General features: G+C 59.4%; 113 protein-coding genes and 2 pseudogenes. 66 read left to right on the plus strand and 49 right to left on the minus strand.

Annotated elements, in window-relative coordinates; genetic code table 11:
- Positions 1–8 precede the first annotated feature (8 nt).
- The gene (locus J4E58_RS19875) at positions 9–347 is read right to left on the minus strand and encodes a hypothetical protein (RefSeq protein ID WP_143481913.1); all 339 of its coding nucleotides are present in this window, start codon (positions 345–347) and stop codon (positions 9–11) included.
- A 518-nt stretch (positions 348–865) separates the two neighbouring features.
- Here J4E58_RS19875 and sodC point away from each other — a divergent pair.
- Entirely contained in the window at positions 866–1387 is a 522-nt protein-coding gene (gene sodC / locus J4E58_RS19880; protein ID WP_087092273.1) for a superoxide dismutase family protein, read from the plus strand.
- Between the two features lie 230 nt (positions 1388–1617).
- Positions 1618–1977 (plus strand): CesT family type III secretion system chaperone, encoded by a 360-nt coding sequence (locus tag J4E58_RS19885; protein WP_087092288.1) that lies wholly within the window; start codon positions 1618–1620, stop codon positions 1975–1977.
- A 146-nt stretch (positions 1978–2123) separates the two neighbouring features.
- Here the strand turns inward: J4E58_RS19885 and J4E58_RS32005 are convergent, their stop codons facing one another.
- Positions 2124–2651: a flavodoxin-dependent (E)-4-hydroxy-3-methylbut-2-enyl-diphosphate synthase gene (locus J4E58_RS32005; RefSeq protein WP_310650903.1), complete on the minus strand. Its 528-nt coding sequence runs from the start codon at positions 2649–2651 to the stop codon at positions 2124–2126.
- Positions 2539–3015, minus strand: a complete 477-nt coding sequence (locus J4E58_RS32010) for a flavodoxin-dependent (E)-4-hydroxy-3-methylbut-2-enyl-diphosphate synthase (RefSeq protein WP_256583220.1) — start codon at positions 3013–3015, stop codon at positions 2539–2541. Before J4E58_RS32010 ends, J4E58_RS32005 begins: the two co-directional genes overlap by 113 nt.
- Before the next feature lie 603 nt (positions 3016–3618).
- Between J4E58_RS32010 and J4E58_RS19895 the strand changes: the two genes are divergently transcribed.
- The gene (locus J4E58_RS19895; protein ID WP_143481912.1) at positions 3619–4383 is read left to right on the plus strand and encodes a hypothetical protein; all 765 of its coding nucleotides are present in this window, start codon (positions 3619–3621) and stop codon (positions 4381–4383) included.
- A gap of 363 nt (positions 4384–4746) precedes the next feature.
- Here J4E58_RS19895 and J4E58_RS19900 read toward each other — a convergent pair whose 3' ends face one another.
- Positions 4747–5229 carry a hypothetical protein gene (locus tag J4E58_RS19900; RefSeq protein ID WP_143481911.1) on the minus strand — a complete coding sequence of 161 codons (483 nt, stop codon included), beginning with the start codon at positions 5227–5229 and terminating at the stop codon, positions 4747–4749.
- Between the two features lie 670 nt (positions 5230–5899).
- Here J4E58_RS19900 and J4E58_RS19905 point away from each other — a divergent pair.
- Positions 5900–6775 (plus strand): LysR substrate-binding domain-containing protein, encoded by an 876-nt coding sequence (locus tag J4E58_RS19905; RefSeq protein WP_087092272.1) that lies wholly within the window; start codon positions 5900–5902, stop codon positions 6773–6775.
- A 178-nt stretch (positions 6776–6953) separates the two neighbouring features.
- On the opposite strand, the gene J4E58_RS19910 is transcribed toward J4E58_RS19905, so the two are convergent.
- The 5 genes from J4E58_RS19910 to J4E58_RS19930 are packed head-to-tail and all read right to left on the minus strand — an operon-like array spanning position 6954 to position 10295.
- A complete protein-coding gene (locus J4E58_RS19910) occupies positions 6954–7544 on the minus strand; it encodes a DoxX family protein (RefSeq protein WP_087092271.1) in 591 nt (196 codons plus the stop codon).
- 12 nt (positions 7545–7556) lie between these two features.
- Complete coding sequence (locus J4E58_RS19915; RefSeq protein WP_087092270.1) at positions 7557–8216, minus strand: putative DNA-binding domain-containing protein; 660 nt, start codon at positions 8214–8216, stop codon at positions 7557–7559.
- The gene (locus tag J4E58_RS19920) at positions 8213–9046 is read right to left on the minus strand and encodes a DUF692 domain-containing protein (protein ID WP_087092269.1); all 834 of its coding nucleotides are present in this window, start codon (positions 9044–9046) and stop codon (positions 8213–8215) included. The genes J4E58_RS19915 and J4E58_RS19920 overlap by 4 nt, the downstream gene beginning before the upstream one ends.
- Entirely contained in the window at positions 9043–9345 is a 303-nt protein-coding gene (locus tag J4E58_RS19925) for a hypothetical protein (RefSeq protein ID WP_087092268.1), read from the minus strand. Before J4E58_RS19925 ends, J4E58_RS19920 begins: the two co-directional genes overlap by 4 nt.
- 14 nt (positions 9346–9359) lie before the next feature.
- On the minus strand, positions 9360–10295 hold the full coding sequence (locus J4E58_RS19930; RefSeq protein WP_087092267.1) for an MBL fold metallo-hydrolase: 936 nt from the start codon (positions 10293–10295) through the stop codon (positions 9360–9362).
- A 371-nt stretch (positions 10296–10666) separates the two neighbouring features.
- On the opposite strand from J4E58_RS19930, the gene J4E58_RS19935 reads away from it, so the two are divergent.
- The 3 genes and pseudogenes from J4E58_RS19935 to J4E58_RS19945 all read left to right on the plus strand — a co-directional run.
- Positions 10667–10921, plus strand: a complete 255-nt coding sequence (locus tag J4E58_RS19935) for a DUF2790 domain-containing protein (protein ID WP_087092266.1) — start codon at positions 10667–10669, stop codon at positions 10919–10921.
- Positions 10922–11042: 121 nt separating this feature from the next.
- Entirely contained in the window at positions 11043–11273 is a 231-nt protein-coding gene (locus J4E58_RS19940; protein WP_087092265.1) for a hypothetical protein, read from the plus strand.
- A gap of 376 nt (positions 11274–11649) precedes the next feature.
- A pseudogene (locus J4E58_RS19945) lies at positions 11650–11922 on the plus strand (Arm DNA-binding domain-containing protein); the annotation flags it as partial.
- A 236-nt stretch (positions 11923–12158) separates the two neighbouring features.
- Here J4E58_RS19945 and J4E58_RS19950 read toward each other — a convergent pair.
- The 6 genes from J4E58_RS19950 to J4E58_RS19975 all read right to left on the minus strand — a co-directional run bounded on the left by J4E58_RS19950 (position 12159) and on the right by J4E58_RS19975 (position 18117).
- Complete coding sequence (locus tag J4E58_RS19950; protein ID WP_087092264.1) at positions 12159–12515, minus strand: type II toxin-antitoxin system RelE/ParE family toxin; 357 nt, start codon at positions 12513–12515, stop codon at positions 12159–12161.
- 2 nt (positions 12516–12517) lie between these two features.
- Positions 12518–12808, minus strand: coding sequence for a type II toxin-antitoxin system ParD family antitoxin (locus J4E58_RS19955; RefSeq protein ID WP_087092263.1), 291 nt, complete (start codon positions 12806–12808; stop codon positions 12518–12520).
- Between the two features lie 476 nt (positions 12809–13284).
- Positions 13285–13854 carry a hypothetical protein gene (locus J4E58_RS19960; protein ID WP_009044406.1) on the minus strand — a complete coding sequence of 190 codons (570 nt, stop codon included), beginning with the start codon at positions 13852–13854 and terminating at the stop codon, positions 13285–13287.
- A gap of 11 nt (positions 13855–13865) precedes the next feature.
- Positions 13866–16067, minus strand: coding sequence for a xanthine dehydrogenase family protein molybdopterin-binding subunit (locus J4E58_RS19965; protein ID WP_087092262.1), 2202 nt, complete (start codon positions 16065–16067; stop codon positions 13866–13868).
- Positions 16064–16522 (minus strand): (2Fe-2S)-binding protein, encoded by a 459-nt coding sequence (locus J4E58_RS19970; RefSeq protein ID WP_087092261.1) that lies wholly within the window; start codon positions 16520–16522, stop codon positions 16064–16066. Before J4E58_RS19970 ends, J4E58_RS19965 begins: the two co-directional genes overlap by 4 nt.
- A gap of 935 nt (positions 16523–17457) precedes the next feature.
- Positions 17458–18117 carry a YdcF family protein gene (locus J4E58_RS19975; protein WP_087092260.1) on the minus strand — a complete coding sequence of 220 codons (660 nt, stop codon included), beginning with the start codon at positions 18115–18117 and terminating at the stop codon, positions 17458–17460.
- A 730-nt stretch (positions 18118–18847) separates the two neighbouring features.
- On the opposite strand from J4E58_RS19975, the gene J4E58_RS19980 reads away from it, so the two are divergent.
- From J4E58_RS19980 to J4E58_RS20010, 7 genes are all read left to right on the plus strand, one after another.
- The gene (locus tag J4E58_RS19980; RefSeq protein WP_053262084.1) at positions 18848–19117 is read left to right on the plus strand and encodes a hypothetical protein; all 270 of its coding nucleotides are present in this window, start codon (positions 18848–18850) and stop codon (positions 19115–19117) included.
- Positions 19118–19144: 27 nt separating this feature from the next.
- Positions 19145–20899: a monovalent cation:proton antiporter-2 (CPA2) family protein gene (locus tag J4E58_RS19985; protein ID WP_053261701.1), complete on the plus strand. Its 1755-nt coding sequence runs from the start codon at positions 19145–19147 to the stop codon at positions 20897–20899.
- Positions 20896–21453, plus strand: a complete 558-nt coding sequence (locus J4E58_RS19990; protein ID WP_085534361.1) for a DUF924 family protein — start codon at positions 20896–20898, stop codon at positions 21451–21453. Before J4E58_RS19985 ends, J4E58_RS19990 begins: the two co-directional genes overlap by 4 nt.
- 8 nt (positions 21454–21461) lie before the next feature.
- Positions 21462–22379, plus strand: a complete 918-nt coding sequence (locus tag J4E58_RS19995; protein ID WP_087092259.1) for a LysR family transcriptional regulator — start codon at positions 21462–21464, stop codon at positions 22377–22379.
- Between the two features lie 627 nt (positions 22380–23006).
- Positions 23007–23756: a glucose 1-dehydrogenase gene (locus J4E58_RS20000; RefSeq protein WP_087092257.1), complete on the plus strand. Its 750-nt coding sequence runs from the start codon at positions 23007–23009 to the stop codon at positions 23754–23756.
- Between the two features lie 56 nt (positions 23757–23812).
- Positions 23813–24826 carry an alcohol dehydrogenase catalytic domain-containing protein gene (locus J4E58_RS20005; RefSeq protein WP_081002312.1) on the plus strand — a complete coding sequence of 338 codons (1014 nt, stop codon included), beginning with the start codon at positions 23813–23815 and terminating at the stop codon, positions 24824–24826.
- 623 nt (positions 24827–25449) lie between these two features.
- On the plus strand, positions 25450–25641 hold the full coding sequence (locus tag J4E58_RS20010; protein ID WP_087092256.1) for a hypothetical protein: 192 nt from the start codon (positions 25450–25452) through the stop codon (positions 25639–25641).
- A gap of 6 nt (positions 25642–25647) precedes the next feature.
- Here J4E58_RS20010 and J4E58_RS20015 read toward each other — a convergent pair whose 3' ends face one another.
- From J4E58_RS20015 to J4E58_RS20090, 16 genes are all read right to left on the minus strand, one after another.
- Positions 25648–26124 (minus strand): RidA family protein, encoded by a 477-nt coding sequence (locus J4E58_RS20015; protein ID WP_207255325.1) that lies wholly within the window; start codon positions 26122–26124, stop codon positions 25648–25650.
- A 77-nt stretch (positions 26125–26201) separates the two neighbouring features.
- Positions 26202–29384, minus strand: coding sequence for an efflux RND transporter permease subunit (locus J4E58_RS20020; protein WP_087092254.1), 3183 nt, complete (start codon positions 29382–29384; stop codon positions 26202–26204).
- The gene (locus J4E58_RS20025; RefSeq protein ID WP_269333952.1) at positions 29381–30553 is read right to left on the minus strand and encodes an efflux RND transporter periplasmic adaptor subunit; all 1173 of its coding nucleotides are present in this window, start codon (positions 30551–30553) and stop codon (positions 29381–29383) included. Before J4E58_RS20025 ends, J4E58_RS20020 begins: the two co-directional genes overlap by 4 nt.
- Positions 30554–30721: 168 nt before the next feature.
- Complete coding sequence (locus tag J4E58_RS20030) at positions 30722–31093, minus strand: Mor transcription activator family protein (protein ID WP_087092252.1); 372 nt, start codon at positions 31091–31093, stop codon at positions 30722–30724.
- A complete protein-coding gene (locus J4E58_RS20035; RefSeq protein WP_256583219.1) occupies positions 31090–31548 on the minus strand; it encodes a gp16 family protein in 459 nt (152 codons plus the stop codon). The genes J4E58_RS20030 and J4E58_RS20035 overlap by 4 nt, the downstream gene beginning before the upstream one ends.
- Positions 31539–31757, minus strand: a complete 219-nt coding sequence (locus J4E58_RS20040) for a hypothetical protein (protein ID WP_087092251.1) — start codon at positions 31755–31757, stop codon at positions 31539–31541. Before J4E58_RS20040 ends, J4E58_RS20035 begins: the two co-directional genes overlap by 10 nt.
- Before the next feature lies 1 nt (position 31758).
- The gene (locus J4E58_RS20045; protein ID WP_087092250.1) at positions 31759–32199 is read right to left on the minus strand and encodes a hypothetical protein; all 441 of its coding nucleotides are present in this window, start codon (positions 32197–32199) and stop codon (positions 31759–31761) included.
- 1 nt (position 32200) lies between these two features.
- Positions 32201–32587 carry a DUF2528 family protein gene (locus J4E58_RS20050; protein ID WP_241176964.1) on the minus strand — a complete coding sequence of 129 codons (387 nt, stop codon included), beginning with the start codon at positions 32585–32587 and terminating at the stop codon, positions 32201–32203.
- A 1-nt stretch (position 32588) separates the two neighbouring features.
- On the minus strand, positions 32589–33206 hold the full coding sequence (locus tag J4E58_RS20055; RefSeq protein ID WP_087092249.1) for a DUF3164 family protein: 618 nt from the start codon (positions 33204–33206) through the stop codon (positions 32589–32591).
- A gap of 218 nt (positions 33207–33424) precedes the next feature.
- Complete coding sequence (locus J4E58_RS20060; protein ID WP_087092248.1) at positions 33425–33742, minus strand: hypothetical protein; 318 nt, start codon at positions 33740–33742, stop codon at positions 33425–33427.
- Between the two features lies 1 nt (position 33743).
- Positions 33744–34925 (minus strand): ExeA family protein, encoded by a 1182-nt coding sequence (locus J4E58_RS20065; RefSeq protein ID WP_087092247.1) that lies wholly within the window; start codon positions 34923–34925, stop codon positions 33744–33746.
- Complete coding sequence (locus J4E58_RS20070) at positions 34925–36700, minus strand: DDE-type integrase/transposase/recombinase (protein ID WP_087092246.1); 1776 nt, start codon at positions 36698–36700, stop codon at positions 34925–34927. Before J4E58_RS20070 ends, J4E58_RS20065 begins: the two co-directional genes overlap by 1 nt.
- Positions 36701–36703: 3 nt before the next feature.
- Positions 36704–37642 (minus strand): hypothetical protein, encoded by a 939-nt coding sequence (locus J4E58_RS20075; RefSeq protein ID WP_087092245.1) that lies wholly within the window; start codon positions 37640–37642, stop codon positions 36704–36706.
- Positions 37643–37652: 10 nt separating this feature from the next.
- Positions 37653–37955, minus strand: a complete 303-nt coding sequence (locus J4E58_RS20080) for a helix-turn-helix domain-containing protein (RefSeq protein WP_087092244.1) — start codon at positions 37953–37955, stop codon at positions 37653–37655.
- A complete protein-coding gene (locus tag J4E58_RS20085) occupies positions 37952–38431 on the minus strand; it encodes a hypothetical protein (RefSeq protein ID WP_038632456.1) in 480 nt (159 codons plus the stop codon). The genes J4E58_RS20080 and J4E58_RS20085 overlap by 4 nt, the downstream gene beginning before the upstream one ends.
- Positions 38432–38819: 388 nt before the next feature.
- Entirely contained in the window at positions 38820–39032 is a 213-nt protein-coding gene (locus J4E58_RS20090; protein ID WP_075119915.1) for a DNA-binding protein, read from the minus strand.
- A gap of 707 nt (positions 39033–39739) precedes the next feature.
- Here J4E58_RS20090 and J4E58_RS20095 point away from each other — a divergent pair.
- Positions 39740–39970 carry a hypothetical protein gene (locus J4E58_RS20095; RefSeq protein WP_143481910.1) on the plus strand — a complete coding sequence of 77 codons (231 nt, stop codon included), beginning with the start codon at positions 39740–39742 and terminating at the stop codon, positions 39968–39970.
- Between the two features lie 22 nt (positions 39971–39992).
- Here J4E58_RS20095 and J4E58_RS20100 read toward each other — a convergent pair whose 3' ends face one another.
- Positions 39993–40325 carry a hypothetical protein gene (locus J4E58_RS20100; protein ID WP_143481909.1) on the minus strand — a complete coding sequence of 111 codons (333 nt, stop codon included), beginning with the start codon at positions 40323–40325 and terminating at the stop codon, positions 39993–39995.
- A 475-nt stretch (positions 40326–40800) separates the two neighbouring features.
- Here J4E58_RS20100 and J4E58_RS20105 point away from each other — a divergent pair, with 475 nt between their 5' ends.
- From J4E58_RS20105 to J4E58_RS20200, 20 genes are all read left to right on the plus strand, one after another.
- Complete coding sequence (locus J4E58_RS20105) at positions 40801–41268, plus strand: structural protein (RefSeq protein ID WP_087092243.1); 468 nt, start codon at positions 40801–40803, stop codon at positions 41266–41268.
- The gene (locus J4E58_RS20110; RefSeq protein WP_087092242.1) at positions 41265–41504 is read left to right on the plus strand and encodes a hypothetical protein; all 240 of its coding nucleotides are present in this window, start codon (positions 41265–41267) and stop codon (positions 41502–41504) included. Before J4E58_RS20105 ends, J4E58_RS20110 begins: the two co-directional genes overlap by 4 nt.
- 195 nt (positions 41505–41699) lie before the next feature.
- Complete coding sequence (locus J4E58_RS20115) at positions 41700–42299, plus strand: lysis protein (protein WP_087092240.1); 600 nt, start codon at positions 41700–41702, stop codon at positions 42297–42299.
- Positions 42300–42305: 6 nt separating this feature from the next.
- The gene (locus J4E58_RS20120) at positions 42306–42524 is read left to right on the plus strand and encodes a TraR/DksA C4-type zinc finger protein (RefSeq protein WP_082061115.1); all 219 of its coding nucleotides are present in this window, start codon (positions 42306–42308) and stop codon (positions 42522–42524) included.
- Positions 42521–42826, plus strand: coding sequence for a DUF2730 family protein (locus tag J4E58_RS20125; protein ID WP_044463688.1), 306 nt, complete (start codon positions 42521–42523; stop codon positions 42824–42826). The genes J4E58_RS20120 and J4E58_RS20125 overlap by 4 nt, the downstream gene beginning before the upstream one ends.
- Complete coding sequence (locus J4E58_RS20130; RefSeq protein WP_028684132.1) at positions 42823–43116, plus strand: hypothetical protein; 294 nt, start codon at positions 42823–42825, stop codon at positions 43114–43116. Before J4E58_RS20125 ends, J4E58_RS20130 begins: the two co-directional genes overlap by 4 nt.
- A gap of 2 nt (positions 43117–43118) precedes the next feature.
- Entirely contained in the window at positions 43119–43667 is a 549-nt protein-coding gene (locus J4E58_RS20135) for a phage protein Gp27 family protein (RefSeq protein ID WP_087092239.1), read from the plus strand.
- Positions 43664–45283, plus strand: a complete 1620-nt coding sequence (locus J4E58_RS20140; RefSeq protein ID WP_087092238.1) for a hypothetical protein — start codon at positions 43664–43666, stop codon at positions 45281–45283. Before J4E58_RS20135 ends, J4E58_RS20140 begins: the two co-directional genes overlap by 4 nt.
- Positions 45280–46776 (plus strand): DUF935 domain-containing protein, encoded by a 1497-nt coding sequence (locus J4E58_RS20145; RefSeq protein WP_087092237.1) that lies wholly within the window; start codon positions 45280–45282, stop codon positions 46774–46776. The genes J4E58_RS20140 and J4E58_RS20145 overlap by 4 nt, the downstream gene beginning before the upstream one ends.
- A 1-nt stretch (position 46777) precedes the next feature.
- Positions 46778–47617, plus strand: a complete 840-nt coding sequence (locus tag J4E58_RS20150) for a phage minor head protein (protein ID WP_087092236.1) — start codon at positions 46778–46780, stop codon at positions 47615–47617.
- A 1-nt stretch (position 47618) separates the two neighbouring features.
- Positions 47619–48095: a phage virion morphogenesis protein gene (locus J4E58_RS20155; protein WP_087092235.1), complete on the plus strand. Its 477-nt coding sequence runs from the start codon at positions 47619–47621 to the stop codon at positions 48093–48095.
- A gap of 114 nt (positions 48096–48209) precedes the next feature.
- Positions 48210–48602 carry a hypothetical protein gene (locus J4E58_RS20160; protein WP_087092234.1) on the plus strand — a complete coding sequence of 131 codons (393 nt, stop codon included), beginning with the start codon at positions 48210–48212 and terminating at the stop codon, positions 48600–48602.
- 125 nt (positions 48603–48727) lie between these two features.
- Positions 48728–49759: a peptidase gene (locus J4E58_RS20165; protein WP_087092233.1), complete on the plus strand. Its 1032-nt coding sequence runs from the start codon at positions 48728–48730 to the stop codon at positions 49757–49759.
- Positions 49760–49767: 8 nt separating this feature from the next.
- On the plus strand, positions 49768–50136 hold the full coding sequence (locus tag J4E58_RS20170; protein ID WP_087092232.1) for a head decoration protein: 369 nt from the start codon (positions 49768–49770) through the stop codon (positions 50134–50136).
- Positions 50137–50149: 13 nt separating this feature from the next.
- Positions 50150–51130 carry a major capsid protein gene (locus J4E58_RS20175; RefSeq protein ID WP_087092231.1) on the plus strand — a complete coding sequence of 327 codons (981 nt, stop codon included), beginning with the start codon at positions 50150–50152 and terminating at the stop codon, positions 51128–51130.
- Between the two features lie 3 nt (positions 51131–51133).
- Complete coding sequence (locus J4E58_RS20180; RefSeq protein WP_087092230.1) at positions 51134–51565, plus strand: gp436 family protein; 432 nt, start codon at positions 51134–51136, stop codon at positions 51563–51565.
- Positions 51565–52047: a Gp37 family protein gene (locus J4E58_RS20185; RefSeq protein ID WP_087092229.1), complete on the plus strand. Its 483-nt coding sequence runs from the start codon at positions 51565–51567 to the stop codon at positions 52045–52047. The genes J4E58_RS20180 and J4E58_RS20185 overlap by 1 nt, the downstream gene beginning before the upstream one ends.
- The gene (locus J4E58_RS20190; RefSeq protein ID WP_087092228.1) at positions 52044–52277 is read left to right on the plus strand and encodes a hypothetical protein; all 234 of its coding nucleotides are present in this window, start codon (positions 52044–52046) and stop codon (positions 52275–52277) included. Before J4E58_RS20185 ends, J4E58_RS20190 begins: the two co-directional genes overlap by 4 nt.
- A 5-nt stretch (positions 52278–52282) precedes the next feature.
- Positions 52283–53707: a phage tail sheath subtilisin-like domain-containing protein gene (locus J4E58_RS20195; protein ID WP_087092227.1), complete on the plus strand. Its 1425-nt coding sequence runs from the start codon at positions 52283–52285 to the stop codon at positions 53705–53707.
- Positions 53707–54231 (plus strand): phage major tail tube protein, encoded by a 525-nt coding sequence (locus tag J4E58_RS20200; protein WP_087092226.1) that lies wholly within the window; start codon positions 53707–53709, stop codon positions 54229–54231. Before J4E58_RS20195 ends, J4E58_RS20200 begins: the two co-directional genes overlap by 1 nt.
- A gap of 1 nt (position 54232) precedes the next feature.
- On the opposite strand, the gene J4E58_RS20205 is transcribed toward J4E58_RS20200, so the two are convergent.
- Entirely contained in the window at positions 54233–54676 is a 444-nt protein-coding gene (locus J4E58_RS20205) for a hypothetical protein (RefSeq protein ID WP_087092225.1), read from the minus strand.
- On the opposite strand from J4E58_RS20205, the gene J4E58_RS20210 reads away from it, so the two are divergent.
- The 7 genes from J4E58_RS20210 to J4E58_RS20240 all read left to right on the plus strand — a co-directional run bounded on the left by J4E58_RS20210 (position 54675) and on the right by J4E58_RS20240 (position 61036).
- Entirely contained in the window at positions 54675–54905 is a 231-nt protein-coding gene (locus tag J4E58_RS20210) for a hypothetical protein (protein WP_087092224.1), read from the plus strand. The two genes, J4E58_RS20205 and J4E58_RS20210, sit on opposite strands and share 2 nt — an antisense overlap.
- Positions 54906–55078: 173 nt before the next feature.
- A complete protein-coding gene (locus J4E58_RS20215; protein WP_087092223.1) occupies positions 55079–55393 on the plus strand; it encodes a phage tail assembly protein in 315 nt (104 codons plus the stop codon).
- 184 nt (positions 55394–55577) lie between these two features.
- Positions 55578–58295 (plus strand): phage tail tape measure protein, encoded by a 2718-nt coding sequence (locus J4E58_RS20220; RefSeq protein ID WP_087092222.1) that lies wholly within the window; start codon positions 55578–55580, stop codon positions 58293–58295.
- Positions 58295–59176, plus strand: coding sequence for a phage tail protein (locus J4E58_RS20225; protein ID WP_087092221.1), 882 nt, complete (start codon positions 58295–58297; stop codon positions 59174–59176). The genes J4E58_RS20220 and J4E58_RS20225 overlap by 1 nt, the downstream gene beginning before the upstream one ends.
- Positions 59176–59382 (plus strand): tail protein X, encoded by a 207-nt coding sequence (locus tag J4E58_RS20230; RefSeq protein ID WP_087092220.1) that lies wholly within the window; start codon positions 59176–59178, stop codon positions 59380–59382. Before J4E58_RS20225 ends, J4E58_RS20230 begins: the two co-directional genes overlap by 1 nt.
- Complete coding sequence (locus J4E58_RS20235) at positions 59370–60485, plus strand: phage late control D family protein (protein ID WP_087092219.1); 1116 nt, start codon at positions 59370–59372, stop codon at positions 60483–60485. Before J4E58_RS20230 ends, J4E58_RS20235 begins: the two co-directional genes overlap by 13 nt.
- A complete protein-coding gene (locus J4E58_RS20240) occupies positions 60485–61036 on the plus strand; it encodes a phage baseplate assembly protein V (RefSeq protein WP_087092218.1) in 552 nt (183 codons plus the stop codon). The genes J4E58_RS20235 and J4E58_RS20240 overlap by 1 nt, the downstream gene beginning before the upstream one ends.
- On the opposite strand, the gene J4E58_RS20245 is transcribed toward J4E58_RS20240, so the two are convergent.
- On the minus strand, positions 61033–61236 hold the full coding sequence (locus tag J4E58_RS20245) for a hypothetical protein (RefSeq protein ID WP_143481908.1): 204 nt from the start codon (positions 61234–61236) through the stop codon (positions 61033–61035). The genes J4E58_RS20240 and J4E58_RS20245 overlap by 4 nt on opposite strands.
- A 104-nt stretch (positions 61237–61340) precedes the next feature.
- On the opposite strand from J4E58_RS20245, the gene J4E58_RS20250 reads away from it, so the two are divergent.
- The 5 genes from J4E58_RS20250 to J4E58_RS20270 are packed head-to-tail and all read left to right on the plus strand — an operon-like array spanning position 61341 to position 65024.
- Complete coding sequence (locus J4E58_RS20250; RefSeq protein WP_087092217.1) at positions 61341–61718, plus strand: GPW/gp25 family protein; 378 nt, start codon at positions 61341–61343, stop codon at positions 61716–61718.
- Positions 61702–62823, plus strand: a complete 1122-nt coding sequence (locus J4E58_RS20255) for a baseplate J/gp47 family protein (protein WP_087092216.1) — start codon at positions 61702–61704, stop codon at positions 62821–62823. The genes J4E58_RS20250 and J4E58_RS20255 overlap by 17 nt, the downstream gene beginning before the upstream one ends.
- Positions 62816–63397: a phage tail protein gene (locus tag J4E58_RS20260; protein WP_087092285.1), complete on the plus strand. Its 582-nt coding sequence runs from the start codon at positions 62816–62818 to the stop codon at positions 63395–63397. Before J4E58_RS20255 ends, J4E58_RS20260 begins: the two co-directional genes overlap by 8 nt.
- The gene (locus J4E58_RS20265) at positions 63397–64629 is read left to right on the plus strand and encodes a hypothetical protein (protein WP_087092215.1); all 1233 of its coding nucleotides are present in this window, start codon (positions 63397–63399) and stop codon (positions 64627–64629) included. Before J4E58_RS20260 ends, J4E58_RS20265 begins: the two co-directional genes overlap by 1 nt.
- A 2-nt stretch (positions 64630–64631) precedes the next feature.
- On the plus strand, positions 64632–65024 hold the full coding sequence (locus tag J4E58_RS20270; RefSeq protein WP_087092214.1) for a tail fiber assembly protein: 393 nt from the start codon (positions 64632–64634) through the stop codon (positions 65022–65024).
- Positions 65025–65249: 225 nt separating this feature from the next.
- Here the strand turns inward: J4E58_RS20270 and J4E58_RS20275 are convergent, their stop codons facing one another.
- The 6 genes from J4E58_RS20275 to J4E58_RS20300 form a co-directional block, all read right to left on the minus strand.
- On the minus strand, positions 65250–65918 hold the full coding sequence (locus J4E58_RS20275) for a hypothetical protein (RefSeq protein ID WP_087092213.1): 669 nt from the start codon (positions 65916–65918) through the stop codon (positions 65250–65252).
- Entirely contained in the window at positions 65915–66481 is a 567-nt protein-coding gene (locus J4E58_RS20280) for a DUF2165 family protein (protein ID WP_256583217.1), read from the minus strand. The genes J4E58_RS20275 and J4E58_RS20280 overlap by 4 nt, the downstream gene beginning before the upstream one ends.
- Positions 66481–67179, minus strand: coding sequence for an HAD family phosphatase (locus J4E58_RS20285; RefSeq protein WP_087092211.1), 699 nt, complete (start codon positions 67177–67179; stop codon positions 66481–66483). The genes J4E58_RS20280 and J4E58_RS20285 overlap by 1 nt, the downstream gene beginning before the upstream one ends.
- A 49-nt stretch (positions 67180–67228) precedes the next feature.
- Positions 67229–68035, minus strand: a complete 807-nt coding sequence (locus J4E58_RS20290; protein ID WP_087092210.1) for an AfsA-related hotdog domain-containing protein — start codon at positions 68033–68035, stop codon at positions 67229–67231.
- Positions 68036–68152: 117 nt separating this feature from the next.
- Complete coding sequence (locus J4E58_RS20295) at positions 68153–69331, minus strand: MFS transporter (RefSeq protein WP_256583216.1); 1179 nt, start codon at positions 69329–69331, stop codon at positions 68153–68155.
- Between the two features lie 162 nt (positions 69332–69493).
- Positions 69494–70012 (minus strand): MarR family winged helix-turn-helix transcriptional regulator, encoded by a 519-nt coding sequence (locus tag J4E58_RS20300; RefSeq protein WP_007924376.1) that lies wholly within the window; start codon positions 70010–70012, stop codon positions 69494–69496.
- A 307-nt stretch (positions 70013–70319) separates the two neighbouring features.
- Between J4E58_RS20300 and J4E58_RS20305 the strand changes: the two genes are divergently transcribed.
- Positions 70320–73202 carry an ATP-binding protein gene (locus J4E58_RS20305; protein WP_087092208.1) on the plus strand — a complete coding sequence of 961 codons (2883 nt, stop codon included), beginning with the start codon at positions 70320–70322 and terminating at the stop codon, positions 73200–73202.
- Here the strand turns inward: J4E58_RS20305 and J4E58_RS20310 are convergent.
- Positions 73172–74530, minus strand: a complete 1359-nt coding sequence (locus J4E58_RS20310) for an OprD family porin (RefSeq protein WP_087092207.1) — start codon at positions 74528–74530, stop codon at positions 73172–73174. The genes J4E58_RS20305 and J4E58_RS20310 overlap by 31 nt on opposite strands.
- 377 nt (positions 74531–74907) lie before the next feature.
- Between J4E58_RS20310 and J4E58_RS20315 the strand changes: the two genes are divergently transcribed.
- The 3 genes from J4E58_RS20315 to J4E58_RS20325 all read left to right on the plus strand — a co-directional run bounded on the left by J4E58_RS20315 (position 74908) and on the right by J4E58_RS20325 (position 78136).
- On the plus strand, positions 74908–75552 hold the full coding sequence (locus tag J4E58_RS20315) for a hydrolase (protein ID WP_084332395.1): 645 nt from the start codon (positions 74908–74910) through the stop codon (positions 75550–75552).
- Between the two features lie 109 nt (positions 75553–75661).
- Positions 75662–77269, plus strand: a complete 1608-nt coding sequence (locus tag J4E58_RS20320; RefSeq protein ID WP_087092206.1) for an MFS transporter — start codon at positions 75662–75664, stop codon at positions 77267–77269.
- Positions 77270–77731: 462 nt separating this feature from the next.
- Positions 77732–78136 carry a DUF6124 family protein gene (locus tag J4E58_RS20325; protein WP_087092205.1) on the plus strand — a complete coding sequence of 135 codons (405 nt, stop codon included), beginning with the start codon at positions 77732–77734 and terminating at the stop codon, positions 78134–78136.
- Between the two features lie 209 nt (positions 78137–78345).
- Here J4E58_RS20325 and J4E58_RS20330 read toward each other — a convergent pair whose 3' ends face one another.
- Complete coding sequence (locus tag J4E58_RS20330; protein WP_087092204.1) at positions 78346–79068, minus strand: pirin family protein; 723 nt, start codon at positions 79066–79068, stop codon at positions 78346–78348.
- A 222-nt stretch (positions 79069–79290) separates the two neighbouring features.
- Between J4E58_RS20330 and J4E58_RS20335 the strand changes: the two genes are divergently transcribed.
- The gene (locus J4E58_RS20335; protein ID WP_087092203.1) at positions 79291–80241 is read left to right on the plus strand and encodes a GlxA family transcriptional regulator; all 951 of its coding nucleotides are present in this window, start codon (positions 79291–79293) and stop codon (positions 80239–80241) included.
- Positions 80242–80393: 152 nt separating this feature from the next.
- Entirely contained in the window at positions 80394–81890 is a 1497-nt protein-coding gene (locus J4E58_RS20340; protein ID WP_087092284.1) for a winged helix-turn-helix domain-containing protein, read from the plus strand.
- Here the strand turns inward: J4E58_RS20340 and J4E58_RS20345 are convergent.
- Positions 81837–84653, minus strand: coding sequence for a winged helix-turn-helix domain-containing protein (locus tag J4E58_RS20345; protein ID WP_087092202.1), 2817 nt, complete (start codon positions 84651–84653; stop codon positions 81837–81839). The two genes, J4E58_RS20340 and J4E58_RS20345, sit on opposite strands and share 54 nt — an antisense overlap.
- A gap of 388 nt (positions 84654–85041) precedes the next feature.
- Between J4E58_RS20345 and J4E58_RS20350 the strand changes: the two genes are divergently transcribed.
- The 7 genes from J4E58_RS20350 (at position 85042) to J4E58_RS20380 (ending at position 93662) form a co-directional block, all read left to right on the plus strand.
- The gene (locus J4E58_RS20350; RefSeq protein ID WP_087092201.1) at positions 85042–85617 is read left to right on the plus strand and encodes a flavodoxin family protein; all 576 of its coding nucleotides are present in this window, start codon (positions 85042–85044) and stop codon (positions 85615–85617) included.
- A 32-nt stretch (positions 85618–85649) separates the two neighbouring features.
- Complete coding sequence (locus J4E58_RS20355) at positions 85650–86474, plus strand: alpha/beta fold hydrolase (protein WP_087092200.1); 825 nt, start codon at positions 85650–85652, stop codon at positions 86472–86474.
- A 349-nt stretch (positions 86475–86823) separates the two neighbouring features.
- Complete coding sequence (locus tag J4E58_RS20360; protein WP_087092199.1) at positions 86824–88899, plus strand: type VI secretion system tip protein VgrG; 2076 nt, start codon at positions 86824–86826, stop codon at positions 88897–88899.
- Entirely contained in the window at positions 88896–89744 is an 849-nt protein-coding gene (locus J4E58_RS20365) for a DUF4123 domain-containing protein (protein WP_087092198.1), read from the plus strand. Before J4E58_RS20360 ends, J4E58_RS20365 begins: the two co-directional genes overlap by 4 nt.
- Entirely contained in the window at positions 89741–90535 is a 795-nt protein-coding gene (locus tag J4E58_RS20370; RefSeq protein WP_087092197.1) for a hypothetical protein, read from the plus strand. Before J4E58_RS20365 ends, J4E58_RS20370 begins: the two co-directional genes overlap by 4 nt.
- Before the next feature lie 95 nt (positions 90536–90630).
- On the plus strand, positions 90631–91419 hold the full coding sequence (locus tag J4E58_RS20375) for a hypothetical protein (protein ID WP_172963037.1): 789 nt from the start codon (positions 90631–90633) through the stop codon (positions 91417–91419).
- Positions 91416–93662 carry a lipase family protein gene (locus tag J4E58_RS20380; protein WP_087092196.1) on the plus strand — a complete coding sequence of 749 codons (2247 nt, stop codon included), beginning with the start codon at positions 91416–91418 and terminating at the stop codon, positions 93660–93662. Before J4E58_RS20375 ends, J4E58_RS20380 begins: the two co-directional genes overlap by 4 nt.
- Positions 93663–94039: 377 nt before the next feature.
- On the opposite strand, the gene J4E58_RS20385 is transcribed toward J4E58_RS20380, so the two are convergent.
- Positions 94040–94465, minus strand: a complete 426-nt coding sequence (locus J4E58_RS20385; RefSeq protein ID WP_087092195.1) for an AraC family transcriptional regulator — start codon at positions 94463–94465, stop codon at positions 94040–94042.
- Positions 94466–94756: 291 nt separating this feature from the next.
- On the opposite strand from J4E58_RS20385, the gene J4E58_RS20390 reads away from it, so the two are divergent.
- The 5 genes from J4E58_RS20390 (at position 94757) to ycaC (ending at position 99496) form a co-directional block, all read left to right on the plus strand.
- Positions 94757–95680 carry a LysR family transcriptional regulator gene (locus J4E58_RS20390; protein WP_087092194.1) on the plus strand — a complete coding sequence of 308 codons (924 nt, stop codon included), beginning with the start codon at positions 94757–94759 and terminating at the stop codon, positions 95678–95680.
- Between the two features lie 125 nt (positions 95681–95805).
- Positions 95806–96222: a DoxX family protein gene (locus tag J4E58_RS20395; RefSeq protein ID WP_087092193.1), complete on the plus strand. Its 417-nt coding sequence runs from the start codon at positions 95806–95808 to the stop codon at positions 96220–96222.
- Positions 96215–96844 carry an antibiotic biosynthesis monooxygenase gene (locus tag J4E58_RS20400; RefSeq protein ID WP_087092192.1) on the plus strand — a complete coding sequence of 210 codons (630 nt, stop codon included), beginning with the start codon at positions 96215–96217 and terminating at the stop codon, positions 96842–96844. The genes J4E58_RS20395 and J4E58_RS20400 overlap by 8 nt, the downstream gene beginning before the upstream one ends.
- Before the next feature lie 118 nt (positions 96845–96962).
- Positions 96963–98801 carry an amidohydrolase gene (locus J4E58_RS20405; protein WP_087092282.1) on the plus strand — a complete coding sequence of 613 codons (1839 nt, stop codon included), beginning with the start codon at positions 96963–96965 and terminating at the stop codon, positions 98799–98801.
- A gap of 68 nt (positions 98802–98869) precedes the next feature.
- Positions 98870–99496 (plus strand): isochorismate family cysteine hydrolase YcaC, encoded by a 627-nt coding sequence (ycaC, locus tag J4E58_RS20410; RefSeq protein ID WP_007924341.1) that lies wholly within the window; start codon positions 98870–98872, stop codon positions 99494–99496.
- Here the strand turns inward: ycaC and J4E58_RS20415 are convergent.
- Positions 99483–100217, minus strand: coding sequence for a hypothetical protein (locus J4E58_RS20415; protein WP_146021954.1), 735 nt, complete (start codon positions 100215–100217; stop codon positions 99483–99485). The genes ycaC and J4E58_RS20415 overlap by 14 nt on opposite strands.
- On the opposite strand from J4E58_RS20415, the gene J4E58_RS20420 reads away from it, so the two are divergent.
- Positions 100177–101082 (plus strand): LysR family transcriptional regulator, encoded by a 906-nt coding sequence (locus J4E58_RS20420; RefSeq protein WP_087092191.1) that lies wholly within the window; start codon positions 100177–100179, stop codon positions 101080–101082. The two genes, J4E58_RS20415 and J4E58_RS20420, sit on opposite strands and share 41 nt — an antisense overlap.
- A 63-nt stretch (positions 101083–101145) precedes the next feature.
- Here the strand turns inward: J4E58_RS20420 and J4E58_RS20425 are convergent, their stop codons facing one another.
- From J4E58_RS20425 to J4E58_RS20440, 4 genes and pseudogenes are all read right to left on the minus strand, one after another.
- On the minus strand, positions 101146–102405 hold the full coding sequence (locus J4E58_RS20425; protein ID WP_172963035.1) for a TIGR02270 family protein: 1260 nt from the start codon (positions 102403–102405) through the stop codon (positions 101146–101148).
- A 98-nt stretch (positions 102406–102503) separates the two neighbouring features.
- Positions 102504–103427: a hypothetical protein gene (locus J4E58_RS20430; RefSeq protein WP_256583198.1), complete on the minus strand. Its 924-nt coding sequence runs from the start codon at positions 103425–103427 to the stop codon at positions 102504–102506.
- A gap of 16 nt (positions 103428–103443) precedes the next feature.
- Positions 103444–104637 (minus strand): PAAR-like domain-containing protein, encoded by a 1194-nt coding sequence (locus J4E58_RS20435; RefSeq protein WP_087092189.1) that lies wholly within the window; start codon positions 104635–104637, stop codon positions 103444–103446.
- Positions 104637–104926 (minus strand): annotated as a pseudogene (locus J4E58_RS20440) (hypothetical protein); the annotation flags it as partial. The pseudogene J4E58_RS20440 and the gene J4E58_RS20435, both read right to left, overlap by 1 nt.

Below are 104926 nucleotides of genomic sequence, written 5' to 3' on the forward strand. Positions count from 1 at the left end.
CAACCACTTCACCCGTTAATCAGCATTGCAAAAATGGGGGTGACCATAGATTTCATTGGGGCTTTAACTGGCAGCTGCCACTTATCGCAACGAAACCCTAGGGATTGAATAACAAGTGACTCAGGATGAGGAGGGGCCATGACAAAATGGCTGTGTCTGGCGGTGTCTGTGTTGCGAACTGTCAGTAGTTGTCTTTCTATGTTTATGCTAAATATTTCTTTGCCTTTTTCAGATTCTAATACTTGGTTGATTTGTTTGACTCGTTCTTTTGTTTGTGGGGAAGGGGTATGGTTGTTGTGACCAATTTGGTATTTAAAGGTGCTAGGGTTGTAAGAGATTTTATGCATAATTAACCTTGTGTTGTCTTGGTTGCTAGGATCATGTAGTGATAATTAAGATAGCCCATGAACTATTTTTCATCAGGTTGTTCTGGGTAGCCAATGTTAATCTCTCCCCAGGCTACTAATTTTCAAAAAGCGCCCAACGGTTTCATCCGCTATGCAAGGAGAGGCGTGAGAGGCGCATTGTGTTGGTTATTCAAGTGCCCAAATCAATCAAGCTTTGGTCGTTGCCCTCTGTGAAAAAACCTTCGGGTGTCTTGGGGCTGGCCGGGTAAGGCTCCAAAAAGATGATGAGCTTTTTTTGAATGCGTGGCTGGGTTCTTCGAAGCAGCATATGAGGCATCCTCCTGCAAAGAGGAGGCCATATGATTATTTCCGCGATGGGTGCATTTTTTGAATGCCATCCACGGTTTGGATAAGCGGGGCAACCCATGAAAACATGACCAGGAGCAGCACTTAGTCCCCCTGCACTCTAAATGCATTCCAATCTTCAAAACGCTCATCGAAAAAATCTAGGACCCCCTATGAAATTCTCTGCATATTTTGGTTTGGTCGGCACCATCGTGATGGGGACGGCTCACGCAGCCTCCCTCAATGTCCCCATGAACTTGGTGAGTGCGGATGGGGCGCCGCAGGCGATTGGAACTGTCAGGGTCAGCGAGACCCCCTACGGCTTATTGTTCACTCCAGACTTAAAGGCCCTTCCGGCCGGCGTGCATGGTTTCCATGTGCATGAAAACGGTAGCTGCGCAGCGGGAACAAAGGATGGGGTAAAAATTGCCGCATTGGCAGCTGGCGGTCACTTTGATCCGCAAAAAACCGGAAAGCATCTGGGCCCTTATGGTGACGGGCACTTGGGCGATCTGCCTGCGCTCTACGTGACTGCCGATGGGATATCCGACTATCCGGTGTTGGCGCCGCGCCTGAAAAGCCTTGCAGAAATCAAAGGCCGTGCGTTGATGATCCACACCGGCTCCGATAACCATTCGGATATGCCCAAGCCGCTGGGTGGTGGCGGTGACCGTGTGGCTTGCGGGGTGATCTGAACTGGGCGGCCTCCTTGCTGCTGCATGGGCGGGAGGGGCTTGAATGATCAAAGGATGTGAAGTGTGTAATCAGCATATTGCCGCTGAAACACATTTTCCCCATTCAATTTCCCTAGCGCATTACTCCAGAAGGTAACGACGGGGATGAAGCTGACTCGTGAAGGGGCTTCGCCCGCGCCACAAAGATGGAGTTATTGCGTCGGGCTTCTATTTATTACTCGGTGAATAAAATGACTTCACAATACCAGGCCGCTATCCGGGAGCTCTGTCTTTCGTTGTCACTACCGGAGCCAGAAATTATAGAGTCGGTGACCAGTCTGCAGCTCGATACCCATGTCTGCCATCTGACCGAGCATCCTGCCGATTACCTGCTGATGTTTGTCAGTGTGACGCCCTCGGAACAGGTTTCAGTCGATGAGCAGAACCTGTTCAGCCAGGATCCATGCAAGCCGGTACTGGGGCTTGATCCGGTCAGCCAAGGTAAAGTGTTATGGAATCGTCAGCATCTGATGCAGATGGATCGTGCCATGGTGCACCATCAGTTGGAGCAACTGGTGCATGCCGCGAGCCAACTGAGTGAGCCCGTGTGATTAGTCAGTGAGATGAAGGTGCTGCGTCAGCTATTATGTTATGTAATCGCGGCGTTTATGTACTGGGTCAAAGCGAGGGGCTGATTTCTTGGCCCCTTGTTTTTTCATGCAGATCTAGAGCAACTCGAAAAAGTCAGAAAATCCAATCAAATATTTCGCACGAGCAGACTATTTGAATAGCGCTGCTCTACATAAGATTGCACCATCGCCTGAAACTCTTCTGCTATATATTCGCCACGTAGCGTTCTGACTTTAATGCCATCGACGTACACCGGTGCGGCAGGTGATTCGCCTGAGCCAGGTAGTGAAATACCGATGTTGGCATGCTTGCTCTCGCCAGGGTCATTGACAATGCAGCCCATCACCGCGACGTTCATTTCTTCGACGCCGGGATACTGGGTTTTCCACTTCGGCATCTGTGTGCGCAGGTATCCCAGGATGCGGGATGCCAGTTCTTGAAACAGTGTGCTGGAGGTGCGCCCGCACCCGGGGCAGGCAATGACCATTGGGGTGAAGTTGCGCAAGCCCATGGTCTGCAGGATTTCTTGAGCCACGATCACCTCATTTTCCCGTGCCGCGCCTGGCTCTGGTGTCAGCGAGATACGCAGGGTGTCGCCGACATGGTTCGCTGCGTGTCGCGTTCTCGTCCATGATCCGTGCCAGCAGCGCCTGATCGAGGCTCCCCCAGTTCACGCCGATGCGTATCGGTTTGTCGTAGTTGCAAGCCGTCTCGATCATTTGGCTGAACTGCAGATCGTGATTGGCGCCCATGCCGACGTTGCCGGGATTGATTCGATACTTGGACAGGGCCTCTGCGCAGGCGGGGTAGTCGCGCAATGGTGTGTGGCCGTTGTAATGGAAATCGCCCACAAGAGGTACAGGTACACCCATGCGGTCGAGCTGCTCGCGAATGATCGGAACCGCAGCGGCGGCCTCGGGTGTATTGACCGTTATCCGGACCAGTTCGGACCCTGCATCTGCCAGGGTTTTGATCTGGGCTGCGGTAGCCATGGCATCAACGGTATCGGTGTTGGTCATTGACTGAGCGAGTATCGGGGCATCACCGCCTAGTGTGACGATGTTGTCGGCCCATTGCACTTTGGCTTGGCGTGTTTTTTTCGCGGGGTGGTCCCGGGGGTTGCAGGCTGGTTATCGGGTTTCATTGTGGGACTCCATTGGTTTTATGTGCTGCGAATAACTATCGGTTAATGCTGAAAGTGCAGTTCCTGTGTTTGGGTGTATGTATTAGCAGGATATTGGTTTCATGAAATCAATAAGCATATTTTTATTTTGTACGTCTTTCAAAAAGGGCTCTTTTGGTGGTGGGGTTTGGCTTGATAATGTGTGAGGGTGCATGTTCAGGTTGTTCGGCTTTATGTTTTAGCTGTTGCCAGTCGTTTCAAAAGGCTTGGCTGTGAGCTTTTTATGGTATTTATGATTTTTGCTTCGAGAGATTATGTGCCTGACTAAGTTAAGAGCTGTCTTGAAGTAAAAATTCAATGGGGGTTAATTTAATTTTGTGTGTTTTTTTGGGGGGGGGCTGCCTGGAAGTTATCTAGGAGGCTGGTTGCTTGCAGTAAGTCTGATAGCAAATGGTTTTAATGTTGTTAATGTGGCTAAAGTGTCAGTGAGGATGGTTGGATGGATATATCTGGTTTGTTTATGGGGTGTGCCGGGAAGAAAAGTGCAGGTGCTGCGCCCAATAGTATTAAACAGGCACCGGTGGCGATAAGCTTAAAGGGTGCAGGTAATAGTTGTACATCGAAAAGCAGTTTGAATATCGAGCCCGCCTTTTCGCGGGTGAGTAGAGTGTGCTCTTCCGTCCGGCGCGTAGTATTACCCCTGGGGAGCTGGGAGCGTAATCAGTTCAAGCGGGTGCAGCAAAAAACTGAAGTTTGGGTTAGGCAATTACCAGTAGAGGAGCGATATAACTTACTGATTAATCAATGCACTTACTGGGTCCATGCTTTTGTTGATTCTAATATGTTGTGCGTTAAAGAGAGAGGGGGAGTGGAGAGGGATTTTAAAAGGTTTATTGTTGACGTTGTTCGTAAGCAAGGAGGGATGGAGAAAGTCGCCTATGTGGGAGGTCCAGGTTTATTGACTCAGCAGCTAAAGATTATGTGTGGCAGGGCGGGGCTTGAAGTGTCAAATAAAAATCCTGCATTAGAACAGGCTTGTGATTATGCTGCCAGGGAAATAGGTACGAAACTTGCTGGTGAGCTAGGTACTTGCTCCTATATGGATCTGAGGTATGCATTGTCTGAAGCTATTAGAGATTATTTGGCCGATATGAAGGCGAGGGCAGCAGGGCTCCCATCTCACGATTTTAATTCCGTATCGCGCAGGCATTTGTATCATACTGATTCAATTAAGCTTTCAGGGCGCTGGTGCTCTACACGTTAGTCCATTAGCTTAAGTTCTGTGTTGTAAGTCCATAGCCATACAGTCTCTGGCGAGTCGTAGCCTGTATGGCGATTTTGTAGGGGGGGGCTTAGATATAAAAGAAGGCCAGTGCTCTCTGGTTTTGTACTTCAAAGATTTTTTGTTCTGGTCGAGCAACTAGTTGGGCGGTATAGTATCGCTGCTTACTGCCGATGGTTTCTGCGCCGTTGGCCAAGGTGCTGAATGCGGGTCGTAGCCTGACTGGTGGTGTATGTGGGGGGGGGCTGAAGTGCGGATGAACCAGATTCCATAGCTACAACCGATATCGATCACTCATAGCTATGAAAAGGCTGGTTGCTTAATGGTTTTAAAAAGTGTCCAAAATTAATCGTCAGGTTTGGCTGCTTGAGTATTGAGTATTGTCGGTTTTTCGAGTAGGCGTTCACGCATTTGATGTAGTTTTTTTGCCGTGTCGCTCATTGTGGTGTTATGGGCTTTTTCTTCTTGAAGGTATTCCGACTCCGATTGGATACGATTGTCTATGCCTTTGAGCGACATAGCTAGTTCGTTGTGTAGGGTAATAGCCTTTTGCTGATTGGCTGTATCTGTTTGTTGGTTCAAGTATTTAATGAGGTTTTTGCAATCGTGCTTCAGTACCTCAAGACTTGTGCATTTTCCGAATGTCAGTGCGTGATTAGAGCAGGATTTTAGAATCTTGGCCAGATCAGCTTGTGCAGTATGTTGATTGTTGGTTTTGAGGTAATGGGAAACTAGGCGGGGGAGCTTTTTATTATAGTGGTCGGTAGTGATAGGTCGAGCATAGCTTGCTCCTGCAGAAGTAGGGGGTTTGCATGTAAATAGGTTCATAAGGTAGGCTTCATGCTTTTCAAAAGATATAAGAAATAATGTTGTTTGAAGATTATCCGTTGGGTAAGGCTGGATTGGCTTTCAATTTTAGCTCAAGCATCAAAGTGCTCTAGACTCTGTACGAAAAATGCCAAACCATCCGGATCTGTGCCGTGATTATGGCGATCCGACCCGCTTCTACCGTAAGAGTGACAGTAAGGTTGGTATTACATCAGCACGTCTTCATCCTATGATCCCGATCATTAACCAGACGTTGGTCGGCGATGGTGAAAGGTGGATATGTTTTCCGTTCTTCAGACTGACCCCTGGATCAAATAATAGCGGTTAGACACTGGTATCGGAGATCTGTGCTTCACGTTCCTCGGTCTTGCCGAGGGCGATAGATGAGGACTAGAGGCATCAACCATTTCGACGCTCGGGCAGTTGCGTGTGCGGATCGGGTGGAGTAGGGCGGTGTTTCTACCCTGGCTGGATATACTTATGGAGGGGCGATGTGCAGGGAGTAGCGGATAGGCTAATATCGTGCGGTTATTTGACGTGCTTAGCCACGGTGCCGGCCCAGCACTGTCATGTCACTTCGGTTTACGGCTGGCGCTGACTGTATCGTCCAGATCCTGGATGGACTGAGTACCCGCTAGCATTTGCTCATAGCCATTCATTCTTCGCTTATATGAACCTTCATCACCTCTTAGTCTTTCACACGATTGCCAAAACCGGCAGCATTACCGCCTCTGCAAAAGCGTTGCACATCTCGCAACCGGCGTTGTCTCGCGAATTGCGCAAACTGGAGGAGTGCTTCGGTTTGACCCTCTTTGAACGCCAACCGCGTGGCATGCGTTTGACGCACGCCGGCGAAGTTCTTGCCGAATATGCCGATCGCCTCTTTGATATTGCCAGAACGGCTGACCTGGCGATGAAGGAACTCGCAAGCGCCAGGATTGGGCACTTATCCATAGCGGCGAGCAACACCATCGGTACCTATGTATTGCCGCGCGTTCTTGCACGTTTTCGCCGTAACAATCCAGGTGTGAAGGTCAGTCTCTTCGTGAGTAACACGGAACAGGTTTCTCAGGCCGTTGCGGACATGCGCTACTCGCTGGGGTTCATTGAAGGTCCTTTGCATATAAACGGTTTGACCGCGACCCATTTTCGCGAGGACGATTTGTTGCCGGTAGTGGCCGCATGGCATCGGTTGGCCGATGCTACCGCCATCAAACCCCGGGATCTCGATGACGAGCCTTTACTGATGCGCGAAGTGGGATCGGGTACGCGGGAATTGATTGCGGCAGTACTCGAGGATCTGGACGTGCAACAAGGATCGATCATGGAGTTTGGCAACACCGAGGCCATCAAGCAGGCTGCCATTCATGGCGGCGGCATTGCCTGGCTGCCCGCCATCAGTATCGCGGACGAATTGGCCAACGACGTACTCATCCCTTTACCCTGCGCGCCGCTCACGCTTCGCCGCACCTTGAGCATTGTGCGTCGCGCGGCCGTACCTGACGGGCCGGCCGAGCGCGAATTGCTTTCCTTGCTCGAGCAGTAACGGCAAACGACGGGCAAAAAAAGGGCAGAGCGGTGAGCTCTGCCCAAAAGCTATCAGAACACCGCTCGGGTTTAGCTGTTACCCGTCGTCGGTCGTTGAAGGACATGCCCGGCGACATTGACCCTGTGGCTGGCATAGCGACCCTGAATGGGATCGGGTCGCTGTGCCAGGCACCCGGTCACTTCGGCCAGCGCGGGAAGACCTTGGCCAGCCAATGGTCGGCGCTGACATAGCGACCTGCGCCATAGAAGAACAGCACCATGATCATGACCGCATAGGTCACCGTGAACTCGATACCGTTGTTGAGGATGATTGGATCCCCCAGTTCCGTCACATAGTTGAAGCGGCCCGGGAAGGAATGCTGCAGCCAGGTCATGAGACCACTGAGGCGCATGCTTGCTTCCGTGGTCTTGTCGGCAATCGCGGCCCAGCCGTGCGACCAGTGCACGGACAAGCCGGCGACGGTCATCAAGATCGCCAACGGAACGGTGACGATACGGGTGAACAGACCTAGGGCGATGCAGATGAGTCCCGCCACTTCGGTGCCCGTAGCAAGCGTGGCCATCAGAGTGGGCAAGGGCATGCCGAGACCGCCTTGGGCCACCGGGGTAGAGAACCACTCGACCAGGCCACTGAAACCGGTGACTTTGGCGTGGGCACCCTCGTAGAGGGTGGGCAGCAGGTACAGGCGGATGGAAAGTAGCGCTACGAAATCCAGCTTCTTGGACTTTTCGAGGCCGCGATTGAGGAGTGCGATCAGTTTAGCCATGGCGATGCCTTACTATTCGTGGTGTGAGGTGATGAGTTCGCGCTGAAGTGCGTGCGTGAACCAGTGGGCTGATTCCATCGGGGATACGAGTCGCTCACCTCCCGTGAAGGTGGTCAGTTCTGCGATGTCGTGGTTTGAAAGCCGTTGCGTCACGACCCTATGGTCGAAGGTGCGAAAGACGGCATAGGCACAAGGTGCGTCGTGGTATAGCAGCGCTTGCTCCGCAAGTCGGTCGTCCGCGTACAGGTCAAACGGAGTGGCCAGCCATCGCACGGTGGGGTTGAGGCGAATGCGGGTCGGGCGACGAGCGCCCTCTCCATGGGGACGGGGAACCGGGGTTTTATCGACCTCAACGTCAAACAACATCCATTCGTACTCGATGAGGGGGCGCTCGATACCTGGAGGCAGGCGCGGCTGCATGAAGCGGACAAACTCGGTCGCGAGGTGAATGAATTCGGCCCGCGTTGCGCCAAAGCATTTGTAGAATGCGTCGATATCCTGGCGCAGGCGCTCGGCACCGCGATGTTGGGCAAACCGTGGGAACATCGTGGTGACTAGCTCTTGCGCGTTCGCACGGACCAACTCGCCATACGGACCAAGATCGCCGCGACGCACAGCCTGGCACCGGCGCTCAGCTTCGCTGGCGACATCCGGGGCGATGTGAAAGTTCATTGCAGATTCCCCGTCGAGCCCGTCATGGCCTGATGGATGCCGCGCAGTTCCTCACATAGCTCGTCGAGGCTGGGTATATTGTTGTCGCGCTCCAGCACAATGGGCCGCTCGCCGAACCGATGGACCGCATAAATCCCCAAGCCCAGCACGGTGGCCGAGACATCGGCGCCGTGGGTGTCCAAGACTCGCTCTTGAGGACCATTATCGAGATGGCCGGCCATGTGAAAGTAGGTCACCGCGTCCGCCGGTAATGCATCGATGAATGCGCGCGGATCGGATCCGTGGTTACGCGCGTTGACATATGCATTATTGACATCCAATAGCAGCCCACAGCCCGAGGCGTCGACCAGGCGAGCGATGAATTCGCTTTCGGCCATCTGCCCCTCCTCATCGTAGTAGTAGGAGATGTTCTCCAACGTGATACGCCGGGACAGGTAGTCCTGCACCGCCTTGACCTTGTCGACCATTAGCTGCAGGCTCGCCTGCGTGCGATGCACAGGAATCAGCTCGTACAGGTAGCCGCGGCTATCGCGCGACATGCTCACGTGATCGCTGTAGATCGCAATGTCGTAGGTGTCTAAGAAAGTCTTCACTGCGCTCAAGTAGTCCATATCCAGTGGCTGAGCGTCGCCGATGGACAGGCTCAAGCTGTGTGCCACCATTGGATATTTATCCGCGATGGCGTCGAATTGCTCCGTGCTCTCTCCACCCAACCCCATCCAGTTGTCCGGTACGACTTCTAGAAAGTCGAAGTCAGTCCGAACGGGGTCGTTGGCGAGAGGCAAGGCAAACTCGCGCCGGAGCCCAAGCCCTCGTCCTTGGGTGATCATTGGCCACAGACCCCTTCGGCGAGTTTCTTCTGGGTCGTTTCGGCGACGTCGTATCCTTGGGCGGTCAGACCACATTTACCGTCCCGTGTACGGACCAGGCGATCCTGTGGGTCCTGACTGATCTTGGCCTTGCTGTAGATCTTCTCGGTGCCGCACTTGCCGCTGGCACACTTGCCGCCACTCTTGGTGGTCTTGGCGATGGCCGGTGGCGGGGTTTCACTGGCGTGAGCCGGCTGGCTGATGACGGCGAACGAGGCAAGCGAGGCAACGGCGATGGAGAGTGCGAGTGTGTGTTTCATTGGATGCTCCCGGGTCATGGCATTTCGAAGCGCGACAGATCACGGCCTGCGTAGACCGGGCCGTGGTAGTAGCGCTTGATGATTGCAACGTTGCTGTCCTTGTTCTTCAGGGACTTGCCCATGAAGTGATTGAGAACGAGCATCTTGGGGTTGATGGCTGCGGCGATCTTGCCGACGACCGTCGGCGTTGCATGGAGGAATTTAGAGGTGGCGTCGGCGTCGTCGTCGATGGCCGCCGGCATGACCAGGATGTCAGCGCCCTTGGCAAAGTCGATGAATCCGGCACGGCTGCCGTTCTGATCCGCGGAGATCACGATCGTGCCGCGCTTGCCCTCGATGCGGAACGCCAGGGTCGGTACATCGCCATGCGGAATGCCGTAGGCATATACCTTGACCTCGGCGTCTTGATAAACGAGGGACGCTTTCTCGGCGTGGCGATCCACATCGATGATCGGGCTGACCTTTAGGTTCAACCCATCGCTGCCGTCATGCAGCCCCTCGAGGTAGGCAAACGAGCCAGTCTTGGCGCCGAACATGTCGTGGAAGAACTGCGTCATGCTTGGAAAAGCGTCAGACCCGTCCGGACCGACCAGTGCGGTCTTGTTGCCCGAGGCCATGAAATATGCGCCCTTCAAGATGGCGGGCAAGTCGGCGCTATGGTCCGTGTGGAAGTGCGAAATGCCGATGAAGTGCAGGTCTTCCAGCCGGGCATGGGCCTGACCAAAACGCAGGTACGTACCGCCGCCAGCGTCGATGAGCAGCCGTGACTTGCCATCGATCCAGACAATCTCCCCCGACGAAGCGCGGGCGTCGTCAGAGATGGGACCACCGGAGCCGAGCAGTTGGATGCCCATGGAATGCGATGTGTCGCAATTGGTCGTAGCGGCGAATGCGCCGGTGGAGAGTGCCGCCAAGCCGAGAGCGGTGGCGATTCGCAAGATTTTTTTCACAGTGAGGCTCCAAGCGGGCTGAAGTGGAATGTGCAGGTCACCGAGTGGTGCCAGGCAGCACCAATGAGGTGTGACATATCGTCACCTACTGCTGACATATGCACTATTGCTTGTTTTTGATATGTCGCATGCCTTTTTGGTATGCGTTGGCACGATGCGGCCGTGTGGGTGGCTTTGACGCTCTCTCTGGGCTGGGGGGACTTGAGCCATGCCGTTAGGGCATGGCGCACATGCAAAAAATGTCATCGTGCATATCGGAAGAGAGTGGGAGGATGAATTTGAGTCATTCACCGGCCCATACCGCGTTACTTGCTAGTTGCTGTGAGTTCATTACCAGTTAACAAGCAACCTGCCACTAGAGAGATACCTTCATGAAATTGTTTATGCTTGGATTTGCTGCCTTGCTCACCACCGGTTCAGCGTTTGCCGACACTACCGAGGCCTCTCCGGTCATTCACGACAAGACCGGCTTCTATGTTCATATGGATGTAGCAAAAATCATATCCATGACTGACATCCCGGACCAGTGCGGTGTGGTTCCCGCGGGTCTGGATTATCTGGACCATCAGGGGCGGGAGCATGTTCTGGACTATCAGGTTCAAGGACATTGCACGAACGAAAACTGATGGCGTGTTTTCTTTATAAACACTTAACGGTCAGTTGATAACGACACTTCCTAAAGCGCCACCCATAACTTTCATTTAGCCCAAGCGGCTCTTCCCTTTATCACCTCAGGAGATTGATTCGATGAAACGCTCCACCCTTGTCATTGCCTGCTTATTGTCCGTTACTTCTATCGCCGCCGTTGCCGAAGACGGCTCTGACCGGGCCCGCGCCCGTTGGGAGGCGTTCCAGGCCAGCCATGCGCAGGCCCACGTCCACACTGAAGCCGCGCAGAAAACCTTGACAGCCCAGACCAAAAACAACGGTTCTTCCGCAACAGGCACTACCGAACAGAAGCAACAGCCCGATACTTGATTGTTCGAACCGTTCCCGGTACTCACTTCTTCTATGCTTTGCTGCGCTTGATGCTCCCTGAAAACAAGTCCAGAATTGAGTCTCTTCCTGTTTCGGCAAGAAGAGAAAACCCTTAGATTTCAATGGGTCGGACACCAGATGCGAGTCTCGTTTCCCGCTCCAAATATTGTTCTACAGGCTTCTATTGAAGTCTGCAGAAACTGAAAAAAGAGGCTTCGGCCTCTTTTTTTGTTTCCGGTAAGTTCTACTCGATACCATGACTAGCCACGATTTTTTAGTACATTAATCCGGCGCTGGGTAGATCACTTTTTCAGGGGACTCACCTCACCGGAAACCGTACAAATCTCCTTCACCCAAATGAGGTGGAGATTGTACGATGGCCCTCACCGATACCGCGGTCCGACACGCCAAACCCCGTGCAAAGGACTACATCCTCCCTGATTACAACGGCCTCGCTCTTTTCGTGAATACGAAAGGCACAAAGTGCTGGCACTTCCGCTTTTCCTGGGCGGATAAGCAACCCCGTATTTCTCTCGGTACCTATCCTGAAATTAGCTTACGAGATGCTCGTGCTCTGCGTGATGTTGCCAGGGCGCTGGTCGCTAGGAGCATCGATCTGCGTGTCCATCGACAGCTGGAGCGTAATACCAGGCGCCTAGTCGCGGAAAACGGCCTAAGAAGCGGTTGTTCAGCATTGAAAGTGGTATGCAAAGTTGAACATCGCGTTTTTGGTCGTGGGTCTCGATAGTCCGGTTGGACCCAGAACCTCCCGCTTCAATTGGCCGCCAAGTCGGCTGGCAGCGAGGGCGCCCAGGTTGCGATGTAGAGGCGGGCGCCTTACCTTCGCTGTTCACGGCCAGTTAAGCCGTTGGGCCAGGTCGGTGATCAGTCATTAGGCAAGTGCAACTGCACCTCCATGGCGTCATGAAGGAGTCTGACGACCTCAATCACGTCATCGTTTGCCGCACGATAAAACACGATATGGCGCGGGCTTTTGACCGTTCCATGGGGGTGTTTGGCCTGCTGGCGCGAGTAGATGAGGTGATAGCTGCGAAGGCCCGGTGCAATCTCATCGCGGTCGTGGCTGCCAGTGCAATAGGGCATGCCGGCGATAGCTTGCAGCGCGGTGAGGATCAACGCTTGGTAGCGTTGGCGTGCTTGATCGCCGAATTGCACCTGAGAGAATCTGAGGATGTCGACAATGTCGGCGCGCGCAGCGTTGGAAATCCGATACTGCGGCATGCTCAGTGTTTCTCACGCGCGGGCAGGGTTGCCTCCAGGCTCAAACCCTCGAGGTAGTGCTCCAGATCCCCTTCGTTCAACTGCGTGAAGCGCCCGTGCTCAAGATCCATGATGCCGATCGAGGTCGCCTGACGCAGGGCCTCGATTTTGGCGGTGTCTTCGGCGATGCGCTGTTCCAATAGCCGCAAGCCTTCTCGCATCACTTCGCTGGCATTCTGATAACGGCCGGACTGCACCAGGTCCTGGATAACCTGTTCCTGGTGAGGGGTGAGAACTACGTTTCGAGTCGCCATGGTTGGCTCCAGATCAGGAAAAACAATCATGTTTGAATGTTGGCATATTATGCCATCACACTTGCAAATGCATGATTTGGGGGCATCTGACGAGCTGGAATGCAAGGGCTCATCAGCAGTGCATGAGCCAAATGAGCTTTTCCGACGTTGAATAGCCAACGGTGGCATCCGGTGCCGTCGACGACGGTCCACTACCGATACCCCCGGCCCTATCGCAGACGTTCCGTCAGGTAGGGGTCAAAGCCATCACGGCTGACCAGCGGGGAATTCAGCGGCTCCAGGCCCTGCTCAAGCAGAAAGACCGGGATATCGAAATCCTAAAAAACCGCCTCCCCGGCGCTCCGCGGCCCATTGGACTAGAAACACTACGTTCTACACTGATCCCACTGGGCAGGGGGCGTTGGCTTTTTGGAGGCTAAGTCCCCGTCAAAAAACTTGACCCAGGGGAAGCTGCGGACTCGTTAGTGGTGGCACGCTCAGCGTGCCGCTGCTTGTTCGTCCGGGCATGGCATCCCAGCCTTGGCCCAGAGCTCCAATCGCTCGATAAACTGATCGTGTGTGATGCTTGGCGTGGATCGACCTGCACCGGGATCCCAAGCCCATAGCACCAGCGGATCGGTTCTCATATGTTCGATGACTTCTTCGGGTGTTTTACGATTGCCATTGCGTTTGGGGTCCTGCATTTGATGGCATATCTGCGCACTGGTCAGCCCCTCCCAGACCATAGGCAACGGTGGCATATGCCACCCGCGAGCACCTGGCACCTTGCCGTCGGCAGTGTTCTTCTCTTGATGGCAGGCAATACATTGCATCGTCGGTGCTCCCAGACCTGCCGTGCCACGCACTACATTCTGGATATGAGCAATCATCGAATCTTTTTGGGTCGGCCGTGCACTCTGATGGCAGTTCATACAGCGGGGGCTTTGTAAGACGCTCACGACTGGATCGAACAATTGATAAGCGTTGGGCTCCTGAGCCTGTGCGTCGAATGACATAATACTCAGCGCGGCAGACAGCCGCAGAATCGTCGCTCTTGTGATGTACATGTCAGGTTACCTTAGACAACACGAAAGGAATGGCGTAGCGGTAGCGATCGTACTGGCTGCCCGGTCGCCCATAGGATTGCGTTGGCCAGCGCTGGAGCCACGCCAGCAACGCCAGGCTCCCCAGCGCCACCGGGAGACTCGGCGCTTTCTACTACCATCGTTTCGATCTGCGGCATCTGACTCATGCGGACGACTGGATAGTCATCGTAGTTGCCCTGCTGTACCTCGCCTTTGTTCAGGGTAATTTCGCCGTACAGCGCTGATGAGAGACCAAAAGCAATGCTCGACTCCATCTGCGCCTTGACCAGGTCGGGATTAACCGCCACGCCGCAGTCAATGACGGAGTACACCTTATGCACGGTAAGCGTTTGATCAGTCGCGACGCTAGCCTCGACCACGGTCCCTACAAAACTACCGTATGACTCGTGCACCACAATGCCTCGGAATACGCCTGCTTTCGGTTGCGTCGACCAATTGGCCAACTTGGCCACTGCATCGAGTGTGGCAAGGTGACGCGGCTTTTCTTGCAGCAGTTCACGACGCATTTGGTAAGGATCCTTGCCTATCCCATGCGCAATCTCTTCAAGAAAGTGCTCAACGGAGAAGGCTGTATGCGAGTGCCCCACTGAGCGCATCCACAATACGGGAACCTGGAAGCGTGGCGTGTGCAAGTCGACTCGCAGATTCGGGATGGCGTAAGGAATATCTTCAGCGCCTTCAACCGAGAGCGAGTCAATGCCGTTTTTGACAATGAAGCGTTCCATCACTGTGCCCGTACCGATCGACTGCACGGCGATACGGTTGGTCCAAGAGGTAATAGTGCCCTGAGAGTCAAGAGTCGCACTGAGCCGATGGTAGGCACTGGGACGATAATAACCGCCCTGGATATCTTGATCGCGTGTCCAGATCATCTTGACCGGCCGACGAACTGCCTTGGCGATGTGCGCGGCCGCGATGATGACGTCGAAACCGAGCGAAGAGCGTCGACCAAATCCACCTCCGGTCAACAGGGTATTGAGTTTTACCTGCTCCGGTTTCAGCCCAAGTACCGAGGCCGCCGCATGTTGGTCACCTTCGGGCCATTGCGTGCTCATCCATACTTCAGCAGTGTTTCCTCCGCGATAATCGATGGTGGCATTGAGTGGCTCCATCGGCGCGTGAGTGAGGTAAGGAAACCAGTAGTCGGCGGTGAATGTTTTCGCGGCGCTCCGTTGTGCCAATTCTATATCGCCAGTGCTACGTGCCACCGTTCCTTCAAGTGACATCAGATGACGATACATAATGCGCTGTTCATCCGTCGAAACGCGCTCGCCATTCACATCGCTATACATCAGAACGAGGGCATCACGAGCTCGCTTTGCCGACCAGAAATCCTTGGCCACCACAGCGACCCCCTGCGGCGTTTCATAGACACCGACGACATTGGGCATAGCCTTGGCCACTGTGGCGTCGACGTGTGAGATTTTGCCACCGAAAAGCGGCGCGCGCGCGAGCACCGCGATGAGCATGCCAGGTACATAGACATCCATGCCAAACTTGCCCGAACCGTCGACCTTGGTCATGGCGTCGATACGGCGGAGTGGTTGGCCGATGATCTTGAAGTTCTTCGGGTCCTTGAGCTTTGGATTTGCTGGCGGCTCAATACCCACGGCATCGACTGCTAGCTCACCGTAAGTGGCACTACGATCGCTCGCGTCGTGGATCACGCGGCCGGTGTCGGTACGCAGTGATGACACATCGACGTGCCAGCGCTTTGCGGCGGCAGCTAGCATCACTTCGCGGACAGCGGCACCGGCTTTACGCTGAGGCTCGTATTGGGCGATTGTCGTCAGGCTGCCACCTGTAAGTTGCTGATGCATTAGAGGGTTCTGATAGGCGGGTGCCGTGGGTGCCTGCTCCCAACGCACACGTTGCCAATCAGCGTCCATTTCCTCGGCAACCAGCATTGGGATTATGGTTGTGACGCCTTGCCCCATTTCGGTATGACCCACAATTACCGTGATCCAGTTGTCAGCAGTGATACGTACAAAAGCATTAGGCTGCACGGTTTTATGGGGCATCTGTACAGGGGTACCTGCCATCACTTCGGGTAAATGAAAACCCACCATGATCCCGCCACCGGCAATTGCGCTTAATTGAAGAAAATGTCGCCGACTAAGGCCTGTGACTGAGGCAGAGTGCTTCGTTTCAAAGGTATCCAGAATGCGCTTCATGCCAGGCTCTCCGCAATCTGGTGAATGGCTGCCCGAATACGCGGGTACATCCCACATCGACAGATGTTGCCTGACATGGCCTGATCAATATCAGTGTCGGTGGGCTTCGGTATTTGTGTAAGTAATGCCACCGCGGCCATTACTTGACCCGATTGACAGTAACCGCATTGGGGAACATTGAGGTCCGTCCATGCCTTCTGCACACGCTTGCCAATATTAGAGCTCCCCATCGCTTCGATGGTGGTGATGGACCTGCCTGTCACAACTTCGGCAGGCGTCACGCAGGATCTAACGGGTATGCCATCGAGATGCACGGTGCAGGCACCGCACAGCGCCGCACCGCAACCAAACTTGGTTCCCGTGAGTTGCAAGTCTTCACGTAATGCCCATAAAAGAGGACGACCATTCGAGGCATCAACTTCTCGCCAATCTCCATTAACTTTAATCTTAGCCATGATATTCCCTCTTTATTGGACGGAAAAATATGGAGCAATCTCACCTACGGCTGTAGCGATGATGCCGGTGGCAAGAGTGGCGCGGATATAGTAGAAGTAGGCACCCTACGGCCTGGTTTCTCGAGCGGGTAACGTGGTGGTATTAAAGCCAAGCATGTGCCTGCAACTCGGAATCAACGGGTGATGACCAGGTAACTGTAAGACAATAGAAGTGCCTACAAAGCGCCAAAGCATGAGGTGACGATAGAGCAGGTTTTGCCTGGGATACCACTTCGGCATCCAAGGCTTTGATACTCAACAAATAGTCGTACCTGGATCGCTTTTACTCGATGCGCTGTTGCAGTGAATCACTAGTGTGCTTCCCTGTTGTGCCAAGTCGCGAGGAATCAATCCACCTGCTTTCTGTTCACCCGTCGATGAAAACAATTTCACTTTTGATCGAGTAGCCTGCTACATGGCCTGCCCCTGAAGGCAGGAGATATCGCTTACTTTAAAACGTTCGAATTTAAAAATAAGCTAGTCATTTATGGATAGACAATCCTTGATTTCTGAACAATGAAAGTATGCCTCCGAACATCCGGTCCCCCACACTTAAACCGGCTCCCATCTATGAGGGTAGCGACTTGGCAAGATCACTTGCCCGCTGGATCGACATGAAGGGTAATGGGTTAAACGATTTTAATAAGTTCGTAGCATTTGAGACTGTAATCCAGCGCTTTGCTAATAATCGAGCCGCCGTGTACGAACTGGCTCTGGGCGATCATCCAGGCGTGCAAGAGGTCCATCACTGGCACGGCCTTATTGTCACTACCAACTTGACCTTCCTATCTTGCAGGAAGTTGCGAGGGTGTTCTCCGCCGCGAGCTGCGTCTTTTCAGGGCATCGTGCTGCCTGCACGCCAGTCGGTGATGCCAAGATGTCGACAAGTATTTCTGTCAGATGACGGACCCCGGCTCTGTTGTCGGCGGATTCGATTTCGCTGGATCGATGCGATCCAGGCTTGAACCAGGAATTGCTGGATACGGCCCAAGCTCTTCAAGCTCCCGCAGGAGTCCGCTGTCGATGTAGCCAGGAATCTTTCGATACTCACCCAGCACTCGCGCGTAGAACTCAGGGTCTTGATGCCAACTGGATTTGTCGACGCAGAAATAATTGATCCACCGCGCACTTATCGAGGGTGCGGGCCAGTGGCGCCGCAGCGTCATCAGGTATCGCCGTGCCGAGCAAACCTTGCCGACGACAAGGACGCTGCGCCGCTCTTCGGGAGCAAGTTGCGATTGCGCCAGCGCACGCGCAAAGCGAACGTTCTCGCCGGTGTTCGTGGCTGTGGGCTCTATGAGGAGGGCGGTCTCCGGAATGCCGAGTTCCATCAGCCGGCTCGCGATGACGTGCGCCTCGATGGTGGAGAATTCTCCAGTTTGGCCGCCCGAGACGATAGCCCGCAGAAACATCTGAGCGTGCCACAGGGTAGCGATCTCCGCACAGAACTCTTCGACGCCGTGCCGCGTGCCAAAGATCAACGCCAGATCGGAACGGGTGGCCGGTATCTCCGGCATTACGTAGTCACCGATCGCCTGCAGCTCTTCGTTCGTCATCAGATCACCTTGTGCAAGGAGGGTCGAATTCGAGAATGCGGATTATACGAGGAAGGGCGTAGCTTGGTTGTCATCCCGAAAGCGTCCTCCATTGCCAAAATGGAGTCTGGATCGGCGAGTACAGCATGTCACCGCTGATTACTGTGCGCAGTGGTGGGCACGGTGGCCGATAGCCAAACAGAAAAATGCTCGATGACATGATGGCTGACATCAAGTTGTTGTCTTTTATGAAAAAGGCAGTTTGAACTGGGCGGAATTTTGGGATTGTCTATCCAGATTGGGCGAGTTTATCTGTCAGTCCCTCTTACCTAGACTTCAACGCTATCCAGCAGGCAGGGCGGATATTTCCCATGGTCGCCATTCTGTCACTGGAGCAATTGTATTTCTCGCCGGTAGTGAGGCCAGGGTCTTGGGTGGTCTGCTTGCACGCGACCTGAACCAGATGGTTTCGCTTGACTGCAACAGAGCTGTACGCCTATGGGGCTGTCGTCGCGGTTCCTGCGGTAGGGCACAGTCTTGCAGGGGGGCGATTCTACGCGAAGCGCCGCGGCTCCCTTTCGATTGCCCATGCAGGACAGCGCACCCGATGCATGGGCGGTTTGTGGCTTCTCAACATCGGTATTTTCGCCTGTGCCCGCGAGGCGCAACAGCGTTTTTTGCTTATTGCGCGAGGCTTGTCGGGGCAGGGCGTTTTGCCCAGCCTGACGTTGCGCGAACCAGGAGGTTGGACATGCATGTACTGATGGTCATGGCGGGAGGTCTGCTCCTTCTGTTGGTGTTTATTCTGTTCGGCTGGCTTTGGGGCGGGGACAGCCTGGGCATGGCTCTAGCGACCAAGGCCTTTGTCCCTTTCTGGCTTCTGATGGCAGGCATCAATATGTGGGTGGGTGTCACCTACGCGGGTTATAGCGTGCGCCAAGAGTTGCCTATCCTGTTACTGGTCTTCGCCATGCCTACCCTGGCCGCGGGCATTGCTCTCTGGCAGTTCGCCCGTGCCTGACATGCCTTGGATACGGGAGATTCATTTATGTCGGTAGAGGGCAGCGCGGGTGATCTGGTCAAGGTCGTGACCTTGCTGGGGGCGGCGGTGGTGGCAGTGCCCCTGTTCAAACGCCTGGGCTTGGGCTCCGTACTGGGCTATCTGGCGGCGGGGCTGGTGATCGGTCCCTTCGGGCTGGGCCTGTTCAACGACCCGCAGACCATCTTGCACACCGCCGAGTTAGGGGTGGTGATGTTTCTCTTTGTCATCGGGCTGGAAATGCGCCCCTCTCATCTGTGGAGCATGCGGCGCGACATCTTCGGCCTGGGCAGTCTGCAGACACTGACCTGCGGTGTGTTGCTGACCGGGGTAGGGTTGGCGTTCGGTTTTCCGCTGGCGGTGTCTTTCGTCAGCGCGATGGGCTTTGTGCTTACGTCCACCGCCATCGTCATGCAGTTGTTGGGCGAGCGTGGCGACATTGCCGCAGCACGCGGGCAGAAAATCGTGGCGATACTGCTTTTCGAAGACCTGTTGATCGTACCGCTGTTGGCGCTGGTGGCGTTTATCGCCCCTCTCGATCCTTCTGCGCCGGTTGCCGACTCGCGCTGGGCCAGTATCGGCATCGCGGCCGGTTCACTCGCGGCGCTGGTCGCCGTGGGGACCTGGCTGCTCAACCCGTTGTTTTACATCCTGGCCAACTCCAGGGCGCGCGAGGTAATGACCGCGGCCGCATTGCTGGTGGTGCTGGGCGCGGCACTGTTGATGCAACTGGGCGGTCTGTCCATGGCCATGGGGGCCTTCCTCGCCGGGGTGCTGTTGTCGGAGTCGACTTTCCGTCACCAGCTCGAGGCGGATATCGAACCCTTCCGTGGTTTGCTGCTGGGGCTGTTCTTCCTGGGCGTCGGGATGTCGCTGGACTTGACGGTGGTCGCACGCAATTGGCCGCTCATCGTCGCCGGCGTGCTGGCGATGATGGCCGTCAAGTCACTGTGTATCTACAGCCTGGCGCGGCTGACGAGGAGTTCCCACGCCGATGCCATGGACCGGGCCGTGCTGATGGCCCAGGGCGGTGAGTTCGCCTTTGTGCTCTTTGGCGCCGCCTTGGCCAGTGGGGTGATAGCCCCGCAGGTCAACGCCAACATGACTGCCGTGGTCGTGCTCTCCATGGCACTGACGCCGTTGGTGGTCATCGTCTACCGGCGTTGGGGACCCAAGCACGGAGCCTCCCTGGAAGGCACGCAGGCGCCGGAGAATCTGGCCGGCAGCGTGCTGATCATCGGCTTTGGCCGTTTTGGGCAGATCGTGAGTCAGCATGTGCTGGCGATGGGCGCCGATATCTCCATCATCGACAACCAGCCTCAGGTTATACGCGACGCCAAGGATTTCGGCTTCAAGGTGTACTACGGCGACGGCACCTACCCCGACATATTGCATGCCGCCGGGGCGCACCACGCCCGCGCCATCCTGGTATGCGTCGACGACCGCAAGGCCGCCACGCGAATCGTTGAGTATGCCAAGACCCGGTTCCCCCATGCCCGTGTGCTGGCACGCGCACTCGACCGGGAGCACGCTATCGAACTGATCAACGCCGATGTGGATTACCAGATCCGCGTCACCTTCGAGTCGGCCATGACCTTTGGGCAAGAGGCATCGAAGGTGCTGGGCGCGACACCCGATGGGGCCGAGGAGATTGCCGCCGATCTACGCCGCAAGGACGCCGAGCGCCTGGCGCTGGAAGTAGCGGGTGGTATTTATGCCGGCAAGTCCATGATCCTGGGCAATGCGGTCGCCAAGGACCGATGATCATGGCCTCTATCATCGACACGCAGGCAACTGCCGTCGTCCGGTTCTGGCGGGAGGCGGGCGCCAGTCAGTGGTTCGCCAAGGACCCAGCGTTCGACCGACGCTTTCGCGAGCGTTTTCTCGATCTGCATCGGTCGGTGGTTCGCGGTGAACGCGACGCTTGGCTGGATACCCCCGAGGGCGCGCTGGCGCTGCTGATCCTGCTCGACCAGTTTCCGCGCAACGCCTTTCGTGGCACCGCGGACATGTACGCAACGGACACCCTGGCCCGACATGTCGCCCGCCTGGCGCAGGCAGCGGGGCATATGGAGGCGGTCGATGCTGACCTGAGGCTGTTCTTCTGCCTGCCCTTTGCCCATTCCGAGGACCTCGTCGACCAGGATTTTTCGGTCCTGCTCAATACTCGATTGGGGCAACCCTGGCTCGCCCATGCCGAAGGGCATCGGGATGTCATCCGCCGATTTGCTCGTTTCCCCCATCGCAATCGGCTGCTCGGACGCGAGAGTACGCCTGAGGAAAAGCGTTTTCTGGAGGAGGGGGGCTTCGCCGGTTAGGCATTATTATGGACAAGCTTATCCAGTACCGTATTTTCATCCAGGTTTCCGAAATGGGCAGCTTCATCAAGGCGGCCCACATGCTCGAATTGCCGCGGGCTTCGGTATCTGCCGCTATTCAGGAGTTGGAGACAGATCTGGGCGTACGGCTATTGCATCGAACGACACGACGGGTGCAATTGACCGCCGATGGCACTCAGTTGCTGGAGCGGGTACGACGGCTACTGGCGGATGCTGACGACATCCAGCGGCTGTTTCAGCTGCATCAACACCAGGTCTCTGGACGCTTGAACATCAATGTTCCCAGCCGTATTGCCCGAAGGCTGATCGCACCGGCCCTGCCGACTCTCAAGCGCAGCTATCCAGAGCTGCAGCTCGCCTTGGGCTCCACAGATCGCGCTATCGATCTGGTGCAGGAAGGGGTCGACTGCGTCGTCCGCGTTGGTCATCTGCTCGACAGCAGTCTGTTCGCCCGGACGATCGGGCATATCGCGCTGATCAACTGTGCCTCTGTTGATTATCTTCGCCAGCATGGCACCCCGAAGGAGCCGGGAGACCTGGCACATGGGCATTTCTCGGTAGGGTATGCCTCGCCGAATAACGGTCGTGAGCTACCTTGGGAGTATGTAAGCGATGGCAAGACCCATGAGGTGGCAGTACCCAGCTGGGTGATCGTCAATAACGCCGAGAGCTATATCGCCTGCTGCATGGCGGGAATGGGGTTGATTCAGATCCCTCGGTTCGATGTGCAACACCTGCTCGATTCCAGGCAACTGGTGGAAGTCATGCCCGAGTTTCGGGCCGCGTCGATGCCTGTCTCGCTGCTGTACCCACATCGACGCCAACGCTCGCGTCGGCTCAATGCGTTCATCGAATGGTTTGAGGTGTTGATGCTGTCATCTCTTGAGTCTCCGGATTCGCTCTGATCCGCTCATGTTCGTTCAGCATCCGCCACTCGCGGCGCGGACTTTGCCTCGGCCTTGATCAGATTGGGCGGAATGAAGTTACTGGCCACCTCCACGTTATAACTATGGCCGGTCATCAGCTTGACCTCCCGTACTTCGCCAATGTCGGAGGCGCTATGCAAGGGCGCAATATTTGTATCGAAGTTGAAGTCCTGGAGGGTGGCCGGACCGATGTGGTCGTCTCATCTATATATGTGTCAGTCGCCGTGGCCGTTATCCAGACTGATAGACACTTGCTGATTCTGATGTTCAGAGACGAACAAACACGGAGAGGTTTGCCACTTCGAATAAAGCGATCTATCAACCAGCCTATCAAGTTGAGGTCATAGAACTTGACGCCTCGAAGTCAGAAACGGTTGCCAAGCTGTACAAGCAGTATCCGCAAGGGATTGGACGTGTTTCCTGGATTGTTTGTCTGGATTTTATGGGCTTTCCATTGAAGCCCGATTAATTACACTTAATCTTCAGACATAGAGGACTATCTGGCTGTAAACAGGATGACCGTGATCGACGACTTCGTCGAATTCACTCACATACCCCACGCCTCCAGTTTTATTCAACGCAGTTAATTAACAGGAGTATGCAGTCATGAGTTTGCAAGGAAAAGTTGCAATAGTCACGGGATCGTCCAAGGGGCTCGGGCGCGCCATTGCGCTACGCCTGGCCGAACGCGGTGCCAATGTCGTGATCAATTACTCGAGAGACAAAGCACCTGCTGATGAAGTAGTGGCTGCGGCGATAGCTGAAGGTGTCAAGGCGATCAGCGTACAAGCAGATGTGTCCAACGTTGTTGAAATTGAAGCGTTGTTTCAGGCCGGGCTCAGGACATTCGGAAAAATCGATATTGTCGTGGCCAACGCGGGCATAGAAAAGGTCAACATTCAGGTGGTCGACGTGACCGAGGAGGACTTTGATCTACTCTTTCGCGTTAACACCAAGGGTCCCTACTTCGTCATGCAGGCTGCAGCTCGCCACATCGCTGATGGCGGCCGAATCATCAATATTGCCTCCAGCTCGACATCGCGCCCGCAACCAGGACTTGGTCTTTACGGGACTAGCAAATCCGCGCCGAAATATCTCGTGCGGGTGTTAGCCCAGGAAATCGGTCATCGCAAAGTCACCGTCAATTCACTTGTCCCTGGCCCGATCGATGGCGCCGGCATCTTCACCGGAGTCGGTGACGACGATCCTTACAAAAAGAGTTTGCTCGAGACGATCCCGATTGGGAGGCTCGCAAAGGCACAAGATGTCGCTGATATCGCGGAATTTCTCGCCAGCGACCAATCATTCTTCATTACCGGTGAAGAAATTCTGATGAATGGCGGCTCAAGCAACTGAATCGGGCAAACGAAACCGCATCCGGTTTCTATTGCCCTCTAATTGGGAGGTGTGTAATGACTGAGACAATGCTAATGAAGGCGGTACAGGCCGTAGAGGTAGGTGGAACTTTCGTCGTGTCCCAGGTTCCCGTCCCCGTACCTGGTCCACGACAGGTTAGGGTCAAAGTACATGCGTGTGGCGTCTGTGCTGGGGAAAATATTGCTCGAATGGGCATGCTGGGTGTGACTTATCCCCGAGTACCTGGGCATGAAGTGGCCGGTGAGATCGACTCGGTAGGCGCCGAGGTGACGACCTGGAAACCTGGAGACCGTGTGGGAGTTGGCTGGCACGGGGGGAGTTGTTCTAACTGTGAGTATTGCCGTCAGGGCGACTTCACCAACTGCACCGACCGTATGATCGTGGGGGCGAGTTACGATGGAGGGTATGCCGAATATATGGTGGTACCGCAAGATGCTCTAGCGCGGATTCCCAATGTGCTGTCTTTTGCGGAGGCTGCTCCGCTGATGTGTGCGGGTATTACAACATTCAACGCGTTACGTCATTCTGGCGCTCGTCCGGGCGATACAGTTGCGATTCATGGCGTGGGAGGGTTAGGCCATCTTGCCGTTCAGTTTGCGAATAAAATGGGGTTCCGCACGGTAGCGGTGAGCCGTGGTCGCGCCAAGGAAGCCCTGGCCCGCAAGCTTGGAGCTGACGAATACATCGACAGTACTGAGGGGAGTGCAGGGGAGGCCCTGGCACGTTTAGGTGGAGCGACAGTAGTGCTCTCAACGGTAGGATCAGGCGCAGCACAGGTGGATCTGACCTTGGGTCTCAAGCCTAATGGTCGTCTTGTGTTTGTAGCGACCGACCATCAGCCTCTGGGTGTTTCCCCTGACTTACTGGTATTTGGTCGGCGTAGTATCGCTGGTTGGTATAGTGGCAATGCCAAAGACAGCGAGGAAACTATGGCATTTGCGGCGCTCAAGGGGGTGCGAGCAATGATTGAAACCTATCCGCTTGAAGACGCAGAGGAAGTCTTCCTGAATATGAGCAAAGCGAAATTTCGTTCGGTGCTTACGATTTAACGCATTGTGTAGAAGTGCGGGTCTGATCTGACAGTTGCCAGGTTCTTCAGTTCTGACTGTCAGATCGACCCTCAATCGACTCCAAGTTGATGGAGTACCAGAAGGTACAACTAACCTACACTTACCAACAGCAGTATTTCAGCCACGTGTTGAGCGATGTGATGGCGACACAAGTTGGAAAGTCCGAAGTAATCAGAAAATTAAGATGAATTCTGAATTGAGGTGCTTACTTCTCGTCCTGGCTGTTACCTGTGGTGTTTCTGGCTTTGACGCCGCGAAAGAGAAATGCTTTCAGGAATGCTGTTAATGTCACCGGGTGATTCTCCGGATGCCAGGCGAGCGCCAAGTCTATTACAGGCGGGGCATCAACCAGCGGTCGAGCCACTACATCTTGTGAAAACAGGCGCGCCGGCTTGATGATAGTTCATCCGATTGACTATGGGTAGAATCCAATAGCGTAGCTTGGAATCACTCCTTCTTGGCCCTTGATACACCCCAAAAACAAGTCCGGAGTTGAGTCTTTTCCTGCTTTGGCAAGAAAATAAACTCTTTAAATTTCAATGGGTAGGACGCCAGATGCGAGTCTCGCTTCCCGCTCCAGGATCAAGAAAAAAGCCACTCAGATGAGTGGCTTTTTTTGCCCTTCCCCAAGCCTGCTGAAATACGGCCTCGCCACCTACCCCGAGTGCGCGATGAGCCGGGTGATTTTTTCCGATTTCGAATACGCCGGCAAGCGCAAGCAAACACGCCGCGAACGGTTCCTCACCGGATGGCGCCTCTTCTTCTCCGATGAGGGCCAGCCACAGGTTCGATGACCGAACTCAGCCAGGTACTGCGAATACCGCCTCGACCTCGATATTGACCTCTGGCGAGAACAATCCGGCCACCCTTACCAGCGAGCTGGCCGGGTAGGCACCGCCATAGTTTTTCGACAGGACTTCACGCAATGCGCCGACTTCGTCCATCGAGGTCACGAAGATGGTCACCTTGATGAGGTCGCGCATGGCGATCCCCTCAGCCTGGGTGACGCGCTTGACCTGTTCGAATATGGCTTCGGCCTGCCTGGCGATGTCCTTGCCCTGGGCTGGCGTACCGAAGGCTGTCATGCCGGACAGGTACAGGGTGCCGTTGTGACGAACCGAAACGGAGTAGGGACCGGCCGGTTCGGGCAGGGAGGGATAGTTTTTTCTGGTGACCACTGAGGTTTCTCCATTCGCGGAAATGGGGCTATCTGCCGCCGATGCGGGCAGAGCATTGACCAGGCCTGCCAGTACACAGGCAACTGCAAGAGCTTTCATAACGCTACTTCTCCTTCGACAAAAAATGCTGCTTCAGCTGGGCTGCCAGCCTCCGCCAAGAGCCGATAGCAGGCGACTCATGCCTTGTCCTCCCAAAGCATCTTCTTCATGGTCGCGCGCCGTTGGGCGCGTCTTTCCACCAGGCGACGCAGCCATACATAGAAGACCGGAGTCAGGAGCAGGCCGAAGAAGGTGACACCGACCATCCCCGAGAACACCGCGACTCCCATGGCCCGGCGCATCTCGGCGCCGGCACCGGAGGACAACACCAAAGGCACCACGCCCATGATGAAGGCGATGGACGTCATCAGAATCGGGCGTAACCGCAGATGGCAGGCCTTTAGCACTGCGCTGACGCAATCCAGGCCCTGCTGCTGTTTCTCCCGGGCAAACTCCACCAGCAGGATGGCGTTCTTGCACGCGAGCCCTGCCAATACGATCAGGCTGATCTGGGTGAAGATGTTGTTGTCCCCGCCGGTGAGCAGCACCCCGGCAATGGCCGACAGCAGGGTCATAGGGACGATGAGCACCACCGCCAGCGGCAGGCTCCAGCTCTCGTACTGCGCGGCCAGCACCAGGAACGCCAGCAGCACGCACAAGGGGAAAACCAACAGGGCGGTATTGCCGGCGAGAATCTGCTGGTAGGTCAGTTCGGTCCACTCATAGGCCATGTCGTTGGGCAGTTCCTGCTGCAACAGCCGCTCCATGGCTGCCTGGGCCTGGCCGGAGCTGTACCCCGGAGCCGGACTGCCGTTGATCTCGGCGGACAGGAAACCGTTGTAATGCATCACTCGGTCGGGACCGGACGACTCCCGTATCCGGACGAAGGATGACAACGGAATGAGGTCGCCCTGCCGGTTGCGTACTTTCAGCCTGCCGATCTGCTCCGGCGCCACGCGGTATGCCTGCTCGGCCTGGACATTGACGTGGTAGGTCCGCCCGAAGCGGTTGAAGTCGTTGGCGTACATCGAGCCCAGGTAGACCTGCAGGGTGTCGAAGATTTCGTCGATCGCCACCCCATGGACCTTTGCCTTGTCCCGATCGATATCCGCGTCGATCTGCGGGACGTTCACCTGGTAGCTGGAGAAGACGCCGGCCAGTTCGGGTCGCGCCCTGGCTTTGTCCACCAGCGACTGAATCTGCTGGTAGAGCGCTTCATGCCCCAGGCTGCCGCGGTCCTCGATCTGCACCCGGAAGCCCCCGATAGAGCCCAGGCTTTCCACTGGCGGTGGGGGAACCACCATCACGAAGGCCTCCTGGATCCGGCCATATTCAGCGGCCAAGGCCTGGGCGATGGCGGTGTCGGACATCGAGGCGTCCTTGCGTTCATCGAAGGATTTGAGCGGGATGAACATGAGCCCCGCGCTTGTGCTGTTGACGAAGCCGTTGATGGACAGGCCGCTGAAACTCACGGTATTGGCCACCCCCGGATGTTTCAGGGCAAGCTCGGACATCTTCAGGATGACGGCCTCGGTACGGTCCAGGCTGGCGCCTTCGGGCAACTGGGCAAAGGCGACCAGGTACTGTTTGTCCTGCTGAGGGATGAAGCCTGTGGGGGTTTTCTCCAGCCCCAGATAGGCCAGTCCCAGCAGGCCGACATACAACATCAGGACGATGGCGCCCGCTCGCAGCAGTCGCGTGGCGAGGCTGACATAACCCGCACTTGCCCGCTGGAACAGTCGGTTGAACGGAGCGAACAGCCAGCCCCCGAACAGTCGGTCGATCAGCTTCGACAGACGATCCTTGGGTGCGTCCTTGCCTTTGAGCAGTATCGCGGCCAGGGCGGGCGACAAGGTCAACGAGTTGAACGCCGAGATCACCGTCGATATCGCGATGGTGAGCGCGAATTGCCGGTAGAACTGCCCGGTGAGGCCGGAGATGAAAGCGCTCGGAATGAACACCGCGCATAGAACCAGGGCGGTGGCGATGACCGGGCCGGTCACTTCCTTCATGGCCTGGCGGGTCGCTTCTACCGGCGACTTGCCCATGTCGATGTTGCGCTCGACGTTCTCCACCACGACGATGGCGTCGTCGACCACGATACCGATAGCCAGCACCAGGCCGAACAGCGATAGCGCGTTGATGGAAAAGCCCAGCAGTTGCATGACCGCGAGCGTGCCGATCAGGGACACTGGCACTGCGGCTAGCGGAATGATCGACGCGCGCCATGTCTGCAGAAAGAGGATGACCACCAGCACAACGAGCGCGACGGCCTCCAGCAGCGTATACACCACCGCGGTGATGGAGCTGCGCACGAAGATGGTGGGGTCGTAGCCAATCGAGTGTTCGACGCCCGGTGGGAAGTCTTGAGCGAGCTCGCTCATCCGCTTGCGAATCCGGTCGGACAGCTCGATGGCGTTAGCATCCGCGTCCTGGAAAATCTGCAAGGCGGTGGAAGGGCGACCGTCAAGGTGCGCGCGCAGGGCGTACTGGCTCGAGCCCAGTTCGATGCGTGCGACGTCGCGCAGGCGGACGATTTCGCCGCGCTCGCCGACATGCACGATGATGCGCTCGAACTCGTCCTCGTCGACCAGCCTGCCTCGGGCGTTAATGAGCAACTGGAAGGCGTTGTCGCTCGCGTTTGGCGGTGCGCCGAGCGAGCCGACGGCGACCTCCCGGTTCTGCTCGCGGATAGCGCGTATCACATCCGTCGCGGCCAGGTTGTAGGAAGCCACCTTGTCCGGATCCAGCCAGACCCGCAGGGAATAATCGCCCATCCCCAGCAGGCGGATGTCGCTGACCCCCTCGATCTTGTACAGCTCGTCGATGACGTGAATGGTCAGGTAGTTGGCAAGATAGGTCGGGTCGTACTGGCCGCTCGGCGAATACAGGTGAACGACCTGGGCCAGCGCCGGCGACGTCTTGTCCACCGTCACGCCCAGCCGCTGGACATCGGGAGGCAGCTGGGTGGTCGCGCGGGTGACCCTGCTTTGCACCTGGACCAGCGCGGCATTGAGGTCCGTGCCCAGTGCGAAGGTCAGGGTCAGGGTCATCGAGCCGTCCGAGGTCGACTGGGAGGACATGTAGAGCATGTTCTCCACGCCGGTGATGGCCTGCTCCAGCGGTGAGGCTACGGTCTTGCCGAGCACGTCGGGGTTCGCGCCCGGAAATTGTGCCCGCACCACAATAGTGGGCGGCACGACTTCCGGATACTCGCTGACCGGCAACTGGAACAGAGAGACGATTCCGCCGATCAGAATGAGCAGCGACAGGACGATGGCGAAGATTGGGCGTCGCACAAAGAACTGCGAGATGTTCATGGCGATGTCCTCCGCTCCGGGCCTTGTTGTGCGACAGGCGTCGGTTCGGTAGAGGCATTCAGCCGCGTCAAACGGGCCAGCACCTCAGCGGTCGCCATGGTCACCAGTTCCGGTGTAACCCTGGCACCGGGACGGGCATGCTGCAGGCCATTGACCACGATGCGGTCTCCTGCCTTCAGGCCGTTGCGGATCACGCGCAGGCCTTCGACCTTGGGGCCAAGCTGGACGGCGCGATAGCTCACCACCGCATCTTTGCCCAGCACCAGTACGAAGCGATTGCCCAGGTCGGTGCCAATCGCTTCGTCTCGGACCAGGGTGGCGGGGTAGCGGTCGCTGGCGGGTAATTGCAGGCGAACGTAGAGCCCTGGGGTCAGCTCGTTTTCGCCGTTGTCGATGACAGCACGTGCCTGCAGGGTACCGGTACGCGGATTGACTTGGTTGTCGAGGAAGTCCAGGCGACCTTCATACGCGGGTCGTTCGTCGGTACTCAGTGCCAAATGCACCGGCACAAGGGAAGGGGAGAAGGCCTTTTCGCTTCGTATGCGGCGAATCTGCTTCAGGTAGGTGGCTTCGTCGATATCGAAGTACGCATAGAGCTCCTTCGTGCCCACCAGCGTGGTGAGCAGTGTGGCCCCCTCATTGACCAGGTTCCCGGCGGTCACCTGCGCGCGACCGATGCGGCCGTCGATGGGCGCCGTGATGCGAGTGAAGCTCAGATTCAGGCGCGCGGCGTCGAGTTGGGCGCGGATCGCCGCAACGGCGGAACTGGCTTCCTGGTACGCAGTCTTGCGTGCGTCAGCCAGCTCGGCGGAAATCGCCTGGTTGGCCCTCAGCTTCTCGCCGCGCTGGGCTTCACTGGCGGCGCGGGTCTGTTTGGCGCGGGCCTGCTGAAGTTGTGCGTCGAGGCGATTGACCTCCGCCTGCAAGGGCCTGGGGTCGATCTGGAACAACAGCTCGCCTTTCTTGACGAGCGAGCCGTCTCGAAACAGCACTCGGTCGATATGCCCGGAGACCCGTGGCCGTAGATCGACTGACTCCGGAGCTTGAAGCCTGCCCGAGAATTCGTCCCAATCGGCGAGAGACTGGACGACGACTTCCGCGACGCTGACGACGGGGAGGGGGGGTTCCGTACTCGCTCCCTGGTTGGGCTGGCTGTTTAGGACTGAGATAAATACAGGGGTGGGTGTGAGGTAAACCCGAGACAATCCGGGATTTGATGGTACAGGGTGGTATGGGGTTTGTAATTGAGTTGCAGCAGGTGCAATTAGGTTTGGCCCCGGCCAGTACCTGGTGATCGGGGCGCTAGGTGGAAAAGCAGCGCTCTTTTCTGCTGGTGACTACTCTTCGTCGGCCACTTCAAATGATGCGAACAGATCACCCTGGTCGCGGGCAACTATTGCCAGCCGCATCCTCTTAACGACCTTGTAGACGAACGCCAACGAGAGGTTGTACTTCCTGGCAAGCTCTCGCTGATTACGCCCGGTAAACTCATCGAAGAGTTGCTGATGCAACTTCGATGCTTGCAGGTGGATGCCTTTGGGCATGTAGAGCATCTGCCCGCCCCACACAGTAGCCATCAACATTGCCACTTCATTGCCATGCGCTTCAGCGAGTTCAGGGCCGACACCCAGAGTCTCCTTGGCAGACTGGGCCACATGGTCGGCCAGGGTCTGAAGAAGTTCACCCGGAGCGCTACAGGGCGCTTTCATACGACCTCCTTATTGATCACGCGGTACTGCCACTGCTTCAGGTTTTCAATCACCCGACTTGCTTGGGCAACGCTGAGCCATTGCAGCGCAGACACCTTGGTCATGCTTTTCACGAAGCTGGCCAGGGCGGCCTCGGACGGGTCGCGAACCGCGCCCAGGTCATGCAGCGTCAGCCATAGCGAACGGATTTTCTTGGACTGCTCATCGTTGGCCTGTGGCCGCTTACCAGCCTTGTTTGGACGAGGGTTAAAGCCCTTTTGCTTGAGCTGTTCCAAAACCCGTTGCAGGTTTGGAACGCTCAAGTCAGCGGTGGACGTCGCGCCGTCCAACCCCGTCATTCCAGCCAGCATCAGGCGATATGTATCGTCATCCATGCGCAGCTCACGCCGCGCAACATGGATCATCTTGATATAACGCAGGCGGGTCGGATTGGTCGGCGCGGCGTTCATGCCCATCCCCCGCGTTCCATCAGATCGATAGCGGCTTGCTGAGGATCTTCGATATCGCCGTAGGACAGTTCCCGAATGAAGTCCTCCAGCTCACTCCTGTCGTTGATCGCATTCCCCGACGACCATGCAGCAACCCGAAGCCCGCCAATCTCCCGTGGGATATCGTTACCCATGCCCTCTACAACGAGGGTGTCAAATTTCTCTTTCTCGCTCACGTCACACCCCCTCCGGCGTGATTCGCCACTTGCTATGCAGGCGGCCAGTCGGCACACATTCAAGGCGGTCGATGTTGCTGCGTCGGCCAGGGAACAGCTTCTCAGCCAAGCGCTTCACGGGGTATTCATAGCCATGAGTACACGACACGCGCTTGCCGCGCACAGTGCTGGTGACGTAGCCGGTGCCGTCCTGGAGTACGGACACTTCAACCGGAGTAAGTGGATGAACCGAACGCACCGGATACTTGACCCAGCCGGTACGTCCTTTCCACAGATATTCAACGTCGCTACCAGTCTTCAGCTCGGCCAGATTGGTGACTTTAAAACCGCCCCATATGTCGCTCTGATATGGCCAGCTTTCGGTGACGATGCCGTCTTCGTCGACAGTCCACACCAGGAAGTCCTGGTGATGATCCTGAAACTCGATCAGTGTCTTGCTCATATCAATCCTCCTGGAACTCAAGATCGAGATCGACTTCAATCTCGGCGCTGACCAGGCGAATGCCACACCAGCCGAAAGCTGACCCCTGAACGGTTCCGCCCCATCCCTCTTTGTTGTGGCGATCCTCTGTCCATATCTGTGACTGCCGCCCATCGTCAACCCGCATGCCACCGGCCTCCAGCAGGTCATAAACCCACCCCTCGGCGGCAAGCTTGATAACGGCACGCACTACGTCGTCATCTGCTTCACTGAGACGATCAACAGCACTAGTCCAGAAAGAGTTGATCACGGTAGCCCGCTCTTCGGTCAGGATGTCGTGGTCGACCTCAAGGGTGATTTCCCATTCTTTCCAAGTGTCTTTCAGCGTGTATTGCTTGAGGTTCGCCATGTCACACCACCGCCAAATCAAGAGGAATGGCCCGGTACTCATCAGTACCATTCACCCGCTCGTAAACGCGGATGTAGACGGCACTGCCAGATACCAGGATCGAGTCCTTCACAGCTTTCATCGCTGCTTTCCAGGTGTCGTCATCGATCTCTAAACGCAGCAGATCAAGGACATCAGAGGTCTTGATCTGGCCATTGCGGTTTGGGCTGAAGGTACGGTCTACGATGGCCAGCAAATGGTTGTCCGCGCCCTTGCTCCAGGTCTTGATGCAGTCGTACACCATGACCTTGGCCACTTCCATTTCCTCGGTGAAGGTCAGCCGATCTGCGTGGGAACGCACGACCTTGTACTTGCCGTCATAGGTGGCGATGGTCACGTTGCCTTTCTTGCCGCCCATCTGGACGCCATAGCGTTCGCCCGCGATGCTGATCAGGTCGGCGATATCACCGAGCGATTTTTTCTTGAAGTTCTTCAGTGCCAGGTTCAGCTGTTTGGCTGCTTCGGCAAGTTCACCCGCTACCTGATCGCGCAGCTTGTCCTGCTCGCGCACTTGGTCAACCGGCACCAGGTGGCCGATGGCATTGCGGACAAAACCCGCAGGAATGTTGATATCAGTCATGGGGCCTTTCCTCTTTAGTTAGAGCTGGAGATGGAGCTGCAGAAACGTGCTGTACGGGTCTTGGAGCTGCTTGCTTCTCCCAGTCTGTGAAGACAGCAAGAAGTACAATCAGAAACCACAGACCTGCACTCGGCTTGTTATTCAGCTCCAGGGCGGTGGCTGCACCAATCAGAACAACTGTGATTGCTGCGATACCCAGGTTTTTGTACTTGCCGAAATCATGTCTCCTGCTCCTTCACCAACGAGTACCAGGCAACATCGACGCCGCGTACCGTCACGGTGTGGCAGGTGAAGCGCCCTTTAGACGAGCTGCACATGCGCCGCAGCTCATGCCCAAACCGCCGTGTAAGCAGCTCGACGCTGGACGGTTCGATAAAGATTTTGTTGTCGGCCAGCACCAGGTGCTTGATCTCAATGTCGGCCTGGCGGAAATCGCGGGTCAGGTCGTTGAAGGCCGACAGCTTCGCGGGGAAGTCCTCAGCCAGGATGCTTGGCGGCAGTGCCACTTGCCCCCCGACCAGATACAGAGCGGCCATATCACACCCCCTTCACAACGTCGGCGGTGATTATCGGCACGCCCAGCTGGGCGGCCAGATTCATTGCCGCGATCACCAAGTTGCCGATGGCCAGCGGGTATAGCAGCGAAACGTTCTCGTCGCGACCGCCGCGCCGGCTTGGCTGAGACAGGCGTTCAGCAATCGCCTGGATACCGCTGGCGTCAATGACTTCACCCAGCACTTTGCCCGCACGGTCAAAACGAAACTTCAGGAATTCTTCCAGGCGATTGCCTTCGATTGGTGCCAGGGTGACCCGCTCGCAGCGCTGTACGACCTCGCGCACATCAGCGTTGCGTTCGCTGAGCTTCACGTCCAGTTCGGGCTGGCCGATCATGATGATGCTGACCAGCTTGGTGAAACCGACCTCCAGCTCAAGGATGCGCTTGAGGTGTTTGAGCGTTGGGATCGGCAGGCTGTGGGCCTCTTCGATCACCAGGCAATGGCGATAGCCAGCCGCGTGGGACTCTTTCAGTGCCTTGTGCAACTGGGCGAAACGCGCCTCGGGGCTGCTCTTGGGTTTTGCAAGCGGCGCGACCGCAGCCATCATCGACTCGGCAATGTGGGTGCTTTTCAGGGATTTGCCCTTGGTGTCGTTGTCTTCGGATGCCAGGACATAGGGCTCAATGATGACCACCTGATCACCACCCTCGGCGATGCGGTTCACCAGGTCGCGGCGAAGCGTGCTTTTGCCTGCGCCTGATTCACCCACGACCGCGAGGAAGCCGCCGTGACGCGCCGTCTGATACATGATCTCGCGGACATAGCGAATGTCAGGGCTGACCCACATATCCTGAGCGCAGTGCAGCTCATCGAAGGGATCACGGAACAGGCTGAAGGCCTTGCGAGTTTCTGGCTGTAGGGTCTGCTTTGGCAGTAACATTTGTTCGTCCTCCCCGGACGGCTCTTGCGAAAGGGCCGGATCTGCCGTGTTGGCGCACGGCAGATCCACTTCTTCAAAGGCGTTGGCGATATCGGCATCGTTGGCGCCGGCCTCGGTCAGGAACACACGAATGCGCCCCTGCAGTTCGTTACAGTCCAGGCTGCGAGGCCACTGACTGTGGTTCAGTAGCTGGGCTACCGTGGCATCGCTGAGACTCAGCGACTCGGCCAGGGCTGATTGAGGGCGGCCCACTCCTTGTAGAATTTGCTTCAGCTTCAACATCACTCACCTCCAACCGCAGCCAAAACCAGGCTGAACGGTTTGCGCATGACCTCAACTGGTCGTTTCAGCTCAGCCTCAACGGCGTCGAGCTGCTCTTCTGGAACTCCTTCCGGGTAACGCTGTTGTAGCCAGCCAAACGTTTCTGCCGTCCAGAGGTTGCCCAGGCGCGGGCGCAGAAGCTTTGCGGCTTCGACATGACCGAGCGGAGCAACCTCGACGGTTGGGGCGTTGACATTGAGGCTGGTGCCGCGACGCGGCATATAAGCCGGCAACACGGTGTCGCTGACGTGTTTGTGAGGGTCGATCAGGCCACCGAACGGCACGGCCTTGGCCTTGCGAGCTGCTTCGGCTTCGGCTTCGCTGGTGGTGCCGGTAGCGATCTGTTCCAGGACTTTGCGCGAGACCTGGGCAGGCGTTTCGGCATGGCGCTTGTACTGCTCGCCAATGGTTGCTGAGGTCTCCGCGAAGCCGAACTGATCGATTCCGATCCGGTCGATAACGTGAAACTGTTCGCGGCCGTCCTCACCAACCAGCACAGCGATAGCGGTGTCCTTGTCTCGCCAGCAGTTGCGAGTGATCAGCAGCTTTTCAGCGACCATCACACCAGGTACAGAGCTGACATCGAACTGAGCGCCCCGGAAAGAAACCCGTAACAGGTTGCTGACAGTGCGGTACTCCGGCGTGCTGACCGCCAACTCACGGCAGACCTCGACGCTTGGCGCCAGGCGCAGTTGGTCCCGCGTGATCAACTGCCACACGCCGTATCGGGTACGCCGGGTGCGGGTGTGAATCGCAGTCGCGTTGTAGTAACGCATCCACTTTCCGGCCCAGGTGTTGATTTGCTCCAGGCTGTTGGCGGCCTGGAACTTCAGTGCGCTCTCAAACTCACGCTCAACAATGTTGTGCGCTTGCTCGACCTGGCCCTTGGCCCTGGCATTGCCGACCTGGTTAATGATCAGGTCAATAGACATGGCCCGGCACAAGTTGCGGAAAATACTGCTGGTCATCGCCGCGCCGGGGTCAGTCATCAACATCCAGGGCACGCCGTGGAATGGGTCCGATTCGTGGCGCTTCTGCATTGCATTGATCAACACGGCGCACAGGTTATCCGCCGACTCAGCGCCCAGCACGTACTCCAGATACAAGGTGCCGCTGGTGTGGTCGGTGATCACATAGCGCCATAGACGCTGGCGTTCGATCTTCTTCAGGTTGCCGGGCTTGCCGTCATAGAACTCGGCTTTGTTCATCACCTGGGCACCGCTGTCAGCCAGGTAGAACTGCGTCGAGATCGAGGCGTCCACCTGCCAAACGTGGTTTGGGTGATTGCTGGCCAGCGATACCGCTGGGGCGTCCTGCAGTAACTGCTCGGGATGCAGCTTGTAGCCTTTCAGGGCACGACTGATGGCGCCGTAAGTCAGCGGCCGAAACAAGCCAGTCACTTCATCGACCCGGCCAGCCATGATCAGCCCATTGCTGCGCAGACGTTCCACAGCACGTTCAATGGTGGACAGCTGTTTGTTGTTGGCACGGATCGATTCCAGCAGCATGGCCGAAATCAATCGGGCTTCATCCAGGGGTAAGGCGCTGTTACCCGCATCGCTTCGACGCTTACGCGGCGTGGCCACTCTGACCTCCTTCAGCTTGCGCTGAAGTGTTTGGATGGAAACACCCAGCTCAGCCGCGCCTGCCTGGTAGACAGCAGTACGCTGACCGTGCGGGGCGTTGTCCGCTCGCTGGGCGATCTGGGCTAGTTGCTGGACCTGTACCGGGTTCATAGGTTAAGCCTCGGCCGTGTTCAACCAGGCCGGGGCATCGGCACCGTCTACATGCTCGGGCAAGTGGAACTCGCTGCGGACCGCTGCAAGGGTGACTTCGAGCTGGTGAATCAAGGCAGCCTTGAACGTGCGATGGTCTTCGCCGCTCTCGGCAGCATGCTCTTCCAGCTTGGCGAAGCCTTCGCGCAGTGAACCGAGGATGTTCGCTTCCGCCTCATAGGCGACTGCTGCGACTTCCTGGCGAAGCTCTTTCGCGACTTCATTCACCGGCATGGACTGGATGCGCTTGCGGGTCTTCTCCAGCTCTTGCTTGGTCTTGTCCAGCTCGGCGGTCTTCTTCGCCATGACTTCGCTTTGCGCTTCGTAGTCGGCGTTGGTTTCGTCCAGGCGCTGAGTCAGCTCTTCTTTTTCCTTGGTGTGCTTGGCGATGATTTCTTCTGCGAGATCAACGAAGGCATCCTTGTCGCCGGTCTTGGCGACTTCGATCAGAGCTGTTTTTTGGTCTTCCGGCAGGCGGCGGTATTGGCGCATTTCGCGGTAGCCGATGCCCATACGGGACATCGAGTCGAGTGCGTCTTCCCCGAAAGCACGGAGATTAGAAATATCCCGATCAACTTGCTCACGTGATCGCCCAAGCAAGTCACAAAATTCATCCCAGGTGCCTGACAAAAATTGGTCACCGTGACCAGTTTTCGCCCCCTTCAAACCTCTGTAGAGCTTGTTTTCCTTCACATAGGCAAGTTTGGAAGTGGTCACGGTGACCGAAAACTTCGCAAAGGCGTCAGCCATCTGAGCCTGACCCAGAAGCTGGTTTACAAGGTCTCGTTCTTCACTATGCGAAGACAGAATGGTTGCCATAGCATTCTGGTTAGCTGTGAGCATTTCACCGTTCAGAGCTGGAAGATCGACTGTCTCTACGGGTTGGTTTTTGGTGCGGGCCATGGTGTTCTCCTTAGTTCATCGATCCAGCGGCGATACGCTGGTTGATTTCCTGCATGCGGTTGGTCAGCCGAGCCATATGCTCGGCATGGGCCTGGGCGATCTGCAGCACGCCCACGGAATGAGCGAAGCGACCGTTGTCCAGCTTCACCGCAAGACCTTCTTCAATCAGGGTCTGCATGGCTCGGGTGATGTTGCTGGGGCTGTCCTGAGTCAGTTGGGCCAGCTCGGTGTTGCTAAGCCCGGTCACGGTGTGGCCCTTCAAGGCCTTGAGTACGCGCAACACCCGTGCGGCGGCTGAGACGGTGCGGCTCATGGCTGCCCCTCCAGTTCAAGCTGTGGTTGCTGGGTTTGGCTGACATTGCCTCGGTGCCATGCAAGCCCCTCCATTGCGGCCTGGATGGCTGCAAGGGTTTCTTCGGCTTCGCAGCTCTTCGAGTAGAACGCGAGCAATCTGCCGGCTGCTGTGGTGAGAAGTTCCTGTAGCGCCTGCGTATCCTGGGCGGTGCAGTGCCGGCCGGTGGGCACGTCAATGGTCAAACGACCTGCACTGGCGGCGATCCAGCGGGTGACGTAATCGCAACCGCAAGCTCGCTCATAGGGGCGGATCAGGTTGGCCGGCATACGGCCTGTCTGCAGCCACTTGTAAACCGACCAGTGATCCGCGACGCCCATCTCATCAGCGATACGCTCGACACCTTTGTTATGTGCGTCCTTGGCGAAGTCCTTGCACAGCTCCAGCGCATGGCGCAACGAGGTCGGTTGAATGCTTTTCCAACGACGGCGGCTCATTGGAAAGACCTTTCTGAAACGCACTCCAAACAATCTGAACTTTTGCAGCTATGCAAAGTGATTGCGCCGGGTGCAATGTTTTCGGGTACATTCCCCAACATGGACATGAGAAATGACCGACCGTATTGAGAGACTTGAGGCACAGGTGAATGCATTGGCACAGGGCTGGTTACGCCTTGCTGCCGCTCTTGAAGTTCAAGGGCTCGTTTCACCTGAGGGCATAGATCAGGCGCTGCTGTCGGTTCGGTGGCCTGGACAACCCATAGAGGCTGAGGCAACCAAGACGCTGGCATGGTTGACCGATCAGTTGGCCGAAGCACGGAATGCAAGACGATCTGCGGCGCCGCAAGCACCAGTCGGTCGGTACGGAACTGCTGTGAGGTAGCCATTATGCTGCCAACGCAGCGGTCGGCTTGAGACCAAGCTTCACCGCAATATCATGGGCCTTGCCGTAATTGGCTTTGGCCTGGCCATTGAGGACGCGGTACACCTCATTGCGGGTGTAGCCGTTTTCGGTAGCCCATTGAGTAATGGTTTTGCCGACACGACGGAAGTTTTCTTTCACCTGGTCGGCGGTTAGGGCTTTGGCATGGGTGGCCATGGTGGTGGCTCCTGTGATGCAAAGATGATTGCTGTTTGTTTGAATTATTTTGGTGGGATATATACACCGTGTCAAGTGATCTGGTGGATTTGATACACGTTCGTTTGCGTGAAGAAATTGATAGATGCGGCCTTAGCTTGGCTGCTGCCTCACGTGCGGCTAATGAGTCCAGCCCTCAGCGGCTGAAGGACGTTGTGTCGGGTAGGCAAAAATGCTCCGCCGACCTGGTAGCAAAACTGATGGTCGTTGGAGTGGATGCTCTGTATGTGCTCAGTGGAGTACGGGCTTCGACTATTCCCACGAAGCTAGCGCCGGATGAAGAAATTTTGCTGGAGGGGTATCGAGCTCTTGAGGTAACTAGGAGGAAGCGATTACTCGCGGCCTTGTTGACCGATGACATACCAGAAGGATCAGGGCAAGCCGGACAACCCACAAATACACAAACTGTATCGGGAACAGGTCATCGTGTAGCGGGGCGAGATTTCTATACAAAGGAGTGAGGTGGGGAGATGCATATAGATGGGCACAACAACAGGGTCGCAGGGCGCGACTATTACGAGAAAGCCACTCTAAAACTAACATCAGAACAGATTGCGGAACTGTCTATAAAGCACTGTTCTAGATGTGAGATCAGGTTCGTTGCACCTGGTGTCAGCATATGCAATCACTGTCGCCGAGAAATACAAGACGAGGAAAACCGCAAAAAATTGAGTCTGTTCTGTTTCGCCGTGTTTTTTGTTTGGGGAATGCTGTTAACACACTCAGGAAAAAACAGTGGCAGTATTACGCCTATTCAACTCTTGGAGTTGGGAGTTGTTTCTGTAGGTGTCGTTATTTTTGTGGTGGCTTCGTGGTATTTACTACGCGAGATTTGGCTTGAGCATGGTGACGATATTTCAAGGTCGCTGGGTGAGCGGGTGGCGCGTTTTTTTAAGTGATGTAAGTACATGGAGTACATATCTATATGGGGCTTTTAGGTGGGATTCTTTTTATTACGAGCTTTGCTGTCTTCGCTCTAACAATTTTGGGCGGGGTCGCTCCTGCCCTATTTAGAAATAGAAAGACAGGAGTAACTCCGAAACGTAGAAGCTTTTGGGTTTTCGGTACGGCACTAACAATTTTGGTGTTTTTAACAGCGTTGGTTATAACCCCGTCCCCGTCCACGTCCACGTCCATGCCCACATCCATACCTGCACCTGCACCTGCACCTGCACCTGCACCTGCACAGCCTGAGGTGGGCTCAACAAAATTTGAACCTATGAAGACTGGAGTTCCGTACACAAGTGCAAGCAAAGAAGCTCTTCTCAGTGCAACAAAGCATGTCGCAGACCTGGACGAGGCAATGGTCGATAGTATCGCTGTCCTCAAAAGTGGCCAGTTGCAGGGCTTAAGCACTCAGAGCCGAAAGTTCAGCTCATTGGTTGCCTTCGGAAAGACACAATTTGGTGACTCAGTTTTTGAGCCCCTCGGACAGTGTTTCTCTGCAGGTATCTATGCCCGGGCGTGGTGGCAGTCTCAGATGATTGCTGCGAATAATTCCGGAGTGGAAAAGATTCCTGGTTCAATCCAAGATGCCTTGAACTCGTATAAGGCTGCTCGCGACGCTTGTCTGGTGTCCGCAACCCCTGCAGCTTAAATAGACAGTGAGTTGTTCTTAAAAGGGACTCTTTAAACTCGATTAAAAGCCTTCCTGTACCACGCCGCCGATTATGGCGGCGTGTGTATTTCTGGCGTCCGAAAAGTGCGGCGCCATTACAGGAGGCGTCCGATGCGACCCGAAACCCCTCGCGGTATCCGCAATTCTAATCCCGGCAATATCCGCCACGTAAAAGGCACCCGCTGGCAGGGTATGTCGGCGAATCAGAATGACTCTGCGTTTGTCCAGTTCATTGATCCTCGGTGGGGTATCCGAGCCATTGCTCGCACCCTGATCACTTACCAGGACAAGCATGGCTTGCGCACTGTCCGCCTGATTATTGGCCGCTGGGCGCCACCGAACGAGAACAACACCGAGAGCTATATCCGGCAGGTTGCTGTCCGCCTTGGTGTGGCGCCTGAAGAGCGTATCGACGTGTACGACTATCGGACCATGCGCGCTCTGACAGAAGCGATCATTCGCCACGAAAACGGCGCTGGTCCTCTCCCCGAGGGCAACTGGTACGGCGAAGCACTGATCAATGAAGGCCTGCACCTGGCAGGCATTGTCCCCGACGCCTATCACGGGGAGCCAGCATGAAGCTGATCGATAACTGCCATTGCTGCTGGAAGCTTCACAGCGTCCAGCTGGCCATCGTCATTGCGCTGCTCGGTTTCGCCCAGGCCACCGTCCTGCCTATGTGGCAAGCGCAACTCTCTTCATCGACCTATGCCGCAATCAACAGCGGCTTAGCCGTTCTGTTGTTCATCACCCGCCTGATCAAGCAAGGCCCTTCTGACCAGGCCGAGCAACCAGACCAGGAGGGTTCGTCATGAGACTGAACCTCTTTGGTAGGGCCTTCGCGGCACTGCTGGCGGGGATTGCCGGTGTATGCCGTTGGCCCACTCCCAGCACCGCTGCCGGAACCTGGATCAGGTCCGGTGTCATGCCCCTCTATCGCCACGGCAAGACCGGCATTGCTGCCGCCAAGCGCGGTGCCCGTAAGTCCCGCAACCGCATGAGGCAGCGCCATGGTGCTTGAACGGTTACCGACAGGACTCCTTGTCGCCGGGCTGGCCTGCGTGATCAGCGCAGCAGCGGCCGGATCAATCGCCTACGGCTTCGGGTTTCGGTACGCCGAAGCCCTGGGCAATTCCGACCTGCAGTCATTCAAGGCCACGCAGGCAGTACAGGCCGGGGTGGCGGAAAAGGAAAACCGTCTGCAGCTGCTGCAGCAAGTCACCCGTGCCAACGAAGCCGAGGCTTTGCTGCTCACCACTCTTGACCGACACGCCGAAGAAAAACGCCAGCTCCAGGAGCGAATCCCCCATGTCACGACCCAATACATTCCTGCGCCTGGCGCTGTCGCTAAGCCTATCCCTCGTTGCGTGTTCACTGCTGGCTGGCTGCGCGACTTCAACACCGCCCTCGGTGTGCCCGCCCCAGGACCGGGCACCGCTGTCACCGCAGCTGAAAAAGCGGCCTGGCCCGCCACCGGCTCTGAAGCCGAACTACTGGAAAGTGGCGTCACTCCCGCCGACATCCTTGCCCATGCCCAGGACTACGGCCTGTGGGCCCGATCCATCCTCGCCCAATTCAATGCCTTGCTTGATCTCCGGGAAAAGGACTGACGCTCTATGGATGTAGCTGAACCCGCTACAGATGACGACATCAGCGATGCGCAATTGCGCGTGCGCAACAGCGACCTTCGACGAGGCTCCGGTCGGTCGGTTTACCGCTGCGAGGAATGCGGTGACGCGATTCCTGAAGATCAACGCCAGGACAGCCCTGGTATCGAACATTGCTTTGACTGCATAGACGCCTTGGAACACTTGGCCACGCGGGGTTTTGAATGAATCTGAACGAACTCAACTTCGGCTTCCAGACGGTGCAATGGCTGGTCCTGACGGTACTCGGCATTTACACCTGGATGACCAAACGCCAGACCGCCAGTGCCCAGGAACTGCTGGAACTGCGCACTCGCATCGTCGCCCTGGAAGAACACGTCCGACACCTGCCGGACCAGACCGCCGTCACCGATCTGCTGGGCGACATGAAAGCGGTACGAGCCGAACTGTCGGGGGTCAAGGAAGCGCTTGGCCCTTTGGCCCGTTCGCTGGACCGGATCAATGATTACTTGTTGCGAGAAAAGATATGACCGAATTCGCCTCCTTTCTGCGTGAAGATTACCGCCTGGTGATTCTGCGCCTGCTGGCCGAAACGACCGGCTACCGTGCCAACAGTTCGGTACTGAACATGGCCCTGGACAGGTTCGGCCACACCCTCAGCCGCGACCAGGTGAAGACCGAATTGCACTGGCTGGCCGAACAAGGCGCGGTGACCGTCTCCGATGTCGGGCCGGTACTGGTGGCCACCCTGACCGAGCGCGGCCAGGACATCGCTGCCGGCCGTGCCCGAGTGCCAGGCATCAAGCGGCCGGGGGCCTGACCATGGCGGGCAAATCCTCGATCAACCGCCTGCCACCAATGGTGAAGGCGTACATCCAGAAGCTACTGCGCGAAGACCGCATGACCCTGGATGACATGCTTGCCGACATCCAGTCGCGCTTTCCCAACGAGAAAGCCCCCAGCCGCAGCGCGCTGGGGCGCTTCAAGCAAGGCTTCGACCTGCTGACCGAGAAGACCCGCCAGCACCGCGAGCAAGCCGAAGCCTTTGTTGGTGCCTTCGGTGAGGACGCATCCGACAAGACCGGCGCTCTGTTGGTCGAGGCCATTTCGACCCTGGCTTACCAGGCCGCGATGGGCGCCCATGAGAAGGATGATGTCACCACCAAGGAAGTGGCCGAGCTGGCGCGGGCGGCGAAGAACACGATGCAGGCCCGGACCCTGAGCATCAAAGAGCGCCTGGCTATCGAGAAAGCTGCGCGTGATCGCTTGCTCCAGGAACAAGACGCTGAGTTGGCCAAGACCGTACAGACCGGGGGTATCAGCGAAGAGCAGGCCCTGTTCTGGCGCCAGAAATTCCTGGGTGTCAAATGAGTGCCCCAGCGGTCAAGCCGTCATCGAGCACGTTGCGCGTTGTCGAGTGGGACGACTTGCCGCCGAGCGTCAAACAGATCCCCAGCGACTACAACCCGATTGCCGATGGCATCCTCATGGCGCACCAGGCCGACTGGCTGAGCATTCACGCTCAGATAAAGCTCTGTGAAAAAGGCCGTCGGACCGGCATCACTTTCGCTGAGGCCCTGGACTCGGTGATCACCGCTGCGTCACGCAAAGCCGCTGGCGGCATGGACGTGTTCTATGTCGGTGACACCAAGGAAAAAGGCCTGGAGTTCATCGGTTACTGCGCAAAGTTCAGCCGGGTGATGGCCGAGGCCCAGGCTTCGGGTGTCAGCGAAATCGAAGAGTTCTTGTTTGAGGACCAGGACGAATCGGGCAACACCCGCCAGATCAACGCCTACCGCATTCGCTACGCCTCTGGCTTCAAGATCGTCGCACTGTCCAGCAACCCAGCCAACCTGCGCGGTCTACAGGGCAAGGTGATCATCGACGAAGCGGCCTTTCACCGTGATGTTTCCGCTGTGCTGGACGCTGCAACCGCCTTGCTGATCTGGGGCGGTCGGATCGTCATCATCAGCAGCCATAACGGCAAGAGCAACCCGTTCAACCAGATGGTCAGCGACATCCGTGAAGGCCGCTATGGTGATACAGCAGAGGTCTACAAAGCGACCTTCGATGATGCCGTTGCAAATGGGTTGTATGAACGCAAGTGCATGATGACTGGGGAAGTCCCTACGGCTGAGGGCAAGGAAGCCTGGTACAAAAAGATCCGCAACGCATACGGGCCACGCAAAGCGCAGATGCATGAAGAGCTGGACGCGATTCCACGCGACGGCAACGGTGTGTGTGTTCCTGGTGTGTGGATCGAGGACGCCATGCGTGCAGCTCGCACCGTGTTGCGCCTGGCGCTGGACGATGATTTTGCGCTGCAGTCCCTTGCCCGCCGTGAAGCGTATGTCGATGAGTGGATTGAACGCTACCTCGCGCCACTGATGCAGGAGCTGACGCCCGAGCTGCGGCACTACCTGGGTATGGACTATGCCCGGCACCGTGACTTCTCGATCATCTGCCCGATGTCCGTCGACCAGGCAAGGCACCGGGACGTGCCATTTGTCGTGGAAATGCACAAAGTGCCGTACCGCCAACAGAAACAGATTCTGTTCTACATCCTGCGTCGACTGCCACGCTTTGCCTGCGCCGCCCTGGATGCAACAGGCAGTGGTGAAACCCTTGCCGAAGAAGCTGCCGATGAGTTCGGCCACGCCCGTATCCTGCAGGTGAAACTCAGCCGTGCATGGTACGGAGCCTGGATGCCGAAGTTCATTCAACTCTTCGAAGACGGCACCATCACGATGCCCAAGGATGACTCTCTGCAGCAGGACGTGCGGTCCATCGAAATGGTTGAGGGCATTCCGATGATCACGAAGGCCCGCTCGCAAGACCTTAAAGACCCCGAACTCTACCGTCACGGCGACTTCGCTGGTGCCGGCTCATTGGCCAACTTCGCAACGCTGGAGAGTGCTGCAGGTCCGGTCTCAGTCAAATCCCGTCGCCCGCGTCAGGGCACCCGCATCACCCGAGGGTACGCATGAACAAGAAAGGTGTGTGGGTCAGTCCCACTGAGTTCGTCAACTTTGCTGACGCCCCGCGCAGCTCCACGCTCGACCAACATATTGCAACCCGCGGTCGTTCCAGTGCAGGCGGATTCAGCGGCGCCAATCTGCCCAATCCTGACCCAATTCTTAAAGCCCTGGGCAAGGACATCACGGTCTATCGAGACCTGCGTAGCGCGGCATTGGTCGGCGGTAACGTCCGGCGACGCAAAGCATCTGTGCTTTCACTGGAACGAGGTATCAAGCGTGGCAATGCCCCCCTCAAGGTCGAGCGATTTATCCGCGATTGGCTCACCGATCTTGATCTTGATCGCATTATCCGCGAGTTACTCGATGCGCCGCTGTTTGGTTATCAACCCGTCGAACTGATCTGGCAGCCGGTAGGCATGAAGCTGGTGCCAGAAGACTTGCTCGGGAAACCGGCCGAGTGGTTCTTCTATGACAAAGACAATGCATTGCGCTTTCGCTCCAAGGAAGCAGGCCAGGACGGCGAACTGTGCAACCCTCAGCGCTTTATCGTTGCCCGGCAGGACGCCACCTACGCCAACCCTTACGGCTTCCCAGATCTCAGCATGTGCTTTTGGCCGACCACCTTCATGAAAGGCGGCCTGAAGTTCTGGGTGCAGTTCACCGAGAAGTACGGCAGCCCTTGGGTCATTGGTAAACATCCACGCGGCGCCACTGACGGCGAAACAGACTTGTTGCTCGATAGCCTTGATGCCATGGTGCAAGACGCTGTGGCGGCCATCCCGGACGACTCAAGCGTTCAGATCATCGAGGCAGCTGGCAAAGCCGGCAGCGCAGAGGTCTACCGCGAGTTGTTGGAGTACTGCCGGAGCGAGATCAACGTCGCAATGCTCGGGCAGAACCAGACCACCGAGAAGGACAGTAACCGGGCCAGTGCGGTAGCTGGCGCAGAGGTGACCAAAGACATTCGCGATGGTGACGCAGGTATTGTCGCTGCCTCGCTGAATGCGTGTATTCGCCTGGTTGTAGATCTCAACTTCGGCACTGATGTCGTGGCCCCCCTGTACAAGCTGTGGGAACAGGAGGAAATCGACAAGACCCTGGCCCAGCGCGACAAGGCGCTGACTGAGTCCGGTGTGAAGTTCACCAGCGCGTACTGGAAGCGCACCTACAACCTGCAGGACGGTGACTTGGACGAGACCCCGGCCCCGGCTGAATCGGCGGAGTTTGCCGAGTCAACCCTGAAGCCCATTCTCGACCAGGTGGCGCTTGACCAGGCCATCGCCAGTCTTCCCGCTGAGCTGCTGCAGGAGCAGAGCGAACAGGTTGTTGCCTCTCTGATCGAGACACTGTTGCGCGCTCGCACGGACACCGAGGCACTCGGCCTCTTGGCCGAAGCGTATCCGTCAATGGATGACCAGGCGTTGCAAGAGAACCTCACACGCCTGTTGTTCATGGCCAGTGTCTGGGGTCGTCTCAGCGCCAGCGCAGACCTGGAGGGCTGACATGGCTACCACCGTGAAGACCCCGAACCCGGCCGATCTCAAAGCGATCTTCGGCATGGAGCCGAAAAACGCCGTGGCCTATCTGAAATCCAAGGGCTACGCGATCACTTGGAACTGGCAAGAGATGCTCGACCAGGCGCACGACCAATCCTTCACGGTAGCGAAGGCCATGCGCCTGGATCTGCTGTCGGATATTCGCGGCGCCCTGGAAACGGCGCTGCAGGACGGCCAGCCCCTCAAGCAGTTCATCGCCGACTTGCAGCCTGTCCTGGAATCGCAAGGCTGGTGGGGCCAGCAAGTCGTTGTCGACAGTGAAGGCGTCGGCGAGTTGGTCCAGTTGGGCAGTCCGCGCCGGCTCAAGACGATCTATCAGACCAATCTGCAGAGCGCGTACATGGCCGGCCGCAAGGCCGAAATGGAACAAACCACAGAGACGCACCCGTACTGGAAGTATGTAGCGATCCTGGACGGCAAGACCCGACCGAGCCACCGGGCACTAAACGGCCAGGTGTTCCGGCATGACGATCCGGTCTGGTCAGCGATCTTCCCGCCGAATGGATTCAACTGCCGCTGCCGTGTTGTCGCTGTGAGTGACGCCGCAGTGAAGCGCCAAGGCCTGAAGGTCGTGTCGAGCGAAGACCGTATGTTCACTGAGATCGTGGAAACCGGCACCAACAAGCGTACCGGCGAGATCCGTACCGCGCCCGTCACCGGCATTCGCACAACAGACGCCGCTGGCAAGGCTGTCACCTTCCGCACAGACCCTGGATTCAATCACGCACCAGGTACTGGCCTGGCCGACATGCTGAAGCGCAAACAAGCAGCCGCTCAGGAGGTTTGAAATGTTCACCGTCGAACTGGATCACCATCGCCTGCAGGCAGCCCTGCGCAAAATCGAGTGGGCCGTGGGAGATCTCGCACCGCTGATGCGTGGCATCGCCGCCGAGCTGCTCAGCCAGACTGAGGAAAACTTTGGCGAGGAAGGCCGCCCCGAGTGGGAAGATCTGTCTGAGGTCACCACGGCACGCCGTGAGAAAGCAGGTAACTGGCCTGGGCAAATGCTTCAGGTCAGCTCTGCAGGCCTGGCCGCTTCGATCACCACGCAGGCGACCGACAGCTCGGCGCTGGTCGGCAGCAACAAACCCTATGCCGCCATGATGCACTTCGGTGGCACCAAGTCGGACTTCCCACATCTGTGGGGTGACATTCCAGGTCGACAGTTCTTGCCTATGGACGCCGAGGGCGAGCTGCAGCCCGAAGCAGAAGAAGCCATCCTGGATCTGGCCATGAATCATCTGGAAAAAGCCGCTCGCCTGTAAGCCCCTCAGAGGCACCTGAGCGCATATGCGGCTGCGGTGCTTTAAATGTCCCTCGAAAAACTGTCCTAAAGCCTTTATAAAGCCAGCTCAGGCTTATTTCATAAGGAGATTCAAATGCCAAGAGATGGTTTTCACTCAGAATGGATCACTATCGGTAAACATCGTGTTCTGCTTGAAGCCCGAGCGAGCTTTCCCGATGAGGATCACCGGTTCATTGCTACCTTGGTCGCCAAGTTTCTTGATCACAATTCCGAGCACGCTGGACTTGTGAAGGTTTTTTTTGACGACAAAGCCTGCGTCTACAGTATTGAGGCCGCAACAACTGATCCAGCAGAAAAAGAGTTGGAAGATCCCATTACCCAACTCGTTCAGTCGGTTTATGGGACAGGCAATTACCTTTGTGACATGACGGTGGTTCAAAAAGGTGATGAGCTATCGGATCACTACCATCATATGGAACATCTAAGTGTCAGTGCCGGCGTTTCAATAGATCGCTGGGCTAAGTAACTCATTCCCTTCAGCGGCTCGTTCAGAGCCGCTATCTCAAAGACACTCTTTAAACTCGATTAAAAGTCTTCGGCCGATCATTGGCTCAGTCTGTGTGCATCACCTTCAACTGAAGTGCACAGACCATGAAAACCATTCCTTTCTTTCGTGCCGGTAAGCATGTCGATAGCCGGGGTCGAACCGTCGAGTTCACCGAGAAAGACCTGGCGGCATCGATCAGCGGTTACGACCCGGCGCTACACCGGGCGCCCCTGGTCATCGGCCACCCCAAGGACAACGGTCCGGCTTACGGCTGGGTCCGGTCCATCAGCCGCAACCTCAAGGGCGAAGCGACTGCAGTACCTGAGCAGGTTCACAACGACTTCGCCGAGGGTGTAGCAGCCGGCACCTGGTATCCGCGTTCGGCTTCCTGGTACGCCCCCACCGATCCACGCAACCCCAAGCCGGGCATCTATTACCTGCGGCACATCGGTTTCCTCGGCGCCCAGCCGCCTGCGATCAAAGGTCTGTCCGATATCGAGTTCGATGACGGCGAGGGCGTGCTGGAAATCGAGTTCGGCGACTTCGGCGATGCCGTCGCGGCCAGCATCTTCCGCCGCCTGCGCGACTGGTTCATCGACCAGTTTGGCCAGGAAACCGCTGACAAGGTTGTTCCAGGTTGGGACGTAGACAACCTGCTGGCCGAGTCCCGCCGCGAAGACGACCGCCCCTCATTTACCGAACCGACCCCACCCAGCAAACCCACCACCGAGGAACACACCGTGAGTCCAACGGAACAGGCCGCCCTGGAGGCGGAAAACAAACGCCTGAAGGCCGACATTGCCAAGCGCGACAAGGCTGATCTCACCGCTGCGCAAGACGCTATCCATGCCTCGAACGTCGAGTACGCCGAGAAGCTGGTGGCGGCTGGTATGAAGCCAGTGCACGCCCCTGCAGTAATTGCAGCACTGGACTACGCCGAGTCGAGCGAAACGCCGTTGGAGTTCGGCGAAGACGACGCCCGCGAGCCGTTGATCGATGGCCTAAAGGCGATCTTCAGCAACCTGGCCGGCGGCGTCAGCTTCGCGGAGGTCGCCACCAAAGGCCGCGCAGGTAAGACCGTAACTCAACCCACCAATCCGCTGCTGGCTGACGCCGAAGCCCGTTCTCAACGATAGGAGGCCCCATGGCCACGTTTACTCAACCGAAAGACCCAGGCGATTTGCTCCTGGTCGAAGTCTGCCCCGGATGGACGAAAGAAAAGGCCACGTTGCTGGGCGGGGCGAATTACTCATTCGGCCAGGTGCTGGCGAAAGTCTCCGGCAAGTACCAGGTGCTTGATCTCGCTGGCACCGGCGCGGCCAAAAAATCTGCGGCGGTTCTGATTGACGCTGTGGACGCAACGGCTGGTGACCAGTCTGGCCTGGTGATCGCCCGCGGTGCCACCGTTGATCTGGCAGAACTGGTTTGGCCGGAAGGTATCACCGAAGTCCAAAAGGCCACCGCCCTGGACGAACTCAACGCCTTGGGCATTGTTGCCCGCACGGCCCTTTGATCTGGAGTAGTCCATGAATCTGCAAGACATGTTCAGCGTTGCCAACCTCACCGCCGCCGTAAACAAACTGCCGGCGATTCCCGGCAAAGTCGGCGCCATGGGGTTGTTTGATGAAAAAGGCGTCACCAGCACCAGCGTCGTTATCGATGAGCGTGAGGGGCGTCTGGTGCTGGTGCCCAACACCTCGCGCAACGATGACCCGGCCCCGATCAAAGGCGGCAAACGTAAGCGTCGCACCTTTGAAACACTGCACCTGCCACTCAATCGGCCGATCCTGCCAAGTCAATTGCAGGGTGTCGCCGCTTTTGGTCAGGAAGACACCACCGCGCCCGTGGCCACGGTGATCAACGACAACCTGCAGGAGCTGAAAAACAGTATCGAAGCCACCCGTGAGTTTCAGCGTGTGGGTGCACTTCGCGGCAAGTTGCTGGACGCGGACGGCGAAATCATCACCGATCTCTATAAAGAGTTCGAAGTCCCCCAGAAGAAAATCACGGTGGCACTCAGCAACGCCGGAACCAACGTGCGCAAGGCTTGCCTCGATGCCAAGCGTTTTTCCGAGTCCAAGCTGGCCGGCGTGATGGTCACTGGCTTCCGGGCACTATGTGGCCCCGACTGGTTCGATGCGTTGATCGATCATGAAAAAGTCAAAGCTGCATTTGCCAACTACCAAGAGGCGCAGGATCGCCTCGGCGGCGATGTGCGTTCGGGCTTTGTCTTCGGCGGCATCGAGTACATCGAGTACGACGTCACCGTCAGCGGTCAGCGCTTCATTCCGGCCGACATCGCCCAGGTGTTCCCGGTGGCCCGTGGCGTGTTCCGCATGTTCAACGCCCCGGCGAACTACAACGAAACCGTCAACACCATTGGCCAGCCGTTCTACAGCAAGGCCGAGGAACGCAAATTGGGCAAAGGCTGGGATCTGGAAGCCCAGGCGAACCCGTTGGCCATGTGCCTGTTCCCCGAAGCCCTGGTCGAGCTGAAGGCGGGCTAACCCATGCGCTACTGCACCCGCGCCGATATCGGCAACGCCATTCCGGAGATGACGCTGATTCAGCTCTCCAACGATGACCCGGCTGCCATGTCGCCCAACGAGAACGTGATCGAGGACGGCGTGCGGCAAGCGGAAGAGCTGGTAGATGGCTACCTTCGGGGCCGTTACAACCTGCCACTCGATCCGGTGCCAACCGTGCTGCGGGACGCAGTGGTGTATCTGGCGCGGCATTGGTTGTACCAACGCCGCCCCGAGGGCGCGTTACCCGATGCGGTGAAGGACAGCCGCAAAGACACCATCAAGCTGCTGGAAAGCATCCGGGACGGCGTGGTCACGCTGGGCATGCCCACGGGCCACGCCGCGCCGGAGCCAGGCGAGATCCGTGTCCGTGCACGTCGCCAGCAGTTCAGCGGCGATCTCTGGGAGCGTTACTGATGATCAAACCCAAAACCCAAACCGAGCAGGTGATGGACGCAATGCAGAAACGCCTGCAGGAGACCTTCGGCCAGATGCTGATGGTCGAGCTGTTTCCTGAAGACCCTGCACGTTACCGCCTCAACCACCCACGGGGTGCGATCTTGCTGGCCTACGGTAAGTCGACCTTTAGCGGATCAGAGGCCGGTGACTCGATGTTCCAGGCGCGCAATATCGTCATCAGGCTGACCCTGGTTTTTCGCCAGCTCAATGGAAAGGACGGGGTGGTCAGCCACCTCGACGAAATCCGTGCCTGTCTGACGGGCTGGTTTGCACCTCACTGCGATCAGGCCTGCCGTCCAGTCGCCGAGCAGTACATCGGCCAGGCAGGGGGGCTTTGGCAGTACGCCCAGGACTTTGCCCTGCGTGCCACTCAGCTACAGGTCATGGGCCCCGAAAGCGGGCCTCTACTGACTGAACCCCGTTTTGAGGAATACCCATGAAACTGACCCGCTACATCTATAACGGCCCGCAAAGCGCCGCCAATCTGCGGGTAGGCGAAGCCCGCGAACTGCTGGAGGTGCAGCTGCAGCCAGGGAAACCCGTCGAGCTGCCGGCCGACCACGAGTACACCCTGGTGCTGCTCGAACTCAAGCACCTGGTGCTTGCACCCTCTGACGCGAAGCTGGCAAGCAAGACCGCTACTGCGCCTCAGAAATCTGGACAGGAGTAAGGCCAATGCCAGCTAACTATTTGCACGGTTTCGAGACCACCGAGGTCGAACGCGGCCCTCGGGCTATTCGTGTAGTCAAGTCTGCAGTGATCGCCCTGGTCGGCACTGCGCCAATCGGGCCGGTCAATGAACTGACCCAGTCGCTGAACGAAGTAGACGCCGCTCAGTTCGGTTCGCACCTCACCGGCTTCAGCATTCCTGAAGCCCTGGAAGGCATCTACGATTTCGGCACCGGTACGGTGCTGGTGGTCAACGTCCTTGATCCGGCGACTCATCGCACTAACGTTGTGGGCCAGGAAAAGCAGTTCGGTGATAACGAGTTGCTGCAGTTGGAGCATGGCGCGCTCCAGGTGCTGACCGTCAAATCGATGGATGGCGCCACTACCTACGATCTGGGTATCGACTACACGGCAGACATGCTGATCGGTCGGGTGAAGCGCCTGGCAACCGGGAGCATTCCCGCTAACGCCCAGGTGAAGGCGGACTACACCCACGCTGATCCGAGCAAGGTCACCCCCGCCGATATCATCGGCGGGGTCACCGTCGCCGGTCGGCGTACTGGTTTGAAAGCCTTTCAAGACAGCTACAACTTGCTCGGGTACTTCCCGAAGATCTTCATTGCGCCGGGCTTCAGTACCCTGAACTCGGTGAGCGTCGAGCTGATCATTTCGGCTGTTCAGGTCAGCGCGTTCACCTACATTGATGCGCCTATCGGGATGACTGTCCAGCAAGTTATTGCGGGGCGCGGTCCGGCCGGTGCCATCAACTTCAATACCAGCAGCGACCGTGTGCGTCTGTGCTATCCGCATGTGAAGGTGTACGACGCGGCAACCGGTGGTTCGCGCCTGCAACCATTGTCGATCCGCGCAGCAGGCCTGCGAGCGAAGATCGACAACGACAAGGGCTACTGGTGGAGCATGTCCAACCAAGAGCTGGTTGGCGTGATTGGCCTGGAACGGCCACTGACGGCCCGGATCGATGACCCGAACAGTGAGGTCAATCTGCTCAACGAAAACGGCATCACCACCGTCTTCAACTCCTTCGGCACCGGTTTGCGTTTGTGGGGTAACCGTTCCGCCGCCTGGCCAACCGTGACTCATATGCGCAACTTTGAAAACGTGCGGCGCACCAAGGACGTAGTGGATGAGTCCATTCGCTACAGCTCGCTGCAGTTCGTTGACCAACCTGTGACCAACTCGCTGATCGACAGCATCACCGAAAGCGTTAACCTGCTTATTCGCAAGTTGATCAAGGACGAGGCGTTGCTCGGTGGCGAGTGCTGGTATGACCCCGCCCGCAACCCGCAAACCGAGCTGGAACAGGGACACGTCCTGTTCAGCTACAAGCTCGGGGTGCCCCCGCCATTGGAGCGCGGCACCTTCGAAACTGAAATCACCGGGGAATACCTGGTCAACCTGGGGGCTCAATAATGGCCGGCTTTAGCGCACACCGCATTTCCAACGCCAACATCTACCTGGACGGCACCAGCTTCTTTGGCAAGTCCGAAGAGATCGATCTGGGCTCGATCAAGACTGTGACCAGCGACTTCCAGGGGCTGGGCATGGTTGGCCTGATCGAACTGCCGGATGGCATTGATAAGCTAGAGGGCAAGATCACCTGGAACAGCCTGTACTTTGAAGCAGCGAAGAAACTGGTCACTCCCTTCAAGAGCATCCAGTTGCAATGCCGCTCCAACGTTCAGGTGTTCAACAACGGTGGTCTAATCGACGAGATCCCGCTGGTCACGATGATGACCATCACTGGCAAGGAGTACCAGCTGGGCAGTCATAAACCGCGTGACCCGGCCAAGTATGAAACGCCGTTCTCGGCCACCTACGTGCGCCAGGTACTCAACGGTGATGAAGTGGTGTTGCTGGACTATCTGGCCAACATCTTCCGGGTCGGTGGTGAAGACCAGTTGTCCAAGTACCGGAAGAATATCGGGCAGGCTTGAGTCAGCCAGGTAGGCCGAGGTGATTGGTAGCGAACTTAACTCCGATGGACAGGGCTTGTCCGGCGAGGTCACCGATCAAGCTTTTGGCCCCCGTTTTGGATGCATCAACCAATTGCTCACCAAGGCTCGATTCGGTGCTGAGACTATCCGGGGTTGCCTTCAGCACCTCAAGACCTTTGGCGGTCAGTACACACTCCGAGTAACCGGTAGCGTGAATCTTGCTTTGGAAGCGCAGGTAGCCTGACTCGCTCAACCAGTCGATACAGGCAAAAAGGAACTCGCCGTTTTCATTGGGAACATCGAATCCCACGCGCTCATCGAATGAAATGCCGTCAGAGATGAGATCCTTAAGTAACAGGGCACGTGGTACAGGAAAACTCTCATACAACGCACCGAGTATCTGACCGGTGAGTTCGTCGAATCGTTTGATATTGGAGGTGGTCATGTCCTTGACTCCTGAAGAGCAGCAATTAAGAGGAAATAAGCGCGATGACATAGTGAGGTGCATCGATATGCAGGTGCGTCGAGACTTCGATTTTATGCGTGCTAGACAATACTGGGGCAAGGTCTTGGAGGAAACCCCGATAGAGGTTTTGGCTGAAGCACTGAGCATGACATTGGCGTCTGGTCGTTATCAGGTGACACCGCGTTGCCAGTGCTGCCGCCACTTCTGAATATGACTAGGAGTAGCTCCACAGACTGGAGCCGCCAGGACGGCAAACCGAAGCCCCGCCATTGTTGCGGGGCTTCGTCTTTAAACTCGATTAAAAGTCATCGCCACGGCCAGGTGCGATGCTCAGGGCTCACTTAGAGCAGTCGATTAAACCGACAACCTGGAGCAACAAAAATGGCCGAACCACTCAGCTTTACCCTCAAGTTTCCTTTCAAAAACGCCGCCGGCGACACGATCTCGAAGTTGCCCATCAAACGCCTGAAGCGCAAAGACATCAGCGCTGCCCAGGCAGCCACCAAAAACGAAGCTGAGATGGAAGACATGCTCGTCGCCAAGCTGCTGGGTATCACCCATGAGGATCTCAGCGAGTTCGACATTGCCGACTCCAAGTTAGCCACCGAGGTGTTGCGGGAAATGGCTAACGGAGGAGACCTTGCTGCAGTCCTGGGACGAGGCGCTGTTGTTGGTACTAAGGCTGCCGCCGTCTGAGATCGACGAACTGGACATGGATCGGTATTGGTTTTGGGTCGATGTGTGTCGACGTGAGATTGATCGCCGCAACGAAATTGCCGAGCAGATGAAACGCTGATCGGCAGCCCCACCGGACCTTCGTCCTACCGTGCGCCTACGTCTTAGGCGCACACCCTCAATCCAATAGCCTGTCGGATATTCTATGGCGAATGAAGTCTTAGTCGGATTACGAATAGGGGCCGCTGTGTCGGGCTCCTTGAGTGCCGCATTCGGTTCCGCCAAGTCAACAGTGCAGCAGCTCGGGCGTGCGACCGATGGCCTGACGGCCAAGCAAAAGCTTATAGGGACCGAGCTGGCCGCATCCCTGGCGCGGGGTGGTACTGGCATCGAACGCATGCGTCGGCAGTATGACCAGGTCGGTCGAGCGATTGACCAACTTAAGATCAAACAGGAGAACCTCAATACCAGCATTGCCAGAGGTGCAACGCTGAAAAACCAACGCGGTGAACTGCGTGGCCAGGCAATGGAAACGCTGGGTACTGCCGCAGTGGTTGGGGCGCCAGTTGTCCAGTCGATGCGGACAGCCATCGACTTTAAAGACCAAACTCGTGACATCGCCATCACAGGCGGTTTCGATGAGGCTGAAGAAAAACGCCTCAGCAATGTAATGCGTGCTTCTGCGCTGAAGTGGAACCAGACCCAAGCCGAGGTTGCCAGGGGCACAGGCGTGCTGATTGCTGGCGGCATCTCCAGTTCTAAGGAACTGGCTGCCTACGCGCCGCTAATGGCGAAGTCCGCAACAGGTACGCGGGCCGCGATGGAGGACCTTGGGTCTGTCGCCATTGCGCTGAATGACAACCTCGGGATCGGTGCGGCCGGCTTTGAGCGCGCCATGAACATGCTGGCCTATGCGGGTGATCGTGGCCAGTTTGAACTGAAGGACATGGCCAAGTGGCTACCTCAGTTGACACCGCAGTTCGCCGCCCTGGGTATCACTGGCGAGCGGGCTGTCGCCGAGATCGGCGCGTCCCTGCAGATCGCTCGTAAGGGGGCGGGGAGCAATGACGAGGCGGCCAACAACTTTAAAAACTTCCTTTCCAAGCTGACCGCCCCGGACACGATCAAGGCCTTTAATGACGCTGGCATTGATATCAAGGATGCGCTGGCCAACATGGTTAATAAAGGACTGACCCCTACGCAAGCCATGTTGGAAGTTGTTACTCAATACATGGGTACTAAAGGTCCGGCTGCGGCCGCGCAATTGCAGAAGGTCATGGCTATAAAGGATGACCAGGAGCGCGAAATCGCTCTGAGTCGACTTAATGAAGCCTACAAGTTGGGCGAGCTGTTCCGTGATCAACAGGCGCTGTCGTACCTTCGGCCAGCCCTGGCCAACCGAGCCGAGGGAGCAGACATCCAACAAAGTAGTGTGAGCGCGGCTGATCAGGGAGTTCTTGATCAAAAGTGGCAAAAACGCATGGGGAGCGCAAAAGAACAACTTAAAGCGCTCACCATTAGTTTGTCGGAGGTCGGTATCGCTCTCGGTGGTGCGCTGCTGCCGTCGTTGGTTGAGACCACTCAGGCGATTGTTCCAGTTGTTCGTTCGTTTGCTACCTGGTCCGAAAACAACCCGGGCCTGGTCAGTGGTGTTGTTAAAGCAGTCACCGCTATTGTTGCCCTCAAGCTCGGATTTATTGGGTTGAAGTATGGCGCCAATCTCGGCGCCTCGGCACTCAACAGCGTCGGGACTTTCATGTCCTTACTGACTGCCAAGACCGCGTTGTTGAACAGCACCCTGTTGGCTGCTCGCTTCGCTCCATTGATAACTGGTGTTGGCAGCGTGACTGCTTTGATGCCGGGGCTGACTGGTGCTGTGGCAGCATTTGGTGCAACGCTGGCAGCCACACCTATTGGCTGGATCGTGGCCGGCATTGCTGCTATCGCAGTAGCCGGACTCGCGATCTACAAAAACTGGGAGCCTATCAGAGCCTGGACCATCGGTTTCTTCACGGGGCTTGTTGAAGGCCTCAAGCCCATCCGCGATGCCTTCTCTGCGGCCTTTGCGCCAGTAGGTCCATTGCTCGCCCAGCTGGGGACTTTCATCCAGCCGGTGATTCAATGGTTCCGTGAGCTGTTCAGTCCGGTGCAAGTCACTGGCGATGCCCTGGGCCGTGCCACCTGGTCAGGGATTGAGTTTGGGCGGGCCGTTGGCGGCGTCCTATCCGCACTGATGGCGCCCATCCGCTGGGTACTGGAGGGCATCAGCGAAATCCCGCAAGCCTTTAGCGGCGGCCTTGGAGGTGTGGCTCAACTGATTGCCAATTTCTCGCCGCTTGGCCTGTTCTATCGGGCGTTCGCTGGAGTCATGAGCTACTTCGGGGTTGAGTTACCGACCAAGTTCACCGAGTTCGGCGGCATGATTGTCACGGGCCTGGTCAACGGCATCAGCAACATGGCCACGTCATTGAAAGACAGCGTGGTCGGTGTCGGCTCATCGGTAAAAGGCTGGTTCACCGAGACGCTGGGTATCCAGTCGCCGAGCCGGGTGTTCATGGGCTACGGGGCCAACATCAGCGAAGGCGCAGCGATTGGCATCAGTGCCCAGGCCGGCCTGGTGCGCAAGGCCGCGCTCGGGATGGCTGCTCAATCGGGTGTCGACCTTGCACCGCCGAATCCAGCCGACGTTTCCAGGGCAAGCATGATGGGCGGTGGTGGTACAGCTCCTGGTGCTGCAGTTGCAGGCGGCCAAACCGTCATCAACTTCTCTCCTCAAATCACCGTGCCTGGTGGGGCTGGCGTTCAACAACAGGTTCAGCAGGCGCTGCAAGCCAACTACCCCGAGTTTCTGCGGATGATGGAACGCTACATGCACGACAAGCGCCGTCTGAGCTACGGCTCGGGTGACGGAGGGATAGCCTGATGTTTGCCATCCTGGGCGAGATCGAATTCACCGTTGCCGGTGGTATCAGCGGCATGGAGCAAAGTGGCTCGGCCGATTGGGCCGAGCATGCGCGCATCCAGGGCAAGCCACTCCTGGAGTGGATCGGCGAAGGGCTGGACGAATGCAACCTGACCATCGAGTTGCATCCGCTCCTGGGCGATCCCGAGGCGCGCTTGCGGGCATTGCGCCAGGCCAAAGCCAAGCATGAGCCCCTGGCGTTCGTCATGGGGTCCGGTGAGTACCATGGCGCATACGTCATCACCAACATCGGCAACACCGTCCGCCGTGCAACGGCAACAGGCCAGATTCAATCTGCAGTGGTGCAGCTGAACCTGAAGGAATACACCGGGGCTTTCACGCGCAAGGTGACTCGATCCGGGCTGCTCGATACAGCATTGAGCGGTACGTCAGCTGCTGCAGCAGGATCGCCCGGACTTATCTCACGGCTGATGCCAGCACCCAGCACCGTACAAGCAGTGATCGGCCATGCCAAGACGGCCGGCAACATGCTGAAGGCCGGCCAGAACCTCTACGAGACGGTCAAGAGTGGCAACGCCTCGATGATCCTCGGGCAGGTGCCTCAGCTGCTGGGTGTCACGGCGAGGGCTATTGAGCCTTTGCAGGGGCTGACTGCGGCCGCGGGCCTGCTCGATGACGGCGCCGACCTGTCGCGCCTCGGTGAAGACGTGCTGAGCAGTGTGATGGGCGCTCGATCCGCACTCGATCCGGTCGACCTGGGCAACATCGTGGACCGGTTCACTGCGTCCCGTCAGTCGCTTGGCCAGGCGCTCGCCACCATGGACGGTGCCAGTACCCGACTGGCCGGTCTGGCCGCGCAAGTCCTTACGAGGAAAGCCTGATGTTTCTGACCCATATCACGACCGAGGGTGAACGTTGGGACCAGTTGGCCTGGCGCTACTACGGTGACGCTCATCGGTATTTGCCGATCGTTGAAGCCAACAAGCATGTACCGATCACCGGAGCCTTGCCAGCCGGGTTGACCCTGGCCATCCCGGTCCTTGAGCCTGTGGCAACAACTGAGGATCTGCCACCATGGATGCGATGATTCCCGCGCAGGTGCCCGAGACGCGCTTTGTGCTGACGTACCAGCAACGCAACATCACCCGCAACATCAGCGAACACCTTCTGTCGCTGAGCTACATGGACTTCTTGTCTGGCCAGGCCGATAGCCTGGACGTCGAGTTGGAAGACGCCGAAGGCAAATGGCGTGATGCCTGGTATCCCGGCCACGGCGATAGCCTGGCGCTGTCCATCGGCTGGGAGGGGAAGCCACTGCGCGAGGTAGGCCGGTTTGAGATCGATGGGATCGAGCTACGTTGCCCGGCGTCGTCGGTCACGATCCGTGCCCTGGGCACAGGTATCAACAGCCCGTTGCGCACGCCTGAACACAAGGCCTACGAAAACACGACTCTGGACGCGGTGGCCAAGCAGGTCGCGACCCGTCAGGGGCTGGAGCTGATCGGCAGTATTGAACCGATCAAGCTCGACCGGCTGACACAGCAGGAGTCGGACCTGCAGTTCCTGCGCAATCTGGCGGGCGAATACGACTATGCGTTCAAGGTGACCGGCAAGCGCATGGTGTTCCATGCCATCAGCGAGCTGGTCAAAGGCGTGCCGGTCGCGTCCCTGGTGCTGGGAGACCTGGGCAACGTCACACTGCGCGACCAGATCCGCGAGGTGCCGAAGGCCGTTGAGGTCAAGCACAAGGAGCCGGCGACCAAAAAGCTGATCTCGTACACCATCAACAATAAGGGTGAAACAGTCGCGGTGCCGAGCAGCTCAAGCAAGGCCACAACCAGCGGCGACACCAAGAAGAAGCGCAAGCGTAGTGCCTCGGCCGAAGAGGCCAAGGCGAAAGCCAAGGCGGAGCTGGCCAGGGCCAACCGCGAACGCACAACAGGTGCCTGGACCGCGATGGGCCGCCCCAACCTGGTCAGCGGCAACATTGTGACCCTGGCTGCGGCTGGCAAACTCGGTGGCAACTACCTGATCACCTCAGCCCGCCATGAAATGACCCGCAGTGGCGGCTACATCGTCGACCTGGAGTCTTGCCGCGTTTCGGCGCCCTCGATCTCTATGACCCAGGACAGCACCAAGCCCGACCTGGCGCTATCGACCTACGGCATTCAACAGGAGGTGGTCGCCTGATGGGCGTTCAACTGGAGTACGGCGAAGTCAGCGCCGTGGACTACATGACATGTCGTGTCCGGGTGCGCCTGGATGACCGTGACGGCGTTGAGAGCTATTGGCTCAACGTGCCCCAGCGCAATACCCAGGGCACGCAGCGCCGGCCGTTGATGCCCGAGCTGAAAGAGCAGGTCGCGGTGCTGCTGGACTCTGATGGCGTGGGTGGTGTTTGCCTGGGCGGGATCTACTCGACAGCCGAGCCGCCGCCCGTGGTTGACCAGGACACCGACTATGTACGGTTCAGCGATGGGACTGTCTCCACCTACGACCGTGCGGCCGGGGTGATGACGTTGGACTGCGTGGGGGCGTTGCTTGTGAAGTGCGGCCGGAACATCACAGTGGAGGCTGGTGAGCCGGTGACAGTGAAGGCGCCCTCGGCGACTCTGGACGTCCCGCAGGTCACCTTGAATGGCAACCTGCAGGTGAATGGCGACGTTGGTGTGAATGGCAACGTCAATGCGACCGGGACGGTCCTGGATGTCGGTGGCAACTCGAACCACCATAGCCATTAGCTGATTACAGGCTCCATATTTCTACGAACCCAAGTAACGGCTCTTTCTATTGGCACCTTATCATTTTGAGGCTCAGCATTGGGTTTAAGTCCCACCGAGGGCTCATCGCTAGAAAACGATTGGGTGACTACTCTGAACACTGTGCGTTTGGGGCCAACCTTTTCAATCCAAAGTGTGCCGATATCCATATCTTTAAACATCTTTTAAGTCCTTCTATCGCTATTGGTTTTTTGCAGTGGGTTATTTAAACGCTCTTTAAACTCGATTAAAAGCCTGCACCGGCAGATTCTCGCACTATGGGCGTATGACGACGTCCACTCCTTACACAAGCATCACCGCCGCCCACTGGCAGCCCGCCCTCGGTACATCCGGGGAGGTTGTCGAGGGCCTGCGCGATATCGATCAGTCCATTCGCATCATCCTCACGACGCCCAAGGGCGCCGACGCTCATCGGCCGGACTTCGGCAGTGACCTGCATTTATATATCGACTGGCCCGTCAACCGAGTGACCCCGCACCTGGTGCGTGAAACTGTCGACGCTCTTCGTCGTTGGGAAACCCGTATCTCGGTTGTGCAGGTACAAGTGCAGATTGAAGAGTCGCAGATCAGGGTGCGGGTGCAGTGGCGCGTTGCGGATGGTGTCACCCAGTTGACCGAGGTGCCCTATGCGCGAGCTGCCTAAACCCGTCTTTGTCGAGATCGATCCGGCCGCCACCGAAGCCGCCCTGATTGCCCGCTATGAGGCCAAGTCGGGGAAAACCCTGTATCCCGCCCAGGTCGAGCGGCTCTTTATTGACCTGATTGCCTACACCAAGACGCGCTCGGACATGGCCATTCAAAATGCCGGCGAGCAGTCCCTGGTGCGTTACGCAACAGCTCCCATCCTTGATTACCTGGGTGAACTGGTTGCGACTCCCAGGTTGTTGGCTGCTCCAGCACGTTGCCCGATCCGCTTCAGCATGCCGGCCACCGTTCAGCAGCCGCTGCTGATTCCTGCCGGCACTCGGGTCAGCACCCAAGACGCGAAGATCACGTTCTTGACTGACCAGGATGCAATCATTCCAGTTGGTCAAGCCCAGGTTGCAGTCACTGCGACCTGCCTTGCGTCCGGGGTGGTTGGCAACGGTTGGGCCGTTGGCCAGATCAGCAGCATTGGTAACTCACTTGCTGCAGGTCTGACAGCGACTAATACCAATGTCACCGCCGATGGTGCCGAGGATGAAGATGATGACCGCTACCGCGAACGGATCATCCTTGCCCCTGAAGCCTTCAGCAATGCCGGCAGTCGTGGCGCATATCGCTACCATGCCTTGGCGGTGCATCAGTCGATTATTGATGTTGCAGTGCACGGACCGGACGAAGGTCAACTAGATGGCCATGTAGCTCTATTCCCGCTTACTGACACCGGGTTGCCAACGGAAGAACTGCTGCAGCAGATCAAGAGCCAGGTCTCTGGTGAGAAGGTGCGCCCTCTATGCGACACCGTACATGTCCTTGCGCCCATTGAAGTGATCTACCAGATCAAGGCGCGCCTGACCTTTTACGCAACAGCAGATCGAGCCGTAGCGATGAAGGCGGCCAGGGCTGCCGCCGACGCGTATGCGGTTGAACGCCGTGCTGGGCTCGGTCGTGATCTTGTCCAGGAGCAGATAACGGCGCTGCTGCAGGTGAATGGCGTTTATCGCGCTGAACTGGAGTTACCCAACGCCTGGCGCGAGCTGCTGAGTAATGAGTGGGCGAATTGCACATCGATCCTGCTGGAGGATGCAGGGGTGGCTTATGGCTGAGCAACAACTGCCGCCAGCCTTGGCCGGTGATGAGCGCTTCGCGTTGCTCTGTGAGCTGCTCAACGAGACGTTTGACAGCCTGGATATCAACGCGATGTTGGTCTACCTGATCGACCTTGTGAAACCGCGACTGCTGCCTGTCCTGGCCGACCAGTTCTCTCTCATCGACGAGGCGGCCTGGTTGCTGGCCGAGTCTGAGGATGCCAAGCGCAACCTGATCAAGAGTTCGGCCGAGTTGCATCGATACAAGGGCAATCCCTGGGCAATCCGTGAGGTTATCCGCTTGCTGGGCTTCGGCGAGGTGACGATCCAGGAGGGGCTGAACAACCAGATTCGCAATGGAGCGATCACCAGGGACGGGAACCATGTCCACGGTAACCCCGCCGCCTGGCCCCTTTATCGGGTCTTTCTCAACCGCGCTATCACCAACGACCAGGCTGCGCTCGTGCGCCGCCTTCTACTTTCTGTCGCACCCACGCGCTGCCGCTTGGTGTCGCTCGACTATCAGTCGGTGGCTATCAGGCATAACGGCTTCGCTCGTCGCGACGGCCAATACAACCATGGGAGCAGCTGATGGCTGATTTACCTGAAGTAAATGAATGGCCGGAAGGCATCTACCAGCTTGAGACCTCCGACCCTGTGTTGGGCGGGCCGGAAGGTATCGACAACCTACAAGGTAAGCAGCTGGCGAGCCGAACGAAGTGGCTCCGTGATCAGTTTGAGAAGATCGCTAATGGTGTCAACGCCGTTGGCAAGGCCAGCAAACTGGCGACAGCACGTGCCTTTTCGTTCAAAGGTGCCGCGACCGGCAGCGGTGACTTTGATGGAAGCGCTGATGTCGAGATCACGCTGACCTTGGCGGACAGCGGTTTGGCATCAGGTAGCTACACGCGAATTACATTCAATAGCAAAGGTTTGGCAACTGGTGGTTCGAACCCCAGCACCTTGTCGGGCTACGGCATCACCGATGGTGCGACGAAAACCGACCTGGGGGAAAAGGCCGACAAAGCCACCAGCTTGGCAGGCTATGGGGTTGCGTTTGCGAGCCAACCGGAGGCTGAGGCTGGTGCCGATACCAACAAACCCATGAACGCGCTAAGGGTGTTTCAGGCGATCACTGCGAAAGTAGTTCAAGCCACAGGCAGCGCGATTGGCCTTGCCCGGCTCGCTTCTCTGGTTGAAGTGATCGCCGGCACCGATGACGCGACTATCGTAACGCCAAAAAAGGCGGCTGCCTTGTTCCCGTTCCGGGGTTGGAAGGTGTTCAACGTCACGGGGGTTTACACATGGACGGTTCCAGCAGGAGTTACCAAGGCGTGGGTTGAGGTCATCGGCGGCGGTGGCGGCGGGGCTCGGTCAGCTGTGGTGCCTGGCCCTTCGGGGGGCGGCGGCGGTGGGGTGGCGATAAAGCTGGTCGACCTAACGGGTGTGACGAGCGTCACTGTGACAGTAGGCTTAGGCGGACCGGGCGCGGTGACGATGGAAGCCGTAGGCGGCAATGGTGGCGCTTCGGCATTTGGTGGCTACTGCTCTGCCACGGGAGGCCAGGGCGGCGTGATCAATGGCAACGGCTCAGGCCCCGGAAGCGGGATCGGTGGTGATCTGAACTTTACTGTTGGGGTCGGCTCGGTGCCGGTCGGCAGCGCATTCAACACCAACTTCCTCGGCGGATGCGGTGGTGGCGGTGAGTCGACATATGCGCGGGCAGATAATTCGCCGCCGAGCCGGGCGGGTCATGGCGGCGGCGGCCGTATCGATAGTGCCGGAGCCCCTGGGGCTGCTGGGCAGGTTCTTATTAGGTGGTGACTATGTGGGCATTAATCATTGATGAGGTTGTTGTGGAGGTCACGGACATTGATCCAGCGGGCCGCTTCCATCCGGACCTGATTTGGACTTCGTGTCCAAAGACTGTATTACCCGGCTGGACATACGATGGCGATGGGTACAAAGCGCCGGAAATTGATCCTTCCGCGCTTGCGGCAACAGCGATTGCAAGGAGAGACGGCCTGTTACGGGAGAGTGCGACTCGTGTAGCACCGCTGCAGGACGCAGTGGACCTAGGCGAAGCAACAACAGCGGAGCGTGAGGCTCTCATTTCCTGGAAGTCTTACCGCATCAACCTGAACCGCATTGAGCATCAGGCTGGTTTCCCGACGACCATCGACTGGCCATCTGTGCCAGGCGCTCAGGCACCTGGCTAGTGAGTTCGGACACTTGCTCTTTGGGAATTCTGTTGCACTGGACGCAACAGATTCAATTTCCATTTATCTCAGAAATGACCGCGATTTTTTCGCGCGCGGCATCAGCTGGCCGCAGGCGCCCAGCGTGCTGACGGCGACCAGCGCCAAGGCGTGCTTGAGGCTGTTGGAACTGGAGGTGCGCATGATTGACTCCCAAAGATGGTTCACCTGGCCCTGACGGCGGCGTCAGAGTGACGGGGCCCAAGCGCCTGGTTGCTTTGCCAGCCAGCTGTCATGCAGCCATTTCTCGCTCTGGCGCTTGCCGGGGAAGGTGATCCAGACGATGTCGCGTTCGAACACCATGGGTTTCCCGTCGCTGCCGACGATGATCCAGAACCAGCGACCGTCAGCCAGATTGCGTGCCTTCACTTTCATGCCGCTCAAGGTCACGACCTCTTCGTGGCCGTCGCGCGTCACCTTCAATGGTTCATCGTGGGGTTCGATCCAACTGATCCTCATACGCTCGATCAGGTCGGGGGCATGCTGCTCGAGAAACAGCCTGGCAATTTCCTCGGAGCGTTCGCGCGACGGCAGTGGCTTGCCGACCAGGTCCAGCGACATATTGGCGAAGCCCTTGAGCACGCCGGCATCCGAAACCAGGGTGCTGAAGTGTTCGCCATCCAGTCCTGAGTTGCGGCCATCGCTGCGCACGTAGCGGGTGAGTAGCGCTTGCTCGCCGTCGACAGTTACCTGGCGACGAGCGGACTCCTGGTAGATGGAAGGCACTGCGATCAGGCGGGTGGCGGGCTGGTTCATGGCAGGTTTCTCCTTGGGCGAATCGGTGTTGGCGGTGGCAGTGATCGCTGCCAGGGCCATGACGAGGGCAATGCTTGCGGTGCGAACCGGCGAGTTCATGGAAGGCTCCTTTCGAGTGGTTGACTGCCAGGCGTGGCAGGGGCTGCGGGCTGTACAGCTGGCCATGATTGGGGCTCGCCTTGAACGAAGAGCAGTGCCACCAGGCCTATCAGAACCAGTGTCATGTGCACCGATTGAATGGCGCCCTGCTTCAGCCAGTAGCCGAACCACAGGCCTCCGCAGATGAAGCCGAACCACAGCAACAGGAAGCAGGTCAGGGCGACGACGGCGCGATTGCGGGCGACGTCCAGCGCGGTACGACTGCCCAGGCGCCAAGCCCTGGCGTAGGCGAATGCCGCATACCAGAGCAGCATCGAAACGACGATCTGGATGCCTGCCACCGCGTACAGCGCCGTTTCGGCCCATTGCACTGGCCAGGCGCGCCAGCGTAGGGCCGCGCCCAGCAGTTCCTCTTCTTCCAGCAACACCATGGAAAACGTGTTGCCGATATGGAAGCGGTTGGTTTCCGGGTCGGTGAGGTTGTTGAGTACGGCGATGCTCAACCAGAGGGCAAGACTGGCCACCACCGCCAGGCGGCTGAAAGAGAACGGGTGAAACGACATCATGGTTCTCCTCGATGCAGAGACGCGTCGGGGTAGAGGATGGGCCAGTCACGTTGCTCCGCATGCCTGACCAGGGCCGGGTCGCCCGCCACTACCGTAGGTTTCCCGACGCTCATCAAGAGGGGAAGGTCCGTCAGGTGATCGCCGTACCCATAGCAGTCGGCTGGATCGACGCTGAGCGTATCCATCAGGCGCAAGGCGGCTTGCTGTTTGCCCAGGCCAATGGTTTGCGGCGGGATGAGCTGGCCCGTAAAGCGCCCATCGCGCGTTTCCAGCCGGTTTGCCAGAACATGGGGCACACCCAGCTCGGCTGCCAGTGGAGCCAGAAACTCCACGGCCGAACCTGAAACGAAGGCGACGATGTCTCCGTTGCCCTGGTGCTCCTGAAGTGCCTGCAGGACTGGACGGATGAAGAATTCCGAGCGCGTCCTTTCCTGGACGTACCAGGCCTGGGCCGCGTCGGCCACCAGGTCGGGCTGGTGATCGCGGAAGTCTTCGTAGAACAGCGTGTTGATGGCAGAGCGATCGAAACCTTTCCTGACGTACTCATCGATACGTTTGGCAGCAGCAACTTCTGCCTCACCGCCACGTTCCTCTCCCCATAGCCGGCGAAAGTAGAACGCTCGGAAACTGAACATGCTCTTGAGGTCGATGAGGGTTTCATCGACGTCGAAGAAAGCGATTCTTCGTGCTTTCATTACGATTACTCGAAAGGCGCTTGCACCTGGGTGCAAGCGGGCGATGGGATCAAAGGGTGGGAATCGGCTCGGTCATCAACTGCGCATGCGGATGCGGGGTCATGCGCAAGCGGCGGCGCAAGGTGTCGACTTGTGAGGACAGGGCGCGAGAGGCGAGCGTGGCCTCGCGCAGACCGAGGCGCTCGGCATCCATGACGCAGAACTTGACATCCACGCCAGTGACGGATTGTTCGCCCTGCCAGACCTCCATCGTCGCCTGCACTTCGACGCGGTCGGGGCGCGGTTGCTTCAGGTCGATCAAGCGATAGCGGATCTGCGCCGGCAGCGGGAAGGCGAAGGCGGTGTAGCGGACATTCATCTCGTTGAGGACGAAGTAGCGCTTATGCGGTTTGTAGTCGTCCAGATGGAAGCGCTCCGTCACCGCCAGGAACATCTGGCGGCACGCTTCGAGCAGCACCATGCCTTGCACATGCTGTCCAGTGAGGTGGTCGAGCATCAGCTCGTTTTCGGCATGGAGCAGGAGGCTGGCGGTATAGAGGCCTTCCTCGTTCCTCTCCGGAACGGAGATCAGCACGTTCTTGCGCTGGCGCTTGTGGGCGAGCTCCTGGCCCGCCAGCTCCGCGCCCGTCCACAGGTCCCAATGATCGAATTCATCGGCATGCCCGCTGGCGATCGCCATGCGATAGGCATGCTGAATTTCCTTACGGCCAAGCCCCTGCCCGGCAACGACCTTGCAACCTTTCAGCACAGATGGTCCCGGTGTCTTTAGCACCAGCAGCAGCGTGCTGTAGGACATCACGTTTTCATGCCTTGCGAAGTCTTCGAACTGGTTTGCAACTACAACGTAGATACCCATCAATGGATTCCCTTTCTATACCCGGGGCCTTCGGCAGGTCGTTTGGCCGATACCGGATTACTACAAAAACAGACCCGTTTCCCACTGACGTCCTGCGTGGAAACCAGGGCCGCTCGACTAGCGCACACGGGAGCTGTCATCTACCCGTGCAGCGCTGTACAACGCTGCAGCGCCGAGCCCCGCTGCGAGTACCAGAAGAAAAGATTCCACCTGCCAGGCGCGACTGATGTTTGCCAGCCACGGTCCAAGGCTCGCCCCGACAAAGAGCACGAAGGTGTAGAAGGACACCGCCAGGCCGCGAACATCGGGCGATGCCGCCGCGGCGATTCGAGCGATCAGCCCGGGGACACTGATGGCCACTCCCGCGACATAGACGACACTGGCTGCCAGCAGCAGGGGAATGTGTTCTTGACCGGCGCTTGCGCAGAGCACCAGTCCAAACGCCGCGACGCCAAGCCCCGTGGTAGCGACCCGCTTGGCTCCCCAGCGACCAATCAATTTGGCAGCGAGCAGTGGCGCGAGAAACGCCGGCAACGCCACGCCACGTGCTTGCATTCTGCTGATGCCCTGGCTTTCGATGAGCTCGCCCAGGTGCATATCCAGTCCTATGTAAAAGGCGACGAATGACATCAGCAGCAGGAGCGCGGGCAGATAGACACGGCGCAGGGCCGGGTTACCGAGCAAGGTGAAGATGGGTCGATATCCTTCCCACATCGAGCCCTTCGGACGTACCGCTCGGGCTCCTTCCGGGACTGTGGCCAGGCGCAACGCGGTCGCGGCATAGATCACCACCAGCGGCATGAGGGCGTAACCCAGGCCCCAACGCCCCGCAACGAGGCTGCCGTAGATCTGCCCGAGCAAACCTGCCGACAGGAATGCCGTACTCATCCAGGCCACTCCCCACACACGTTGCTTGGGGGTACCGCGCTCGGACAAGTAGGCGAGGGCCACGGGCGGGAAGGAGGCGGCGGCGAATCCCTGCAATGCACGGCCGCAGATGAACAGGGTCGGCGTCTGCACCCATGCGAGCCCCAGCGTGATGATGGCCAGCAGCACCAGGCCGCCGACCATGACCGTCCTGCGGCCAAGGCGATCGGATAAAGGTCCGAACACCAGAAAACCCGTGGCGTATGCGAACCCGAAGGCGCCCAGTGCGAGGCCAGCCTGTTCCTGCGGCAACTGATAGGCCTGTGCCAAAAGAGGCAGGATAGGCACCGGGATATACAAGAGAGAGACCACGGCGAGCGCGCAGAACACCATCTGTACCAGCAAAATCGCTGTGGGTTGTTGAGCCATATCCTGTGTAGATGTGTGCATTGCTACATATCTCGATCAATAGAGGTGCCAGGGCATTGAAGTCACGGCGTTACTGGCCGCGACTCGAGGGAGCCGCCCAAGGTTTCATTTTCTGTAGGTTGCTGTGTAGCGTGCTACATGATTTTTAAAAGACTCGGCCGATCAGCCGAGTTCCGTTTCCAGGCGCATTGTTCGCAGGGCAGGGGCCACCCTCATCATCAATTTCACCAAAAGCTCGCGCTCATCGTCTTTGAAGTGGCTCATGAACTTGGCAACCCACTCGTAGTGTTTGGGCAGCACCCGGCCAAGGGTGCTGTCGCCCTCCGGGGTCAGCCGGACGATCCAGTAGCGCCCATCGTCCGGGTCCGGATGTTTCGTACAAAGTCCGGCAGCTTCCATCTGCTTGATGGCGCGCGTCATTGTCTGCGAAGCCACGGCTACCCCATCAGCCAGCGCGCCGATCGAGAGCCCCCCGGGGTTACGCTTGAGCAGCAGCAGGACGAAGAAGGGTGTTTGGGCAAGATTCTCGTGCGCGAGGTTGGCATTAAATGCCGAGAGCATTTCATCCGTCGCCGACGCCCATACCAGCCAGGTATAGAGCCCCTCGACATCGGGGTTGTCATAGAGCTTGCCGAAGTGCTCGAGGGTTTCGCGCGAAGGCAGGTCTTTCAGTTCGAACATGGTATCTGTGCATGGCTGTGTAGTCGGCTGCATGTTGGTGACCGAGTCGTCGGGATGTCAAGCCAACGCTAATTGGGCTGACCAATTCAGATAAATCATAGAGGGGCAAGAAACAGTCGTACTCATTGTGCGGTATTCGTCTGTCAGCCCCTGCCTTCGATGGTCTAGGATGGGCTATTTGCCGTCGGCAAAGCCGCCAAGACCTAGAGTTGCAATTGAGTTCACGACATTTTCGACCGCGCCGCAGTGACCGCCTGCGAATCGCCACCTGCCGCAAATCCCGCAAGTACCCCAAGGAAGGTTCCCCATGCTACTGAGGTCCCTCGCAGCTATTGGCATTCTGTTGCTGGGTTTTCTTTCACCGATATTTCCGGCTCACGCGCAAGACATCGCGTTGTCCGGTCGGATGACCACCAGCAGCCACCCCTGGCTGGACCCCAGGGCGCGGCAGTGGCTGGAAGGGCGTGGGCCGTTCACGATCGGGGTCGTGCGTCTCGATTATCCGCCCCTGTCAGTGCTCTATGGCGACCGCTACCAGGGCATCACCGCCGACTATCTGGCCCTGATGTTCGAACGGCCGCCCAAGGTGCGCGCCTACTCGTCGCGGGCATCCGCACTGGCGGCCTTGCGCAGTGGCGAGATCGATCTGCTGGGCGCGGGCAGCGATGTCGAAGGCCGGGAAAATGGCCTGCTGCTCAGCGAGGCTTACCTGCCCGACCGGCCGGTGCTGGTGACGTCGCAGGCCCAGCCCTTCGATCCCGACCAGGCCGGTAGCGTTCTGGGAATGACCGTCGGCTATCTTCAGCAACAGGCGGTACGGGAGGTCTATCCCCATAGCAAGGTCGAGCTTTTCGATTCGCCCCAGCGCGCGCTCGAGGCGCTGGTGCTGGGGGATGTCGACGCGGTGTTGGGGGATGCGCTGTCCTCGCATTACTTGATGCAAACCCATTACCTGCTGGGCCTGCGCATCGACAACTTCGCTCCTGTCGACAGCCAGGGTTTCCGCTTCCTTCTGCGACCGGGTGACGAGCCGCTGAGGAGCATCATCGACCGGGCGATCCCCGGGATATCCAGGCGCTATGGGGACGATATCCTGCGCAGCTGGAGCGCCGGCCGCCGTTTGAGCATCGACGAAGCGCGGGTGAAGCTGGCGCCCGCGGAACAGCGCTGGCTGGACAGCCACCCGCAGGTACCCGTGGCCATCAATTACTCGCTTGGGGCGCTGGGCGAGCTGGGGCGGGACCGCGACGTGACCGGCATTGGCCGCGACTACCTGGAGTTGATCAGCCAGCGCAGCGGCCTGAAGTTCTCCTACCTGGGCACGCCAAACACCCTTGAAACCAACAAGCTCATCGCTGAGGGGCGCGCGCTGTTGACCCCGGCCATGCCTCAGTCCGAGCTGTTCGAGACGCCACTGGATGTCTTGCCGCCGTACCTGCGCAGCTCCACCGTATTGATGACCGCGACCAGTGCTGGCCGCCGCGCCGGCCGGCGTTTCACCGGGCTTGACGATCTGCATGGGAAGACGCTGGCGACGGGTGAAGGCTACTTTTTCATCGATACCATAAGACGTGACTATCCGGCGATTCGGCTCAAGGTATACCCCACGTTCCTCGAGGCCATGCGCTCGGTCGATTCGGGGCAGAACGAGGTGTACCTGAGCAGCGACTACACCGGCCGCTATCTGTCGGCCCAGTACTTCGACAATCGCATCCAGGTCACCGGAATCCTGCAAAGCACCTCCACGCCCATCGGCATCGGGGTGGCGAAGCACCAGCCGGAGTTGCGCAGCATCCTGGAGAAGGCGCAGCTGGCAATCACGCCTGAAGAGGTCGCGGAAATAGTCAAAGCCTGGGCGCCGCGTTTCTCCAGGGGCGGGAGCGACTTCTGGCGTGACCATCGCGACAAGATTCTCCAGCTGGGCAGCCTCTTCGCGATCCTGATCGCCATCTCGCTGATCTGGGCCTTCTACCTGCGACGCCAGGTCCGCAGGACCCGGGCGGCCGAGGAACGGGCCGAGGCCGCCAACCAGGCCAAGAGCGTCTTCCTGTCGACGATGAGTCATGAGATACGCACGCCGCTGAACGCGATCATCGGCCTGCAGGAACTCGCCCTGCGCAGAGCGAAACAGGGGGAGGCCGACAGCGTATCCCTGTCCGTGGCCCAGGAAGCGGCCCAGGGGCTGCTGTTGCTGCTGGGCAATGTGCTGGATATTTCTCGCATCGAGTCCGGAAAGATCGATTCGTTTCCTGAGCCGGTGCTCATCAAACACCAGATTGAAGGCGTCGTCTCGGTAGTGGCGGGCATGGCGCGACAAAAAGGCCTCACCCTGGACGCCAATGTGGAAGGCGACCTGCAGGCATGGGTGCTGCTGGACCCGCTGCATTTCAAGCAGGTGCTGTTCAACCTGCTCAGCAACGCCATCAAATTCACCGAGCGCGGTGGCGTCACCCTGCAGGCCCGCACCCGCCGTGAAGGGGACAGCTTGCGCCTGGACCTCGATGTCATCGATACGGGCATCGGCATTGGCGCCGAAGACATGGGCAAGCTGTTCAAACCCTTCTCCCAGGTGGGCGTACCAGGCACTGAGCAGATGTCCGGAAGCGGCCTGGGGCTGAACATCAGCCGCCGCCTGGTGCAACTGATGGGGGGCACGCTCAACCCGCGTAGCGAACCTGGCAAAGGGTCGTGCTTCAGCCTCGAATTGAGCCTGCCCATCTGCGACCCTCCAGCCGCTGTCGAGGGCGAAGCTGCGCAGCAGGCCCAGCCCGTTTCTGCCCAAGTGCAGCCACTGTCCATCTTGCTGGCCGAAGATAACGCCTTCAATCGCGTCACCCTCAACACCCAGCTTGAGACCCTGGGGCATCGAGTCGTGGTCGCGGAAGACGGGCAGGAAGCCTTCAAGCGTTGGTTGAGCGCGGACTTCGACATCGTGCTCACGGACGGCATGATGCCCAGAATGGACGGCTTCGAACTCGCCAGGCGGATCCGCTGGGAGGAGGGCCACAGCGGCCTGCCACGCTGCCGCATCATTGCCCTGACGGCCAGCATCGAGGCGAGCGCCGTGGAGCGCTGCATGGCCGCCGGGATGGACCAGGTCTTGTTCAAGCCTGCGACCCTCGAAACGCTGCGGCAGGCTATCGACTCCGCCGCGCAGGATCAGAACGGCCCGAGCTTGAGCGGGTACTGAATGACGAGGTACAGCCGGTCGATGTCGTCGCCGGCCTGGGCGGCGTTGGCCCGGTGGCTGACGTGGGACAGCTGCAGCGACAGGTCCTTGGCCGGGCCCGATTGCACGATGTAGTGCAGGTCCAGGTCGCGTTCCCAGTGGCGTCCGCCCCGGCCCTGTTGCGGCATGTAGGTGCCGCTGGCGCTGTCGAAGGGGTTGTAGGCACCGCCCTGGGGCGCGTGGCTGCCGTCGATGCCGCGACCGCTCACATAGCGGGCCATGAAGCTCAGGCCGGGAATGCCCAGGGCGCCCAGGTCGAGGTCGTAGCGCGCTTGCCAGGAGCGTTCGCCGGGGCCGTTGAAGTCGGCGTACTTGATCGAGTTGGCGAGGTAGATGGAGTCGCCGCCGACAAAGTCGAAGGGCGTGTCGCCGTGGACTTTCTGATAGGCCAGGGTGAACGCCTGGGCGTCGATCCGGTACTTGCCGGAGAGGCTGTAGGCCGTGGTGTCGATGGCACCGGCCGCGGCTTGGCCCTGGTCGCGGGTGCGGTACAGGTTGCCGTCGAGGAACCACTGGCCAAGGCTGGCATGCAGGTTGGCGTAGTACTGGCGCCAGGTGTCGCTCAGTTCCGAGGCGTAGAGGGCGCCGCCCAGCGCCTGGCCGGCGAACAGGTCGGCGCCGATGAAGTCGATGCTGGCGTGGCGGGTGGTTGCCCCGTAGCCGGAAAAGTCGCCCTTGGCGGTCGAGGCGTCCTGGTTCTTGAAGGCGTTGAAGTGACCGGCCTGCAGGTCGAGCCCTTCGAGTTCCCGGCTGGAGAGCAGCAGGCCACTGGCGTATTCCGGTTGCAGGCGTTTGTCGGCGGTGTCGAATACCGGGGTCGCCACGCTCATTTCACCGAGCGCCAGGGTGGTCCGCGAGGCCTTGAACTTCAGCGCGCCGCCGGCGCTGGAATAGCTGCCTTCGCTGCGCCCGTCATGATCCAGCGGCAACAGGCCCGTCCCGGAATGCCCCTTGCCGCCGTCCAGTTTCAAGCCCAGGAAGCCGTGGGCATCGACCCCCACGCCGAGGGCGCCGGGGGTGAAGCCGGACGCGAACGAGGCGATGAAGCCCTGGGCCCATTCCTGCTTGTAGCTCTTGCCGGCCGGGGTCGGGGAGCGATAGTCGTTGTTGAGGTAGAAGTTGCGGCTGAGCACTTCAAGGCTCGCCCCCTCAAGGAAACCGGGGGTGTCCTGTGCGCTCTGTGCCGCCAGCGCCGGGGCGCCGCCGCTGAGCAAGGCGAGCAGCCACAGCGGCTTCAGGCGGATGCGCATCGGCCCTGGGGCGGTAAGGTGTTTGGAGGCAAGCAGCATGCTGATTTCCCGCGTCAAGGTGGGTGGCCCAGGACGCGGCTGGCCGCGGTTCCGGCAACTGCCGGCACGCCTTCGGTCAACCCGCGTCCGCTCGGCGTGGCCATCGGATCGAGGCGAGGAATGGTTGCCTATTACAGAGCGCGGGGATTGTACGGCTGTGCTGCATTCGGCCGTTTGCGGTGGGCTGTGCGGCCGCTTTTGAATTGTCTCTATTTTGGAATCAATGATTCTCCGTTTTGCTGGATTGTCCCTTTTTGGTCCACCCCCTAAATTAGCCACCAAGCCGGCCGCACAGCCTCCCGCAGCGGAACCCGCGCCGAGCTCCCGAATTGTGCAACTCAACGTTTGAACCTACTCGACAGCAAAAGGAACGCGCCATGTCTATCCGTGAACTGCTCAACCCAAGCAACTCTGCCCTGATCCTGATCGACCACCAGCCACAGATGTCCTTCGGCGTGCAGTCGATCGACCGCCAGACCCTGAAGAACAACACCGTGGGCCTGGCCAAGGCGGCGAAGATCTTCAATGTGCCGACCATTTTCACTTCGGTGGAAACCGAGAGTTTCAGCGGCTACATCTGGCCGGAACTGCTCAGCGTGTTCCCGGACCACCAGCCGATCGAGCGCACCTCGATGAACTCCTGGGAAGACAAGAAACTGGTGGAAGCAGTCAAGGCTACCGGGCGCAAGAAACTGATCATGGCCGCGCTGTGGACCGAGGTCTGCCTGAACTTCCCGGCCCTGGAAGCCCTGGCCGAAGGCTACGAGGTGTACATCGTCACCGACGCTTCCGGCGGCACCAGCCAGGAAGCCCACGACATGTCGGTACAACGCATGATCCAGGCCGGCGCGGTGCCGGTGACCTGGCAGCAAGTGCTGCTCGAATTCCAGCGCGACTGGGCGCACAAGGACACCTACGACGCGGTGATGGACCTGGTGCGCGAGCACAGCGGCGCCTACGGCATGGGCGTGGATTACGCCTACACCATGGTGCACAAGGCGCCGCAGCGTCAGGTCAAGTAAGCCTGTCGCCAACGACCATCGGCCGACGCAACCTGCTTGCCTCGGCCGATGGTCGTTGGCGGTAAAAAACATCCGGACTGCACAGCGTTCCCACGACTCAAGGACCGTCATGAACCAGACCCTCGATTCCTCCCGTAGCGCGGCCTCCCTTTCGCCCTGGAGCCCGCTCAAGCATGGCCTGTTTCGCGGGCTGTGGCTGGCCAGCATCGCCTCGAACATCGGCACCTGGATGCACGAGGTGGGCGCCGGCTGGCTGATGACCTCGCTGTCGGCCAGCCCGATGACGGTGGCGCTGGTGCAGGTGGCCGCCGCGGCGCCGATGTTTTTCCTCGCGCTGCCGGCGGGGGCGCTGGCCGATATCGTCGACAAGCGCCGCTACCTGTTGCTGGTGCAGGGCTGGATGGCCAGCGTCGCCATGCTCCTGGCGTTCCTGACCCTCAGCGGCCTGATGACGGTGCCCTTGTTGCTGCTGTTGACCCTGGCCATGGGCATCGGCACGGCGCTGATGATGCCGGCCTGGTCGGCCCTGACCCCGGAACTGGTGCCCGCCGGCGAATTGCCCGCGGCCATCGCCTTGAGCAGCGTCGGGACCAACGTGGCGCGCGCCGTCGGCCCGGCCATCGCCGGGGTCCTGGTGAGCCTGGCCGGTCCCTGGGCGACCTTCGCGGTGAATGCGCTGTCGTTCTTTGCGGTGATCGGCGTGCTCGCCTGCTGGCGGCGCGAGCCGAAGGTCGCGGTGTTGCCGGCGGAGCGGCTGTTCAGTGCGATCCGCGTGGGCTGGCGCTACGCCCGCAGTTCCCATCCTCTGCAACGGGTGCTGATTCGTACCCTGGGGTTCTTCTTCGGCGCCAGCGCTGGCATGTCCTTGCTGCCGTTGATTGTGCGTGGCGAGTTGCAGGGCAGCGCGACCCAGTTCGGCGTATTGCTCGGTAGCGTCGGCCTCGGCGCCGTGCTGGGGGCGATGCTGTTGCCAAAGCTGCGCCAGCACCTGGCGGTGGATCGCCTGGTGGCGCTGGCCAGCGTGACCTACGCCCTGGTGTTGTTCGCCCTGGCCTGGCTGCGCGACTTCTATCTGTTGATCCCGGTGATGCTGATCAGCGGCGGCGCCTGGATCGCCGTGCTCTCGAGTTTCCAGGTGGCGGCCCAGACCTCGGTGCCGGCCTGGGTGCGGGCGCGAGCCCTGGCGGTGTATATCCTGATGTTCTTCGGCAGCATGGCCCTGGGCGGGTTGCTCTGGGGCTGGGTCGCCAGCCTGTTGTCCATGAGCGTTGCCCTGAGCGCGGCGGCAGTGGTGCTGCTGGCCGGGGTCGGGCTGACCTGGCGGGTCGGCTTGCCCCAGCGCAGCGCCGAAGACCTGGCGCCGTCGCTGCACTGGCCGCAACCGCTGCTCGGCGCCGACCAGGACCTGGAGCGCGGGCCGGTGATGATCAGCCTGGAATACGACATTGCCCCCGAACACGCCCAGGCCTTCCAGCAGGCGATGAACCCGGTGCGGCGCATGCGCCAGCGCAACGGTTCGTTTTCCTGGTGCCTGCTGCAGGACAGCGAAAACCCGCGGCTGTGGTGCGAGATGTTCTTCGACGAATCCTGGGTCGGCCACCTGCGCCACCACGAGCGAGTGACCCGCGCCGAGCTGAAGATCGAGGCCGCCGCCCGCTGTTTCCAGAGCGACGGGGTGAAGATCCGGATTCGTCATTTGCTCAAGGGGCAGGGCTGAAGGGGCACCTGGTGGTCGGATGCGGGCTTTCACGTACAGGGATTGGGGCGTTCTCAGGTTGTGCATTTGGCCTTTGTAGGAGCAGCCGGTCGACGCTCGATTGCTCGCGAAAAAAGCTCACGGTTTGAGCGGTTTTTCTCTTTGATTTGTAGGGTATTTCCGAGAGAATCGCCGGGTTACATTTCTGTGGTTTTGGCGTCTTGTGCCTGTTGAATGTTCGGGGCTAGGCTGCCCCGGTCGCTGCAAAATCAGCGATCGGGACTGCAAGCCCGAACAAGCAAGAAGCGCTGGACGCACACACGGAATCGTTGAGATGTCAGCTCGATTTATGGTGGCTGCGTGCGGGAGACCTTCGGGTCTGCCGGGTTTGCTTCTTCTTCCCGGTCTTGCAGACCTGCACGTAGCCGCCACCCATCATCTGCAAGTGATGCTGGCGGTCTTCATCAAAGAAGGAGCCGCGTCATGAAAAAGATCGTCCCCGATCCGCCCATTCTTTCGCCCAGCCGCGAACAAATAGTTCAGCTGGAAATTCCCAATCAAACCCTTCTTCAGGCACTGGAAAGTCGCGTTGAGGGTGAGCCTTTGCACCGTGCCTTGCAGGAAACCGGCAGCAGCACGTTCGGTTGTCATGACGGCAACGGCCGTCCGCTATTTGCCGTTCGCCCTGGCGTCAGCGCCGAGGAGGCGTTGTTGCATGTGTCGTTGTTGCTCAAGTGCGCCGAGGAGACGGCGGATGAGATCACCAGTGCCAGCGGCATCGAGCGGGGCTTGATCTGGTCGATGATCCATTCGGTGGAAATGGCGCGGGCGGTGGTGGATGCGTTGCTGGATGGGGCGCGAAGGCAGGGAGAAACGCAGACGTTTTGAGGCGGGAGGGCATCGCACACCCGTCGAACGGCCGCAGAGGGGCAGGGGAAAAGGCGAACGCCCCTTGGGCAACTCGGTCAGGCTGGTTGAAGCGAACGAATAGGCGCTAGCGGCTATCAGCCGCTGCGGTCGAGGGCTTCCACTGGCCCTTGGCCGCCTGTCAACGTCGAAAATAGGCCCGAGGGCGCAAGCCCCCGGGCCGGTGCCGGTCAAGGCATTTCCGGCAGTTCCTGCGCCCGCAGATCGAACACCAGCACTTCGGCATCCATGCCCTTGCTCAAGGTCAGCGCCTGTTCCTGGCGCACCCGCACGCCATCGCCTTCCTGCAAGAGCAGGCCGTTGAGGTCGACCGAGCCGCGGGCCACATGCACGTAGGCGTAGCGGTTGGCGTCGAGCTTGAGGGTGGCGCTTTCCTGGCCGTCGATCAGCCCGGCATAGACCCGCGCGTCCTGGCGCACCTGCAGCGAACCGTCGGTCCCCTCGGGGGAGATGATCAGTTGCAGGCGGCCGCGTTTTTGCTGCGGGCGGAAATGCTCTTGCTGGTAACGCGGCTTGGCGCCACTGACGTCCGGCACGATCCAGATCTGCAGGAAGTGCACCGGTTGGGTGGTCGAGTGGTTGTACTCGCTGTGCGCCACGCCGCTGCCGGCGCTCATCAGTTGCACGTCGCCAGGGCGGATCACCGAACCGGTGCCCAGGGTGTCCTTGTGTTCCAGGGCGCCTTCGAGCACGTAGGAGAAAATCTCCATGTCCCGGTGCGGGTGTTGGCCGAAGCCTTTGCCGGCGGCGACCCGGTCGTCGTTGATCACCAGCAGGTCGGAAAAACCCCGTTCCCGCGGGTTGCGATAGTTGGCGAAGGAAAAGGTGTGGAACGACTTCAACCAACCGTGGTTGGCGGCGCCGCGATCAGAGGCTTTGCGAAGGGTCAGCATGAGGGAATCTCCTGTCGGAACGGGAATTCGTCCGGTTGAGGAGAAGGCTAATGTTTACCCTACGGCGCAATAAGTAGATGAAAACTGAAATACTGTCCGTTTCAGGTTGACAATTTTGTGCGATGAATCACGTATTCTTGCCCGCTGAGCGCGCGCCGTCCGGGCATAATGTCCAGGGTCGGCGTTATGCTTCCAACCCTTTGATATCAGTGATATTTACCCATGAAAACCGTGGCAATGGTGTTGTTTCCGGACTTTCTCCTGCTCGACATGGCCGGGCCCATGGAGGTGTTTTCCATCGCCAACCGTTATCTGGAGCCGAAGGACCATTACCAGCTCTCGACAATCGGTACCGAGCACGGCGCGTTGCGCGCTTCCAACGGCGTCAAGGTGCAGGCCGATCTGCATATCGACCAGGCGCGCGACAGCTATGACTTGCTGCTGGTGCCCGGGGGGCCGGGGGCCTACAACGAAAAGCACCGACCCTTGCTCGACTGGCTGGCGGGGGCCGTGCGCCGCTCGGCCGTCTATGGCTCGATCTGCACCGGGGCCTTTATCCTCGGGCACGCCGGTTTGCTCGACGGGTATCGGGTGACGACCCACTGGCACTACACGGAACGCCTGATCCGGGCCTTCCCCGAGGCGACGGTGGAGACCGACCAGATCTTTGTCGAGGATCGCAACCTGATCACCTCGGGCGGGGTCACCGCCGGCATCGACCTGGCGCTGGCGGTGGTCGCCCGGGACCACGGCAAGAAGGCCGCCCAGGATGTGGCCAAGGTGTTGCTGGTGGTGATGAAGCGCCAGGGCGGGCAGGCGCAGTTCAGCCCGTTGATGGCCACGGTGGCGCCGCAGGAGACGCCGGTGACCCGGGTGCAGAACCATGTGCTCGAACACCTGGACGAAGCCTTCAGCATCGAGCGCATGGCCAGCCTGGCGAACATGAGTACGCGGCATTTCGCCCGGGTGTTTGCCCGGGAAGTGAACATGACGCCCATGGAGTTCCTGCAAAGCGCACGGATCGACCGGGCGCGGAACCTGCTGGAGAGCAGCGACCTGCCGCTCAAGACCGTGGCCTACAAAAGCGGCTTCGGCAGTGTGCGGCACATGCGCTTCCTGTTCAGCGAAAAGCTCGGCCTGACCCCCACCCAGTACCGCGAACAGTTCAGCTAGCGCCGGCTTGTCCGTCTGGCGCACCGCGATGGCCGTGACGCTCCCTCCAGGGTGGTTGTACCGTCATCGGTGCCTGCCAAGATACCGGGGAACCCTTGGTAAAGGAGGTGCGGGAGCCTGGCACCGGCCAGGTTTCCAGCATGTGGATGCGTATGAACAGCATCAGAGATTTGCACGGCGACGGGCTGCTGCGGTTCGGCCCCTACGCCTTCCACCTGCGGCAGCGGCTGATCCTCGACGGCGACCGGCCGTTGCGCATGGGCGGGCGTGCCCTGGACATCCTGCGGGTGCTGGTCGAGCGCGCCGGCCAGGTGGTGGGCAAGGACGAATTGATCGCTCGTGTCTGGCCGGACTCGGTGGTCGAGGACATCAACCTGCGCGTGCACATCGCCGCCCTGCGCCGCGCCCTCGGCGAGGGCCAGGACGGGCAAGGCTACATCGTCAACATTCCGCAGCGCGGTTATTGCTTCACCGCCCCGGTGCGGTACGAGGCGCAAGGGGAGCTGGTCGCGCTGGCGAGCCTGCACAAGCCCCAGCACAACCTGCCGGCACGGCTGACCCCGGTCATCGGTCGCGACCCGGTGGTCGGCAGCCTGGTCCGGCAGTTGCCGGTGCGCCGGTTCATGACCCTGGTCGGTCCGGCGGGGATCGGCAAGACCACGGTCGCGCTGCAGGTCGCCGAGCTGCTGTTGCAGCACTACCGCGACGGCGTGTGGTTCATCGACCTGGCGAGCATCGACGACCCGGCGCAATTGGTCGAGCACCTCAGGCACAGCCTCGAGCTGGACGCCGGCCTGGAGGCGCTGGCAACCCGGCATGCCTTGCTGGTGCTGGACAATTGCGAGCATCTGCTCGAGCGCTGCCGGGCCGTGGTTGAGCCGTTGCTGGCCTCGGCGCCACGGTTGTCGATCCTGGCCACCAGCCGCGAACCGCTACAGGCTGTGGGGGAGATCGTGCATGGCCTGGGGGCCTTGTCGGTGCCGCCGGCTTCGGCGTTGCACAGCGTGGCCGAGGTCATGAGCCATTCGGCGGTGCAGCTGTTCGTCAGCTGTGCCCGGGCGCGCCAGCAAGGCTTTGCCTTGCGGGAGCAGGACCTGGGCGCGGTGCGCGAAATTTGCCGACGGCTCGATGGCTTGCCATTGGCCATCGAACTGGCGGCGGCGCAGATCGATGCGCTGGCGATGGTGGGGCTGCAAGCGCAGCTGGACAACTGCTTTCAACTGCTGACCCAGGGCCGGCGCACCGCCGTGGCCCGGCACCAGACGCTCGAGTCCGCCCTGGACTGGAGCTATCAGCGACTGAGCCCGCTGGAGCAAAGCCTGTTGCAGCGCCTGGCGGTGTTCGACATGGCCTTCACCGTGCAGGCCGCCACTGACGTCATCAGCTGTGCGGTGCTGCGGCCCGAGTGCGTGGCCGAAGTGATGGCGCAACTGGCGCGCAAATCGCTGCTGGTGGTGGAGCCCGGCCAGGGCACGACGCATTACCGCTTTCTCAACACCACCCGCGCCTACGCGCTGCAGAAGCTGGAACACAGCGGGCAGCTGCGGGTGTTCGAAAGGCGGCATGCCCACGCCATCGGCAAGGCCCGCTGGCTGTCAGCCAGGCACCTGTCGTTGCAGCTCATCGAGCAGTTCCCGGACGCGGGTTAGGTCCGGCGTGGCAAAACCTTCGGTGAAGCGGGCGTAGAGCGGTTCGAGCAGCTCATGGGCGCGCCGGGCCCGGCCCTGGCGCTGCCAGAGCCGGGCCAGCGAGGTGGCGCTGCGCAATTCCCAGGTCAGCGCGCCCTGGGCCCTGGCCACAGCCAACGCCTGGTGCAGCACCGCTTCGGCGGCGTCAGGCGCATTGTCGGTCAGCAGCGCCTCGGCCCTGGCGCGCAGGATCTCCGCCGTGCTCCAGCCGGCCGTGCCGCTTTCGGCCCGTTGCAGCAAGGCGTTGTCGATGAAAGCGCCGTCCAGGGTCACCATGATTTCCCCGATCAGCCCGGTGCCGGATTGCGGTGGCGAGAACTCCGGGACGCCTTCGATGACCTGCGCATAGTGCCGGCCCCAGGTGTAGAACAGCAGCACCGAATGCTTCTGTGCCTGCTCCAGCAGCAGGCGCAAGAGTTCGCGGGCGGTCGTGGCGTCACCGTTGTAGTGGGCGATCAGGCAGCCGGCCAGGGCCAGGGTGTAGCAGATGGACGTGCCGTGGTTGATCTGCAGGGCGATGTCCAGGGCGTGGCGCGCGGTGCGCCAGGCTTTTTCCGGATGGCCTTGCAGCCAGAGGATCCGCGCCAGGATCGTCAGGGCGGCGACGCTCTGGTCGTACTGCACGCCGAAGCCGCGGGTGAAGCGGTTCATATGCCCGCTCTGGGCCATCAGCTGGATGACTTGCTCGGCCTTGTCCCGGGCCTGCGGCTGATCGCCGGCAAAGTGCAGGGCCAGCACCTGCAGGCGCTGGGTGCTGAGGGACATCGCGGTCGGGCCGGCGCCGCGCCGCGCCAGGTGGTCGAACTGCCGGCTTTGCTCCAGGGCCAGTTGGTAGTGACCGCAACTGAGATTGACCGCCATGTGCCCGGACACCGCCTTGAGCTGGGCGGCCACATCGTCGGTGCTTTCGGCCAGGGCCCTGGCCGCGACGAAGGCCTCGATGGCCTCGGTGCTGCTGCCCTGGGTGTGGTAGCAGGCGCTGCCGAGGGCCAGCTTGAGGGCCTGGGTCAGGCGCGGGCAGGCCTCGCCCGCCGCGTGAAGCAGGGCCAGGGCCTGGCGCACATAGCCGCCGTGCTCCTTGAGCAGCGACAGCTCCTGCCACAGCGGTGCGGAGGCCGCGGCCAGGTGGATCGCCAGCTGTTGCGGACCCTGGGCATTCAAGCCCCAGTCGAGCGCCGCGCGGATGTCTTCCAGGCTGCGGGCGTGCCGCTCGACCCACAGCGTCGAGGGGGTCTGTTCCCAATCGTCCCGGGCCTGGTGCATCAAGGCCAGGCAACGTTCGGCGTGGCGCCTGCGGGTAGCCGGCAGTTCGGCGGCCTGCTCGAGTTTTTCCAGGGCATAGCTGCGGGTGGTGTCCAGCAGGCGATAGAACACTTCCTCGTCGCCGACCTCCACGTTCAGCAGGGACTTGGCCACCAACTGGGTGATCGCGGTAAAGACCACGCTGGCTTCGATGTGCGCGTCGACGATCACCGCCGCGGCCGATGGCAGGGTGAAGCCGCCCCTGAATACGCCCAGCCGGCGCAGGCAGGCCTGCTCGCAGGCGCTGAGCAGTTCGAAGCTCCAGTCCAGGGTGGCGCGCAGGGTCTGATGACGGCCCGGGGTGACCTGGCAGCCCTGGGTCAGCAGGCGGAAACTGCCGTGCAACTGGCTGAGCAAGCCCGCGAGCCCCAGGTTGCCGACCTGGGCAGCGGCCAGCTCGATGGCCAGGGGAATGCCGTCCAGGCGCCGGCAGATATCGATCGCCAGGGGCAGTTCGTCCTGGCTCAGTTCGAAGCTGTCGTGGCTGGCCATCGCCCGCTCGACGAACAATTGCAGGGCCGAGAAAGTCAGGGCCTGGGCGCGGTCCAGCACCGCGATGGGCGGTGGGCAATCCAGGGATTCCAGGCGTTGCAAGAATTCGCCCTCGGCGCGCAGGCTCTCGCGGCTGGTGGCCAGGACATGCACCTGTGGCGCCGCACGCAGGATGCTTTCGCAGAGCGGCGCGATGGCATCGAGCAGGTGCTCGCAGTTGTCGATCACCAGCAGCATCTGCCGCTCGCGCAGGAAGTTCGCCAGGCTGGCCAGCGGTTCGTCGTCGTGCAGCGCCAGGTCGAGCAGGGTCGCCAGGTGGCTGGTGATCATCCGTGGGTCGTTGAGCGGGGCCAGGTCCAGCAGGCGGATGCCGTCCCGGTACTGGCCGATCAGCTGTTCGGCGACCCGCAGGGCCACGGTGGTCTTGCCGATGCCGCCGGGGCCGACCAGGGTGATGAAGCGCTGGCGCGCCAGTTGCGTCAGCACATTGTTCACTAGGGCCTGGCGCCCGATCAGGCGGGTGCGGCGCACCGGCAGGTTATGCCCGCCCGGCTCGGCCGAAGGGTCTTTGGGGCCTTGCTCGAAGCGCTCGGGGGCGAAGGGTTCCAGGGAGAAGGGCGCGACGAAGCTGTAGCCACGCTGGGCAACGGTGACGATGTAGCGCTGGCCGGCCTGGCCGTCGCCCAGGGCCTTGCGCAGCGCCGCCATGTGCACCCGCAGGTTGGTGTCTTCGACCACGCTCCTGGGCCAGACCCGGGCGATCAGTTGCTGCTTGCTGACCACCTCGCCGGCGTGCTCCAGCAGGATCAGCAGGATGTCCATGGAGCGGCGGCCCAGGCGCAAGGGCCGCTCGGCTTCCAGTATCAGGCGTTGCCCCGGGTAGATCCGGTAGGGGCCGAAATGCACAGCCTGTTCGGGGGGTAGGGTCAACGGCTCACTCCTGCTGCTGTGGTCTTTTTCTAGTGCTTCCCGTTGCACCTGGGCGGGAAGGGCGGACGAAGGGCGCGGCCTTCTATCGCGCGGTTTTCGAGCATGTTCCTCAGGTTTCCCGAACAACGCAACGCGGCGCGGATGAGCGCGCATCGACTGCATTGGCCGCAGCAATCTTCTTGCCGGCGATGGCGCCTGTATTCATTGGCCGTGGCCTTGGCGACGAGCGGCAGGGGCGGTGCCCGCGCCATTGAAAATTAACAACGTTTAACTCGTCCTGCCTGCGCTCTATGTCCAAAACTCGAGGCCGTCGCCTTGGCCAATCGAAGGGACGGTTGTGCGTGCCACGCGAAGAAAAAAAGGATGAACACCTCTGGAGGATGCCGGAATGAGCAAGGTGGTGGTGGTCTATCACAGTGGCTATGGCCATACCCGGGTCATGGCCGAAGCCGTGGCCCAGGGGGTGGAGAGTCACCTGGGCAGCGCCTGCCGGCTGATTCCGGTGGAGGAGGTGCACGAGCAGTGGGAGTGCCTGCACCGGGCCGACGCCATCATCTTCGGCGCGCCGACCTACATGGGCAGCGCCTCGGCGCCGTTCAAGGGGTTCATGGAGGCCACCGCGGCGTTCTACCTGGCCCAGCCCTGGCGCGACAAGCTCGCCGCCGGCTTCACCAATTCCGGTTGCCTGTGTGGCGACAAGCTCAACACCTTATTGCAGATGGCGGTCTTCGCGGCCCAGCACTCGATGATCTGGGTCGGCCTCGACCTGCTGCCGGCGCGCTCCAGCCGCGGGGTGTTCGATGGCCAGTTGAATCGCCTCGGCAGTTCCCTGGGCGCCATGGCCCAGTCGAATGTCGAACAGTCCCCCGAACACGCGCCGCCCCTGGAAGACCGCCGCACCGCCGCGCACCTGGGCGAGCGGGTAGCGCGCCTGGCCGAGCGCCTGGGCCATTCGTCGATTTGAGTCACCCAACCCCCTGAAGGAGCAAAAACGCCATGAGCACATTCACCACCCGCGACGGTACCGAGATCTATTACAAGGACTGGGGCAGCGGCCAACCCATAGTCTTCAGCCATGGCTGGCCGCTGAATGCCGACAGCTGGGAGGCGCAGATGATCTTCCTGGCATCCAGGGGCTACCGGGTCATCGCCCATGACCGCCGCGGGCATGGCCGCTCCAGCCAGCCCTGGTCGGGCAACGAGATGGACACCTACGCCGACGACCTGGCGCAGTTGATCGAACACCTGGACCTGCAAGACGCGGTGCTGTTCGGCTTTTCCACCGGCGGTGGCGAAGTGGCGCGCTACATCGGTCGCCACGGCACGGCGCGGGTCGCCAAGGCCGGGCTGATTTCCGCGGTGCCGCCGCTGATGCTCAGGACTGCGGCCAACCCCGGCGGCCTGCCGATCGAGGTCTTCGACGGCCTGCGCGAAGCGTCCCTGGCCGACCGTTCGCAGCTGTACAAGGACGTCGCCAGCGGGCCGTTCTTCGGTTTCAACCAGCCTGGTGCCAAGCCGTCCCAGGGCATGATCGACTGGTTCTGGATGCAGGGCATGACGGCGGGCCACAAGAACGCCTATGACTGCATCAAGGCCTTCTCCGAAACCGACTTCACCGAAGACCTGAAGAAGTTCGACGTGCCGACCCTGGTGGTGCACGGCGACGCCGACCAGATCGTGCCGATCGAAGCCGCCGGCATCGCCTCGGCCAAGCTGGTCAAGGACGCGAAGCTGCTGGTCTACCCAGGCGCGCCCCATGGCCTGACCGACACCCACAAGGATCAGCTCAACACCGACCTGCTGGCGTTCATCGAGGCCTGAGTGGTTCGGCGACCCGCGCCTGACCCATGAAAAAACGCCGGGAGGTTTTGCCTCCCGGCGTTTTTTTATCTCACGATGATTACCGTACCGAAGTTTGCTGGACTACGCCGCAGTCTGATACAGCAGGTTTATCCATTGCTTGGGCGAGCTCAACCTATGCCGGTGCTTTGCGAAACCTGACCTGACTGCCGACCGCCTGACGCCTATCCGGCCCTTGGAATCCTCGCAAAATCCCCATCGACTTTAAGTAAAGTCCCGCAGACGTTGGGGGGGCGGCATTGCTAATGTCCTGCCAGCCATTTGCTCCGGGTCATTGAAAGGCCCGCTGTCTTGCTTAAGGAAAAGCTAAATGTTTGCGCCCGCCAACACCGCGCACTTCACGCTATCGATCCCAGCCGTCCGCCATGACTTCAAGGTACTGGCTTTCGACGGCACCGAAGCCCTCAGCACCCTCTATGGGATCCGCGTCGAGCTGGTCAGCGAGAACCCTGACGTCGATCTGGAAAGCCTGCTCAATCAGCCGGCCTTCCTTCGGTTCGGGCTGAACGGCGAAGGCCTTCATGGGCAGATCGAAGACCTGTACGTGGGCGAGGCAGGCAAGCGCCTGACGCGCTATCACCTGACCCTGGTGCCGGTGCTGCACTACCTGCAATTCAGCTGCAACCAGCGGATCTTCCAGCACCTGACAGTGCCGCAAATCATCGCCCAGGTGCTGGGTGGCCACGGCATCCAGGCCGACGTCTACACCTTCAATGTCAGTACCAGTCCGGAGCGCGAATACTGCACCCAGTACGGGGAAAGCGATTTCGAGTTCATCCAGCGCTTGTGCGCCGAGGACGGCATCGCCTGGCACCACCAGCACTCGGCCGAGGGCCATCGGCTGGTGTTCAGCGATGACCAGACCTGTTTCCCCCTGTTGGGGGATACACCCTATCAGCAGGACACCGGCACGGTAGCGGACCATCCGGTGGTCAGCCGGTTCTCCCAGCGCTTCAGCACTCGTGCCAGCACCGTGACGCGTCGCGATTACGATCTGAAACGTCCGAGTCTGTTGCTCGAAAGCCAATTCACCGCGGACTTCCAGCCGGTGCTTGAGGACTACAGTTACCCAGCGCCGATCACCACGCTGGAGCGCGGCAGAGTGTTGGCCAGGCAGGCCCTGGAACGGCACCGTGTCGATTACCAGTTGGCCGAAGGCCAAAGCGATCAGCCGACGCTGCGCAGTGGGCACTTCTTCAACCTGACCGGACACCCGCGCAACAGTTGCAACGACTTGTGGTTGTTGCTGAGCGTCACGCATTGCGGCCGACAACCGCAGTCACTCGAAGAGTCCGTCCCTAGCGACACCCAGCCCGAAGACGGCTTCACCCAGGGCTATCGCAACAGCTTCACTGCGATTCCGTGGGACGTGTTTTTCCGTCCGCCGCTGCTGACGCACCGGCCCCTGCTGGGCTGCCAGACCGCCCGGGTCACCGGCCCGACCGGCGAGGAAATCTTCTGCGATGAGTTTGGCAGGGTGAAGGTCGAACTCCATTGGGACCGACGGGAGCTGGGTAGCGACAAAAGCAGCTGCTGGCTACGGGTTTCTTCAAGTTGGGCGGGGGAGAACTTTGGTGCAGTGAGCATCCCGAGGATCGGCATGGAAGTGGTGGTGACTTTCCTCGAAGGCAACCCGGACAATCCTTTAATTACGGGCGTTGTGCCGAACAAGACTACACCCGTGCCTTACGCGTTACCGGCGAACAAAAGCAAGACCGTGTTACGCAGCCGCAGCACGCCGGACAGCGGCGGCTACAACGAACTGTCGATCGAGGACCGTGCCGGGCAGGAAAAAGTCTACCTGCGTGCGCAGCGCGACATCGAGCAGCTGATCCTCAACGACAGCGACACCCAAATCGGCAACGACCGGCGCGAACAGATCATCCGGGACAGCCATAGCCTGATCGGCAACGACCGCTTTGATCAGGTGGGCAGCAACAGCTCCAGCCTGATCAAGGGTGATGAACTGCACACTACCCAAGGCGTACGGAACACCCAGATCGGCGGCAATGAACTGCTCTCCATCTCGGGCAATGGCAGCATCACCGTAGGCGGAACCTGGGTCGTGCAAGCGGGGCCCCAGGCCCGCGTCACCGCTACCCATGTGGTGGTTGATGCGAGTACAAGCCTGACGCTTAAAGCAGGCGGCCAGCACATCGTCATTACCCCTGGGGGGATCTTCAGCAGCGTGCCGATCGTTCAGGGCGGAGCCCCGGTGGCAGGGATTGCGCCGCAACAGATCCTACAGGCACTGGCCGAGGAGCCGCAGACCAGCGTTGCCAATTCGTTGGCGCTCGTTGCCGCCGCCAGGCAACGCGCTGCGGACTTCTGCCCACTCTGCGAAGCCTGCCGCGACGGACAGTGCGCTATTGGAGAGGTTGCATGAGTACGCCCGAACAATGGATGCGCGTCCAGGGTGAGCTCGGCCAGCGCCTCTACCTGATACTGGACTCCGTTGGTCAGCTGGATGAGCGCAATGCGCTGCTCAACGAGAGGGATAACGACCAGTACAGCAATCTGTATAGCGGTACGCCCGCCAGCGCGCTGGCAGCAATAGGCCCATACCTTTTTCAGCTCGATACGCTGGATCATCCAGCCATCCAGGTCTTGCTCAAAACGCCGGAGCGTCATTGGGGCTGGCTGGCCAGCAGCGCAAGCGGCGATCTGGATCAACTGGCCCGCCATTGGCGCGCCCGCCTGGTAACGGGGGAGCGGCCGAACCAGGCCCTCTATCGTTTTCATGACAATCGTGTCCTGGGGCGAGCCTTGGCACACCTGCGCCCCGAACAACGCAGCGAATTCCTCGGGCCGATAGCCAGCGTGTGTTACTGGCAGGATGGGCAATGGGCGGCCGCCTACAATCCCGCCCCGGGCGAATACCCGGTGCCACCCGCCCCGGCGTGGCTCGCTGTCCCGCCGACCGCGGACACGGCGGCAGGCATACAAATCGATAACGCCCGGCGCTACCTGATGGTTGAGCAGATGGAGCGGCTGGCCGAACTTGCCAGGCAACAGGATGCGGACACCTGGCTACAGGCTCAGTTAGAGTTGGCCCGCGCGTGGGGCTGGCAGGCGCCAGAGCAAGTCCGGTTCCTGCTCGTTCAACGTTTGCAAGCACCGCGGGAAGCACTGCCTAAGTCCTGGTTACCTCAACTCGACGAAACACCCCTGACGCATTTTCAGCGTGTGTATCAGCAAGTGCAGTTTTGGCAAGGAGATGCCGCCGTATGAACCGAACCCTTCAAAGCCTGATTCTTGTCAGCAGCCTGGCGCTGGTACAGGGCTGCGCCGCCCTGGGCAAGTCCAACAGCTTTACCCTCACCGCCGACCTGCCACCGGACTTCGCCTATGTCGCGTCGGTGTATTACGTGCCCGCCAAAGGGCAAACCTGCACCGTGTCGACGGCAGATAATCTGGCGCCGCAGTTCAACCGTGAGTGGCGCACCGAATACAAGCCGGATGCGCAAATCGAGATACGTCGGACTCGCAAGGGTTGCGAACTGGTGATCGATTACGTCGAGCTGGAAATCAACGCGACCTATGGTAAGGACTGGAGTGATTTAGGGCGTGAGTATGCCCAGGTTTCGGTGCGCACAGAACTGCCAGAAGCGGTTAAAGGTACGTTCAACGCCGCTGGGGAAAGTGAGTTTTCCGGTCAGTGCCAGTGGCTATTCCGCACGATTGGCCCTAACCGCTATATCACCAAGATTCTCGACTGCAAAAAGACCGATGCATCCGGCGAGCGATTGAAGAGCCGTCCCTTTGCGGCCTATACCCTCGACGAGCTGCCGGGTAAAACCGTGAAGATGAAGATCAAGCTGGCTGATGAGGAAAGGCCGTACATGAAGGACACCTGGGTCAAGGTGCCCGGTGGTTGGAAGCGTTGCATGGGCAAAGGATTCGAAGACCAATATGCATTCTGCTACGGCAACTACAAAGACTTCAGTACCTTCAGAATGCCTGATGGCCGCAGCTGCACCATCTATCCAGGTTGCACCGAAGACAAGGAGGTGACTCCATGAGCCTTGAGCCGATGGAAGAGTGGGAGCGGCCTTTCTTCGATACGCGCATGCATGCTTGTTCGATGCAGACACATTCGACCAGCTTTCAGGAGGATGTGAAACGAACCCTGCAAAGTCTGATGCTTGGCAGTTGTCTGGCACTGACGCAGGGCTGCGCCGCCACGTCCAACAGCTTCACCTTTACGGCCGACCTGCCACCGGACTTCGCCTATGTCGCGTCGGTGTATTACGTGCCCGCCAAAGGGCAAACCTGCACCGTGCCGAGGGCAGACAATCGGGTGCCGCAGTTCAACCGTGAGTGGCGCACCGAATACAAACCCGACGCGCAAATCGAGATACGTCGGACTCGCAAGGGGTGCGAGCTGGTGGTCGATTACGTCGAGCTGGAAATCAACGCGACCTATGGTAAGGACTGGGGCGACTTGGGGCGCGAGTATGCCCGGGTGTCGGTGCGCGAAGAATTGCCGGAAGCGTTTAAAGGTACGTTCAATGCAGCCGGGGAAGGCGAGTTTTCCGGTCAGTGTCAATGGCTGTTTCGTACGTCTGGAGGACTGCGCCGTCTCGTGAAAATCCTCGACTGCAAAAAGACCGATGCATCCGGCGAACTGCTGAAAACCAGACCTTTCGCGGCCTATACCCTTGACGAGCTGCCGGGTAAGACCGTGAAGATGAAGATCAAGCTGGCCGACGAGGAGAGGCCGTACATGAAGGACACCTGGGTCAAGGTGTCCGGTGGCTGGAAACGCTGCATGGGCGAAAGTTTTGAAGATCAAGATGCGTTTTGCTTTGGCAACTACAAGGATTTCAGTACCTTCAGAATGCCCGGCGGCCGCATCTGCACCATCTATCCAGGCTGCACCGAAGACAAGGAGGTGACCCCATGAGCCTTGAGCCGATGGAAGAGTGGGAGCGGCCTTTCTTCGATACGCGCATGCATGCTTGTCCGATGCAGACACATTCGACCAGCTTTCAACTGGTGGATGAAAGGGGTGACGGCACACCCTATGCCGGTTTGGCCTATGAGGCCACCGATTACGAAGGCGCCATTTACCTGGGCGTCCTGGATGAAACAGGCACAGGCAAGGTCAATCGGCACTATTGCGGGCCGGTAGTGCTCAAGGTTGATCAAGCCTATCAGGGAAGTGATAAGACATATGTGCGTAAAGTCGGAAGAGAACACTACCCGCTACCTATCACTGAGTTGCAAGTACGCGCCGAAAAGACTCGCTTTCTGAACCCAAGCGGCGCTCGTACTCAGTCCAACCCCGCGCAAGCCCAAGCCGGTTTCTTCTGCCAGGTCGAGGTGAGCGAATTGGTGGCGCATCGTGCCCACCTACCGCCGCTGGCACCGCGCAACTTTCCGCCCCAGCACCATGTGCACTCGCTGATGCGCCGGCCCTCAGAAGCGGCCGCCATGGCGGAATTGGGATTTGGCCCCACGCCTCCTAAGGTGCAGGGCATTGCGCTATTACCGAACAAACACCATGTGCTGGAGGTGCGCCCGCTGCGGTCCCTGAGTCCGGTCCTGTCCACGGGCGAAGAATTCTGCTCACTCAACCTGTACCAGTTGGCCCTGATGGCAACCCTGAGCTATAGCCCGTTTGGCCAGGACCCCAATTCGCAACCCGTGGAAAGCAGCCGTGTGAGCTTCCCGGCGCAACCCAGCGTCGGCAACTGGTTTGGCGATGCCCTGGCCAAGTCTGATGAGCTCTGGCAAGTGGATGCCAGTCAGACAGCCGGGAAAACTTACTACCCGCTGTATGCCGACGTAGCGTATTCCAAACGTCTGGAGATCGTACCGTTCGACCCAGAGCTGTACCCCGAGGTAAACAGCCCAGAGTTGGGGGCCGGACAGGAGCATCCTGCCAAGCTTCACTACTTGGACGATGCGGAGAATGACGATGGCACCGACTCTCAGGCGTTCATCACTCATAACGATGAACTGGTTTTGCTGGCGGTACGGGGGACAGCCGGTGGCGCTGATGTGCTGCGTGATTTGGATGCCGCACAAGTGCCTTTCGAGGAAGGGCTGGGTAAGGTGCATAGCGGCTTCTATGATTCCGCAAAGGCCGTTCGGACCTTCGTCGCAACTTATCTGGACAAATTCTACAGTGGGCAAAAACTGGTGATCACCGGCCACAGCCTGGGTGGTGCGGTGGCCCTCCTGGTCGCAGAGATGCTGCGCCTTAGAGAGGGCTTCACCTACGACATCCTGCTCTACACCTACGGCAGCCCACGCGTAGGCGACAAGACCTTCGTGGAAAACGCCAAGGCTTTGGTGCACCACCGCATAGTCAACCAGAACGACCCGGTGCCCAGTGTCCCGGCGATCTGGATGAACACGTCCTGGCGTATGTCCGGGGCGGGCCTCCTGTTTATGCTCGCCAATCCCGCCAGCGGAGGGGCGGTCTTGCTCCTCAGTCCCGTCAACATTGCCGGCGAACCCTATACGCACCACGGCACACTGCGCCATTTCATGCCAGTGTCGTTTGCCGATGGCCACAAGTCCGCAATCCTTTGGACGCCCGGGTGTAAAACGATTACCGAGCGGGGTGGTGCGGCGGTCTGCGCCAAGGCGCTGGATGCCAAGAATGGTTTGCCAAAGCGAGGGGGACTGCTGCAACAAATGGTGGATAACGCCCACCACAAGATGGTCGTCAGCTACATCCCGCATTGCTGGGCCGCCTTGCGCCGTGCGCAAGAGGCTCTGCAGGAGGGGCGCACCCTGGTGACTTCGACTGAGTATGATCGGGTCCATGAAGCGCTACAGGACTTCGAGACACAGTTGAGAGAAAAGGAGGCGGCGGCACGCGGTTCTGTCAGGGAACACCAGATCGTCGGACCGCTGCGCGCTGAAATCGGCAGGTTGCAAGAGACCGCTGCGCGCCTGAAAGACCTGAGCGAAGAACGTGTCACCGAGGCGAAGGTATACGGACTGGTTGCAGATCAGCCCGAGGTCTTGGCGATGAGTCTGGACCGCTGGCTAGCGCACTCCTTTAATCGCACGCAAGAACAACTCGCAATGGCGCCGCCAGATGCCGACAGCAACGATCGTGCGATTGCCGCTTTGGTCGGCGGCCACGTCCCGGGCACCACCTTCAATCTGGACATCGATGCGATAGGGTAGAACGGAGCAACAAGGGGGGGCTTCCCAATTGCCCCCCTGCCGGTCTCGCGCTCAATGAGCCGCAGCAGCCTTGGCTATCTCCGTGCGGCTTGCCAGATTCAAGCCCGTGATACGACAAGGTTCGAAGCGAGCGCGAGAGCATCGATGGCGTCGGTCCAGGCTTGCAGCATGGCCTTGCATTCTTGCCCCCTGATACGCACCTGCGCTTGCCACAGCCAAGCACCTATATGGCACCTGCATAAAAAACGGCACGAGCGCAAAGATGCCGAAATCCGACCTGGCCTATTGCGCTACAAGACCTTTCTCTCAGCGATAACCCCTCAAAAACAACTTGACGATTGACATTTTTATTACCGGCCCTCGAGCGTGCCGCGGCCTTATGCGCTCGCCTGGTTGAGGCAGGGGCGGGCGCGCAGGACCCGGCACCGCCAGGCAAACGGATTGATGCCTTCGCTGTGGGTGAAGATGTGGCAGAAGTGCGCCTGGTCGCAGAAGCCGCATTCCAGGCTGATCTGCGTCAGGGTCAGGTCGGTGCTGCGGATCAGTTGCTTGGCCCGGGCGATGCGCTGGCAGCGAATCCATTCCTGGGGCGACAGGCCGGTGCTGCACTTGAAGGCGCGGGAGAAATGGCTGCGGGACAGGGCGCAGGCGCGGGCGAGTTCGGTGACTTCCAGGGTGTCGCTCAGGCCGTCGAGGATCATTTGCTTGACCAGGCTTTCGCGCCAGGGAGAAAGGCCGCCAGGGGTGGTTTTTCGAGGGTGCGGGACGGACGCCCTGACGGCGTTGTGCTGAGCGTGGGCCATGACGAAATTCCGTGTCGGTGGGCATGCGCCGGCGCACCGCGGGGTGAGCCGGGCGCTTCCCGATTTAGAAAACAGGTCTGCGCAGAGGGCCTCATTCTTGGCGGTGGCGCGGGGGCTTGCGAGTTAAACGTTGTTAATTCCGCTCAGCCGCAGGTTGCGTATTCGCGACAACTCAGCACATGGCTGCAATTTTTCCGAGGGGCAGGCGTGCATGCTCCCGCAAGCCGCAAGCCGGGGCGGCCTACCGCTGGATAGCTCGTACATGGCTGACAAGACAATGGAACTGCACCGATGAACCGTAACGATCTGCGCCGCATCGACATGAACCTGCTGGTGATTTTCGAGGCCCTGATGTTCGAAAAGAACCTGACCCGGGTCGCCGAAAAACTGTTCATGGGCCAGCCCGCGGTGAGCGCCGCGCTGGGCCGCCTGCGCGACCTGTTCGACGATCCGCTGCTGTTGCGCAACGGCCGCGCGATGGAGCCGACGGCCCGAGCGCTGGTGATTCTCAAGGAGCTGCAACCGGCGATGGACGCGATCTCGGGCGCGGTCAGCCGGGCCAAGGAATTCGACCCGGCGACCAGCTGCGACCTGTTCCGCATCGGCCTGTCGGACGATGCCGAGTTCGGTCTGTTTCCGCCGTTGTTGAGCCGGTTGCGGGAGGAGGCCCCGGGCATAGTCGTGGTGGTGCGCCGGGCCAACTACCTGTTGATGCCAGCCTTGCTGGCCTCCGGGGAGATCTCGGTCGGGGTCAGCTACACCACTGAATTGCCGGCCAATGCCAAGCGCAAGAAGCTGCGGGACATCGGCTGCAAGGTGCTGCGCGGCGACAACCGGCCCGAACCCTTGACCCTCGATGAATACTGCCGGCGGCCCCACGCCATGGTGTCGTTCTCCGGCGACCTGAGCGGCAATATCGACCTCGACCTGGCCAAGGTCGGGCGCAGCCGCCGGGTGGTGTTGGGGGTGCCGCAGTTCAGCGGTCTGCGGGCCTTGCTCGCCGGCACCGAGATGATCGCCACCGTGCCCGACTACGCGGCCTGTGCCCTGGTCGAAGGCTGCGCCTTGCGCGCCGAGGACCCGCCGTTCGCCATCGAGGCGGCGCAGCTGTCCATGGCCTGGAGCGGGGTGCATGACAACGATCCGGCCGAGCGCTGGTTGCGCTCGCGGATCGCCCAGTTCATGTCCGAGCCCTTGAGGATCCACTCCGCCTAGGCGCGGGCGGTCGATCCGGTCCCTGCGGCAAGAGAGCACATACATTCAATTTTTCCCGACCGCGCAGCGGCACCATGCAATCTCGGCGTCGATGCCGGGGATTTTCAAATTGTGCGGGTGCGCCAATGAACGCTTCACCATGGGATGAACGAGCCCGGGACCTCGGGCTGCTGTTTTTGCGGGTCAGCGCCGGGCTATTTCTGCTGTGGGTGCACGGCCTGCCGAAACTGCTCGATTACAGCGCGCAACTGCAACGCATCGAAGACCCGTTCCGGCTGGGCGCCAACCTGACGCTGATGCTGGCGATTTTCGCCGAGGTGCTGTGCCCGTTGCTGATTGTCGCCGGGGTGGCGGTACGCCTGGCGTGCCTGCCGATCCTCGCGGTGCTGCTGGTGGCATTGCTGGTGGTGCATCCGCAGTGGAGCCTGGCTGAAGGCCAGTTCGCCTGGCTGTTGTTGATCCTGTTCAGCAGCATTTTTATCGCCGGCCCGGGACGGCTGGCCCTCAATGATCGTTTCGCCGGAGCCTTGCGTTATGTCTGATCCCAATCGCCTCGAAGCCACTGCGTGGCCGGACTCCGATGAGGTCGTGACGCTGATCGTCAAGCACCGGGTCAAGGCTGGCCTGGAAGCGCCCTATGAAGCCTGGTTGCGGCGCATTGTCGGGGTTGCCGGGCAGTACGAGGGGCATCTGGGCGTGGACGTGATTCGCAGCAAGAGCGGCGGCCTCGACCTGTTCACCTGCGTGCTGCGCTTTTGCTCCACCGAGGCGATGCAGCGCTGGCTCGACTCGCCGCAACGCCGGACGCTGGTGGACGAAGCCGCGCCGCTGCTGGCCGACGGCGACCAGACCGAAGTCCACCCGGTCCATGAGTTCTGGTTTTCCATCCAGACCGACGCCGCTTCGCCACCGCCACGCTGGAAGCAGGCGCTGTTGACTATGCTGGTAATTCTGCCGCACACCCTGCTGGTGCCGCTGATCTGGGGGCCTGTGCTGCAACTGAATGCCTGGCTTGGCAATTACGTGGTCGCCACTTTCCTGATCACCCTGACCATCGTGCTGTCGGTGGTCTATCTGTTCATGCCCCTGGCGACCCGGCTGTTCGCCCCCTGGTTGCAAGCCTCTGCCACCGATCGACACCTGGAGCCCGGCCATGGCCAATAACGATGACCCGACCGATCCGCTGCGCCGCCACTTGCTCGCAGCCGGGTCCTTGCTCAGTGCCGCGGCGGCTTTCTGGCCGCGGCTGTCCCTTGCCTCTTCCCATTCAGAAGGACATCCGATGAACGCCGATCTGATTCTGTTCAATGGTCAATTCCACACCGTCGACCGCGAGAAGCCCCGCGCCAGCGCGGTCGCCATCAGCCAGGGGCGCTTCGTCGCCGTGGGCACCGATGCCGAGGCCATGGCCCTGCGCGGTAGCGCCACCCAGGTCATCGACCTCAAGGGGCGCACGGTGATCCCCGGCCTCAACGACTCGCACCTGCACCTGATCCGCGGCGGCCTGAACTACAACCTGGAGCTGCGCTGGGAAGGCGTGCCGTCGCTGGCTGACGCTCTGCGCATGCTCAAGGACCAGGCCGACCGCACGCCGACCCCGCAGTGGGTGCGGGTGGTGGGCGGCTGGAACGAGTTCCAGTTCGCCGAAAAACGCATGCCGACCCTGGAAGAACTCAACCAGGCGGCGCCGGACACCCCGGTGTTCGTCCTGCACCTGTATGACCGTGCCTTGCTCAACCGCGCGGCCCTGCGGGTCGCCGGCTACACCCGCAACACACCGAACCCACCGGGCGGCGAGATCGTGCGCGACAGCAACGGCGAGCCCACCGGCATGCTGGTGGCGCGGCCGAACGCGATGATTCTCTATTCGACCCTGGCCAAGGGGCCGAAGCTGCCGCTGGAATACCAGGTCAACTCGACCCGCCAGTTCATGCGTGAACTCAATCGCCTGGGCCTGACCAGCGCCATCGATGCCGGCGGCGGTTTCCAGAACTACCCGGACGACTACGCGGTGATCGAGCAACTGGCCCGGGAGCAGCAGTTGACGGTGCGCATTGCCTACAACCTGTTCACCCAGAAGCCCAAGGAAGAACTCACCGACTTCAAGAACTGGACCGGCAGCGTCAAGCTGCACCAGGGCGACGACTTCCTGCGCCATAACGGCGCCGGGGAAATGCTGGTGTTCTCCGCCGCCGACTTCGAGGACTTCCTCGAACCGCGTCCGGACCTGCCGCAGACCATGGAGCAGGAACTGGAACCGGTGGTGCGCCATCTGGTGGAACAGCGCTGGCCGTTCCGCCTGCACGCCACCTACGACGAGTCGATCTCGCGCATGCTCGACGTGTTCGAGAAGGTCAACCGCGACATTCCGTTCAATGGCCTGCCGTGGTTCTTCGACCACGCCGAAACCATCACGCTGAAAAACATCGAGCGGGTGAGGGCGCTGGGTGGCGGCATCGCGATCCAGGACCGCATGGCGTTCCAGGGCGAATACTTTGTCGATCGCTACGGCGCCAAGGCCGCCGAGCAGACCCCGCCGATCAAACGCATGCTGGCCGAAGGCGTGCCGGTGGGCGCCGGCACCGATGCCACCCGGGTCTCCAGCTACAACCCCTGGACGTCCCTGTACTGGATGGTCAGCGGCAAGACCGTGGGCGGCATGGAGCTGCATGCCGAAGGCCTGCCGCGGCAGACCGCGCTGGAACTGTTCACCCATGGCAGCGCTTGGTTCTCCTCGGAGCAGGGCAAGAAGGGCCAGATCAAGGTCGGCCAACTGGCGGACCTGGCGGCCCTGTCCGCGGACTTCTTCAGCGTCGAGGAAGAGGCCATCAAGTGGATCGAGTCGGTGCTGACCGTGGTCGACGGCAAGGTGGTGTACGCCGCCGGCGACTTCTCCAAGCTCTCGCCACCGATGGTGCCGGTGCTGCCGGACTGGTCGCCGGTGGTCAAGGTGCCGGGGCACTGGCGTCCGACTTCGCCGCTGGTGGCCCAGGTGCACCAGTGCAGCGGCCCGTGCGCGGTGCATGCCCACAGCCACGAGCGGGCGCGCCTGTCGAATGTGCCGGTCAGCGATTTCCAGGGTTTCTGGGGCGCCTTCGGCTGCTCGTGCTTTGCCTTCTGACGATCAACAACAGTGCCGGCCGCAGTGGCCGGCACCCATAGCGACATCCATCCACCTAGGAGTTTCACATGAGCAACGTACCCTACAAACGTCTGGACATTAATGACGCCGTTGTCCTGCTGGTCGACCACCAGACCGGCCTGATCTCGCTGGTCCAGGATTTCTCGCCGAACGAGTTCAAGAACAACGTGCTGGCCCTGGCCGACTGCGCCAAGTTCTTCAAGCTGCCGACCATCCTCACCACCAGCTTCGAATCCGGCCCGAACGGCCCGCTGGTGCCCGAGCTGAAACAGATGTTCCCGGATGCGCCCTACATCGCTCGCCCAGGCCAGATCAATGCCTGGGACAACGAAGACTTCGTCAAGGCGATCAAGGCCACCGGCCGCAAGCAACTGATCATCGCTGGCGTGGTGACCGACGTCTGCGTGGCGTTCCCGACCCTGTGCGCACTGGAAGAAGGTTTTGACGTGTTCGTCGTGACCGACGCTTCCGGCACCTTCAACGAGGTGGTGCAGCAGGCTGCCTGGGCCCGCATGGCCGCCGCCGGCGCGCAACTGGTCAACTGGTTCTCCGTGGCATGCGAGCTGCAGCGTGACTGGCGCAACGACATGGAAGGCCTGGCCAACCTGCTGTCGCAGCGTATCCCGAACTACCGCAACCTGATGAACAGCTACTCGGCATTCACTGCCAAATAAGCCTCGCGTCATCGCTGAGCTGAAAAAATGCCCGCCATTGTGCGGGCATTTTTTTGCCTCGCGGACAGCGCGATCCCTGTAGCCGCTGCCGCAGGCTGCGATCGGCGGCGCAGCCGGCGTAAAACCAGGCGATGTGGTTTTCCAGGCAGATCGCGGACTCAGGTTTTGCGGCAACTGCGTTGCCGTTCGCAGCCTCGCAAGCTCGGCAGCGGCTATACAGGCATCGCGGTCCCTGTAGCCGCTGCCGCAGGCTGCGATCGGCGGCGTAGCCGTCGTAAAACCAGGTGATGTGGTTTTCCAGGCAGATCGCGGACTCAGGTTTTGCGGCAACTACGTTGCCGTTCGCAGCCTCGCAAGCTCGGCAGCGGCTACACAGGCATCGCGGTCCCTGTAGCCGCTGCCGCAGGCTGCGATCGGCGGCGTAGCCGTCGTAAAACCAGGCGATGTGGTTTTCCAGGCAGATCGCGGACTCAGGTTTTGCGGCAACTGCGTTGCCGTTCGCAGCCTCGCAAGCTCGGCAGCGGCTACACAGGCATCGCGGTCCCTGTAGCCGCTGCCGTAGGCTGCAATCGACGGCGCAGCCGTCGTAAAACCAGGCGATGTGGTTTTCCAGGTGGAATGAGGTGCCGGAACGCGAAAAAGCGGCTATAAAGCGTTCAGCTGTCAACCAGAGAGTGACAATGAACCCGTTCGAAGACATGCGTATTTTTTGCCAGGTCATGGACGCCGGCAGCTTCACCGCGGCGGCGGATCAGCTGGGCCTGTCCAAGCAGTTCGTCAGCCGGCGCCTGATGCAGCTGGAAGAACGCCTGGGTGTGCGCCTGCTCAATCGCTCGACCCGGCGCCTGGACGTGACGCCTCTGGGCCAGAGCTACTACGAGTCGGCCCTGCGCCTGCTCAGCGAAGTCGAACAGGTGGAGCAGGGCATCGCCGGCCAGACCGTCGAACCCCGGGGCACCATTCGCCTGAGCGCGCCGCTGTCATTCGCCATGGCCCATCTGGGGGAGCTGTTGCCGCTGTTCCTGCGGCGCTATCGCGACGTCACGGTCGAAGTCGATCTCAGCGACCGTCCGGTGGACTTGCTCGGCGAGGGCTACGACCTGGCCTTGCGCATCGGCGTGCTGGAAGATTCGACGCTGATCGCCCGGCGCATCGCCTCGATCCAGCGGGTGTATTGCGCCAGCCCGGCGTACCTGGCCGAGCGCGGCACCCCGCTCAGGCCCGAGGAACTGCAGGGCCACGATTGCCTGCCTTACGGCCATGGCCGCCAGGTGCAGTGGCGTTTCGAAGGGCAGGGCAATAAGCCCTTGCTGGTCAACGTCACCGGCAGGATGCGGGTCAACAACGGCGAATTGCTCAAGGACGCGGCCATCGCCGGCATGGGCATTACCTACCTGCCGACCTTCATCGTCGAGGCCGCGCTCAAGGACGGGCGGCTGGTATCGCTGCTGGACGGCTTCGAGCCCGAGCCCCTGGCCTTGTCGGCGGTCTACCCGCAGCACCGCCAGGGTTCGCGGCCGGTGCAGGTGTTTATCGAATTCCTGCGCGAACAGTTGAATCGCGGCGTGGCGTCGGTCGCGCGATAAGGCGTGGGGAGAATGCGCTGGCGTTGGCGGGGGCTGTCCGGTGCCATCCAGGCGGTTGCCTGCTCAGCGCCCGAACCCAGCAGGCTCTCCCAACAATACCTTTTGCCGCCAGGCGGGTGCGCTGGTGGGGAACAGCACTTCGGTCGGCCGCAAGCGCGCGATGCCGCAGGCCGCGGCGATTCGCTGGCGTTGCTGGCCGCGGACAAGCGCTTGCCGATAACTGCTTTCGCTCTGTTGCAGCCCCAGCACATAGCCCACGCCCGCCTGGAAATCGCCTGCATGGGCTTGCCACCAGGCTGCGATCAACTTCGGGTCGGGCCAGGGCAGGTTCTCATCGGGGTCCATGACGACATTGGAGTCCTCAGGGTCGTCGTTCGGGCCGGCATCGAAATCCGGCAGGTCCTGCAATTCCAGATCGAGCAGCGCCAGGTCGGCGCCAGTCATCAGGCTGAAGGCCTCGCCAGCGACGCGGGCATGCGGCAGGTCGCTCATCTGCTGGATCAGCCAGGGCACACTGACCGGATCGCCCAGCAGCCCGACGGCCTGGATGCCGATGCGCCGCTGCCCGGGGTTCTGCATCAATTGGCGGATCCAGGCGATGCTGTACTCGCGCTTTTGCCAGGCCAGCCATACGCAGAGCGCGCGGTACTGGAATTCGCCCGGTTGCTCGGCGAACTGGCGCAGCGGCTCCAGCGCTTCCTCGTCGCCCATCTGCGCGATGGCCCAGTTGGCCCAGAAGCGGGTGGCTGCCTCCTGATGCTGGCGGTGGGCACGAATCGCCGGCATCAGGTCACGACGGCGCAGCTCCCCGGCAGTACGGGCGGCCCGCGCCAGCACGCCGGGATCGGCATGGGACAGCCCGGCCAGCAGGGCGGGGCCGGGATCGTGACGGTGCATGCCACAGGCGGCCAGGCCGAGGCGGCGGAACAGGGGCTCGGGGGAGGCGAGCATGCGCTCGATCCACGGCGATACCCGCTCCCAGTCGAGCCAACCCAAGGCCATCAGGTAGCCGCGCTCTGTTTCCATCGCACTGCGCAAGTGCTCGCTGAGTCGCGACAACACTTGCGTGTTACCCGCTTCGAAGGCTAGCACCACGCTGGCGAACAGCTCGCCGATAGCTTGCGGGCCGAGTTGAGCCAGCAGGGTTTCCAGGCCGGTGGTGCCGGCGATTCGAAGGCCGTCGAGATGCGCGTCGATGCGGTCGTCGAGGGTGCTGAGGTCGTCCAGATCGTAATGCGGCGCGCGCTGGGCATAGTCACGCAGGACGGCGAGGAAGCCGGCTTCTTCGGCGTGTTGGTCGATTATGGTCGTAATCAACAGCATCGGTATCTTTCTCAGGAGAACCTATTACGGTGTGCATGGGTTAGTGAATAAGCCGTTTTGGGGTCATAACGCTAATGACAAACCAACCTTAATTCGAATTAATCAATTTTCAAGATTCGTCTCCATTTTGATCCATCAAATTCCATAACATCTTTGGCTCCAATTGACCACATAATTCCATCTGCTGCACTTAGGTGATAACAGGTCTCGGGGAAATCATCGCCGAAGTCAATAACACTGAGGGTTTCACCTTCCAGTCGATAGACAAAGTGCGTTGATGAAATGTAAACGTGGTCATTAAAAACTTCCATGCCCCAGAAATCTTCTTTAGTGGTTTCGTGCTCTATAATTTCCCATCGGTCACCACGCCCACGTAGCAAGGTGCCTAACTGTCCGCATGCATAAACATATCCGTCAGGAGCGCAACGAACTTTGTATAAGGCTAAGTTGGTGGGGCTCGTTCGCTGAGTAAAATCAGTTCCGTTGTACTGCCATATTTCGCCTTCCCAGCCGACGGTATAAATCTCCTGCTCGCTGAACCCGTCAATAGATTCAAAGCAGGAGTCGGTGATCGGTGTGTCACCACCTTGTGCAGATTGATCAATACATCGCCATAATCCTTCTCCATCACGCACATAAGCTTGCCGACAAGTGCCAACAGCGTAGGCTCGACCTTTTGTTATTCCTCGAATTTCCCGAAGTGGCCCTCTTTTTTTCGGATCAATACCTGCTGCTTGAATAGGAGGCTCTTCCTTTACTTCTCCACCACCACTGACATTAATGGACCCATTTGTACCTAGAACTATGAATCTCTCCTCAGGGAAATGGCAAACAGTTCCAGAGCAAGCCAGCCAATCCACACTGCCGGCTGCCCATTGCTCCATGTCTAGATCAAGAATAAGCGAGCTTGCATATCCATCCGCAATCACTTGGTCGTTGGTGGTGAGCAAGTAACAAAGATCTGAATAGCGCACAGTTCCAGTTGTAATGCTATATCCCTTAAGTGCTGATTTGATATCCACTTAACTCTCCTTTTTGTTAGCGGCCTCTGCGCGGTGATGCGATCATTTCTGCTGTGGCTGCGTCGCGCTTGGCTTGATCTTTGGTCATGGTTGCATTGGCGTTGATCGGCTGTTCCGCTCCAGGATCCTTTGCTTTGTCGTGATACTTGTTCAACTGGGCTTCTAGGCATTCCTGAGAACAGTTGGAGTCCGGAAAGGTTTTCTTGGCCGCTTTTGCCCCTGTCTCCGTTGCCTTGGATCTTGGCCACTCACCTTTTGCATCGGCCTCGTGCAAGGCCACTACCCCACGCCGGGTATGCATCTGGCCGTGGGTGGCGGTGGTCTGATTGGGCCCCTCTGCACACATGACTGGGGCATTATTAGTCTTGTATCTGCTCCAGCCGGTTTTTGTCGGATGCTTGCTTCTAGGTTGACCGGGAAAGGCTGGCCCTTCGGTGAAGGAGGCTGAATCGATGAGGTGGTCTCCGGTTTGTCCTGGACAACATCTGTTGGGCTTGAACGGTACAAGAAAACAGCGCATCGCCTTCTGGCAAGGATCGTCATTGATGGTCTTCGCCAAGGACGAAAACTCGCGTTGGACTTCGGCGTGTTTATCCTTATAGGCCTGATTATTTTTATACCCGTCGCCTGCCGCATCCTTAGCAGCTTTCCTGGCCTTGGTCGCGGTCTGTAGCGTGCTGATATCCGGGCAGATCATTTTCTGACTGGCGTCCCCGCAAGCAGTTTTCGCCTGGTTTCTTTCCCCTTCGCATTGGGACAGATCCTTGGCGAAGGCCATTCGGTCCGCATAGGTCCAGGGCATGGTATTGCCAGGTTGGGAGGCATGATTGTGGGTGGTCAGGTCCATGTGCCGGACGACGTTCTTCCCTTCGAACTTCACATCCATCGACCAAGAAGTGAAATACACCTTTCCCTTTATCTTGCTAGTGACTACCCCTTTCTTCGGCGCGCAACCGGCCTCGTCGCCATAGCTGGTCTTGAAGTAACTCTTGTCCTTGAGCATCACCTCTTTGCGGGTGATCTTGACCGTTCGTGTGCCCCTGGTGGTGTCCTTGGCCATGCCCGTATTGGGATAGGGAATGGGTACTCCCGTCGGAGTCGGCGGCGCCTGAGGCGGGGTGAAGCAGACATCGGGGAAACAGGCGATGGATTTCCCAGCCGCCGCCTTGCAGGAAACTTCCATATTGTTGGCATACACCTCATTCGCCATCACGCAGCCCTCACAGTCTGGTAACTGAGCAGCGCGGCGGCGCGTTGGCCGGCGTCGTTGCCGAGGTGGCAGAAGATATTCGGGCCTTCGCCATAACCCTTGCGGCTGGCGGCCAGGGCCACGGCGAGCATCGCCGGGCCGATGGCGGCGCCGGTTTCGCCGATGCAGTCGGCGGGGTGCCAGAGGTGGAAGAATTCCTTGCGCACCCGCAGGGTGCGGCTCAGGGCCAGGGAGGCTTCCTTGAAGTAGTACTGCTCGCCGGAGATATCGGTCAGGCGGTAGTCCATCT

It is taken from the genome of Pseudomonas sp. FW305-25 (genome assembly GCF_017351415.1).
Classification (GTDB): Bacteria; Pseudomonadota; Gammaproteobacteria; order Pseudomonadales; family Pseudomonadaceae; genus Aquipseudomonas; species Aquipseudomonas chlororaphis.

What these genes read in the sequence shown, in the direction of transcription:
- J4E58_RS19875 (WP_143481913.1), bottom strand. Translation starts at nt 347, where the DNA reads ATGCATAAAATCTCTTACAACCCTAGCACCTTTAAATACCAAATTGGT.
- sodC (WP_087092273.1), top strand. Translation starts at nt 866, where the DNA reads ATGAAATTCTCTGCATATTTTGGTTTGGTCGGCACCATCGTGATGGGG.
- J4E58_RS19885 (WP_087092288.1), top strand. Translation starts at nt 1,618, where the DNA reads ATGACTTCACAATACCAGGCCGCTATCCGGGAGCTCTGTCTTTCGTTG.
- J4E58_RS32010 (WP_256583220.1), bottom strand. Translation starts at nt 3,015, where the DNA reads ATGACCAACACCGATACCGTTGATGCCATGGCTACCGCAGCCCAGATC.
- J4E58_RS19895 (WP_143481912.1), top strand. Translation starts at nt 3,619, where the DNA reads ATGGATATATCTGGTTTGTTTATGGGGTGTGCCGGGAAGAAAAGTGCA.
- J4E58_RS19900 (WP_143481911.1), bottom strand. Translation starts at nt 5,229, where the DNA reads ATGAACCTATTTACATGCAAACCCCCTACTTCTGCAGGAGCAAGCTAT.
- J4E58_RS19905 (WP_087092272.1), top strand. Translation starts at nt 5,900, where the DNA reads ATGAACCTTCATCACCTCTTAGTCTTTCACACGATTGCCAAAACCGGC.
- J4E58_RS19910 (WP_087092271.1), bottom strand. Translation starts at nt 7,544, where the DNA reads ATGGCTAAACTGATCGCACTCCTCAATCGCGGCCTCGAAAAGTCCAAG.
- J4E58_RS19915 (WP_087092270.1), bottom strand. Translation starts at nt 8,216, where the DNA reads ATGAACTTTCACATCGCCCCGGATGTCGCCAGCGAAGCTGAGCGCCGG.
- J4E58_RS19920 (WP_087092269.1), bottom strand. Translation starts at nt 9,046, where the DNA reads ATGATCACCCAAGGACGAGGGCTTGGGCTCCGGCGCGAGTTTGCCTTG.
- J4E58_RS19925 (WP_087092268.1), bottom strand. Translation starts at nt 9,345, where the DNA reads ATGAAACACACACTCGCACTCTCCATCGCCGTTGCCTCGCTTGCCTCG.
- J4E58_RS19935 (WP_087092266.1), top strand. Translation starts at nt 10,667, where the DNA reads ATGAAATTGTTTATGCTTGGATTTGCTGCCTTGCTCACCACCGGTTCA.
- J4E58_RS19940 (WP_087092265.1), top strand. Translation starts at nt 11,043, where the DNA reads ATGAAACGCTCCACCCTTGTCATTGCCTGCTTATTGTCCGTTACTTCT.
- J4E58_RS19950 (WP_087092264.1), bottom strand. Translation starts at nt 12,515, where the DNA reads ATGCCGCAGTATCGGATTTCCAACGCTGCGCGCGCCGACATTGTCGAC.
- J4E58_RS19955 (WP_087092263.1), bottom strand. Translation starts at nt 12,808, where the DNA reads ATGGCGACTCGAAACGTAGTTCTCACCCCTCACCAGGAACAGGTTATC.
- J4E58_RS19960 (WP_009044406.1), bottom strand. Translation starts at nt 13,854, where the DNA reads ATGTACATCACAAGAGCGACGATTCTGCGGCTGTCTGCCGCGCTGAGT.
- J4E58_RS19965 (WP_087092262.1), bottom strand. Translation starts at nt 16,067, where the DNA reads ATGAAGCGCATTCTGGATACCTTTGAAACGAAGCACTCTGCCTCAGTC.
- J4E58_RS19970 (WP_087092261.1), bottom strand. Translation starts at nt 16,522, where the DNA reads ATGGCTAAGATTAAAGTTAATGGAGATTGGCGAGAAGTTGATGCCTCG.
- J4E58_RS19975 (WP_087092260.1), bottom strand. Translation starts at nt 18,117, where the DNA reads ATGACGAACGAAGAGCTGCAGGCGATCGGTGACTACGTAATGCCGGAG.
- J4E58_RS19980 (WP_053262084.1), top strand. Translation starts at nt 18,848, where the DNA reads ATGCATGTACTGATGGTCATGGCGGGAGGTCTGCTCCTTCTGTTGGTG.
- J4E58_RS19985 (WP_053261701.1), top strand. Translation starts at nt 19,145, where the DNA reads ATGTCGGTAGAGGGCAGCGCGGGTGATCTGGTCAAGGTCGTGACCTTG.
- J4E58_RS19990 (WP_085534361.1), top strand. Translation starts at nt 20,896, where the DNA reads ATGATCATGGCCTCTATCATCGACACGCAGGCAACTGCCGTCGTCCGG.
- J4E58_RS19995 (WP_087092259.1), top strand. Translation starts at nt 21,462, where the DNA reads ATGGACAAGCTTATCCAGTACCGTATTTTCATCCAGGTTTCCGAAATG.
- J4E58_RS20000 (WP_087092257.1), top strand. Translation starts at nt 23,007, where the DNA reads ATGAGTTTGCAAGGAAAAGTTGCAATAGTCACGGGATCGTCCAAGGGG.
- J4E58_RS20005 (WP_081002312.1), top strand. Translation starts at nt 23,813, where the DNA reads ATGACTGAGACAATGCTAATGAAGGCGGTACAGGCCGTAGAGGTAGGT.
- J4E58_RS20010 (WP_087092256.1), top strand. Translation starts at nt 25,450, where the DNA reads ATGAGTGGCTTTTTTTGCCCTTCCCCAAGCCTGCTGAAATACGGCCTC.
- J4E58_RS20015 (WP_207255325.1), bottom strand. Translation starts at nt 26,124, where the DNA reads ATGAAAGCTCTTGCAGTTGCCTGTGTACTGGCAGGCCTGGTCAATGCT.
- J4E58_RS20020 (WP_087092254.1), bottom strand. Translation starts at nt 29,384, where the DNA reads ATGAACATCTCGCAGTTCTTTGTGCGACGCCCAATCTTCGCCATCGTC.
- J4E58_RS20030 (WP_087092252.1), bottom strand. Translation starts at nt 31,093, where the DNA reads ATGAAAGCGCCCTGTAGCGCTCCGGGTGAACTTCTTCAGACCCTGGCC.
- J4E58_RS20035 (WP_256583219.1), bottom strand. Translation starts at nt 31,548, where the DNA reads ATGGGCATGAACGCCGCGCCGACCAATCCGACCCGCCTGCGTTATATC.
- J4E58_RS20045 (WP_087092250.1), bottom strand. Translation starts at nt 32,199, where the DNA reads ATGAGCAAGACACTGATCGAGTTTCAGGATCATCACCAGGACTTCCTG.
- J4E58_RS20050 (WP_241176964.1), bottom strand. Translation starts at nt 32,587, where the DNA reads ATGGCGAACCTCAAGCAATACACGCTGAAAGACACTTGGAAAGAATGG.
- J4E58_RS20055 (WP_087092249.1), bottom strand. Translation starts at nt 33,206, where the DNA reads ATGACTGATATCAACATTCCTGCGGGTTTTGTCCGCAATGCCATCGGC.
- J4E58_RS20060 (WP_087092248.1), bottom strand. Translation starts at nt 33,742, where the DNA reads ATGGCCGCTCTGTATCTGGTCGGGGGGCAAGTGGCACTGCCGCCAAGC.
- J4E58_RS20065 (WP_087092247.1), bottom strand. Translation starts at nt 34,925, where the DNA reads ATGTTGAAGCTGAAGCAAATTCTACAAGGAGTGGGCCGCCCTCAATCA.
- J4E58_RS20070 (WP_087092246.1), bottom strand. Translation starts at nt 36,700, where the DNA reads ATGAACCCGGTACAGGTCCAGCAACTAGCCCAGATCGCCCAGCGAGCG.
- J4E58_RS20075 (WP_087092245.1), bottom strand. Translation starts at nt 37,642, where the DNA reads ATGGCCCGCACCAAAAACCAACCCGTAGAGACAGTCGATCTTCCAGCT.
- J4E58_RS20080 (WP_087092244.1), bottom strand. Translation starts at nt 37,955, where the DNA reads ATGAGCCGCACCGTCTCAGCCGCCGCACGGGTGTTGCGCGTACTCAAG.
- J4E58_RS20085 (WP_038632456.1), bottom strand. Translation starts at nt 38,431, where the DNA reads ATGAGCCGCCGTCGTTGGAAAAGCATTCAACCGACCTCGTTGCGCCAT.
- J4E58_RS20090 (WP_075119915.1), bottom strand. Translation starts at nt 39,032, where the DNA reads ATGGCCACCCATGCCAAAGCCCTAACCGCCGACCAGGTGAAAGAAAAC.
- J4E58_RS20105 (WP_087092243.1), top strand. Translation starts at nt 40,801, where the DNA reads ATGCGACCCGAAACCCCTCGCGGTATCCGCAATTCTAATCCCGGCAAT.
- J4E58_RS20110 (WP_087092242.1), top strand. Translation starts at nt 41,265, where the DNA reads ATGAAGCTGATCGATAACTGCCATTGCTGCTGGAAGCTTCACAGCGTC.
- J4E58_RS20115 (WP_087092240.1), top strand. Translation starts at nt 41,700, where the DNA reads ATGGTGCTTGAACGGTTACCGACAGGACTCCTTGTCGCCGGGCTGGCC.
- J4E58_RS20120 (WP_082061115.1), top strand. Translation starts at nt 42,306, where the DNA reads ATGGATGTAGCTGAACCCGCTACAGATGACGACATCAGCGATGCGCAA.
- J4E58_RS20125 (WP_044463688.1), top strand. Translation starts at nt 42,521, where the DNA reads ATGAATCTGAACGAACTCAACTTCGGCTTCCAGACGGTGCAATGGCTG.
- J4E58_RS20130 (WP_028684132.1), top strand. Translation starts at nt 42,823, where the DNA reads ATGACCGAATTCGCCTCCTTTCTGCGTGAAGATTACCGCCTGGTGATT.
- J4E58_RS20135 (WP_087092239.1), top strand. Translation starts at nt 43,119, where the DNA reads ATGGCGGGCAAATCCTCGATCAACCGCCTGCCACCAATGGTGAAGGCG.
- J4E58_RS20140 (WP_087092238.1), top strand. Translation starts at nt 43,664, where the DNA reads ATGAGTGCCCCAGCGGTCAAGCCGTCATCGAGCACGTTGCGCGTTGTC.
- J4E58_RS20145 (WP_087092237.1), top strand. Translation starts at nt 45,280, where the DNA reads ATGAACAAGAAAGGTGTGTGGGTCAGTCCCACTGAGTTCGTCAACTTT.
- J4E58_RS20150 (WP_087092236.1), top strand. Translation starts at nt 46,778, where the DNA reads ATGGCTACCACCGTGAAGACCCCGAACCCGGCCGATCTCAAAGCGATC.
- J4E58_RS20155 (WP_087092235.1), top strand. Translation starts at nt 47,619, where the DNA reads ATGTTCACCGTCGAACTGGATCACCATCGCCTGCAGGCAGCCCTGCGC.
- J4E58_RS20160 (WP_087092234.1), top strand. Translation starts at nt 48,210, where the DNA reads ATGCCAAGAGATGGTTTTCACTCAGAATGGATCACTATCGGTAAACAT.
- J4E58_RS20165 (WP_087092233.1), top strand. Translation starts at nt 48,728, where the DNA reads ATGAAAACCATTCCTTTCTTTCGTGCCGGTAAGCATGTCGATAGCCGG.
- J4E58_RS20170 (WP_087092232.1), top strand. Translation starts at nt 49,768, where the DNA reads ATGGCCACGTTTACTCAACCGAAAGACCCAGGCGATTTGCTCCTGGTC.
- J4E58_RS20175 (WP_087092231.1), top strand. Translation starts at nt 50,150, where the DNA reads ATGAATCTGCAAGACATGTTCAGCGTTGCCAACCTCACCGCCGCCGTA.
- J4E58_RS20180 (WP_087092230.1), top strand. Translation starts at nt 51,134, where the DNA reads ATGCGCTACTGCACCCGCGCCGATATCGGCAACGCCATTCCGGAGATG.
- J4E58_RS20185 (WP_087092229.1), top strand. Translation starts at nt 51,565, where the DNA reads ATGATCAAACCCAAAACCCAAACCGAGCAGGTGATGGACGCAATGCAG.
- J4E58_RS20190 (WP_087092228.1), top strand. Translation starts at nt 52,044, where the DNA reads ATGAAACTGACCCGCTACATCTATAACGGCCCGCAAAGCGCCGCCAAT.
- J4E58_RS20195 (WP_087092227.1), top strand. Translation starts at nt 52,283, where the DNA reads ATGCCAGCTAACTATTTGCACGGTTTCGAGACCACCGAGGTCGAACGC.
- J4E58_RS20200 (WP_087092226.1), top strand. Translation starts at nt 53,707, where the DNA reads ATGGCCGGCTTTAGCGCACACCGCATTTCCAACGCCAACATCTACCTG.
- J4E58_RS20210 (WP_087092224.1), top strand. Translation starts at nt 54,675, where the DNA reads ATGTCCTTGACTCCTGAAGAGCAGCAATTAAGAGGAAATAAGCGCGAT.
- J4E58_RS20205 (WP_087092225.1), bottom strand. Translation starts at nt 54,676, where the DNA reads ATGACCACCTCCAATATCAAACGATTCGACGAACTCACCGGTCAGATA.
- J4E58_RS20215 (WP_087092223.1), top strand. Translation starts at nt 55,079, where the DNA reads ATGGCCGAACCACTCAGCTTTACCCTCAAGTTTCCTTTCAAAAACGCC.
- J4E58_RS20220 (WP_087092222.1), top strand. Translation starts at nt 55,578, where the DNA reads ATGGCGAATGAAGTCTTAGTCGGATTACGAATAGGGGCCGCTGTGTCG.
- J4E58_RS20225 (WP_087092221.1), top strand. Translation starts at nt 58,295, where the DNA reads ATGTTTGCCATCCTGGGCGAGATCGAATTCACCGTTGCCGGTGGTATC.
- J4E58_RS20230 (WP_087092220.1), top strand. Translation starts at nt 59,176, where the DNA reads ATGTTTCTGACCCATATCACGACCGAGGGTGAACGTTGGGACCAGTTG.
- J4E58_RS20235 (WP_087092219.1), top strand. Translation starts at nt 59,370, where the DNA reads ATGGATGCGATGATTCCCGCGCAGGTGCCCGAGACGCGCTTTGTGCTG.
- J4E58_RS20240 (WP_087092218.1), top strand. Translation starts at nt 60,485, where the DNA reads ATGGGCGTTCAACTGGAGTACGGCGAAGTCAGCGCCGTGGACTACATG.
- J4E58_RS20245 (WP_143481908.1), bottom strand. Translation starts at nt 61,236, where the DNA reads ATGTTTAAAGATATGGATATCGGCACACTTTGGATTGAAAAGGTTGGC.
- J4E58_RS20250 (WP_087092217.1), top strand. Translation starts at nt 61,341, where the DNA reads ATGACGACGTCCACTCCTTACACAAGCATCACCGCCGCCCACTGGCAG.
- J4E58_RS20255 (WP_087092216.1), top strand. Translation starts at nt 61,702, where the DNA reads ATGCGCGAGCTGCCTAAACCCGTCTTTGTCGAGATCGATCCGGCCGCC.
- J4E58_RS20260 (WP_087092285.1), top strand. Translation starts at nt 62,816, where the DNA reads ATGGCTGAGCAACAACTGCCGCCAGCCTTGGCCGGTGATGAGCGCTTC.
- J4E58_RS20265 (WP_087092215.1), top strand. Translation starts at nt 63,397, where the DNA reads ATGGCTGATTTACCTGAAGTAAATGAATGGCCGGAAGGCATCTACCAG.
- J4E58_RS20270 (WP_087092214.1), top strand. Translation starts at nt 64,632, where the DNA reads ATGTGGGCATTAATCATTGATGAGGTTGTTGTGGAGGTCACGGACATT.
- J4E58_RS20275 (WP_087092213.1), bottom strand. Translation starts at nt 65,918, where the DNA reads ATGAACTCGCCGGTTCGCACCGCAAGCATTGCCCTCGTCATGGCCCTG.
- J4E58_RS20280 (WP_256583217.1), bottom strand. Translation starts at nt 66,481, where the DNA reads ATGTCGTTTCACCCGTTCTCTTTCAGCCGCCTGGCGGTGGTGGCCAGT.
- J4E58_RS20285 (WP_087092211.1), bottom strand. Translation starts at nt 67,179, where the DNA reads ATGAAAGCACGAAGAATCGCTTTCTTCGACGTCGATGAAACCCTCATC.
- J4E58_RS20290 (WP_087092210.1), bottom strand. Translation starts at nt 68,035, where the DNA reads ATGGGTATCTACGTTGTAGTTGCAAACCAGTTCGAAGACTTCGCAAGG.
- J4E58_RS20295 (WP_256583216.1), bottom strand. Translation starts at nt 69,331, where the DNA reads ATGGCTCAACAACCCACAGCGATTTTGCTGGTACAGATGGTGTTCTGC.
- J4E58_RS20300 (WP_007924376.1), bottom strand. Translation starts at nt 70,012, where the DNA reads ATGTTCGAACTGAAAGACCTGCCTTCGCGCGAAACCCTCGAGCACTTC.
- J4E58_RS20305 (WP_087092208.1), top strand. Translation starts at nt 70,320, where the DNA reads ATGCTACTGAGGTCCCTCGCAGCTATTGGCATTCTGTTGCTGGGTTTT.
- J4E58_RS20310 (WP_087092207.1), bottom strand. Translation starts at nt 74,530, where the DNA reads ATGCTGCTTGCCTCCAAACACCTTACCGCCCCAGGGCCGATGCGCATC.
- J4E58_RS20315 (WP_084332395.1), top strand. Translation starts at nt 74,908, where the DNA reads ATGTCTATCCGTGAACTGCTCAACCCAAGCAACTCTGCCCTGATCCTG.
- J4E58_RS20320 (WP_087092206.1), top strand. Translation starts at nt 75,662, where the DNA reads ATGAACCAGACCCTCGATTCCTCCCGTAGCGCGGCCTCCCTTTCGCCC.
- J4E58_RS20325 (WP_087092205.1), top strand. Translation starts at nt 77,732, where the DNA reads ATGAAAAAGATCGTCCCCGATCCGCCCATTCTTTCGCCCAGCCGCGAA.
- J4E58_RS20330 (WP_087092204.1), bottom strand. Translation starts at nt 79,068, where the DNA reads ATGCTGACCCTTCGCAAAGCCTCTGATCGCGGCGCCGCCAACCACGGT.
- J4E58_RS20335 (WP_087092203.1), top strand. Translation starts at nt 79,291, where the DNA reads ATGAAAACCGTGGCAATGGTGTTGTTTCCGGACTTTCTCCTGCTCGAC.
- J4E58_RS20340 (WP_087092284.1), top strand. Translation starts at nt 80,394, where the DNA reads ATGAACAGCATCAGAGATTTGCACGGCGACGGGCTGCTGCGGTTCGGC.
- J4E58_RS20350 (WP_087092201.1), top strand. Translation starts at nt 85,042, where the DNA reads ATGAGCAAGGTGGTGGTGGTCTATCACAGTGGCTATGGCCATACCCGG.
- J4E58_RS20355 (WP_087092200.1), top strand. Translation starts at nt 85,650, where the DNA reads ATGAGCACATTCACCACCCGCGACGGTACCGAGATCTATTACAAGGAC.
- J4E58_RS20360 (WP_087092199.1), top strand. Translation starts at nt 86,824, where the DNA reads ATGTTTGCGCCCGCCAACACCGCGCACTTCACGCTATCGATCCCAGCC.
- J4E58_RS20365 (WP_087092198.1), top strand. Translation starts at nt 88,896, where the DNA reads ATGAGTACGCCCGAACAATGGATGCGCGTCCAGGGTGAGCTCGGCCAG.
- J4E58_RS20370 (WP_087092197.1), top strand. Translation starts at nt 89,741, where the DNA reads ATGAACCGAACCCTTCAAAGCCTGATTCTTGTCAGCAGCCTGGCGCTG.
- J4E58_RS20380 (WP_087092196.1), top strand. Translation starts at nt 91,416, where the DNA reads ATGAGCCTTGAGCCGATGGAAGAGTGGGAGCGGCCTTTCTTCGATACG.
- J4E58_RS20385 (WP_087092195.1), bottom strand. Translation starts at nt 94,465, where the DNA reads ATGGCCCACGCTCAGCACAACGCCGTCAGGGCGTCCGTCCCGCACCCT.
- J4E58_RS20390 (WP_087092194.1), top strand. Translation starts at nt 94,757, where the DNA reads ATGAACCGTAACGATCTGCGCCGCATCGACATGAACCTGCTGGTGATT.
- J4E58_RS20395 (WP_087092193.1), top strand. Translation starts at nt 95,806, where the DNA reads ATGAACGCTTCACCATGGGATGAACGAGCCCGGGACCTCGGGCTGCTG.
- J4E58_RS20400 (WP_087092192.1), top strand. Translation starts at nt 96,215, where the DNA reads ATGTCTGATCCCAATCGCCTCGAAGCCACTGCGTGGCCGGACTCCGAT.
- J4E58_RS20405 (WP_087092282.1), top strand. Translation starts at nt 96,963, where the DNA reads ATGAACGCCGATCTGATTCTGTTCAATGGTCAATTCCACACCGTCGAC.
- ycaC (WP_007924341.1), top strand. Translation starts at nt 98,870, where the DNA reads ATGAGCAACGTACCCTACAAACGTCTGGACATTAATGACGCCGTTGTC.
- J4E58_RS20420 (WP_087092191.1), top strand. Translation starts at nt 100,177, where the DNA reads ATGAACCCGTTCGAAGACATGCGTATTTTTTGCCAGGTCATGGACGCC.
- J4E58_RS20415 (WP_146021954.1), bottom strand. Translation starts at nt 100,217, where the DNA reads ATGACCTGGCAAAAAATACGCATGTCTTCGAACGGGTTCATTGTCACT.
- J4E58_RS20425 (WP_172963035.1), bottom strand. Translation starts at nt 102,405, where the DNA reads ATGCTGTTGATTACGACCATAATCGACCAACACGCCGAAGAAGCCGGC.
- J4E58_RS20435 (WP_087092189.1), bottom strand. Translation starts at nt 104,637, where the DNA reads ATGGCGAATGAGGTGTATGCCAACAATATGGAAGTTTCCTGCAAGGCG.